Source organism: Streptomyces fractus (assembly GCF_049844455.1).
GTDB lineage: Bacteria > Actinomycetota > Actinomycetes > Streptomycetales > Streptomycetaceae > Streptomyces > Streptomyces fractus.
Genome location: NZ_JBMYHI010000002.1, coordinates 1364641 through 1479983, shown reverse-complemented (window position 1 = coordinate 1479983; position 115343 = coordinate 1364641). Strand labels below are relative to the sequence as shown.

The following is a 115343-nucleotide window of genomic DNA, read 5'->3' as shown; positions in this document are numbered from 1 at the left end:
TCGGCGGCGTGATCGCTGTAGTTGAGGCCGATGCAGAGGATCTGGTGCGGCCGCGCGATCGGGGCGCCGACACGTTCGGCGGCGAACTCCCGTACCTCGCCCCGTTCCAGAGCGTCGGCGAGGAGTGCGGCCCCGCCTGCGGCGAAGAAGTGCTCGTCGAAGTCGCGGACGGTGTCGGAGACATCGATGTAGTGCTCGTCGTCGACGCGGACGACGGGCTTCTCGGCGCCGGGCGCGCCGATGCGCATCAGATACACAGCAGGTACTCCATAGAACGAGGGTGAGTTGGGGCTCAGACCGGTTCCTGGCCGGAGACGACGGCCCGGATGGCGGGCAGGTCGTCGACGAGCTTGGCCAGGGGAGTGCGGTAGGTCAGGCCGCTGACACTGATCGCGCCGCTGGGCACGGTCGGTGAGGACAGATGGGCCAGTACGGCCACGCAGTTGACACCCGGTTCGTTCTCCTGGTCGTCGACGGCGTAGCCCTGCTCACGGATCCGGGCCAGCTCGGCGTGGAGGGCTTCGACGGTGCCGGCCGAGTGCTCGGTCGGGGTCTCCAGGGGGCGGTCGCCGACCCAGTCACGTACGGCATCGACATCGCGCAGCGCGTCGGCCAGGAGAATCTTGCCGACGGCGGTGCAGTGCGCGGGGTTGCGGCCGCCGACGACCGAGGTGAGCCGCACGGAACCCGTGGGCGGGTCGAGTTTGGAGCGGTAGACCACGGAGCGTCCGTCGAGTACGGCGTAGTGGACGGTCTCGCCGTACCGGTGGCACAGCGCTTCCAGGATCGGCATGACACGCGCATGGTCCGGGCGGGCCTCGTGGTGCGCGAAGGCCATGCGCAGGAATTCGTCGCCCAGGACGTACTGGCCGCGGGAGTTCTGCGTCGCGAAGCCCGCGCGTCGGAGCGAGGCGAGTGCGCGGTGCACGGTCGGTTTGGGGCTGGCGATGGCGCGGGTCATGTCCTCGAGGCCGATCCCGTCGGGGTGGCGGGCCAGTTCGGCCAGGACGGCCAGCACGCGGTCGGCGCCGACGAGCTTCTGCTCGCCCGTGTACTCAGGCATGGTCCGGATGTTAGACCAACGTTCCATCTAACGAAAGAAGTGGGCGCAAGACCCCTTCCGGAGAGGGGTGCTCCTCGCTACGCTCGCCGCGCATTCCGAGAACGAGAACAGCGGTCCATTTAATGGAATACGACGTTGAAGGGGCAGCATGCGCACAGCGCTCATCACCGGAGGCGCCAGCGGCCTTGGCAAGGCCACCGCCGCCCGTATCGAGGCCGACGGCGTCAAGGTCGTCACCCTCGACATCGCCACCGGAGCCGACCTCGTCTGTGACGTCACCGATCTCACGGCCCTTCGGTCCGCCGCCGCCGAGGTGGGTCCGGTCGACATCCTGGTCAACTCCGCCGGGGTGGTCGGACCCCAGGTCCCCCTGTGGGAGATCGACCCGGCGGCCTGGCGCGAGACGTTCGAGGTGAATGTGCACGGCACCTTCAACGTGTGCCGCACGTTCGTGCCCCTCATGCGCGCGTCGGGCTGGGGGCGGATCGTCAACATCGCCAGCATGTCCGGCAAGGACGGCAACCCCAACATGGCGCCGTACTCGGCCTCCAAGGGGGCCGTCATCGCGCTCACCAAGTCCCTCGGCAAGGAGCTGGCCACCAGCGGCGTACTCGCCAACGCCATCGCTCCGGCCGTCATCGAGACACCGATGAACGCCACCACCACCCCTGACGCGCTGGCCCACATCACCAGCCTCATCCCGATGGGGCGGATCGGCCGCGCCGAAGAGGTCGCCGAGCTGATCGCCTGGCTCGCCTCCGACCGGATGAGCTTCTCGACCGGCGCCGTCTACGACATCAGCGGCGGCCGTGCCACCTACTGACCGAACCTTCCTCCCGGAGGAGCCGATGGCGACAACACTCGGCCGCGACGCGCGTCACCGAACACCCGCTTCCCGCCCCCTCACACTGGGGTCACGGCGGCCGCCCGCGCGGCGCAGCATCGGCCGCAACCTGTGGTGGTTCGTGGTGCCCGCCGCGGTCCTCTACCTGTACGTGGTGGTGGTGCCCACCGCGCAGGGCATCTACATGTCGTTCACCAACTGGACCATCTACTCCCCGCACCACGAGTTCATCGGGGCACGGAACTACACATCGATCTTCAAGGACCAGACCACGTCGGACGTCCTGGTACGCACCCTGGTGATCGCCGCCATCACCACGGTCCTCCAGAACGTGATCGGCCTGCTCCTGGCCCTCGTACTGAACACCCGGGTCTTCGGCCGGAACGTCCTGCGCACCCTGATCTTCGCGCCCGCCATTGTCTCTCCGCTGGTGTGCGGCTACCTGTTCAAGTACCTCTTCGCGGCACCCGGCACCGGCGCCGTGAACGACATCCTCGCGTGGCTCGGCCTCGACAGCCTCCAGCAGGACTGGCTCGGCCGGCCGGACACCGCGTTCGTGGCCGTGATCGTCGTCATCTGCTGGCAGTTCGTCGGCCTGTCGATGGTGATCTACCTGGCCGGCCTCCAGGGCATCCCGGCCGATCTCCTGGAGGCCGCCGCGATCGACGGCGCCGGCGCCTGGCGGCGGTTCTGGCACGTGACCCGGCCGCTGCTCGCTCCCGCGTTCACGATCAACCTGATGCTCAGCCTGATCGCCGGGCTGAAGATCTTCGACCAGATCTACGCGATCACCGGCGGAGGCCCGGCCGGACAGACCGAGACGATCTCCACCCTCATCTACAAGCAGTTCAACAGCGTCGGCGACTACGGCCTGTCCGCGGCGATGTCGGTCGCCCTCGCCATCGGTGTCGCCGTCCTTGCTCTCATCCAGTTCGCCGTTCTCCGCCGGCAGAAGGGCAACGCGTGAACATCAAACGGCTTGGCAGCGCGGCCAACCACACCGTCGCCTACGGCGCCGCCCTGCTCTTCGTGCTCCCGCTCTACGTCCTGGTGAATCTTGCCGTCCGGCCCGTCGACGACCTGTCGTCGGCCCTGGTGCCGACCACCCGGCCCACCCTGGACAATCTGTCCCAGGCGCTCACGGAGTCGGAACTTGCCAGCGCCATCGGCAACAGCGCCTTCCTCACGACGGCCTCCTGCCTGGCGATCATCACGCTCTCCACGATGGCGGCCTACCCGCTGGCCCGCTCCATGGCACGCCTGTCGACGGTCATCTTCTACGTCTTCCTCATCGGCATGCTGCTCCCGTTCCAAGTCGCCCTGCTGCCGCTGTATTTGATGATGCGTGACCTGGGCCTGCTCGGCTCGGTCTGGTCGCTGATCATCTACTACACGGGTCTGATGATGCCGCTGTCGATCTTCCTGGTGACCACCTTCCTCAGGAGCAGCGTGCCCCTGGAGTACGAGCAGGCCGCACGCATCGACGGCTGCGGCGACCTGCGCGCCTTCCTCCACATCGTCGTGCCGCTGCTGCGCCCGGTGCTCGGCACCGTGGTGATCCTCAACGCGGTGGGCATCTGGAACGACTTCTTCACGCCCCTGCTGTACCTGTCCGGCAGCGATCAGAAGACGGCCCCTGTCGTCCTCTACGAGTTCGTCGGCCAGTACACCACCCAATGGCCCTTGATCTTCGGCGGCCTGATCATCTCGATGGCCCCGATCCTGCTCCTCTACCTCGTCTTCCAGCGCTACGTGATCCAGGGCTTCGCCAGCGGCCTCAAGGGCTGAACCGCCTTCGCCCCATCCCATGGCGCCTCGCCCCACACTGTTCAGGAGAGTGCAATGAAGGTATCGATCAAGGCAGTCGGTGCTGCCACGGCAGTCGGCCTGCTGCTCGCCGGGTGTTCGACATCCCCCGACGGCGGCGGGACCCCCGGCTCCACGTCCACGGCCAAGGGAGATGTCAGTGGCAAGCTGACCATTCTCTACCCCAAGGACTTCCAGGCCGCGCTCGATCCGGTGGTCACGGCATTCGAGAAGAGGTATTCCGGCGTAAAGGCCGACGTGAACTACGTCAGCGGGGACGTCTCCAACCTGGTCGGGAACCAGATACAAGCCGGCACCGTCTCCGACGTGTTCATCACCCAGCCCGGTACGGGCGGCGCCATGAACGTCGGCACCCTGGCTCCCCAGGGCAAGTTGCTCGACCTGTCGGACTCGCCGTGGGTCGACGACATCCCGAAGCTGTGGCGCTCCGACATGGGCACCGGGGGCAAGACGTACGCCTATCCGGGAACGATCCAGGGACTTGGCGCGATATACGACCAGACCCACATCAACAAGCTGGGCCTCAAGACCCCCACGACGTGGAGCGAGGTCCTGGACTTCTGCGCCGATGCCAAGAAGCACGACACGTACGCCTTCGCCCAGGGGCTCAACGACCCGGCAGGACCACAAATGGTGTACCTCGCGCTGACCGGCACGCTCGTGTACGGGCCGACCCCCGACTTCTCGACCCGGCTCAAGGAGAAGAAGACCACTGTCCCTCAGTCTCCTTGGAAGGAGGCACTGACGAAGTACAAGGAGATGAACGACGCCGGCTGCTTCGGAAAGAGCGCGATGGGCCGCTCCTCGGCACAGGCAATCTCGGAGGTGGCCTCGGGCAAGGCCCTGGGACTCGTCAACGTGGGAGCCGGGATCGCGGGCGTGCAGCAGCAGGCGCCCAAGCACGAGTTCACCTTCTCCGCGCTGCCGGCCACCGACAATCCCGACGACACCTACTTCACGGCGCTCCCCGGATTCACCGTGTCCGTCAACGCGAAGGCCAAGAACCCGGGCGCGGCCAAGGCGTTCCTCAACTTCCTCGCGGAGCCCAAGCAGATCAACAAGTACGCGAACGGGTACGCCAGCGCGCCGATCATCCCCAACGACTCGTACAAGGCGCCGAAGAACCTGGCGACCTTCGACAAGGCCGTCGCGGACGGCAAGTCGGCCAAGCTCGCCGACTGGCCCAACCCGAAGGTCAACGAGGTGGCCCAGCAGGGCGTGCAAGCGATCTTCCTCGGCAAGGAGTCGATCGACGACGTGCTGAAGAAGATGCAGGAAGCCCTCGGCAACTGATCCCCACTCGAGGAACGGGAACTCCCCATGCCCAAGTCACTCGCACCCGCCGGCGCAGCCGTCGCCGGTCTCGTCCTCTGCCTGCTGCCCGCCCACAGCGCTTCTGCCGCGAGCGGTGAGTGCCAGGCAGCCACACCCGGCGGACCCGTCCAGGTCACCGCGGACTGCGTCGACCCGGACTACAAGAACCCCGTCGTCGACAGCGAGTCCGAGCAGACAAGCCCGGCCCGCCACCACAGAGTCTCGGGCCATTTCGAGGGCACGCAGGTCAAGTTCAACATCTACCTGCCGCCCAAGGACCAGTGGAAGGGCCGCTTCTTCCAGTATGTGTATCCGACGCAGAACGAGAACGCCACGGACGACACCATCGCCTTCGGCGCGGACAGCGGCGCGTACACAGTCCAGATCAACGGCACCATCGGCTACCGGGCCGACGCCGCCGCGGCCAAGTTCGCCGAGACCGTCGCGGCCGACTACTACGACACGAAGGGCACGATCTACGGCTACATCTGGGGCGGCAGCGGCGGCTCGTACCAGACCATCGGTGCCATGGAGAACACGAAGGGGGTGTGGGACGGCGCCGTGCCGTTCATCCCGGGCGTGCCGACCTCGATCCCGAACAACTTCTTCGTCCGCGCGTTCGCCCGCGTCGTCCTCGAGGACAAGGCCCCGCAGATCGCCGACGCCGTCCGGCCCGGAGGTTCCGGCGACCTGTACGCCTCGCTGAACACGGTGGAGCGCTCGGTCCTGCGCGAAGTGACGCGCATGGGCGTGCCGCTGCGCGGCTGGGAGAACTACCGCTACCTGCTCGGCCTGGACGACCCCCAAGGCCTGATGGGATTCACGGACACCGTGCGCGCCATGGACCCGACCTACGCGGACGACTTCTGGAGCAAGCCCGGATACCTGGGAACGGAGAAGTCCGGGCTCGGCGACCTCATCCGGGCCGCGAAGGTGGACCACGAGTCGACCGTCACCGGGGTGGACTCCAAGACGGTGACCTTGGACAGCGCCCCGCCGGCGAGCCGCACACCGCTGGACTTCACGCTCTACGCGGCCGACGGTACGACCAAGGTCGGCACCCTCAAGGGGACGCTGAAGGACAAGGTGTTCACCGTCGGCGACGGCAACTCCGCCGAGGTCCTGGACGCTCTCAAGGCGGGAGCGAAGATCCGTGCCGACAACCGGTGGTCGCTCGCCCTGACCTCCTACCACCGTCATCAGGTACCGAGCCGGCGGGGCTTCTACGCCTGGGACCAGTTCCGCAACGCCGATGGCACACCCCGCTATCCCCAGCGCCCCGTCGAGGTCGGCCCCGCGATATCGCAGAGTGTCTCCGGCGGCGGCACCCACACCGGGAAGATCAACGGGAAAGTGCTCATGGTCGGCAACCTCCTCGACGTCGACGCCTTCCCCTGGGACTCCGACTGGTACGCCCAACAGGTCGGCGCCAACGACAACTTCCGCGTCTGGTTCAACGACAACGCCGACCACATCGGGCCGCACGCACCGAACCTGATCAACGCCACGGGTTCCCTCCAGCAGGCCCTGCGCGATGTGAGCGCCTGGGCCGAAAAGGGCGTGAAGCCACCCGCGTCCACCCGGTACAGCGTGCGCGACAGCCAGGTCTCTGTGCCCGCCGGGGCGACGGAGCGCGGCGGGATCCAGCCGGTCGTCGACCTGCGGGCCGGCGGCCGGAACACGGTCGAGGTGAAGGCCGGGCAGCCGGTCACCTTCAAGGCCGGCATCACGACCCCTCCCGGCACCGGCAAGGTCGTCGCCACCGACTGGGACTTCAAGGGCGACGGAGAGTTCACCAGCCGCCCCTTCGGGCCACCGAGCGGCACGGTGGAGACGAGCGCCTCGTACACCTACACCGAGCCGGGAACATACTTCCCCTCCCTGCGCGCGGTCAGCCAGCGCGAGGGTGACACCAAGACCCCGTACGCGACGGTCCAGAACCTGGGGCGGATGCGTGTCGTCGTGCGCTGACCTCGACGACCTCACTGATCTCAAAGACCCCAACTACCGGAAGGATTCCCACAGATGAGCCTGGTGGAAGCCGGCTTCGAGAAGGTGGCGGACGCGTTCCGGCGCACCGTCCCCGACGATGAACGCGGCGGGGCCGCACTGTCCGTATGGATCGAAGGAAAACCCGTCGTCGACATCTGTGGCGGCATCGCGGACGAGCGGTCGGGACGCGCGTTCACCTCCGACACCCCCGTCGTCACGTTCTCCTGCACGAAGGGCATGGCGTCGATCCTGGTGGCGATGCTCGTGGAGCGCGGTGCGCTGCCCGGATACGACACCCCACTCGCCGGGATATGGCCCGAGTTCGGCGCGCACGGCAAGGACCGCATCACCATCGGCGACGCGCTGGCCCACCGGGCCGGTCTGTCCGCCCCGCGCCGGGATCTCACCATGGAGGAGGTGCTCGACAGCGAGCTGATGGCCGACGCCCTTGCCGTGCAGGAGCCTCTGTGGACTCCGGGCGAGCACCACCAGTACCACGCGGTCACCCATGGCGCCATCACGGGGAAGCTGGTCGTCCTCGCCACCGGGCTGCCGATCCGGGGCTGCTTCGACGCACTCGTCGCAGACCCGCTGGGGGCCGAAGCCTGGATCGGCCTGCCCGACACGGAGATGTCACGCGTGGCACCCACCATCACGGACACCCTCGAGGCGGGCCCGCCGACAGCGGATGCCGAGGCGATCGCATGGCTGGAACGTGCCGGGCACCTTGGCTGCGGCATCACCCTGGAGCACTTCAACGAACCTCGCTTCCAACGCGCCGGACTGCCTGGTGCGGGGGGCATCGCGACGGCGGGCGGGCTGGCCCGGATCTACTCGGCCACCGTCACGCCGACCAGCGGGGTGCGCTTGATCGACGACGGGACGGTGGAATCGCTGTGCGCCGTGCGCAGTTCAGGGCCGGCTTTCGTCACGCAGCCCCCGCCGTACCAGAGTTGGGGCGCCGGGGTGATGCGGCCGTCGGACTGGGAGCCCTACCTCACGCCCCGTTCGTTCGGCCACGACGGTGCCGGCGGACAGGTCGCCTTCGCCGACCCCGACGCCAAGGTGGGTTTCGCCTACCTGACCAACCGCATGACCAATGAAGGCGACCGCGGCCAGTCCGTGATCACCGCCCTCACCGAAGCGCTCGGCTGAGACGGGGGCCCGCGCCGTGACCGGTCAGCCCGTGCCGGTCACGCGTGCCACCAGATCCGCCACCGCGGCGTCGAGGTCGGCCGTGCCCGTGTAGCCGAGCGCGGTGGACAACGGCATCGCCTGGGCCATCTTCCGGATTTCCTTGTTGTGCAGCATCGTCGACCGGGAGCCGCTGTTGGTCAGGAGATCCTCCAGCAGCGGGCCGCCCACCGGGTGCGCCATCCAGGCTCCGATCGAGGAGTCGCCGTTGAGGCGGGGCGCGGGTGCGGGGACGTCGAGGTGGATCTCGCGTACGGCGTGGATGTCCCGTGAGGAGACGCCCACTTCGACGCGGAAGGTGCCGGGCTCGACGGTCCAGCCCGCCTCGTCCCAGTAGGCGAAGGCCCGCTCGTCGAGGTGGACGCGCACCTTGCGGCTCTCACTCGGGGCGAGGCGGACCTTGGTGAAGCCCTTGAGTTCGCGCACCGGACGGTCGACGGAGGAGACCGGGTCGCCGACATAGACCTGTACGACCTGAGCGCCGTGCCGTTCGCCGGTGTTGGTGACGGTGACCTCGACAGTCGCGCGGGCGACGGTGGGATCCGGCACGGTCACCTCGACGTCCGTCAGGGAGAACGTGGTGTAGCTCAGGCCGTGCCCGAACGGGAACTGCACGTCGCGCTCCGTGCGGTCGTACCAGCGGTAGCCGATGTAGAGCCGCTCCCCGTAGAGCACGCGCTCAGCGGTGCCGGGCCAGTTGACGTGGGCCGGTGTGTCGGCCAGGCGCAGCGGTAGCGTCTCGGCGAGCCGCCCGCTGGGCTCGGCCGCCCCGAACAGCACGTCGGCGGTTGCGGACCCGGAGGCCTGGCCGCCCAGCCAGGTTTCGAGGATCGCGGGCACGCGCCCCGCAAGTGCCCGCAGCGTGACCACGGAGCCGTTCGCGAGGACTACCACCACCCGAGCGTGCGCCTCCAACAGTTCCTCGACCAGGGTGAGTTGAGCGGCGGGCAGGTCGAGGTGCTCGCGGTCGCTCCCCTCGGACTCGTCGGCGTCGGGCAGGCCGAGGAAGAGCACGACGACGTCGGCGGCGCGGGCTGCGGCCACGGCCTCGTCGACCAGTGCGGGATCGTGCCGGCCGTCGAGCCGGAAGCCGGGTGCGAACGTCACTGGGCGCGAGGCGGCCCGCCGGAGGGCGTCAAGGGCGGTGTCGACGCGGGTGGGCGTGATGTGCGAGCTGCCGCCGCCCTGGAAACGCGGCGTGCGGGCGAACTCGCCGACGACCGCGATCCGGCCCCCCGTGTCCGGTGACAGGGGCAGCAGCCCGCCGTCGTTGACCAGGAGCACCGTGCTGTCCGAGGCGATACGGCGGGCCAGCGCGTGATGCGCCTCCCAGTCCACTGCCGGCGCCTGTTGTCCCGTCGCCTCCGGGCCCCGCTCGTCCCGGATCCTGTCGTGCACCGTGAGGACACGCGATACGGCGCGGTCGACGACGGACTCCTCCAGCGACCCGTCCTCCACCGCGGCCAGGATCCGCTCCGCGTGCCCCCTGGCGACGGGCATCGCCAGGTCCGTGCCGGCCGCGACCGCCCGCACGGGGTGCTGGACGGCGGCTCCCCAGTCGGAGACGACGTAGCCGTCGAATCCCCACTGGTCACGCAGGATGTCGGTCAACAGCCACCTGTTCTCCGACGAGAACACACCGTTGACGCGGTTGTAGGAGCACATCACGGTCGCCGGACGGGACTCCGTCACCACCCGCTCGAACGCCGGCAGATAGATCTCCCGCAGCGTCCGCTCGTCGACGACGGCGCTGACGCTCTGGCGCTCGGTCTCCTGATTGTTGGCGGCGAAGTGCTTGACCGACGCGCCGACGCCCTGGGACTGTACGCCGTTCACCCAGGCCGCGCCGAGCACCCCGGACAGCAGCGGGTCCTCGGAGAAGTACTCGAAGTTGCGTCCGCACAGGGGAGAGCGCTTCATGTTCACGCCCGGGCCGAGGAGTACGTCCACGCCGAGCGCACGGCTCTCGCGACCGAGCGCCTCGCCCATCTCCCGCAGCAACTCGGGGTCCCAGGTCGAGCCGGTGGCGGACGCGGTGGGGAAGGCGGTGGCGGGCCTGCTGTCGTAGATGGTGAGGGAGTCGCCGGTCGTGGCCTGGTAGCGCACGCCGTGCGGTCCGTCGGTGAGGATGGCCGGCCGGATCCCGAGGCGGTCGACACCGGCGGTGCTCCAGACACTCTCGCCCGACAGGAGGGACGCCTTCTCCTTGAGTGTCATCTGTGCGACGAGGGGGTGCATGGGTGTGCCTTTCGTGGGGTCGCATGGGTCGCGAGGGTCGTTCGGTGGTCCTTCTTGCTCATGCGTCGGCGGACCGGCGGGGTGTCTCGTCCGTTACGTCGATGTGGGCCTCGGCGGACGCGCCCCCTTCCGCCGTGGCGACGACACTCACAGTGCCGGTACCCGTGGGCCGGAGGACGGCGAGGAGGCGGCCCCGGAAGGCGTGGTGCGTCGGCAGCGAGAACGGCTCCTCGTTGTCGGGCCGCGCACTGCCGAGCGCCTGGAGTACGGCGGGCCCATCGAGGGACACGGTCACGGCCGGCTCGTCGGTCGTCAGGAGCGTGCCCTTCTCGTCGACGATCTCCACGGGCACGTAGAGAAGCGAACCAGGCCCGAGCGGGACGGACTTGCGCTCTGGGCGCACGGTGAGTAGCGCGTCGCCCTTGCGTGAGGAGAGCGCGCAGCGGCCGGTCTCGCGGCCGGCCGAGCGGCCGATCGCGACGAGCTCGCCGGGGTGGTACTCGACGTCGAACAGTGCGGTGAACCCGTGGGCGGGGCCGGCGGGTCGGCTGCCGAGTGAGCGGCCGTCGAAGAGGAGCTCCACCTCGTCGTCGGCGGAGTAGACCTCGACCACCGTCCGTGTGCCTTCGGGGGTGTCCCAGGTCCAGCTGGACTGGCTGTCCGACCAGGCCCACGCGTCCGTGAGCTGGGTGAGCTTCGCCGTTTCGGGGTTGCGGACCGCGATGTACGGGTCGCTGCGCAGACCGAAGACGATCTCACGGAAGTACGAGGCGGGCAGCCGGTGGCCGGTGATGTCGATGTCACCGCACCAGGCGGTGAGCCACGGGTACGGTGCCTCGTGGTCCAGGGCCTCGCCCGCGTACTTGGGGCGACCGATGCCCGCCTCGCCGAGATAGTCCCACCCGGTCCAGGTGAAGTCACCGATCACCTGCGGATGCTTCTGAACGAGCGGCCAGTTGGAGGCGATGCGGGTGGGGAAGGTCTCGGTGCCGACGATGATGCGGCGCGGTATCGCCTCCGCGTCCAGGTCGTAGCGGGCGTCGCCGTAGTTCATGCCGGCCACGTCCAGCACGGCGAAGGACTCGGCGGTCTTCTCCGTGACGAGCGAGGAACGGTTCAGCTGGTTCATGCGTTCCGTGCCCGCGGGGTCGGCCATGGCGTCGTTCACCCCGCTCGCCGGGAGCCCGCCCGAGGCCTTCAGCCGGAGCAGATCGTCCATGACGGACACGAAGCCGTTGATGCCGTTGGTGACGAAGCGGTCGGGGTCGAGACCGCGCACCGTCTCGGCCAGCCGGCGCCCGAGGTTCGCGCCGAACTCATCGCCGGTTTCCGGGATTTCGTTGCCGATGGAGTAGAAGAGCACGCTCGCGTGGTTGCGGTCGCGGCGCACCATCGCCTCCAGGTCCCGCTCCCACCAGTCGGGGAAGGACACCGAGTAGTCGAACGACGACTTCTGGACGGTCCAGATGTCGAAGGCCTCGTCCATGACGATCATGCCGAGCTCGTCGCAGGCGTCGAGCATCGCCTCGCTCATCGGATTGTGGGCGCTGCGCACGGCGTTGAACCCGGCTTCCTTGAGGAGCCGGATCTTGCGTGCCTCGGCGTCGGCGAACGCGGCCGCACCGAGGGGCCCGTTGTCGTGATGGATGCACGCGCCCCTGAGCTTGAGGAGGTCGCCGTTGACGCGCAGCCCGTGCCTGGGGTCGAGGCGCAGGCTGCGCAGGCCGACCCGCAGATCCGCCGCATCCAACTCCGTGGCCCCGTCGTGGAGTTGGATGGCGGCCGCGTACAGTTGCGGGGTGTCGACGCTCCACCGCTGCGGCGCGTCGACGTAGAGCCGCATCCGTACGGGCGCCGAGGACCGCGCGAGGACGGTGACGGGTTCGATCGCCTCCGCGGCGACCCCGCCGCCGGGCGCGGTCAGAGCCACCCGCACGTCGAGGGTGCGGGTCTCACCGGTCAGGTTGTCCACCGGGAACGCGAACTCGACCACCGCCAGGTCGTCGTCGATCACCGGTGTCGACACGTGCAGGTGGCCGGGCCGGATGTGCACCGGCTCGCGGACCTCAAGGCGTACGTCGCGGTAGAGGCCGGCACCGGCGTACCAGCGCGAGTCGTCGTGCGTGCGCACGTGCACGCGGACCGAGTTGGACTCCCCGAACCGGAGGTACGGGTCGAGCACCGCGTCGAAGGGCGTGTAACCGCCGGCGCGGTTCGCCGCGAGGGCGCCGTTGACGTAGACCATGGCGTCGCGGTACGCCCCGTCGAAATGCAGCCTGACGTGCTTGCCGCGCCACTCCTCGGGTGCGACGAAGTCCTTCGTGTACTGGAACGCGGCGCTCGGGAAGTACCCGCCCTTGCCGCGGTGTTCGGGCGCGCGGGCCGTCGAGATGAGGGCATCGTGGGGCAGTGTGACGGGCGTCTTCTCCTCACCCCCGCTCAGTTTGGAGAACAGGCCGGTGTGCGGGCCCACGGTCCAGCCGTCATTGAAGGAAGTGGTCGTCATCAAGAACCTCCAGGTCATCGGACGGAGTCATCGGACGGGGTCATCGGACGGATTTCACCTTGGTGTGGATGATCGCCGCGCCGATCAGCGCGAACGCCCCCGTCAGCAGGAAGAGCAGTGTGTAGTTCTTCGCGCCTTCGCCGGCGCCGATGGTGATCACGTAGCCCGCGATCAGTGGCGCGAGGATGTTGGGGATCCCCTGGGAGAAGGCCATCAGAGCCATGTAGCGGCCGGCGTCGGTGTCGCGTTCGGGCAGGACGTCCAGGACGATCGCCTGGTCGACCGCGGAGAAGACCCCGATCCCGAAGTTGGTGATCAGCAGGCCGACGGCGATTCCGAGCACCCCGCCCGCCAGCGCGGTGACCACCGAGCCCGCGGCTATGGCCATGGCTCCGGCCAGGATGAACACCCGGCGGCGCTTCACCTTGTCCGACAGGTACCCGCTCCCGATGTTGCCGATGATCCCGCCGCCGATCCCGAGCACCGAGAGGGACGCGACCACGCCCGCGACCTCGTGCACGGGCATGTCGAGGCGTTGGGCGAAGAAGAACGTCGTGAACGTGGTGCTCCCGCTGATCCCCATGAAGAAGACGATGCGGCCGAGCCAGTTCCAGGCGAAGGCGGGGTGTTTGCGGGGATCGAAGACGTACTTGGCGGCGACCGTGCCGAAGGAGAGCGGGACCTGGGCGTGGTCGCGGGTGTCGGGATCCTTCATTAAGAGCCCGAAGGCCACGATGCACACGGTCGCGACGGCCCCGGGGACGAGGAACAGCATGCGCTGATCGCCGCCGAGCGCGGAGGCCAGCGCGACACCGAGGACGGGAGCGGTCATCCCGGCGAAGCCGGTGAGACCTGCGACCCGGCCGCGCTGCTCCTCCGGCAACCTGTCGGCCTGAATGTTGAGCAGGGCCGCTACGGAGGTCCCGAGTCCCAGGTTGGCGACGATCCAACCGGCGTACAGCATGCCGACGTTGCCCGCGAAGGCGAGCACGACCGACCCGGCCACGCCCACGACGAGCCCGCCGAGCAGGAACGGGCGGCGGCGGCCGTGGCGAGAGCGGGTGCGATCGCTCCAGACACCGGCGGCCGGACCGCTCAGCATCCCGGCCAGCGCGCCGGCCGCGGCGATCCCGCCCAGCATCTGCTCCCGTCCCGGGGCGATCCGTTCGAGCACCACCGAGAGCGAGAACGCGGTCGGCAGGATGATCGCCATCATCACTCCGAACGTGGCTGCCACCAGGCCGAAGATGAAGGCTCCGCGGACGCGGGGGAGCGTGGGGGTGACAGTGGCCGCGGGCTCGTCCACCGGGTTCGGGTTCGGGCTCGGGGAGTCCTCTTCCGCACGTGTCCGAGGGGCTGGACTCCCCGAGGGCGGCGGCGAGTTGGGTGCGTCTGACATCAAGGTCCTCCTTGACCGGATGCAGGGTCCGCGCTGTACGGCCGGTGATCCGAGCGACGATCGGGAGATTAGCCGGTATCACGTGGTACCAAAATGGGCCGCGCATGCCACAATTGCCGTGTGCCGAAGCCCAGTTCGCCTCGCCCGGCCACCGCCCGTCCCGCCACCGCCAAGGACGTCGCACAGCGCGCCGGCGTCTCCCGCGCGACCGTGAGCCACATCTTCAACGGCCGTGAGGCGCGGTTCCCTGAGGCGACCCGCGAGAAGGTGCGCAGGGCCGCCGCCGAACTGTCCTACCGCCCCTGGTCCGCGGGGCGCAGCCTTGTCACCGGGCGAGGCGACACCATCGTGGCCGTCATGCCGCGCACATCGATGGGCGGCATGCCCATCCAGGACGCGCTGGAGCGGCTGACGGCAGACCTGGAGGGGCCGGCGTCGAACGTGGTTCTGCGGTTCGCCGACATCGACCCGGCGACGACGGCGCGTGCGCTGCTCAAGATGCGCCCGCTCGCCGTGGTTGACCTCGGCCTGCTCGACGCCGACGCCCGCGCCGAGCTGGAGAGCCAGGGCATCCCCACCGTCCCGAGGGCGGGGTTCTTCCCCGCGAGCGGCGGAGGGTTCCTCCTCCGGCTCGCCCGCCTCCAGGTCGAGGAACTGGTACGCCACGGCCGGCGCCGGATCGTCTACGCCGCGATCTCCGACCAGCGCAACGACACCTTTGGTGACCTGCGCTTCGCCGCGATCGAGGACATGTGCGCGACGCTCGGCCTCCAGGAGCCGCTGTGGTGCCCGATGCCGTTGGACATCGCCGAGGCGGTCGAGGCCCTGGAGTCGCTGCCGCGCGACGTGCCGCTCGGAGTGGCCGCCTACAACGATCACGTCGCCCTCGCGACCCTGGCCGCCGCACGGGAACTCGGGATCCAGGTGCCGCTCGACCTGGCGGTCATCGGTCACGACGACATCGACATCGCCGCTCTGTGGTCGCCGTCGCTGAGCTCGGTGGCGGTCGACGTGCGCCGGCTCATGGACTCCGCCGCGGCGCAGCTCGAAGCCGTGCTGCGAGGAGCGGAGCCCACTGTGGCCGCCGACCTGTCGATACTGCGGCTCGTCTCCCGGCAGTCCACCTGACCGGGACCGCTCGGACGCGGCCGGGCTCAGGCGACCGCCTCCTCGCCGACCAGCGTGGTGCGGTGCATCAGGCGCCGCGAGGTCGGCTCGAAGGGCAGGGCGTGGTGGAGCATGCCGGTGTTGTCCCAGATCACCAGGTCGCCGCGGCGCCAGCGGTGGCGCAGGGCGAACCGCGGCTGCGTCGCCCACCGGGTGAGGTGGTCGAGGAGGGCGCGCCCCTCCTCGACGGGCCGGCCGACGATCTCGCCGGCGGTGGCGCCCACGAGCAGGGACTTGCGGCCGTTGCCGCGGGTCCAAACGAGGGGGTGTTGCCGGGTGGGGACGCGGTCCCAGGCGGCGCGCTGCTTCGGTGACGCGTCCGGGTGGGCGCGCAGTTGGGCGGCGGCGAAGCTGTGCACGACCTGGAGGCCGTCGAGTTGCCGCTTCTCCTGCGCGGGCAGGGCCTCGTAGGCGAGGAAGGTGTTGGCGAACTCCGTGTCACCGCCGGCCTCGTCGATCTCGCGGGCGGTGAGGAGGGTGGCCCGCTGGGGGACGGCGAGTGTGGCCCCGTCGATGTGCCACTCGAAGTTGCCCTTGCGGATGGCGACCATTTCCGGGGTGACGCGCTCCGGGTCCATGGTGATCGTGTCGATCTCGGGGTGCCGGTGCTCGCTGGTCCTGGCGGTGACGGGTTCGCCGAGGAGGCGGGTGAACGCCACGAAGTCGTCGTCCTCGATGTGCAGTTCACGGAAGACGAGGACACCGCTGCGGTCGAGTGCCGCCCGGCACTCTTCGGCGACGGCCGGGTCGACCAGGTCCGTGCCGGACACGTCGGTGATCTCCATGCCGAACGGTTCCAGGTGCCGCTGAGTGCCGATCATCGCGTCTCCTGTCTGTGGGGGGGCGGGGTTTCCGGGCGCTACCAGCGCTGCGGGGCGGGGGTGTCGATGAGCAGCGGGCGCCGGTAGCTGAGGTCGGTCGTGTCGCGGACGCCCTTGAGGTAGCCCTGTTCCTTGAAGAAGGAGGACTGGAGGACGGAGGCGTCGGCGAGGAACATCACCTCGACCGTCGAGCGACGCAGCGCGATGCGCCACTGCCCGTCGCGGCGTTCGAGGCGGTCGAGGTATCGGCCGCTGATGAACTGGGCCGTGCGGCCGTCGCTGCCGAGCAGGACGACGATGGCGTAGCTCTCGGCGTGGGCGGTGTCGCCGTCGATGTCGCAGGTGTGGGTCGTGACGTTGTGGGTGTGCACCTGCGAGGTGGCGGCGTGCGAGGCGTTGGCCCACTCTCCGTACGCGGGGCCGGAGTTGGTGGTGGCGCCGTGCTCGTCGAGGCCGTCGGGATGGTAAGCGGCGGTGATGAGGTCGACGTCGTGGCGGTCGCAGCCGCGGGCATGGCGGGTGATGACGTCGAGGATCGCCGTGCGGTCCTTCAAATACCGCACGTCACGGCGGAGTTCGGCGAGTTCTGTGGCTACAGGGTCCGCGCGGTCCACGCTCATCTCCTTCGGGGAGTAGAGAATGTCACTTGAGAATGGGACTCTCCTGTTGCGAACATTAGCTTCTTGTACCGTCGTGCAACACCCGTCGACGACAGAGACGACAGAAGGGATTCGCCATGCGGATCGGCCTGACCGGAGGCGCAGCGACCCCCGAGAAGCTCGTACGGCAGGCGCGCAGGGCGGAGGAGGACGGCTTCTCCTCGCTCTGGTACGCCAGCACCGTCACCGGCGACCCGCTCACCCCCATGGCGCTCGCCGGACGCGAGACCAGCCGTATCGAACTGGGCACCGCCGTGCTGCAGACCTACCCCTGCCACCCGCTGCTCCAGGCCAACCGCGCCGCGGCGGCCGCCGCCACCATGGGCCGCCCCGGCCTGACCATCGGCATCGGCCCGTCCCACGAGTCCCTGATCAGCGACGTCTACGGACTGTCCTACGACCGTCCCGGGCGCAACACCGAGGAGTACGTGCAGATCCTCGCCCGGCTGCTGCGCGGCGAGGACGTCGACTTCCAGGGCGAGGACTGGACCACCCGCAGCGCGGGCCGCATGACCCCGCTCGACCAGCCGGTGCCCGTCCTGCTTTCGGCACTCTCGCCGCGCATGCTTCGCGTCGCCGGACAGTACGCCGACGGTACGGTGCTGTGGATGGCGCCGACGAAGGCGATCGCGAGCGACATCGCGCCCCGTATCCGCCACGCCGCCGCCGAGGCGGGACGGCCTGCGCCGCGGATCGTGGCCGGACTTCCGGTCGCCGTCCACGACCGGGCCGATGAGGCCCGCGAGGCGGTCGCCGCCACCTCCGGTGCGTACGCGGGGATGCCCAACTACCGACGTGTGCTGGGACTTGGCGGCGCCGAGACCCCCGCCGACGCCGCACTCGTCGGCGACGAGGACGCCGTCACCGCCCAATTGCACGCGCTGCTCGAGGCCGGTGCCACGGACATCTGGGCCGCGATCGTCCCGGTCGGCCCGGACCCGGCCGCGTCCGCGCGCCGCACGCGGGGGCTGTTGCGTGAACTCGCGGCCTCCGCCCCGACCGGTCAGTAGCGGTACAGCTAGAATCGGACCACACCGGACATCTGCGTGAGAATCGGTATGGGGAACGGTGATGTTGAGCGCGCACCCAAGGCCGGGAACCGTCCGAGCGCCGTCTCGTCTCCGTTCAGGTGCCGAACGACGGCCATGTCGTCGTTGGATTCGAGTTCCGTCGCGGCGAGAATGCCGACCTTCGAACCGTTGGGATCGCTGAATGTGGCCCTGAAGCCGCGTCCGATGACGAGGAATACGTCCGGAGACTCTTCGATGGCGATTCCGAAGCCAGGCTCCATGTCGCCGCCGAACGGGTTCCGGATGTCCACCCTCAATTCGAAACCGCCGCACGCGAACGAGGCGACCGGGGTGTCGGCGTTCAGCTGAAAACCTCTGCTCCTGGCATCCGGCCGCTCCCGGAGGGCGCCGGCGGCAGCACCCAGCAATCGGTATCCGTCCGCAAGGTGCGCGTACTGCGGGTCGTCTGTTTCAAGCGAGTCCACGCCGAAAGGAGACACGCCGATGGCGCGGAACTCACCGACGGCGAACAGCATGTGGCTGACTCCATCGGGAGTGCGGCGCATCTCCGGGATGAAGAGTCGGCCCTGCGGTGCGGCGTAGGCCGCGCAGACCTCCGCGAAGGAACCGAAGTGGATATCGGGGGCTCGCATGCTCAGCGAAGGCGCCACGGCGTCCCAGATCGGGCCGACCCGTCCGATCGGACCGCCTCTCGGATAGGTTCCCGGCCTCTGGCCGCCTGCGGGTTCCAGGCCCGGGATGCCGTCGGCAGGGTCGATCTCGACGTCGAGCCAGGCGTTGACGAAAAGCGGAACACGGTGGTGGGCACGGCCGGCGGAAGCAACCGCTTCGATGTGCGCCGCGTAAGCCGTCGCCATGAAGGCCTCGTCGGCGTTCTCACCGGTACCCAGCGTCTCGGCCCATGTGCCCGCTCGAAGACTGCCCGCTGCGACCCAGTCCTGATGCACGGGCAGGTTTGCGTCGCCGGCGATCGCCTCGATGACTTCCTTGGGGACCGGTTGGTGATATGCGCGCTCCGCGAGTGCGCTGCGATCGCAGGAATCACCAAGGAGCCCCACCTCGTTCTCGACCTGGGGAGGTCGAGCGGAATCCCGCCCGCCTCGTGGACGCCATCGCGGACGGAGGCGGCCACCTCGTTCAAGTGCGCGTTACAAGGGGTCAGGTCCGAGGCCGTGTTGGCGATGGCGATCTGCGGCCGGCCGGCGAAGGCATCGTCCGGCGTACCACGGCGCATCCACGCCCGGTGGATGTAAGCGTTGCGGTCCTCGCCGGCGTACCACTGCGAGCTTCGAAGGTTCACTCTCAACTCATTCCAAAAGGCGCGGGCTGGAGCGCACAACTGACGTCAGACAGACGGCAGTTCAGGTCACACTGTCCTGTTGCGGCATCCTCGGCGAGGACGCGGACGTCCCACGCGCCCAGTTCGAGCGGATCTCCGGTCGCGTACTTCTCCGAGCCGAGTACGTCCCGGAGCGCGACAGGCACGTGCGCGAGCGCGGGATCCCCGGACCAGTCAGCCGCGCCTGGAAGCGGCGCCAGGCCAGCTCGTACTGCGGCTGGGAATTTCCCTTGGGTGTCCACAGGTCCGCCCAGGTGGACAGGCGGTGCGACCAGTAGACCAGCCCCCACTCACGGTTGAGTGTCTCGACGTCTCCGTACCGTTCCCTGAGGTGATCGAGGAATCGCTGGAACACCCCATGGTTGTGGAGGAGTTCCGGTCCCGGTTCGTTGTCGACCTGGAAACCGATGACGGCGGGGTGCGCCGCGTAACGGCCGACGACCTTGCGGACGATCCGCTCGGCGTGGAAGCGGAACGCCGGGTGTGTGTAGTCGACTTCCTGCCGGGCACCCCAGCCGATGCGCTCACCGGACCGCCGTTCGCCCGCGATCTCCGGATACTGGCGGGCGAGCCACGGCGGCACCGCGTACGTCGGGGTGCCGAGGATCACGGAGATGCCCCGCTCATGGGCGCCGTCCAGGACGGGTTGGAGCCAGTCGACGTCGAAGCGTCCGTTCTCGGGTTCCCAGGTGGACCACACCGACTCGCCGACCCGGATCACGGAGAAGCGGGCCTCGGCCATCAGGTCGAGGTCGGTCCGCAGGCGTTCGTACGGCTGGTACTCGTAGTAGTAGGCCGCGCCGAACAGGACGCGAGAGGGCAGTGTCGTCATGAAGGGACTTCTCCGTGATGGCGGGAATCGGCGAACCGGAGGGTGCCGTGCTCTGCGCGCCTGTCGAGGACTTGTAGACCGATCTACACTCGGAGCGTAGGAACGGGCTCGACGGGGTGTCAAGGGTGCTGCACCCCGTGACAGGCTGTGGAGGAGCAGGCGGGACAACGGCCCGAACCCATTCACCAAGCGTGGCGCGTGCGGATGGTCGCGCCCTGGATGCCGAACTGTGAGGTGTCATGACTGTGCGAAGCGGCGAACAGTCTGCGGCGCTCGGACCGCCCGGCGGAGGTGTGCCAAAGGCCGCCCGCGCCCGCCGAGTGACCATCCAGGACGTCGCGCGGGAAGCCGGGGTTTCGCGCTCCGCCGTCTCCAAGGTGCTGCGCGACGCCTACGGCATCAGTCCGCAGATGCGGACGAAGGTCACCGCCGCGATCGAGCGGCTCGGATATCGGCCGCAGGCCGGCGCCCGCGCGATGCGGGGACGTTCGTACACCATCGGTGTGATGCTCGTGGCGCTGTCCCATCCGTTTCAGCCGGAGATCGTCGAAGGAATCACTGAGGAACTCGAGCCGAGTCCGTTTCAGGAAATCCTGATCACGGGTGGCATCACCCCGGAGCGGCAGCAGCGCAGCATCGAAGCGTTGATGGACCGTCAGGTGGACGGGCTCATCATCGTCACGCCGCTGATGAGCACGGAATGGCTGGAACAGCTCGCGCAGGAGCTGCCCACTGTGGTGATCGCGCGACACGGCGGCGCCCATCACTTCGACACGGTGGTGGACGACGACCACGGGGGTGTACGCCTGATCGTCGACCACCTCGTCGGCCTCGGTCATGAACGGATCGTGCACACCGGTGAGCCGTCCGGCGGGCTGGAGGCCCCCTTCATCCTGTCTCATACGGCGCGCCGGGACGGCTACATCAAGGCGATGAAGCGGCACGGCCTGGAGCCCGACGTCATCGAGACGTCGTACACGGAAGAGGGCGGGCACCGGGCCGCGACGGAGGCGCTCGCCCGCCCGGTTCCACCGACCGCGATCTTCGCCGGCGCGGACGTCGCCGCACTCGGCGTTCTGCGTGCGGCGGAGGAGCACGGTCTACGGGTCCCCGAAGATCTCACTGTGACGGGTTACGACAATGTCGCGGCCGCCACCATCGGCCGGGTCTCCCTCACGACGGTCGACCAATCGGGCCACCTCACCGGGACGATGAGCGCGAAGCTTCTCCTCGAACGCATCGAAGGCCGCACCCGCCCCGTGCAGTACGTCGTGTCGCCGCGCCTGGTGCCCCGCGGCACCAGCGGGCCGGCGAAGCATGATGTGGCGCAGGAATTGACGCGGCTTCCCTGACAGCGGGCACGGCACCTGACAGCGGGTACGGCAGAGGTTTCCGGGAGAGGCTTCGTCCTTGCGGCAGGAAGCGGCGCGGGGCGTCAGGAGACGACCACCGGCATGGAGTCCCAGCCGCGCACCGTGGTGGTGGGGGAGCGGCGCGCGTTCGGGAGGTCGATCTCCCAGTCGGGGAAGCGGACCAGGACCTCCTCCAGGCCGATCCGGCCCTCCAGGCGGGCCAGCGCCGCACCCAGGCAGTGGTGGGCGCCGTGCCCGAAGGTCACGTGCCGGCCCTCGTCGCGGTGGATGTCGAAGCGGTCGGGGTCGGTGAAGCGGCGCTCGTCACGGTTGGCGGCGGAGACCATGAGCAGCAGCGCGGACCCGGTGGGGACGGTCGTGTCGTGGAACCGTACGTCCTCGGTGACGTAGCGGGCGACGTGTGGCCCGGGCGGCTCGTAGCGCAGCAACTCCTCGATGGCTCCCGGAATCAGGGAACGGTCGGCGGTCAATTCCCGCCGCTGGTCCGGGTGTTCCGCGAGCACCTTGCCCATCCAGCCGAACAGCCGCCCGGTGGTCTCCACGCCCGCACCCGCGATGACAGCCAGGAACGTGACGATCTCGGTCTCGGTGAGGCGACGGACACGACCGTCGACATCCTCGAACTCCAGATTGAGGAGTTCGGTGATGAGGTCGTCCGACGGGTGCCGCCTCCGCCAGGTCACGTACTCGGAGTACATACCGGGATCGAAGTAGCTGTCCTTGGTCACGGCGAGGGGGCGGCCCGGCTCGTTGCGCAGGCTGCTCTGGGCGTGATCGCGGACCCTGGGCTGCTCGGCGTCCGGGATCCCGACGAGCATGCCGATGGTGCGCATGGGCAGGTCGTCGCCGAGGTCGGTGACGAAGTCGAACCGGTCCGAGCCGGTCAGCGGGTCGAGGCAGGCGCGGCAGAACGCACGTACCTTCTCCTCGATCGCCCGCATCCGGCGCGGCGCGAACGCCCGCGCCACCAGGGCACGGTGGACGGAGTGCTGCGGCGGGTCCTCGTTGATGAAGACACCGGGCGGCATCACCGGAGCGGCCTGCACCACTTCGAGGATGTCACCCTTGGCGGAGCTGAGTCGGCGGGTGTCCTTGAGCGCGGAGTCGACATCGTCGAAGCGGCTCAGGCCCCAGAAGCCGAGACGCTCGTTGTGGTACACGGGTGCCTCGTCGCGCAGGCGCCGGTACGTGGGGTAGGGATCGAGGTCGATCGCGGTGTCATAGGGGTCGTAATAGAGGCCGGTCAGAGTCATTGCCCCTCCTTTGGTGAGAAGTCGAGAGGTCGTGGGCACGCGGTACGTGAGGGCCATACGCTTGTACGGCACCGCCAACACGGCGAAGTGCACGCGTAGTTCGAGCAATGGGAGGCAGTACATGGCGAAGGCCCGCCGAGTCGGTGCCCAGACATCCAGAACCCGGGTGGCGATGCTGGCCTGCGCCGAGCAGCTGATGCTGGAGGAGGGGTACGCCGCCGTGAGCTATCGCGCCGTGGCGGCCCGCGCCGGTGTCACGGCCGGGCTTGTGCAGTACTACTTCCCGGCGCTGGACGACCTGTTCATCGCCCTGGTCCGGCGGCGCAGCGAACAGGGCCTGGAGATGCTCGCCGCGCGGCTCGCCAAAGGATCCCCGCTGCGGGCGGTGTGGGAGTACGCCAGTGACTGGGTCGGTTCGGCGCTGATCTCCGAGCTGACGTCGCTGTCCAACCACCGCAAGAGCATCCGGGCGGAACTCGCCGCGGCGGGCGAGAAGGCGCGGGCGATGGCGCTCGACGCGATCGCGCGCTCCGACCGGGACTACCGGCTGCCGGGCACGACCGCGGCACCGGAGGTCCTCGTCTTCCTGCTCACCGCCGCTCCGCGCATGGTCGCCATGGAGGGGGCGGTCGGCATCTCCACCTCCCATGCGGAGGTGGAGGCCTTCGTGGAGGCCTACTTGGACGAGGTGGAGCCCCGGAAGTAGCGGCGCCGCCACGGGTGTCACACCCCCGCGGGGCCCGGCCCGCCATGGACGTACAGCGTCTGGCCCGAGCAGTACGCCGAGGCGTCGGAGGCGAAGAAGAGCACGGCGTGCCCGATCTCCTCGGGCTCACCGAGACGCCCAGAGCCGTTCGTCGCGGCGATGGTCTCCAGGTCGATGCCCTGCCGCTCGGCCTCGTCCACCAACGTCGCGGCCCGCACGGCCCCCACCGCGACACAGTTGACGCGTACGCCCTTGCGCGTCCACGCCGCCGCCAGCGAACCGGTCAGGTTGTTCACGCCGGCCTTCGCCGCGCCGTACGGTGCGGCCTGTGGCATGGCAAGAAGGCTCGCGCCCGACGAGATGTTCACGATCGCCCCGCGGCCCTGCTCCAGCATGGGTGCCGCGGCCGCCCGGGAGAGGTGGAAGACGCTGCCGAGGTTGAGGGCGAGGATGTCCTGCCACTCCTGGTCGGTCCACTTCAGCGGGCCTTTGGTCGGCCCGCCCCCGGCGCAGTTCACCAGCACGTCCAGGTGCCCGAACTCCCGTAGCGCGGCGGCCACAAGGGCTCTGCACTGCTCGGCGTCGCTGACATCGGTGGGCACCGCGAGTGCCCTGCGCCCCAGCGCCTCGATCTCCTTCGCCGTCTCCTCCAGGGGCCCCGGGCGCCGCCCCGCCAACACCACGTCGGCGCCGTACTCGGCGAGCACCAGCGCGCTTCGCCGAGCCGGAGGAGGTGGCGTCGACGATCGCCTTCCTCACGGACCCGGCGAACCGGTATCTGACCGGACTGAGCCTGGATGTCGCCGGTGGCGCCCGGCTCGGGATGGGCAGTTGATGGGGTGACTTCACCCTGAACACGGGGTCGTCAGGAACTGTCCCGGCCGTAGCCGCCCTTGCAACCGAGCGCGCGATGGGGACACCTCAAAGATCGAACGGAAATTCAAATGATCATCAACACTTTTTCGTATCTTTGGTCGGCGACGGCGAATGATGCGATTGCCGAGTTGGTCCAGAATGGATACAACGCCTTCGAGGTTCCCATCAGCTCTCCACATTGCTGGCCGGAAGAGCTCTCTGACTCCGAGCGTTCGACAATGCTGGCGACGCTCAGCGAGAGCGGCGCCAAGATCCGGTCCCTGAATGCCGGCGGATACGACATCAATCTGGCCAGCCCTGGTGCCAGCATGCGCCGGAAGAGCATCGAGCACATCGCATCGGTGATCGATCTTGCGGTGGCTTGGGATGTCCCGGAAGTTGTGATCTCGCCCGGCACGCGGCGTCCTATGATCTCCCCCTCACTTGAGAGGGTCCACGGGTGGATGCACGAAAGCCTGGAAGAGCTGATCCCGCTGGCCAAGCGGGCGGGAAAACGACTCCTCTTCGAGAACACCCCCTACTGCTTTGCGCCGACGATCGGGGAACTGGCAGATATCGTCGACACGGTCAACGACGATGCACTGAAAATCGTGTACGACGTCGCGAACGCCGCCTACATCGAGGAGGATCCCGTATCGGGTCTGCGCTCACACCACGAATCGATTGCACTCATGCACATCTCCGACACGGGTACGGAAACATGGGGTCACGACCCCATCGGCACCGGGGTGATCGATTGGAGCGGGCTGGGTAAAGCCGTCCAAGAAACGATCGGGGTCGACAACGTCGTGCTCGAAGTCATTCGCGAAGAGAACACCCTCGAAGAATTCGCGAAGGCGATGCGGGACCTCGGCGCAGAGGGTTGGAATCTCGGAGAGTGATTTCGACGCCTCAGGGTTCAGGGTGACTTCGAGGGTCATCGAGCAGTAAGGGGCTAGTACTTGAGCGGCCTGCTGAGTACGCCCGCTGGGAATATACAAGGAGAGTGTGCAATGAGGGTTCTGGTCAGTGGCGGAAGCAGTGGCATTGGCGCGGCTGTGAGCCTGAGGCTCGCGGAGGCGGCACTTGCCCGTGGCGAGAAGCCGATGATCGCGGTATCCGGCCTCACCGCGAACGCGCGACAGGACGAGGTCGTCCGGTCGATCCAGTCGATGGGCGGAAAGGCCATCGCATTGGCGGGAGACCTGGGTGATCCTGACGTGCCCGGTCAGCTGGTATCCGCTGCGGTCGACGCGTTCGGCGGCCTGGATGCGCTGGTGGCGAATGCGGGCATCGCCAACCCCGGAGCACTCAAGGATCTCTCCCTCGAGGACTGGGACAGCATGTTCTCCGTCAACCTCCGCGGAGCGTGGCTACTTGCCAAAGCGAGTTACCCGCACCTGAAGGACAGCAGCGGGTCCGCCTGTTTCACCTCTTCGATGTCCGGCCAGCTTCCACATGCCGGATCGGGTGCTTACAGCCCGACCAAGGCCGCACTCACGATGTTGGCTCAGACACTCGCACTGGAATGGGCGCCTGACGGAATCCGCGTGAACGTGGTGTCCCCAGGCATGACTCGCACGCAGATGACTGAAAAGATGTACCTCGATCCCGAAGTCAAGAAGGCAAGGGAAGACATCATCCCGTTGTCGAAGATCGGCGACCCGATGGAGATCGCGAACGTGATCGAGTTTCTTGTCAGTCCACTGGCAGGGTACGTCACTGGCCAGGATGTCTGTGTCGACGGGGGATTCTCGAAGTCCATTCTCAGTCACATTCCCGGTCGACCCAGCTCCAAGGCCTGACGGGAGCTGTTAAATCGGCTCGACAGTCACACAAGCCCTCCAGCGTGTGGGCGAGTGCTGCCTAGCGGATGCGACGCCGGTGGATCATGGCGCTTGCGGAACGGGACGCGATACGGGGGGGCAAGTGGCGCAGGTTCAAATCCTGATCCCGACCAGAGTTTGCACGGGGCGCAGGCCGTCTCCGCGGGATCGTGGAGGCGGCCTTTTCGTTGTCCGGCACGGGCGTTGTCGCACGGTTGTCGCCGGGTGCGACGAAATCCTGGACATTAATCCCCGCCCTTCGCTGCTTCATGGCCGAGCGGACGCCCGTATCGCACGAGGCCGAGCGCATCGAGCTCGAACGGTCGCTTACCCGCCTGGAGGAAAAGAAGAAGGCGGCCCGGGGTGACCTGGAACTGCTGCGCACCCAAGAGAAGCGGTGGGAAATCCAGCGCGAAGGCATTGGCGGCGGATGTATGGGAGAACTGGAACGCGAGATCGAGGAGACAGAGCGCCTTCGCATCGCACGGGAAAGAAGAGATCGCGAGCATGCCGGCCTGCTGAAGCAGGCCGAGCTGCCCCCGCCACGGACCAAGCCCAGTTCATCGACCGCCTTGAGGCCATCGTGCAGGCCCAACACGACGTCGCCGCTGGCAAGGTGGAGACGCGAACAGTCCTGGAATGACTCGCGATCGAGAACGCGCGGCTGCAGCAACAAGCCCAGGTCATCAATGACGACCTGGTCAGTCTGCGCTCTCCCGGGTGATGGCGATCAACGTCACGGGAGCCTACTCCGTCCTGCGCGAAGTCGGCCCTCTCATGCGGGCCCAGGGCTCCGGCTCCACTCAGCCCGGACAACGTATCGGTCAGCGCCGTGTGCCCCGGCCCGGTCAACACCCCCATGTGGGACCAGCTCGCCACCCGCGCCGGCGGCGACGACCCCGAGGGCGACCGGCGCGCCCGCCAGGCCCCCGCCGCGCGGATCCCGATGGGCCGGTTCGCCGAGCCGGAGGAGGTGGCGTCGACGATCGCCTTCCTCACGGACCCGGCGAACCGGTATCTGAAGTACCCAGGAACACCACGGTGACCGGGCGTGCGTCAGTCAGCGGCAGCGGTGCGACAACTGACCGGCACCAGCGTTCACCCCACGACCTGGTACCCGAACTGCACCTCCAGACCGGTGGCCCCCGCCGCGTCCGACACCCTTGCGGTCACCCGGACCGGCCGTTCCAGGGCGTCTATGGACATGGGTGTGGCGAGTGTGGTGTGTCGGACGGTGTCGGTCACCGGCAGCGGGTCGCCGTCGACCGTGTCGCCGTCGGTGTGCAGGCGCAGCGAGCAGGTACCGGAGGCCAGTTTGTGTGTGGCCCTGACGATGCGGATGCGCTGGCCGGCCGCGTAGAGCAGGTTGCCGAAGTCGTACGAGCCGTCCGTGACCCGGCCGTTGACGGTGGCGACGAGCCAGCCGTCGATCTGCTCCATCCCCTTGTTGCCGGTGAAGCGGGTTCGGGCGTCCGCCTTGCCGGTGAGGAGGTACGGCCCCTTTTCGTTGCCTTGGAGGTCGTTGTCGGCGGCCAGGACGTCGACGGCGTCGCACACGATGCCGTAGTCCTGGCGGTTGACTCCGTCGGCAAGGGCGCCGATCTCGTTGCCGACGACGGTCGTGCGGGAGGCGTCCGCGCGGATGTTCAGTCCGGCGCCGTGCCGGTAGGCGCTGCCGCCGCCGCTATAGGTGTGCGCGTGGTCGACCGGGAGGTCGAAGTGTGTGGCGTCGACGACGGTGACTCGCCAGGTGCCGTTGGCCTCGGTCGTGCCCGTGACGCCGCTGACGGTCACCCGGTCGTCGCTCTCCCAGCCGTGCGCGTCGGACGTGGTGACGCGGACCTTGCCGTCGGGGCCGCGGGTGATGCCGGCGAGGGTGCGCGCGAAGTCCGGGTGGGCGGTGCGGCCGTTGTTGCCGATGACGCAGCCCGTGACGGTGACACGGGTGGAGGCCGTGTCGATGCCGTTGCGGCCGCAGCCGCGGATGATGCACCCCGTGAAGGTGGCGGTGCCGGTGAACGACTTGTTGATGCGTACGTTGTCGAGTTCGCTGTCGGAGGAGATGTAGACGTTGGCGAACTGGGCCTGGGCGCCCGCGTCCAGGAGCACCGGGTAGCCGTGGCCGTTCTCGAAGCCGCCGCTCTCGAAGTAGACGAACTTCGGGTACGAGCCGCCGGTGGTGTTCTTGAGCCAGAGACCGTGGCGGCCGAAGAGGAGCGCGCAGGCGAGGAACTTGAGGGAGCCGCCGAGGCCGTCCACGACCACGTTGTCGACGCCCTCGTTGCCGGTGCCCGCGGCGATGCCGCACTGGACGAACTCGACGGGGTCGGCGCGGGAGGTGTTGCTCTCGCCGTTGAGCAGGATGACGTGGCTGCCGTTGAAGCCGTTCCACACGCAGTTGCGGAAGCGGATCGTGTTGCAGGACCGCAGCGTCATGCCGTTGTAGCCGTTCTTGAAGCGGCAGTTGGCGTACGACACCATGTAGTTGCGTTCGCCCTCCGGGGCGCGGGTGGCGACCAGGCTGCCGCCGGTGAGGCCGTCGCCGCGGACCACGAGGTCGCGCATGCCGCCGCCGTGCACGCCCTGCAGCAGGAACCCGTCTTTGTCGCCGGTGGCCACGACGTACTGGGTGGCGTAGTCGTCGTTGTCGGTGGGGCCGGTGCCGACGAAGGTGATCGGAACCGATGTGACCTCGATGGTGTGCTCCAGGCGGAACTTGCCGGGGCCCGCCTCCACCACCCCTCCCGCCGGAAGGCTGTCCACGGCCGCCTGCACACGCGACGCGTCGTCGTGCTCGCCGCTGCCGTCGCAGCCGAACCAGGCCAGGTCGACGTGCGCGGCGTGCGGTCGCTTCCACCGGCCGGTGGCGGTGCCTGCGACGGCGAACACCGTGCCGCCGTTGTCGTCCTGTGTGCTGTCGGCGTCCCAGTAGACAGGGCCGCCGCCGATGCCGGGAGACTCCTGTCTGTAGCCGAGCAGGTGAAGTTGCTCTCCATTGCTCGCGCCGGGTCTCGTACGCAGTTCCTCGACGCCGCTCACCCCGCCCGAAGCATCGGCGGCGGGTTCTGCGTGTGCGGTGCCGGTGGTCGCGCCGGTGGCGGCGGCCGTCAGCCCGGCAAGGCCGAGTGTGGCCAGGGCACGGCGGCGTACGGTGCCCTGTGTCTGAAGCGGTGCCTGGTCCATGATCGGTGCCTCCTCGGCGGACGGCGGTGTCAGCCCTTGACGGCGCCGACGACCACGCCCTTGGCGAAGTGCCGTTGCAGGAACGGGTAGACGAGCAGGATCGGGACGAGCGAGATGACGAGGATCGCCATCTGGAGCGACTGGTGGGGTGGGAGCGCCTCGGGGGGCAGGCCGGTACTGAGGTTGGTGTCGTCGACGACGTAGGTGCGCAGCACCAGCTGCAGCGGCCACTTGTCGGCGGAGTTGAGGTAGAGCATCGCGTTGAAGAACGCGCTCCAGTACGACACCGCCTGGAACAGTACGACGACCGCGAGGACGGCCTTCGACAGCGGCAGCATGATGCGCGTGAGGATCTGCAGCTCGCCGGCCCCGTCGATGCGCGCCGCGTCGATGATCTCTTGCGGCACCTCCATGAAGAACGCCCGCACGATGATGACTTGGAAGGCGGAGACCATGGGCGGCAGGATCAGCGCCCACCAGGAGTCGATCAGTCCCAGTTGCTTGATCAGCAGATAGTTGGGGATCATGCCCGCGTTGAACAGCATGGTGAGCAGCACCATGATGAGCATCGGCCGCTGCCCGAAGCTGCCGGGGCGCGAGAGCGCATACGCGAGCAGGGACGTGACCGCCACCGAGAGCAGGGACCCGATGAGGGTGATGCCGATGGACACGAGGGTGGCGCGGGTGACGACGCCGCCGCGGAAGACCGCCGCGTACGCGTCGAACGTCGGATGGGTCGGCCACAGGACGTAGCCGCCCGCCTTCGCGATCTGGTTCTTGTCGGCGAGTGAGGTCGCGAGGACCGCGATGAACGGGACGGCGACGAGGGCGCAACAGGCCAGCAGCACAAGGCCCTTGATGCCGCGCATCGCCGTGTGGGGGACCGGGGCTCCGTTGACGAGACGGCGCCGGCGTCCGGGGGCGCTCTGGGCCGGTGGCTCGGCGGGCACCGGGCGTACGGCCGTGGTGTGGGTGGTCACCATCGGGAGTAGATCCCCCTCTCACCGAAAAGGTGCGCGATCTTGTTGGCGCCGACCACGAGGATCAGACTGATGAGTCCCTTGACGAGGCCGACGGCGGCGGCCATCCCGAAGTCGCCGTCGACGATGCCGCGGTTGTACACGTACGTATCGAGCACTTCGGAGGCGTCCTTGCCCACCGCGTCCTGCTGCAGGACGATCTGCTCGAAACCCACCGTGAGCACGTCACCGAGCTTGAGGATGAGCAGCAGCACGATGACCGAGCGGATGGCGGGCAGGGTGACATGCCACAGCTGGCGCAGCCGCCCGCCGCCGTCGACCGCGACCGCCTCGAACAGCTCGGTGTCCACTCGGGAGATCGCCGCGAGGAAGATGATCGTGCCCCAGCCGGCGTCCTTCCAGACAGCCTGCGAGGTGACCAGTGTCAGGAACAGGTCCGGGTTGCCGACCAGGTGCAGCAGCGGGAGGTCATGGCTGCGGGCCCACGTGTTGTACATGCCCGCGTTGCCGAGCAGATGCTGGAACAGTGCGACGACGACGACCCACGACATGAAGTGCGGCAGGTAGAGAACCGACTGGGCGATCCGCCGCAGGCGTTCGGACAGCAGGCTGTTGAGCAGCAGCGCGAGGGCGATCGGGATCGGGAAGATCACCACGATCTGCAGGAGCGAGATGATGAGGGTGTTGCCGAGTGCGTTCAGGAATTCCGGGTCGCCCTCGAAGATGACCCGGAAGTTCTCGAAGCCCGTCCAGGGCGCCTCCCAGATCGTCAGATACGGCCGGTAGTCCTTGAACGCGATGATGTTGCCCGCGAGCGGGAGGTAGTGGAACAGCAGCACGAGCAGCAGCCCGGGCAGGCCCAGAAGGAGCAGGAACCGGTCGCGTACGAACCGGTGCCGCAGGGTTCTTCCGGACCCCATGGTCTTACTGGAGGAGGACACCGCTGTCTCCACCCCTCTCGTCGAACGGTGATGTTTCGGTACGGCCGGAGCTTCAGTTCCGGGCCGCGAACGCCTTCTCGTACTCGCGGCGCGCCGCGTCGCCGCCCGCCCTGCGCCACTCCTTGACGGTCTCGTCCCAGCTGCTCACGGGCTTGCGACCGAAGACGATATCGAGCTCCGCCTGGTCGATGACCTTGCCCATCTCGCCGGCCTTGTCGACGGCCGTCGGCGAGTACAGGCCCTCGGACGGGTTGCGCACGATGGAGGGCACGACCTTCTCCTGGTAGGCGCGCTGCGCGTCGACCCGGTCGTGGTCGCCGGGGCCGAGCACGTGCGGCGACGCGGCGATGTACTCGAGCGGCAGCGCCACCTCGGCCTTGCCCGTCTTGGTGGGTGCGGGCCTGCCGTCCTTCATCGTGTAGTGGGTGCCCTCGACGCCGAACCTGCGGAACATGTACTCACGGGTGCCGAGCGGCGACGCGAGCCAGTCGCAGACCTTGAGCAGTTGGCGTACGCGCTTCTTGTCGGCCTTCTTGAACGCGGTGATCCCGTACGAGGTTGCTCCCGCGCGGTGCCCCGCGACGCCGCCGCCGTCGTACTTGGGGGCGGCCAGGGTGCCGACCTCGATGCCGTACGTGTCGGCGAGCAGGTCCCAGGCGGCGTAGCCGTCGGAGTTGAAGACGAGAGTGCCGTTGCCGAACAGGTCGCGGATCTGCAGCTTGTTGCCCATGGCGTCGGGATGGAAGGTGCCCGCCTTCGCGAGCTCGGCAGCGCGGGCGAGCGCCTCCTTACGCTGCTCGGTCTCGTACTCGGAGGTGAAGCGGCCGCCCTTCTCGCGCCACCCGTTGGGTACCCCCAGCGTGTTGCCGATGAATGTGACGGCGTACTTGGCGGAGCCGAACGCCCAGCGGTGGGCCTTGTCGTCGCTGACGTCCTTGGCGAGCTTCGCGAACTCGGCGTAGCTCGAGGGCGAGGGATCGAGGCCGTGCTTACGGATGAGGTCGGTGCGCGCGAACATGATGGTGCCGACGACGGCGCGCGGGATCGGGATGGCGTAGATGCCACCGCCGTACGCGGTGGACAGCCAGGCGTCGTGCGGGATGTTCGCCAGGAAGGGGAACTCCTTGATGGCCGAGCCGGAGACGAACTCGCTGAGGTCGGCGCAGGTCCGGGTCAGCACGTCGGCGCGATGGGAGAGCTTCGCCGATATCAGCATCATGTCGGGCAGGTCGCCGCCGGAGATGACGGTGGACAGCTTGGCGGGGTAATCGACGTCTCGAGCCATCGTGAGCTTGAGGTCGGCGCCGAGCTGCTTGTTCAGCGCCTGCCAGTAAGTGTTCGAGCCGACGCCGGGCGGTACCTGGGTCACGATGCTCGTCATCGCCGTGATGCTGTCCAGGCCCTTTCCGGGTGGCGCGGAGAATGCCCGCACCGGGTCGGCGGGGTAGTCGTAGAACCCGGCCATGACCCCGTCGGCGGTGGCAGGCAGGGCGGGTTTGACGGGGGTGGCGGCCTTGTAGGCAGGGAACCTGACGCTGCCCGCGCCGCCCTTCTGGGTGTCCGCGCCGGTGCTGCCGCCGCACGCGGTGAGCAGCCCTGAGGCGGCGACGGCGGTCGCGGCGCCGGCGCTCAGGCTGAGGAACCGGCGGCGGTCGACGCGAGGTGTGCTGGTCGTGTTCACGTTCGTGGTCACGGGGTCACTCCCCTTCGGGAGACGGCACGGTCCCGGTGGGAGCGCGCAGGATCAGGGACACGACTTGCCAGGGGCCGAGGTCGACGGCGATGCGGCCGTCGGCGTCGGCGGTGAGCTCGCTGAGGGGGCGTTCGTCGGCCAGGCACCGCACCGCGGCGGCACCTGGACCCGCCGGGTGGCGCAGGTTGACGCGGCACTGCTCGCCGCCTAGGTTCTGCAGCCGCAGCAGCAGCCCGGACGTGGTGCGGGGCGCGGCAACGGTGGCGTGCACGGTGTCGGGCAGGCCGAGGTCGAGCAGCGTCCCGGTCGGCGGCAGTGGGCGCGGGCCGTGCTCGAACTTGTCGAGCCAGCCGATCTCGGTCGCGGCGTGCGCGGCCCGTACCTCGCGCCCCAACCGGCCCGCCGCGACCGGGTCGAATGCCGCCAGCGGCTGGAACGCGTACCGCAGGTGCAGCGTCCCGTCCTGCTCCGGCGGGGTGTTGGTGGGCCAGTAGTTGTTGAGCACCCAGGAATACAGGGCTCCGGAGCGGGGTTCGAACCGCTCGTGCCATTCGCCGCGCCACAGGTCTGAGGCGGTGAACAGCGGGGCGTCCGCCGAGGTCCAGGCGACCGCGCCGCCGTCGGCGTCCTCGAGCACCACGCCGTACTGCGTGGTGAACCAGTCGTGGCAGGCGCCGGGCGCGTGGTCGGTGGCCGGGTCGATCCAACCCTGCTGCCGGTCGTAGCGGAAGCGGGGCCGGCCGGCGGCGAACGGGAAGGCGACGTAGACGGATTCCTTGCCGAGGACGCGTTCCTTGTCGAGGTGCACGGTGACGTCGACGCGGTCGCTGTGGTCGCGCAGCAGCACGTCGACCTCGACGCGGGGCATGCTGGGGGCGCTGCCGACGGTGCGGATCCGCCAGCCGTCGTAGGTGCGGCGCAGTCCGATCGGCCGCATGCGGGCGGCGGTCACGGTCAGCTCGGGGGCGTCCTTCAAGGGCCGCCGTCCGAACAGGGTGCTGCGTGGGGCCGGGGGATGGTGGTGCGCGGCGCCGGAGTGCTCGGGCGCCGCGCCGCGGGTGAGGTCCTCGGGCCCGTTCAGGACGTACAGCACACGACCCAGTTGCCGGCCCTCTTCCAGGAGTTGGCGACCTGACTCCCGGTGGGTCAACGCGATGAGGGCGCCGGTGGCCGGGTCGAGGCCGACCTGCCAGCGTTCGGTGGTCAGTGTGGCGGGCACCGGTTGCCACTGCCCGTCGGCGTCGTCCGCGCCGGTGGCGGCGCTGCCGTCCTCCTCGCCCGGCGCCAGCGTGCGCGCGGCGCCCAGCGGCAGCGCCCGGTAGCCGAACCCCGGCACGTCGGGGACGGTCACCCGCAGCCTGCGCAGCCCGTTGCACTCGCCGAGCACCTCGGCGGCCAGCGGGCGGCCGTCGTCCCCGAGCGGGGCGCCGTGCAGGGTCTCCACCTCCGCGTCGACGGCGCGCGGCCAGGCCAGCGGATTGTGCACGAGAAGCGTGGGCCCGTCGGTGGTGACCGCCTCACCGAGCTGGCTGAGCGCGCGCCGGGTCTCGTCGAGGGCGGATCGGTGGGCGGTGTGCACCTGGTGGCGCTTCCAGTCGAGTTGGTCGCCGACCTGTTCGCCGTGCGGGTGGGCGTTGCCGTGGGCCCAGGTCCACGTGTGCTCACAGCCGAAGAGCGCCCCCTCCCATGCCGCGTCGAGGGCGGCGCGGTGCGGCCGGTATCCGGGGTCGGTGTGGGCGACGAGTGCGGCAAGCCCCTCGGCGGCCGGCAACTCGGCCTGTACGCGGCGGTGTTCGGCGGTGACGGTGGCGCCGGTGCCGACGCCGTCCTCCCAGTAGCTGCCGCCGTCCCCGCGCCAGACGGGCAGCCGGTCGGCCAGCGGCCGCACGGCGGCCAGGTAGTCGGCCATCGTGGACACGGCGAGTCTGGGGTAGGCGTAGCGCGCGTTCCACCGCTGCGCGAACCCCGCGTCGCCGTCGGCGAGGTCCTCGTTGTCGGCGTGGGTCCCGATGACGGCCAGGTCGTGCGGCAGGTAGTCGGGGCGGTCGTAGCGGGCGAGGAGCCGGCAGAAGGCGTGTGCCCCTCCGGGCACCGTCTGCGGGTCGCCCACCATGAACCTCAACTGTGAGTACGTGTCGGAGAAATGGGTGAGGACGCGGCTGCCGTCCACGCCCTCCCACAGCACGGGGCTCGCGAGGTGCTGGGCGTCGCTGTCGGCGTTGCCGCCGCGATGGTGATTCTCGATGCCGATGAACGCGTCGATCCCCAGCGCCTTGAGGATCGACGGGAGGGCGGCACTGTAGGAGGGGACGTCGGTCAGGTTGGCGTACTCGACGGGGATGTTGTGGTCGTCGCGCAGGCGCGCGGCCGCGTACGCGGCCCGGTAGATCTCTTCCAGGCTCGCGGTGCCGGAGAGGAAGAGGCTGTGGAAGGCGTTGACCGAGAGGCGCCTTGAGCGCAAGGCAGCGAGGACGCGCTCGGCGCGCTGCGGGGAGCGGGTCGCCAGGTACTGGTCGACGACGAGTGAGCCGTCGACGGAGAACGCGAAGCCGTCCTCGCGGTCGAGGGCGGCCACGGCCCGGTCCAGATTGCGGCTGTGCAGTTCAAGGACCTTGCCCTGTACGTCGGTGTAGCCCACGTCGAGGTGCACGTGCGGGATCAGGTGCAGGGTCCACTTGCGGGCGGGGCGCAGATCGAAGTCGTGCTCGGGGCCGCCGTCGACGGTGACGGCGGCGGGCTCGGCCCCGGTGAACTCCGGTACTGGGAACCGCACTCGTACGTCTCCGAAGTCGCGGTCCTCGCGCGTCAGGTCCAGTATGTGCCGGCGGCCGGCGAGGTGTACGTCGGCCTTGGCGGGGAGAGTGCCGCCCGCCGGTACGGAGACGGTGAGTTCGAGCAGCTCGGCGAGGCCGCCTTCGGGCGCGGTGACGTACAGCGGGGTGGCGGTGAGCTGTACGGTCGCCGGGGCGGCGGCGCTGTCACCGGGCGTGGCTACCCTTGGGTGGGTGCGAGGGGGAGATGTGTCGGCGCCCGACGCGTCCCCGTCCGCCAGCAGCGTGACAGCGTGCCACGTGAGTCCGCTGCCGAAGTGGTTGCCGAACTGGGGTCGGTGTGCCGGTAGTTCATCACCTTCCGGTGAGACGGGGCCGGTGGCGGCCGCCTCGTCGAGGGTCGTCGTGAGGGTGAGCCGGTGGTCTCCGGCCGCCAGCCAGGCGGCGGGCAGAGGGATGTCCAGGCGCACGTCGCCGGCGATCGGGCCGTGGCGGTACACCTCGGTCCGGTCGTCGCGGTGCACCGCCGGGTGGAAGAAGCCGCGATGCGTGCCGTCCAGGACGACGGCCAGGTCGGGGCAGGGGCCGTGCCCGGCGGTGAAGTCGAGGCGCAGCACACGGCCCGCCCCGGCCGCGGGTGCGTCGAGCGTGAAGTCCGCGGTGACGGTGTGGTCCCGCCACCCGGTCGAGGCGTTGAGCGGTCCGGGCTGGAAGCCGGTCGGATCCGCGCCGGACAGGGCGAGTGTCAGAGGCAACATGCGCGGTTCACTCCAGTCCGGGCAGGCTGAGCACACTGCCGTGTTCGCGCAGCGCGGCGGCGAGGGACGGGTAGTCGTAGTCCTGCACTGGCCGCCCCAACCGCACGGCTTGTGCGGCGAGTTCACCGGCGGCCTCGCCGAGCATCCCGTAGTTGGGCTCCATGCGCGGCGAGGTGTAGCCGACGTGGCTGGCGGAGAAGCACAGCGGCACGGTGAGGTTCTCGACGCCGCCGCGGGCCGGGAAGAGCATCTCCGCGGGCAGCTGGTACAGGTCGACGGGCGGGTTCTGCGAGGTGCCGCTGAGCGTGCCCTCACCGATGACGGTGCCGTCGTCCTCCGGGTCCGGGTAGTACTGCACGAGGTGGCTGTCCATGCCGTACTTCCAACAGCACACGGGCGTGGCCTTGGTGTTGCCCGGCTTCAGCAGGTCGTGCTGGGTGAGTACGTGGGCGCCGACGAGGCGGCGCGCCTCGCGGATGTACAGCGCGTGCGGGAAGCCCTGGCCGTGCGGACTGTCGGGGAACTCGTCCGGCGGAAGCCCGAACCGGCACGCGTCGGAGCGGAACTCCTCGGGCAGCGACGGGTCGTTGGCGAACCAGTACAGCATTCCCTGGTGCCAGCGCACCTGCTCCGCGATGATCTCGTCGCGGCGGGCCCACGAGCCGTCCGGGTAGTCCCAGTTGACCCCGGGGAGGTCGAAGCCGAAGAACAGTGCCTGGTTCGTCTGGTACTTGCCCTCGGGCAGCAGCGCGGTGTGCGTGACGATGGACGACAGGCCCCCCACGCCCCGCTGTTCGAGCAGGCGGCGCAGATAGGCGTAGGGCGCCGGGTCGTAGCCCTCGGGCTTGGGGAACGGCAAGCGGTCCTCGCGCACCGACAGCACGCCGCGGAAGTTGTACGCCTGGGTCTTCTCGTCGCCCTCGCCCGCCGGGAGCTTGGGGTCCGCCCCGACCGGATGGCCGGTGAGCGGCGCGAAGCCGGGACGGCGGTAGGCCAGGTGCGGCTGGAAGCCGGCCAGCGGCTCGTCGTACGTGCCGCGCGACTCGCGTCCCACGGCGTACGGCACTCCGGCGGCGGCCATCAGGTCACCCTCGTACGAGGCGTCGATGAAGAACGTGGCCCGCTGCCAGCCGGCCGTGGTGCGCACGGCGCTGATGCGGCGCCCGGTGACCTCGACGTCCGCCGGGCCGTGCAGGCGGTGGTGGGTGTGGACGGTGGCGCCGGCCTGAGCGAGCAGGTCGAGGGCGACGCGTTCGGCGACCTTCGGCTCGAAGCGGTAGGTGGGTCCGTCGATCGCGTCGCCCTGCCCGTAGTGCGCGCCGATGGCGTGGAAGAAGCGGGTCAGTGTGAGGCCGCCCATCGCCTCCGGGGTGTTCGGGGTGTCGGTCTTGACCAGGCCGCCCGCGACGATGCCGCCGACGTGCCCGGTCGGTTCCAGGACGACACTGCTCAGGCCGCGCAGCCGCAACCGCAGCGCGGCCATGATGCCGGCGAGGGTGGCGCCGTAGATGACGACGTCGACGGGTTCGGGCGCGACGGGACGGGTCTGCGTGCTCATCGGCCGTCCCCTGCTCCCGACTTGACGCGCCGGTCGGGCAGCGCGAGCAGGGGCGTCGCGTTCTTGACGGTCTGCGAGGGGCGGGTGCGGCGGATGTCCTCGGGCCAGGCGATCGAGATCTCGAGGGTCTGCGTGAGGAGCCGCTGGTAGTCCTCGGTCAGGCGCGGCTCGTCGGCCACGGCGTGCGGCTCGGTGTCCTCGGATATGCAGTACGCGGCGAGCGCGCCGACCGCCTCGCCGATGGACCACTCGACGGGGTGCAGCCGGTAGCAGCCGTTGGTGATGTGCGTGGTGCCGATGTTCTTGCACGCGGGCAGCAGATTGCGCATGCGTACGGGGATCAGCGCGCCCAGCGGGATCTGGAACGGGTAGCACTCCAGGTTCACGTAGTTGACGCCCGCGGTGCTGGGATGCAGGTCGATGTTGTAGTGGCCGATGCCGACCGCGTCGGCGAACTGCTCGGCGCCCTCTCCCTCAGGCCGGTCCACGGCGGCGACGTGTTGCTCAAGGACGGTAAAGCGGGCCTTGATGCGCCGGGACTCGCGGATGTACACGGACTTGGCGAGACCGTCGTCGGTGCCCGTCAGGTCGGGGCGCAGCTTCAGGCCCGGGTAGCCGTGACCGTCGTCGTGGCGCGGCGCCTCGGTCTGCATCCAGTGCAGGTAGGAGAGTGACAGCTCCTTGCAGCGCTGGAGCGCGGTGGCACGGGCGGCCTCGTCGATGCCGGGGCCGACGAGCGGCGCCTCCCAGTAGTCGGTGTTGGGCCAGTTGACCAGCGAGATGTCGGTGTCGACGAGTCGCGGGTCGAACTGCGAGCGGGCTCGGATGCGGCGGAAATGCCACAGGTCGGGAAGACGGACGGCGTCCATGTCGCCCTCGAAGATCCGGTTCTCCCGGCCGGCGTTCGTATGGATGTCGATCTTCATCCAGGACAGCTGCGGACCCGGCCAGAAGTCGTCGACGTGGGTCTTCCAGTGGTCGTACGAGGCGGGCTTGTCGACGGTGTGGTCCTCGCCAGGACGGTATTCGAGAGGGAAGCACCAGGTGATGGCCTGCTGGTCGGTCCAGTCGGCCTCGGGCGCGGCGAAGGGCTCACCGGTGTCGTCCTGCGACTCGGCGCCGATGACGTGCTCCACGTCGGCGAGTTCGAGCAGGTCGCCGAGTTCGGTGGCGTCGGCGGTGTAGCGGGCGGTGACGGTGCGCATGGTGCCGTCGCGGCGGTCCTTGAGCGTGACGGCGGTGACGCGGTCGCCGTCGGTGGCCGCGGCGACCGGCGTCTGCCCGTACAGGACGGTGATGCGGCCCGCGGAGACGTAGCGGGCCAGCATCTCGTCGATGACGGCGACGCCGACGCGCGGCTCGTGGCAGACCTTGCTGACGTTGCCGAGGCCCGGATTGAGAGTCGGGTCCTTCAACGCATCCGGTGTCAGCGGGTAGTTGCGCCGGTAGTAGTCGCGGGCGCGCTCGCGCAGTTCGCGGTATCCGGGCGAGATGTGCTCCGTCTCGATCCACGGGTGCTCGTCGGACGGCACGGCCTGCGCCGTGAGCTGACCGCCCAGCCAGTCCGTCTCCTCGGTGAGGACGACCCGCCGGCCGAGCCGTGCTGCCGTCAGCGCCGCCGCCACACCTCCGAGGCCGCCGCCGACGACAAGGAGTTCGGTCTCCAGATCGGTCGTCTTGCCCATACTCGTCCGCTCCCCAGTCCATGGATTAGCGTCGCGCGGGAGCCGTCCGGGCCGCTGAAGAAGTGCTGAAGAAATTAGCGGAGTTGGCGGATCCCGGCCCTGCGCGAAGATTGCCGTCACGTTACAGCGGAGCCTTCGGGGAGTGTCAACGCCTCAACGCGCCTTACGGAGGTGACGATTTGGCATTCATAGATTAGCAAATATTAGCCATACCGAGCCGTTGCTCATGCTGCTAGAAACACCAGTCATGACAGGAGCACCAGCGCTGCCCGGACTGCGCCACCACGAGACCGCCCTTCCGCCGACACACCTGGAGACTCGATCCGATGTGCTCGTGTACGGCGCGACATCCGGCGGAGTCGTCGCCGCCGTCCGTGCGGCCCGCGACGGGCACCGCGTGACGTTGCTCGCCTTCGACGACCACGTCGGCGGCATGACCGCGGGCGGCCTGGGGGAGACCGATGTCGGCAACGCCCGCGCAATCGGGGGCCTGGCCCGTGACTTCTACGCGGACGTCGCCGCCGAGTACGCCGCCCCTGACCCGCACTGGACCGTCGAGTCGCACGTCGCCGAACGTATCTACCGGCGCCGGCTCGTCGAAGCGGGCGTACGGGTCCTGCACCGCCAGCACCTCAGCGGCGTCACCCTGCATGACGGCCGGATCACCGAACTGCGCACGGACGACGGAGCCCGGCACTACGCGAGGGTGTACGTCGACGCTGCCTACGAGGGCGACTTGATGGCCGCCGCCGGGGTGCCCTACACGACCGGCCGCGAGGCGTCCGACGTCTACGACGAGCCGCAGGCCGGCGTGCAGCCCAGCGAGAACCACCAGTTCGTGCTGCCCGTCGACCCGTACATCGTGCCGGGCCGACCCGACAGCGGGCTGCTTCCCGGCGTCAGCGGGGACCCGTACGGCCCCGTCGGCGCGGGCGACCGGCGCATCCAGGCCTACAACTTCCGTCTGCACGTGACGAATTCGGCCGACCGCATTCCGTACCCCGAGCCCGACGGCTACGACCCGGGCCGCTACGAACTGCTGCGCCGCTACGTCGACGCCGGCGGCTACGAGCTGTACGGGCGCACCACACCCATCCACCGCGACGTGTACGACATGAACAACCACGGCGCCTTCTCCTCCGACCACATCGGCGCCAACTACGGCTGGCCGGAGGCGGTGCGTATCGACGCCGCCGCGTCCGAGGCACAACAGTCGGCCGCTGCAGCCGCCGGCTACGCCGAACGGGAGCGGATCTTCACCGACCATGTGCGCTATCACGCGGGCCTGCTGCACTTCCTCGCCAACGACAGGCGCCTGCCCGAGAGTATCCGTGCCCGTACCCGCCAATTCGGCCTGGCACCAGCCGAGTTCACGCACACCGCGCACTGGCCCCACCAGCTCTACATCCGCGAGGCCCGCCGCATGGTCGGCGCCTACGTCATCACCCAGCACGACGCGTCGGGTCTGCTGCACCCCGAGGACCCGGTCGCGCTCGCCTCGTACGTGATGGACTCGCACAACGCCAAGCGCGTCGTCGTCGACGGCCGCCCCTGCAACGAGGGCAACGTCCAGCATCCGCTCGCGATGCCCTTCGGCGTCCCGTACCGCGCACTCGTCCCACCGCCCGGTGTCTGCGCCAACCTCCTTGTCGCATCGGCCATTTCGGCCTCTCACGTAGCCTTCTCCTCAGTGCGCATGGAGCCGGTGTTCATGATGCTGGGCGAGGCCGCTGGGGCGGCCGCCGGTCTTGCCGCCGAACAGGGCGCGAGCGTACGGGACGTGGAGTACGAGACACTGCGCGAGGCGTTGTCGGCCACGGGCGCGATCCTGTCCTGGCCGCCGGACACCACGGGCGCGTACGAGAGCGATGTGCGACGAGCAGGAGTGGCATGAGCAGAAATTCCCCGCGGCAGGCGGACATCGCGAGGGAGGCAGGGGTATCGCAGTCCACGGTGTCGCAGGTGCTGCGCGGCAGTGGCGACATCACGCGGATCAGCGCCGAGACGCAGGCCCGGGTCATCAGCGCGGCCAAGCGCCTGCGGTACCGGCCGAGCGGCAAGGAGCGCCAGGTCACCGAGATACGTGGGGCACCACTGCTGCTGGGTGTGCACACCTTCGAGCCGATCTTCCCGACCAGCGCCCGCGACTACTACTTCGAGTTCCTGCGGGGCATCGAGGAGCAGGCGAGCGTCGAGGGCTGCAACCTCGTCCTGTTCACGGCCGCACGGCACGAGGGCGGTGTGCGCCGCATCTACCGCGACGAGGTCAACGGTCTCGGCCAGGCCGCCGGCAGCCTTCTCCTCGGCCACCACGCGCACCTCGACGACCTGGCACGCCTGAGCGCCGACGGGCACCCTTTCGTCTACATCGGACGACGTGAGGTGCCGGGCGTCGAGATCGCCTACGTCGGCGGCGACTACCGCTCCGCCACCGGGCGGATCGTCGACGACCTCGTCGCCATGGGCCACCGCACGTTCGCCTACGTGGGCGAGGAAGAGCGCCACGAACCGCAGACGGACCGGTGGGACGGCTTCTCGTCCGCCCTCGACCGGTTTGGCCTGACTGTGCCGAAGCCGGAGTACGTGCAGCCGCAGCAGCTCGCAGCGCAGTGGCTCGACGACGCCCTGGCCAATGGCGCCACGGCCATCCTGGTCGAATCGGTGCGCCTGCTCACGGTCCTGCAGGCGATCGCCGGACTGCGGAACCTCTCCGTTCCGGGGGACGTCTCGATCGTCCTGCTCGTCGACCACAGCCCGGGGGAGGCCGGCCCTGGCACTTGGGCGTCGATGCGCATCCCACGCCACGCGATGGGTACGCGCGCCGTACGCCTGCTGACCTCGCTCCTGACGGACCCGGTCGGCGACTACGAGCGGCAGATCTTGCTGCCATGCGGATACGCGCTGGAGGGCACTGTGGCGCCGCCGGGAGGCTGAGGTGAGCCGCCATGGTGTCGTTGCCGGGGGGAGAGTTACCAAATGCGTAGAGGTGGCGCGAGCTCGTCGTCGGGCGAGCGAGGGGAGGGCGACACGCCTGGCGGAGGGGGCCGGCTTGCGGCCCGACGATCATGGTCGGCCTCTCAGGTACGTGAGAACGGCCTGGACACGTCGGTTGGTGTCGTTGCTGACCGGCAGGTTCAGCTTGGCCAGCAGGCTGCCGATGTGTTTGCCCACACCGGCTTCGGTCAGGGTGAGGATGCGGGCGATCGCCGCGTTCGAGTGTCCCTCGGCGATCAACGCCAGCACCTCGCGCTCCCGAGGCGACAGGTGACGGAGCGGGTCGCGCTGCCGCTGCATCAACTGCCGCACTACCTCGGGGTCGACGACCGTACCGCCGACAGCCACCCGCCGCAGCATCTCCGCGAACTCGGCGACGTCGCCCACCCTGTCCTTGAGCAGGTATCCGATGGCCCGTCCCTGGCCTGAGGCGAGGAGTTCGGCGGCGTAGCTGTGCTGCACATACTGGCTCAGCGCCACCACCGCCAGGCCAGGGTCGGCGTCGCGCAACGCCACCGCGGCGCGCAGGCCCTCGTCGGCGAACCCGGGTGGCATGCGCACGTCGGTGACCACCAGGTCGGGCCTGGTCTGCTGTACGGCCGTGACCAGCGCGTCGGCGTCTCCGACCGCGGCTACAACCTCGAAACCGAACCGGGGCAGCAGTCCGATCAGCCCCTCGCGGAGCAGGACCGAGTCCTCGGCGATCACCACGTGCACGGCAGCTCCACCCGCACGATCGTCGGCCCTCCGACCGGGCTGGAGATCAGCAGTCGGCCCCCGGCCGCCGCCGTGCGGTCGGCGAGACCGGTCAGGCCCGTACCCCCCGACGGATCCGCCCCGCCGCGTCCGTCGTCACGCACCTGCACCGTCAGTATGCCGCCCGAACGCCGGACGGTCACCGCGGCCTCACCGGCGGCCGCATGCTTGACCGCGTTGGCCAGTGCCTCCGACACCGCCGCGAACGCGACCGTCTCCACCCCTGGCGGGAAGCGATCCGGGTCGGCGTCCACTTCAACGTCCAGGTGGCTGCCCGCGGCCAGTTCCTCGATCGCGGCGCGCAGCCCCAGCTCACGGAGTGTGCGCGGGCTGATCCCCCGGATCAGATCCCGCAGTTCGACCATCAACGCCTTGGCGTGTTCGTGCGCCAGGGCCACCGGCGCTTTCGCCGGAGAGTCGGCCGGCAGGTCCAGCTTGGCCAGACCGAGTTGCATGGTCAGGCTTACCAAACGCTGCTGGGCGATGTCGTGCAGGTCCCGCTCGATCCGGTGGCGTTCGGCGTCGAACGCGTCCGCCAGCCGCGTCCGCGACCGTGCCACCTCGACCAGTTCGGCCGCGGCCGAGTCCGGCTCGGCGCACAGCAGCAACCGGGCGAGCCCGGCATGCGCACCACTGAACAGCGCGGTCAGGTACGGCACCGCCGGGAGGAGCAGCACTCCCAGAACCGCCCGCCAGACCACGCCGCCCACCGGTGCCGCGGCCGCCAGCTGATGGTGCACCGCAATCGGTGTGGAGACCACTACCAGGCCGGCGACCCCCAGTACCCCCAGCCACAGCGGCGCGAGCACAGCCAGCAGGAGCAGGTACGCCACCGCCCGCCAGGCAGCCGGATCGGTGTAGACGCCGTTGTTGCGCCGCGACACGACCGGCCGGTCGTCGGCCATCCGCAACCGCCACCGCTCAACGGCCGCCACCGTGAGGGCCAGCCACGGCCCCACCAGCGCGAGGAGGCTGACGCCGAGCAGACCGAGCGCGGTCGCGGCCAGCGCATACCAGCCCGTGTCGATCCCCTCGTTGACGAGTACCGCCACGGCGAGCAGCAGGGGAGCGAGCAGACAGATCAGCACGAGCCAGACCAGGCCCGACACCACCGCCGACGTCGCGGCGTACACCACCCCGCGCCATGGCCACACCGAGACCAGGAACCGGGGCCTCTTCATAGCCCTGAGCAGGGTATCGGCCGAGGTCATGGGCCCAGGCTAGGCGTACCCGGCCGGGCCGGGCCAGGGCGCTGGGGCGAGTCCTGCGGTAGGGCCAGCCCTACTTTTCCCAGCGCGGGCCGCGCGGCTGGCCCGCGTGCCCGCGGTAGGTCCGGGCACGGCCGCCGGCGAGTAGTGCCAGGCCTACCCCACATGTAGGGCCAGCGGGCTGTCGGCGGTTGCCGACGGCCGCTTAGCTGGGGCGCACCGTGCCCGCCCCCCGGCGCCGTGCGGCCGATCCGACGAGGAGACACCTTTGAGTACCACCCACGCCAGGAGGCGGAACGCCGGGCTGCCGGCCATGGCCCTGCTGCTGGCTGTCGCGTTCTTCCTGGCGCCGCCGCTGTTCTTCCCCGGCCCGTTCGACGACTTCCCGCGCGCCTTTGCGGCGTACTGGTCCTCGGGCGGCGGACGGGGATTCCCGGCCGGCCTCCAGCACCTTGTCGACCAGCAGTTCGGCTATCACCTGGTACGGGCGGCGATAGCCCTGCCGCTGCTCGCGGTGCTGGTCGCACTGGCCATCCGGCTCCGGCGGTTGCGACTGCCGCTCGGGGCGCTCGCGCTTGCGGCGGCAGCACTGCTGATCTTGAACGTCCAGGGGTTCGTCTCGCCGTTCGGCACGCTGCTACCGCTTCTGGCCTCCCACCCCGCCGACGCCGGTGTGACCGCCGATCTGGCCCAGGCCCGGGACCAGCTCGCACACGGCCCGATCTCGCCCGCGCTGCACGTGATGCTCGACCAGTACGTGCGATGGCACGTGGTGAAGGGCGCACTGTCCGGGCTCCTGGCAGCCGTGCTCATAGGCCTGTCCGTGGTGGCCTGGCGTCGGAGCAGGCGCCGGTGGTACTGCCTGCTGCCGGCAGTACCGGCTGTGGGCGCGCTGGTGGTCGTGGTGGCCAATGTGACCACCGTGGCGAATCCTGACCCGGGGTTCTTGCTGCTCCTTCAGGGCAGTTGGTGAGTTTCGATCATCTATGGAGCCGCTCCTGCCGAGCGGGTGCGGAAGATCTCGTACACCATCCTGGAGCAGCCGGACCAGGCCGGACACCGGCGTCGTGCGGCAGGCCGCAGAAGTACCAGGCCAGGCACGTCGTCGAGAACCGGACCGGCCTGGTGAGACAGGCTCGCGGCAGCGCGACTCGCTACGACAAGTTGGCCGTGCGCTACGCGGCCACCGTCCAACTCGCCCAGATACGGCAAGCACTGTGACCACATCTCACACGCGCCTTACGACTTCACCCTCTGTCGGTGACCCGCCCGGCATTGGCGTCGAGCGCATCCAGCACCGCGTCCCCGTTCGCCCTCGCCCACTCGGTCAGCGCGTGGATCGGGTCGATCAGTGTCGTCCCGAGCGGGGTGAGCTCGTACTCGACGCGAGGCGGTGCCTCGGCGTAGGCGTGGCGGCGGATGAGGCCGTGTGCCTCGAGTCGTCGGAGCGTCTGGGTGAGCACCTTCCGGGAGATGCCGCCGATCAGCTCGACCAGCTCGCCATGGCGCACCGGCCCCTTGCTGAGGCCGGCCAGCACGACCACCGTCCACTTGTCGGCGATCAACTCGACGGCCAGCCTCGCCGGGCAGTCGGCGAGAAAGGGATCACCGGGACCGAAACCGCTCATGGTGCCCAAGGTACCTGCTGGTACCTATCGGAAACCTAGCCTGGATGCTCTCCCTCAAGAAGACCAGGAGAGTCATGCGAGTCATCACCCAGCAGGAGCTCGGAGGCCCCGAGGTGCTCACCATCGTGGACGCGCCCGAGCCCACGCCTCTGCCGACCGAGGTCGTCGTCCGCGTCAAGGCGATCGGGCTGAATCCGCTGGAGGCGCGGCTGCGCGCCGGTGAGTTCCCTTTGATGGGCCGGCCGCCGTTCGTCCTCGGCTGGGACATCAGCGGCGTGGTCGAGGTGGCGCAGACGGGGCGGTTCAAGCGGGGCGACGAGGTGTTCGGGATGCCGCTGTTCCCGCGGGCGGCGAGCGCGTATGCCGAGTTCGTGTCGGCGCCGGCGTTGCACCTCGCACGCAAGCCGGCGTCGCTCTCGCACGTCGAGGCGTCGGCGTTGCCAGTCGTCGGTCTTACGGCGTGGCAGGGGCTCGTGGACCTCGGCGAGGTGTCGGAGGGCGCCCGTGTCCTGGTCCACGGCGGGGGTGGCGGGGTCGGCCACGTCGCGATCCAGATCGCGAAGGCACTCGGCGCGTACGTGATCACGACCGCGAGCGGGAGTAAGCGGGAGTTCGTCGAGGGGCTGGGCGCCGACGAAGTGATCGACTACACCACGGTCGACTTCACCGAGAGGGTCCGTGACATCGACGTCGTGCTCGACACGCTCGGCGGCGACACCGTCGAGCGGTCGCTCGCGGTGCTCCGGCCGGGCGGTCATTTGGTGACGGCGGTCGCCGACGAGGACACCAGGCTCGCCGCCAGGTACGAGGCGGCCGGCATGCGCTTCACCGGCATCGCGGTCGACCCCGACCCGGTCGCCCTGCGAGGCCTCGTCGACCTCGTTGAACAGGGCAGGCTCCGCGTCCACGTGCAGGAGACGTTCCCGTTCGAGCGTGTCGCCGACGCGCACCGACTCCTCGACGACGGTCACCTCCAGGGCAAGCTCGTCCTCACCCTCTGACGGTCGTCATGTGACTGGTTGACCTGCCGATGAGCTGACAAGGACACCACCCTCGGAGATCACCGCGTTCGCGGTCCGGCCCGTCCGTGCGACGGCCGACGCGGCACGAGTGAGACGTTCGTGGTGGTGGTTGCGCTGAGCGAGGTGATGATGGCGTGGTCGGGGGCCAGCGTGCAGGCGGGGTCCGTACGTGACGCGTCTCCCGTCAGAGCGAACGCCTGGCAGCGGCAGCCGCCGAAGTCGGTGTCACGTCGGTCGCAGGAGCGGCACGGGGACTGCATCCAGTCCGTGCCGCGAAAGCGGTTGAACGCGGGGGAGTCGTTCCAGATCTGCCGCAAGGGCCGGTCGCACACGTTCGGTGCGTCGAGGTCGGGGAGGGAAGCGGCGGCGGGGCAGGGCAGGACGGTTCCGTCGGGGGTGACGGTGAGGGACACCTTGCCCCAGCCGCCCATGCACGGCTTGGGTTTCCCCGTGAAGTAGTCCGGTTCCACCCACGTGATGTCCAGTGATGTGTCCGCGCGCTCGCGCCAGCGTGCCACGACCTCGGTGGCTCGGGTGAGTTGGTGGTGTGTGGGCATGAGGGCGGCGCGGTTGAGCAGGCCCCAGCCGTAGAACTGGGTGTTGGCCAGTTCGATGCGGTCCGCGTTCCAGGACAGGGCGAGTTCGAGGATCGAGTCCAGGGCGTCGAGGTTGTGCCGGTGCAGGACGACGTTGAGGCCGAGCGGCAGTCCGTGGTCCTTGATGCGGCGGGCAGCGGCCCGCTTGTCGGCGAAGGAGTCGCGGCCGGCGAGCTCGTTGGACGCGCGTGGCTCGGAGTGCTGGACGGACAGCTGCACACTGTGCAGGCCGGAGGATGTGAGCTCGTCGAGGCGGGCGTCCGTGAGCCCGACACCACTGGTGACGAGTTGGGTGTAGAGGCCGGCGTCGACGGCTGCCCGGACGAGTTGCCGGAGGTCCTTGCGCAGCAGTGGTTCTCCGCCGGAGAGGTGGGTGTGCAGGACGCCCATCCGCGCGGCCTCGTCGAAGACGCGTGCCCATTGCTCCGTGCTCAGTTCCGTTGAACGACGCGTCAGCTCAAGGGGGTTGGAGCAGTAGCCGCACTGCAGCGGGCAGGCGTGGGTGAGTTCGGCGAGCAGGGCCCAGGGCGGGGCGGGTGTGGTCATTGGAGGCATCCCTGTGCGCGGAGACGGTCGAGGAAGGGCACGATGTCCGACTGCTCGACCTGCCCGGGATGTTGTGCGGCGAGGAGCGCGACGATGTCATCAGACGTGCGCCGGCCGTCGCACAGTTCGAGCACGGCGGGCGCCGAACCGTGCAGGACGACCACACGTTCGGGCAGGAGCAGGACGTGTGCCTCGCGTACGGTGTCGTGTCGCAGCAGTGCGCCCGGCGGCAGGGAAGGGCGCCAGGCCGGGGCGGTCATCGCGGGCTCTCGTGCGGGGCGTGCTGCACGCTGTCGAGCAGGCTCCACAGCACATCGCATTTGAACGACAGCGCCGCCAGCGCCTGTTCCTGCTGCTCCCGGCTGAGGGCCCACTCCTTCACCCAGGTCAGGGCCTCGCTGCCGTCGCGCCGTCCCTGGGGCACCCGGCGTTCGAAGTAGTCCAGGCCCGCCGTGGCGATCCACGGGTAGTACTGGGGGAAGGTTTCGAGGCGGGTGAGCATGATCGAGGGGGCGCAGAGCTCGGTCAGGGACGAGGCGACCGCTTCGAGCGGGCTCTTGTTCCGGCAGAAGTTGACGTAGCCGTCCACGGCGAGGCGTACGCCCGGAAGCAGACGTCGGTGTTCGGTGAGCTCGCTCCGGTCGAGGCCCACCGCCTCGCCGAGACGCAGCCAGCGCTCGATTCCGCCTTCCGCGTCCGTCGTCCCGTCGTGGTCCTGGATGCGCCGGATCCAGGAGCGGCGGTGGGCCGGGGACGGCAGCTTGCCGAGGATGAACGCGTCCTTGATCGGGATGTGGCACTGGTAGTAGAAGCGGTTCGCCACCCAGGTACGCAGTTCGTCGGGGCTCAGGTCACCGCGGTGCATGCGCTGGTTGAACGGGTGGCGGTCGTGGTACCGGGACGTCGCCAAGTGGCGCAGCCGCTCTTCCAGTTCCTCCGCGCTCCAGGGTGTGTGCGGCGCGGGCGGTGGGTCCGCCGATGTGTGCGCAGGGGCAAAGGTGCTGGTCACAGTGGAATCACCATCCGGTCCTCGGCGACGTGCAGGCCGAGTGCGGCGAGGCGTTCGCGCTCGGGCGCCGCGGGATCGGCCAGGACATTGGTGTTGTTGAGGTGGGTGTAGTGGGTGTGTGCGCCGATGCGGTGCAGCAGTGTCGCGGTGCCGGTGGCCCCCAGTACGGGCAGGTGACCCATGCCCGATGCGGTGCGCTGTGAGACTCCGGTGCGGTGGGGTTCGTCCTCGTCGAGGAAGGTTCCGTCGATCAGGACGCAGTCGGCATCCGCGAGTTCGTCGTCGAGACGCGGGTTCCACGCCGCAAGGGCCGGCAGGTAGATCGCGCGGCGGCCGGTGGCCGGGTCGCGTACGCGCAGCGCCGCGCTCCAGGCGGGGTGCGGTGCCTCGTCGGCCGCGTAGCGCGGGCGCTTGGAGGACAGGGGCAGGGCGCTGACCTCGAGTCCGGCGACGACGGCCGGTGTCGTGTCGTCGTCGTACGGCAGGTGGTGCCAGGCCAGTTCGGTGTACGGGGCGAGGATGCGGTCGAGGGGGAGGCGGAGGTCGAGGGCCTTGCGCACGGGTTCGGTGCACCAGACCTCGATGCTTGCCGCCTCGCGCAGCCGCAACAGGCCCAGTGTGTGGTCGAGTTCGGCGTCGGTGAGGACGACGCGGACCACGGGCGTGCGTGCCTCGCCCGCGGCGGGCCGCAGGCCGGGGTGGCTCTCCAGCTGTTCGGCGACGTCCGGGGAGGCGTTGGCGAGGAACCAGGGGCCCGATGGCTCGCGGTGAAAGGCGAGCGAGTCGTGCAGGCGTCGGCGGGCGGGGTCCAGGCGTGCCCCGGCACAGCCGGGGCACGCGCAGTTCCACTGGGGCAGGCCGCCGCCTGCTGCTGTTCCGAGGACGCGCAGCAGCACGGCGTGCGCCTACTTCGTGCTCAGGGCGTACCCGGTGATCTCCATCGCCGTGTCGACGACGGTGAAGTCGGGTGTCTGCCAGCCGGTGTTGGGGTCGGTCCTGTCCTGGGCCGGGGGCTGGGGGAGGGTCTGGTCCTGCATGGTGACCGCCTTTCGCGGGATGAGCGGGATGAGTGGGATGAGAGGTGAGGTGCCGTCCCGGATCGTGTCGGGCGGCGGCCGGCGTACGGGATGTGCGTCGCCGGGGGCTACTTGCAGAAGGGCGCCTTGCCCATGGCCGACTCGATGCCGCCCAGCAGGAGCTTCTGGAACTCGGGGGCGCCGGGGAACGAGCCGTCGGTGCTGAAGTCCTTGGCGTCGTGGCCCAGTGTGGTCAGCCACGCGCGGCCGCCGTCGTAGTACTGGCACCAGGCGACCGGGTGGTTGTCGCCGTGCCCGGGGTGGTTGTAGTTGCCGGTCACGCCCTTGGCCAGGCTGCTCTCGTCGACCTTGGCCAGGACCCGCACCTTGGTCGGGGCGGGTACGAGGTTGTACCACTCGTCCGAGAACGACCACGACGACGGCAACTCCTTGGTGGAGGCGTCCTTGCGGTCGACGGTGCGCACGGTTCCGGGCTGGTTGGGGCCGTGGTCGTAGAAGTTCGCGTTGCCCAACAGGCCCTCGTACCAAGGCCAGTTGTACTCGGTGCCGAAGGCGTTGTGGACGCCCACGAAGCCGCCTCCGCCGCGGACGTACTGGCGCAGTGATGTCTGGGCTGCGTCGTCGAGGGTGTCCCGGCTGGTGGAGTAGAAGATGACCGCGCTGTACTTGAACAGGTTGGCGGGGGAGGCGAGTTGGGAGACGTCCTCGGTGTAGTCGACCTGGAAGTCGTTCTCCGCGCCCATCTTGAGCAGGGCCTTCTGGACGACGTTGCCGTCGGTCAGGGGCGGGTTCATGCCCGGGGCGAGGGCGGGGCCGAGGTTGGCGTGGCGCGGTCCGGCGGTGTGGGTGTACAGCAGGACCTTGTAGCCCTTGGAGGCGTCGAAGTTGCCCCAGTCGTGGTAGCAGCGGGCGTCGGTGCCGCGGCACACCCCGTAGTCGGGATCGCCGAGTTGCTTGGCGCCCTCGCCGACGCGGCCCTGGGCCACGCTCAGGGTGCCGGTGGCCACCAGGGCGACCGTGATGCCGAGGGTGCCGGCGGCGCCGGCCAGGGTCGCGGTCAGTGTGCGGACACGGCGTCTGTTTCTGGCAGGAGGTGTCATCTGACTGTCCTCAGTGTGTGAGTCCGGGAGCGACGGGAAGGGCGCGGCGGGGCGGCCCGGGCGCGGGAGGCGCGGCTACTTGACGACGATCTTTCCGGTGCTCTGCGGGGCGACCGGGTCGTTGTAGAAGTACTCGCCCGGGGCGTCGAAGGTGTGGCTGTAGGACTGGCCCGGCATGAGCAGTCCGCTGTCGAACTCGGCCTCGAAGAAGGCGACGGCGCCGTGCGCGGCCTTGTTGTCGGACGGGTTGGTGAACGTGACGGTGGTGCCCTTGGCGACGCTCAGGTGCTGGGGTGCCATGGCGTTCTGCGCCACGAGGCTCTCGCTCGCGCCGGGGGCGTTCGTGGCGCTGTCCCAGACGCGGCCCAGGGTGACGGTGTTCTTCGCGGTGTCACCGCTGACGGCCGCGGTGCGGATCTGGTTGCGCTTGGAGGGCGGGGTGGGCGCGGCGGCCGGCTTGACCTTGCCGTCCAGCTTGAAGGCCCACAGGTGGTCGCCCTTGGGGATGTCGGGGTAGGGCAGTCCGTTGCCGCCCGCGAGGACGGCGATGTACTGCTCGCCGTCGATCTCGTAGGTGAGCGGGCTGGTGTTGACACCGGCGCCGCACTGCCATGTCCACAGTTCGCTGCCGTCGCGGTCGTCGAGCGCGGTGAGGACGCCGTCGGGGCGGCCCTGGAAGAGGACGCCGCCGGCGGTGCTGAGGATGCCGTTGCCGTGGGCGAGGGACCAGTCGCCCTCCCGGCGCCAGGCGACGGTGTTGGTGCGCGGGTCGACGGCGGCCAGGCCACCGGCGAAGTACTCGCCGAGCGGGCGGGCGGTGTTGACGCGGCCGCCGTGGGTGTTGGAGTACGCGGAGTTGATCAGCCCGTAGCCGACGTAGACGAGGCCCGTGCGGTGGCTGAAGGAGGGGGAGGACCAGTCGGCGCCGCCGCCCGCGCCGGGGAAGATGATGGTGGCCCGGTCCCAGTGGGCCTCGAACAGGCCGCCGGTCGGATAGAAGGGCACCGGCCGGGTCGCCTTGTCCAGGCGCGGCTCGGTCTCGACGAACGGCTCGCCGCCCGGGAAGGGCTGTGTCGGCGAGGTCTTCTGCCCGGTGTGCTGGGGGACCGGGCGTTCCTCCATGCCGTGGACCGGCTTCCCGGTGGCGCGGTCGAGGATGTAGTACATGCCGGTCTTGCTGCCGTAGACGACGACTTGCTTCTTCTTGCCCTTGACCAACAGGTCCGCCAGGACGGGGGACATGACACCGTCGTAGTCCCAGATGTCGTGGTGCACGGACTGGAAGTGCCAGCGCCGCTCGCCGGTCTTGGCGTCGATGGCGACCAGGCAGTTGGCGAAGAGGTTGTCACCGCCGCGGGTGGAGCCGTCGGTGCGGGGGTACGGATTGCCGAACGTCCAGTAGACCAGGCCGAGTTCGGGGTCGACGGCCGGATGGATCCAGCACACCGCGCCGCCGGTCTTCCAGGAGTCGCCCTCCCAGGTGTCATGGCCGAACTCGCCGGGGCCCGGGGTGCCCCAGAAGGTCCAGGCGAGCTCGCCGGTGTCGGCCTTGAGGGCGTAGGCGCGGCCGCGGGCGCCAGCGGTGCTGCCCTGCGTGCCGATGTAGACCAGGCCGTCCCAGTAGACGGCGGCGCCGGCCAGGCCGCCCTTGCTGCCGCCGCACTGGCCGCTGGCGGGGTCGCAGTTCGGGTCGCCCTGGTCCTCGACGAGCAGCTCACGGGTCCAGGCGATCGCGCCGGTCTTCTGGTCGAGGGCGACGACGCTGTTGTCACCGGTGATCGTGAAGGCGAGGCCCTGGCCGAGGGCGAGGCCGCGCATGTTGGTGGTGTCGTCGCCGACCTTCGTCTTCCACGTGACCTTGCCGGTGCGGCCGTCCACGGCGAACACGTTCTGCTGGGTGGTGGCCAGGTAGAGGACGCCGTCCTGGGCGATGACGGCGCACTGCTGGTGGGTGGCGGTGGAGCCGTCCTCCAGGTTGATGTGCCAGGCACCGCCCAGCTTGCGGACGTTGTCGCTGTGGATGCTCTTGAGCGACGAGTGGTTCTGGTTGCCCAGGTTGCCGCCCGCCTTGGGGAAGTTGTTCCCGGTGGCGGCATGGGCTTGCGCGGGTACGGGGCGCGCCAGGGTGTCGGATGCCGAATCGGCGTGGGCGGGCGCCGAGTTGAGCAGGGCGACGGTTCCCGCGGTGGAGGCCGCGGTGGAGGTGAGGAAGCTGCGTCTGTCCATGGTCCCTCTTTCGAGAAAGTGCCTGACGGGGCGCCGGAGGATGGCCCGGGTGCGTCAGGGGGAGGGAGGGGAGCGATACGGATCATGGTCCGCTAGGTGGTTCGATGAATCCGTGTGACGGTTGCCGTGGGGCGGAAAGCAACGTTAGGGACGGGGCGGGGGCGTGGCAAGAGGTCGGTAGTGACTTGTTCACGCCTGCGGCTGGGATCGGTTGTGACTTGTTCACGTCTGCGGCTGGGATCGGTAGTGACTTGTTCAGGCCTGCGGCTTGGGAGTGAGGCGGGCGGGGAGGACGGAGCGGGGCAGCGGGCCCTTGTTGCGCCGCCCCTGGCCCGTCTCCTCCCACGCGTGGGCGAGGATGCCGACCGACCGGCTCAGCACGAACAGGCCCCGGGCCAGCGGGGGTTGGAAGCCCAGCTCGGCGTAGATGACGGCGGTGGCGCCGTCGATGTTCATCGGGACGGGCCGGGCGCCCTCCCGGCGGCGCGCGAGGGCCGACTCGACGGCCTGGGCGGCCTGTAGGTGGTCGCCGGCGACGATGCCGTCGGCGACGGCCCGGTCCACCAGGGCGAGGAGCGGGTCGCGCCGGGGGTCGCGGGGGTGGAAGCGGTGGCCGAAGCCGGGCAGGTAGCGCGAGCGGCGCTGCCAGGTGTCCATGGTCCGCCGGGCGGCCTCGTCCCAGCCGGTCCCGGTGTCGTGCAGGGTGCGGATGTCGGTGAGCATCTCCACGCACTGCTGGCCCGCCCCGCCGTGCGAGTCCCCGAGCAGGTTCACCCCGGTGGCGATGGCGTTGTTGAGGCCGACTCCGCAGGTGGCGGCCATGCGGGCGGCGGCGATCGAGGGTGCCTGCGGGCCGTGGTCGACGCCGGCGACGAGGGCCGCTTCGAGGAGCGCCGACTGGCGGGGGGAGGGCAGGTCGCCGCGGAGCAGCAGCCAGATGACGTCGACGAAGCCGAGCTCGCCGATGAGTTGCTGGATGGGGCGGTCGCGCAGTTCGATGCTGCCGGGCTCGACATGGCTGACCGCGGTCGCCCACCACTGGGCCGCCTCGTCCTGGGGGCCGGTCATGAGGCGGTCGCCTCTTCGGAGCCGGCGCCGGCCGCGGCCCATGCGCGGGCCAACTCGGCGCGCTGGCCGTTGTGTTGGCCGAGCAGTGGCGGCGGAGTGGGTGGGGCGAAGGCCTCGCCGTCGAAGAGCACGCCGTTGCCCACCACGCGCAGGGCGCGGTCGGGCCGGCCGGGGTGCGGCAGGGAGCTGACGAATCCGCGGTGCTCCAGTTGGGGCTGTTCGAGGGCCTGCGGGACGGTCAGCACCCGGGCCGCGGGCACCCCGGCGGCGTTGAGGTCGCGCTCCCAGTCGGCGGCCGGGCGCAGCGAGAGCGCGGCGTTGAGCGCGGCGTTGAGTTCCTCGCGGTGCGCCTTGCGGGCCTCACGCTCGGCGAAACGTGGGTCCGTCACCAGGTGGGGGACCCCGGACAGGCGGCACAGTGTCTCGAACTGCCGCTGCTGGTTGGCGGCGATGTTCAGCGGCCCGTCCAGGGCCGAGAAGGTGCCGGAGGGGGCGGCGGTCGGGTTCTGGTCGCCGAGCGGCTGCGGGGGGACGCCGCTGACCAGGTAGTTCGACACCGCCCATCCCATGGTCGACATCGACGCCTCCAGCATGGAGACATCGAGTCTGGCGCCCAGGCCGGTGCGCTCGCGTTGCAGCAGCGCGGAGGTGATGGCGAGCGCGGCCATCAGCCCACCCGTGGTGTCGCACACCGGGAAGCCGATGCGCTGGGGTGCGCTGTCCGGTGTCCCGGTCACGCTCATCATCCCGGTCAGGCCCTGGACGATCTGGTCGTAGGCCGGGGCCTCGCTCATCGGCCCGGTGTGCCCGAATCCGGAGATCGAGCAGTACACGAGCCGGTCGTTGAGCGCGGCCAGCCGCTCCGGGCCGAAGTCCATGCGCGTCAGCACGCCCGCGCGGAAGTTCTCCAGCAGGACGTCGGCGCCGGCCAGCAGCTCCTCGAAGACGGTGCGGTCGGCGGTGTCCTTGAGGTCGAGCTCCACCGACTTCTTGCCCGCGTTCTGGGCCAGGAAGGAGGCCCCGACACGGTCCCGGTTCAGCGCCGCGTCGGGGCCCAGGTTCCGTGCGAGGTCCCCCTGACCCGGTCGTTCGATCTTGACCACTTCCGCGCCCAGAAGCATGAGTTGATAGCTGCAATAGGGTCCGGCCAGCACATTCGTCAGGTCCAGAACGCGTACGCCGTCCAGGGGTCGTCCGTCCATGTGCGTCTCCTTCCGGGCGCCGGTACGGCGCGCGTGGATTAAGTGCGCGGCCCCAGGGGGTGGGCGAACCCCTGGGAGGCGATCCGCGCGGCGACCTCCAGGAGGTCCTGTGCGAACTCCTCGATCACCGTGTCGGGGATGCGGGCGCTGGGGCCGCTGAGGGACAGGGAGGCGACCACCACACCCGACTGGGAGCGGATGGGCACGGCGACGGCGGTGAGGCCGACATCGCGCTCTCCGTGGCTCTCCGCGAACCCGCGCTCGGCGGCCTCGTCGGCCCACAGCCGCAGCTGCTCCGCGTGCGCCGCGCCGTGCGGCGAGGCGGCCGCGACACGCTGCAACAGTCCGTCGGTGGCGCCGACGAGCAGCACCTTCGACGACGCGCCCGCCCACAGCGGCAGCTCGTCGCCCACCCGCACGACGTGCCGCAGCGGCTGCGGGCTCTCCTGCTGGGCGACGCACACCCGGTGGATGTCGCGCCGGATCATCAGGTTGGCCGTCTCGCCGCGGCGGTCCGACAGCTCCCGCAGCAGCTTCTGGGTGTCGGCGGGCAACTCCCAGCTGGTATGGGCGAGATGGGCCCAGCGCCACAGGCCGGGACCCGCGGTGTAGCCGCCGGGTGTCGCCCACAGCAGCCCGTACTGCTCCAGGGTCTGCACCAGGCGGACCACCGTCGTCTTCGGTAGCCCGGTGGCCTCGACCATGTCCCGCAGCGGGACCGTGGGCTGATCCTCGGTCAGCAGCGACAGGATGTCCAGAGCGCGCCGCACACTGCGCACCCCGCCCACTCCTTGCTCCGCGTCCATGTCTCCTCCGTGTGTCAGGGGCGACCGCCGTCCGGCCGGCGGTACTGGTGCGTCAGCTTCCAACAGCGGCGCGGTTGGGGGGAAATCGCTGTTCCGAACTTCCTTGTACCGACCTATTGCCACGGCCTCTCGGCGCCCGTACGTTACACGCCAGTCCACAGAGCAGTCCACGGAAACCACTAGATGGTTTTTTCTGGAGATGTGATGCTGCAAGCCCTCCTCAAGGCAGCCGACGCGGCCGATGTCATCGACGCCCTGCCGCTCGTCGCCGGAAGCTGGGGCGGGGAAGGCCCGCCACTGGAACGCACCGGCCCCTACCTCAGACGCACCGTCAGCCGGGCACCCACCGCAACCCGGGCCGACATCGCCCAAGTCCTGCATCACAGCGGCCGGTTCGCGGAACGGGTCGCCTCGCTGGCACCCGCCGCCCGCGCCGACATCCTTGAAGCCGCGTCCCGTGCCGCGACCGCCCACCGCGACCGGCTCGCCCGACTGCTCGCCCTGGAACTCGGCAAGCCCCTCAAGGACAGCCGCACCGAGATCGACCGGGTCGCCTCCACCTTCGCCGTGTGCGCCGCCGAGGCCCGCCGGATCGACGGCGAGAACCTCCCGGTCGCCGGCTGGGACACCGGCATCGGGAACACGGCGCTGACCTACCGGGCCCCCGCCGGCGTCGCGCTGGCCATCACCCCGTTCAACGCGCCGGCCAACCTGCTCGCCCACAAGCTCGGCGCCTCCTTCGCCGCGGGCAACACCACACTCGTCAAGGCCCCGCCCCAGGCCCCCGCGACCACCGCCGCGATCGTGGCACTGCTCCTGGACAGCGGAATGCCGCACCAGGCCGTCCAACTCCTGCACGGAGGAGGGGAGGTGGGCGCCTCCCTGTGCGCCGCCGACGAGGTGAGCGTCATCAGCTTCACCGGCAGCCCCGAGACCGGAGCCGCCGTGGCCCGCGCCGCCGGAGCCAAACGACTCGCCCTCGAACTCGGCGGCAACGCCGCCACCATCGTGTGCGACGACGCCGACATCGAGGCGGCCGCCGCCCTGTGCGCCAAGAACGGCTACAGCAACAGTGGCCAGAGCTGCATCTCCGTCCAGCGCGTCTACGTCCACCGCAGCCGCTTCGACACCTTCCTCGACGCCTTCACCGCCGCGGTCGACGCCCTCGTCGTCGGCGACCCGCTGGACGAGCACACCGACATCGGGTCGATGGTCGACGAGGACGCCGCCGAACGCGTCGTGCGGTGGTCGAAGGAGGCCGCCGGACTCGGCGCGAGGGTGGTGCGCGGCGGCACCCGCGACGGGGCCACCGCCGCCCCCACGATCATCGCCGCGCCGCCCGCCCACGCCTCCGTCGTCGTGCACGAGGTGTTCGGCGCGCTCGTCGCCGTCCTCCCCTACGACGACTTCGACACCGTCCTGGACGCCTGCAACGCCAGCCGTTACGGGCTGCAGGCCGGCCTGTTCACCCATGACATCCGAAGGATCCTCACCGCCTGGCGCCGACTCCAGGTCGGCGCCCTGATCGTCAACGGATCCTCCAACTACCGCCTGGACCATGTGCCGTTCGGCGGTGTCAAGGACTCCGGCTTCGGCCGCGAGGCGCCCCGCTGGCTCATCGACGACTACACCGTCGTCAAGACCCTCATGCTGCGCGGCCTCTCCGTCTGGGGCGAGAACCGCGAGCTGCCCAAGGAGAACTCGTGACCACTGTCACCGCCGCCGAGGCCCTCGTCGCCCAACTCGAGTCCTACGGAGCCGAGTACGTCTTCGGGACCTGTGGACACACCAACATCGCGCTCCTCGACGCCCTCGGCCCCAGCACCGTCGAGTTCGTCATCGCCCGCCACGAACAGGCCGCCGCGCACGCCGCCGACGGCTACGCCCGCGCCACCGGCCGCCCCGGCGTCCTGCTCACCCATGTAGGCCCCGGCATGATGAACGCCGTCACCGGCGTGGCCACCGCGGCCCTCGACTCCGTGCCCCTGGTCGTCATCAGCGGCGACGTCCCCTCGTACTACTACGGCCGGCATCCGCACCAGGAGGTCAACCTCCACGCCGACGCCGACCAGACCGCCATCTACCGGCCGTTCTGCAAGCGCACGTGGCAGGTGCAGCGCGCCCAGGACCTGCCCCGTACCACCGAACGCGCCTTCTGGACCGCGACCAGCGGCCGCGCCGGCGCCGTGCTGGTCAACGTCCCCATGGATCTCCTCAACCGCCAGGTCGCCCCCTACGACGGCGGCCACCCGCTGCCCGAACACCTCGGCGCCACCGGCCTGGACGAGGCCACCGCCGGCCGCATCGCCGACACCCTGCTGGCCGCCGAGCGCCCCCTCATCTACTTCGGCGGCGGACTGCGCGACCCCCGCGCCCGCACCGCGCTCCTCGCGTTGGCCGAGCACCTCGACATCCCCCTCGCGCACTCCCTGATGGGCAAGGGCGTCGTCGCCGACCGGCACCCGCTGCTGCTCGGCATGCCCGGCTTCTGGGGTCTGGACACCACACACGAACACACCAAGGGCGCCGACATCGTCCTCGCCCTGGCCACCCGCTTCGCCGAGACCGACGCCAGCTCCTGGGACGACATCCACACCTGGAACTTCCCGCCGAGCAAGCTCGTCCAGATCGACATCGACCCCGCCGAGATCGGCCGCAACTACCCGGTCCACATCGGAGCCGTCGCCGACGTCACCCTGGCCCTCGAAGCCATCACCGCCGCCGTCCACACCCGCCAGGTCACCCCCGTCACCCGCCCCGGTCTGCGCGAGACCATCACCGCGGCCCGGCGCGGTGTGTTCGACGCGGCCACGGAAGCCGGCCGCAGCGACGCCTTCCCGCTGCGCCCCCAACGCATCCTCACCGACCTGCGCGAGACACTCCCCGCCGGCGCCGTGCTGGTCACCGACGTCGGCTGGAACAAGAACGGCGTCGCCCAGTGCTACGAACTCCCCGAGCAGGGCCGCTTCATCACCCCCGGCGGCGCCTCCACGATGGGCTTCGGCCCGGCCGCCGCCGTCGGCGTGCAGATCGCCCAGCCCGACAAGGTGGTCGTCGCCCTGATCGGCGACGGCGGCATGAGCGCCCAGCTGCCCGCCGTACCGATGGCCGTCGAACAGGGCGCGCCGGTGATCTTCGTCGTGATGAACAACCGGGCCCACGGCACCATCGCCGACCTCCAGTCATCGTCGTTCGGCCGCTCTTACGGATGCGAGTTCACCGACCCCCAAGGGCAGCCCTACAGCCCCGACTTCGCCCAGTACGGCCAGTCCTGCGGCGCCGACGGATACACCGTCGGCGCCCCGGCGGAGCTGCGCAAGGCACTCGAGAACGCCATCGAGCGCCGCCGCCCCGCCGTCCTCGACGTCCCGATGGTCAACGAACCGGTGCCCACCCCCGGCCACTGGAACATCAAGGACATCTACGCCGGGCGCTTCCCGGCCGACACCGTCTGAGTACCACCGCCCCGGACTCCCGCCAATCATGAGGTGACCGCATGAACCGCCTTGCCCGCCCGCCCGTATCGCGCTCGCTGCTCGTCGGTGTCATCGCCCTCGTGGCCGCCGCGACCGCATGCAGCGCCCCAGGAGAGTCGTCCGACAAGGCCGGGTCCGACTCGGGCCCCATCAAGATCGCGGTCGTCGACGCGCGCAGCGGCCAGCTCTCCTCGCTGGGGGAGTGGGAGTACAAGGGCGCCAAGCTGGCCATCAGCGAGTGGAACAAGAAGGGCGGCATCGACGGACGCAAGATCCAGATGAAGTCGTTCGACTCCCAGGGCGACCCGACCACCGGCACCAACCTGGCCCGCAAGATAACCAGCGAGAAGTACGTCGCCATGATCGGCACCGCGGAGAGCGCCGTCACCGTGGCGATGGCCCCGGTGCTCAAGCAGGCCGAGATCCCCAACATCACCTCGGGCCAGGCCGACGCCCTGGTGGCGCAGAAGAGCCCGTTCCTCTTCCTGAACGGGCCCACCAGCACCACCTACGACAGCACCCTCGCCACGTTCCTGGTCAAGGACCGGGGATTCAAGAAGATCGCGATGATCAGCAACAACGGCTCCTTCGGCAAGGGGGAACACGACGCCTTCGCCAAGGCGCTCAACGGTCTGGGCGTCAAGCCCGTCTCCGACCAGGTCGTCACCACCGACCAGAAGGACTTCAGCGCCGCCCTCACCAAGATCCGTGCCGCGAAGCCCGAGGTGGTCTTCATCGGCTCGGAGGAGGTCGAGGCCGGGCTCATCGTCAAGCAGGCACGCGACCTGGGCATCGACGCCCCGTTCGCCGGCGCCGCCCCGCAGGGCACCCCGGTGTTCATCGACACCGCCGGAAAGAAGGCCGTCGAGGGCACCTTCGTCAGCTCCCCCTATTTGGGCAACAACATCAGCCCGGCCGCCCAGAAGTTCGCCGCCGCCTACAAGGCCGCCTACGGCCAGGAGGCCGAACTGCACGGGGCCAAGGCCTACGACGGCACCAACATCCTGCTCACCGCGCTGAAGAGCAGCAAGGCCGCCACCGGCAAGAAGCTCGCCGACGCGATCCGCGCCACCCACTACGACGGCCTGCTGGGCCAGTTCCGCTACGGCGAGGACGGCGTCGGCATCACCAAGACCACCATCGGTGTCATCCGCGACGGCAAGCTCGTCGAACACAAGTGAGGCCGTCGTGCAGGACACCTTCCAGACACTCGTCAGCGGGCTCAGTCTCGGCGCCGTCTACGCCCTGGTCGCCATGGGCTTCTCGCTCGTCTACCGCACGATGGGCCTGGTCAACTTCGCCCACGCCGACATCGCGATGATCGGCGCGTACGCCGCGTCCACCTTCTACCTCACCGCCAAGCTGCCCTTCGGCGTCGCCATGATCGTGGCCATCGTCGTCACCGGCGCCATCGGCCTCGTCATCGAACGGGTCCTGCGGCCGCTGGAGAACAAGGACTTCGACCTGATGCTGATCGGCACGATCGGCTTCGGGATCGTCCTGCAAGCCGTGGCCATCCTCATCTGGGGCACCACAGGACGCGCCGTCCCCTCACCGCTGGCGTCGGCACCGCTGGACGTCTTCGGTATCCGCATCCGCACCTACGACCTGCTGGTCATGGGCATCGCCGCCCTCGCCGTCGTCGCGCTCGGCTTCTTCCTCTCGCGCACCAAGCGCGGCGCCGCCATGCAGGCCGCCGCCATGGACCACGAGGCCGCCACCGCGGTCGGCATCGACGTCGGCCGCAGCAACGCCCTCGCCTTCGCCATCGGAGCCGGCCTCGCCGCCCTCGCCGGCGGCCTGGTCGGTCCCATGCTGTACGTGGACGCCTCGCTGGGCGGCGCCCTCGGCATCAAGGGGTTCGCCGCCGCCATGCTCGGCGGATTCGGCTCCATCAACGGCGCCGTGGTCGGCGGCATCGCCATCGGAGTCCTCGACTCCTACGCCGCCGGCCACTTCCAGGGCTACTCCGTCCTCGTCACGTTCCTGGTGTTCACCGTGGCGATCATGATCCGGCCCACCGGCATCTTCGGCGAAAGGACGGTCAGCCGCGCATGAAGACACGTCTCACCGGCCTCGCCGCGATCGTCATCGCGGCCTGGGCCCTGCCGTACGGCCTGGGCACGTACACCATCCACGTCGTCAACATCGCCCTGATCTATGCCCTGTTGGCGATCGGCATGGGCCTCGCCATGGGCATCTCCGGGCAGATCAATCTCGCCCAGGTCGCCTTCTTCGGAGTCGGCTCCTACGGCGTCGCCATCCTCACCACGCACTACGGCTACGGATTCTGGACCGCCGCCGTGCTGGCCCTGCTGGCCACCGTCGCCGTCGGCCTGTTCGTCGGGATCCCAGCGCTGCGGATGCAGTCGCACTACCTGGGCATCGTCACCCTCGGACTCGCCCTGGGCTTCATCAACTGGATCACCAACGCACACATCACCGGCGGCGCCGACGGCATCTCCGGCATCCCCGTGCCAAGCCTGCCCGGCATCGACCTGTCCAGCGAATACCTCTACTACTACCTCGAAGCCGTCGTCTTCGCCGTCGGCCTGCTGTTCGGCCTGTTCGTCGTCCACACCGCGCTCGGCCGCCGACTGCGCGCGATGCGCGACGACTCCCTGGCGGCGGGAGCCATGGGCGCCGAGATCCCGCTCCTGCGCATGACCGCCTTCCTGCTCGCCAGTTGCTACGGAGGACTCGCGGGAATCCTCTACGGCGGCCTCATCCGCTACGTGGCACCCGAGACCTTCTCCATCAGCAACATGTTCATCCTGCTCGCCATGGTCATCATCGGCGGGCGCCGCTCCCTGGTCGGCTGTGTCATCGGCGCCGTCGGCCTCACCCTCGTACGCGAATGGCTCTCCGACTTCGCCACCTACGCCCAACTCGGCTACGGCGTCGTCGTCGTGCTCATGGTCGTCTTCGCCCCCACCGGCGTCGCCGGCATCCCCGCACGCGTCCGCGCCGAGTACCGCCGCCGACGCGGCCACCGCACCGAACGGGCCGAGCTGCGCCCCTTCACCCCCTACGACCCCGCACCGGCCGCCGAGCAGCCGGCCCTGCTGCGCATCGAGTCCGTCACCAAGGACTTCCGCGGGCTGCGGGCCCTCCAGGACATCTCGCTCACGGTCGACGGCGGCGAGATCCGCGGCATCGTCGGCCCCAACGGCTCAGGAAAGACCACCCTGTTCAACGTCATCAGCGGCTTCTACCGGACCACGTCGGGCACGGTCCGCTTCGCCGGCAGCGACACCACCACCGCCCGCCCCTACGCACTCTCGCTGGCGGGCATGGCACGCACCTTCCAGAACCTGCGGCTGTTCGGCCAGCTCACGGTCCGCGAGAACATCCTCGTGGCCCTGGACCGCTCGCGTACCCGCAGCATCTGGCGCTACGCCGTCTGGCAGCCCGGCGTCATCCGGCACGAACGCCGCCTGCGCGCCCAGGCGGACGACGTCCTCGAACGCTACGGCCTGCGCGACTTCGCGGCGGCGGCGCCCGCGGCCCTGCCCTACGGCATCCAGCGCCGTATCGAGATCGCACGGGCCATGGCCGGCCGGCCGCGCCTGCTGCTGCTCGACGAGCCGGCCGCCGGGCTGAACGGCGAGGAGGTCAAGCAACTCGTCCGGATCGTCCGCTCGATCCGGGACAGCGGCACCACCGTCGTCCTCATCGAACACAACATGGGTCTTGTCATGTCGCTGTGCGAGAAGGTCACGGTCCTCTCCAGCGGCAAGGTCATCGCGGAAGGCACCCCGCAGGAGGTCGTCGCCACTCCCGAGGTGATCGAGGCGTACCTCGGCGACTCCGAACTGAGCGACCTCCAACCGGAACCACCGGCCGACACCGACCGGCCGCGCACTCAGGAGGCCACCTCGTGAACGCCACCCTCCCCGGCCCCGCGCCCCGCCTCACCGTGGAAGACCTCAGCGTGCACTACGGGGGAGTCTGCGCGGTGAGCAACATCGGGTTCACGGTCGAACCCGGCCAGTCCGTCGGCATCATCGGCGCCAACGGCGCGGGCAAGACGTCCACGCTCAAAGCGCTCATGGGGCTCGTGCCGCGCACCAGCGGCCGCATCAGCCTGGGGGAGACGGACCTCTCCAAGGCCAAGGCCCGCGACATGGTCCGCCACGGCATCGGCTACGTCCCCGAGGGACGGCACGTCTTCCCCGGCCTGCCCGTGGAGAAGAACCTCCTGCTCGGAGCGTACGCACGCGCCTGGAACAAAGAGGTGCACCAGCAACTCGGCGAAATCTACGACCTGTTCCCCGTCCTCGGCGAGATGAAGCACCGGCTCGCCGGCGCCCTCTCCGGCGGCCAGCAGCAGATGCTCGCCATGGGCCGGGCCCTCATGAGCAGACCGCGGCTGCTCATCCTCGACGAACCGTCGATGGGGCTGTCCCCCAAACTCGTCGGAAGCATACTCGAGGTGCTGCTCAGACTGCGCGAGGAGGGGCTGAGCCTGTTGCTGGTGGAACAGAACGCCACGCTGACGTTCGGCGTCACCAGCCACTGCATCGTCATGGAGAACGGGGAGGCCGCCATGGCCGCGAGTTCCGCCGAACTCAGCCACGATCCCCGCGTACGCGAGGTCTACCTGGGCCTGTGACCTCCGACTCGTTCGGCAACGAAAACCTCGGCACGACGACTTCACGCGACAGGCACATCCTGGTATTCATAACGAACTAGATAGTCCATAGCGTGCGCGGAGTTGCCGTGACTCAGGACTCGTACCTGCTGGCCCTGATCGGCGCGGGGATCGGGCGGTCCCTCAGCCCTGAACTCCATGAACGCGAGGCTCGCCGGCACGGCCTGCGGTGCCTCTACCGCTTGCAGGACATGGATCCGCCCCAGGACGAACGGAGCGAACGCCTCGGCGACCGTCTCCACGCCGCCCGACTCCTCGGCTTCTCGGGCCTGAACATCACCCACCCGTACAAACAGCTCGCGCTGCCCTACTTGGACCAACTGTCCCCGGCGGCTGCACGGGTGGGCGCCGTCAACACCGTCGTGTTCACCCGGGAGGGCAAGGCCGTCGGGCACAACACCGACATCGCCGGATTCGCGGCGGCCTTCTCGCGGAATCTGCCACGAGCCCGCGTCGGAAGCGTCGTACAGCTCGGAGCCGGAGGAGCGGGCGCGGCGGTCGGGCACGCGCTGCTCGGCCTCGGCGTCGAACGCCTCCTGATCACCGACCCGAACGCCGACCGTGCGCACAGCCTCGCCAAGGCCCTCAACGAACAGGCCGGCACGGAGTGGGCCCGAACCTGCTCCCCGGCAGAAGCGAGCGACCGTACGGCACACGCCGACGGACTGGTCAACGCCTCACCCGTCGGCACCGAACACGACCTACGCCTCCCACTGTCGAAGTCGTCCCTGCACCCCGGCCTCTGGGTGGCCGACGTCAACTACCACCCGTTGTGGAGCCCACTCCTGCAAGCCGCGAGCGCCCTGGGATGCCCCGTCTTCCACGGCGGCAGCATGCTCGTTCACCAAGCGGCCGACGCGTTCCGCCTCTTCACGGGACGCAACCCCTTCACGTCCCACATGCTCGCCGACTTCGCCGAACTCACGGCGGACAGCCAGGCCCATACGTAGCGCGCGGCACGGCCCCGTCACCGCCGCACGGCGCGCGAACACCCCCTGTCCGACGAGGACTTGGCCCATCACCACCCGCACCAGAAAGGCGCGCCGCACCATGACCGACCAGTGGGACCACAAGGTCGACCTCCTCGTCCTCGGCTCCGGAGCGGGGGGACTCGGCGCGGCGGCCGTCGGCGCCCAGGAGGGCCTCGACGTCCTCGTCCTGGAGAAGACCGAGTGGCTCGGCGGCACCACCGCCTACTCGGCCGGCACCGCCTGGATACCCGGCCACCGTCACCAGCCTGACCCCGCCGCCGACACCGAGGCAGCCCGCGCCTACCTCGACACCCTGATCGGCGACCGGGCACCGCGCGCCCTGCGCGAGAGCTACCTCGCCCACGGTCCCGCCATGCTCGACTACCTGGAGAACAAACTCGGCGTCGGCTTCTGGCACTCCGCGACGGTCGTCGACTACCACCCCGAGATCCCCGGCCACGGCATCGGGCGCGCCCTCGAACCCCGCACCTTCGACGGCCGCCGCCTCGGCCGGGCCCGCTTCGGCCGCGTACGCCGCCCGGTTCCCGAATTCGCCTTGTTCCGCGGGACGTTGATGGTCCGCCGAGCCGAGGTCAACCAACTCCTCACGCTCTTCCACGGCTCCCCGCGAGGCCTGGCCGTCGCGCTGCGCCTCGGAATCCGCTGGGCCCGCGACCGGGCTCTCGGCTGGCCGCGCGGCACACGCCTGGCCATGGGCAACGCGCTGGTCGCCCGCCTCTACCACCAGCTCCTGCGCCGCCGCGGCGCCGTCTGGTTCACCGCGCACACCACCGAACTCGTCACCGACGACGCGGGACGTGTCACCGGCGCCGTCGTCTCGCACCGGGGCCGCACCGTCCGGGTCGCCGCGCGCCGCGGAGTGGTGCTGGCCGCGGGCGGCTTCTCCGCCAGCCCCGAACTGCGCGCCGCCCATCTCCCCACGCCCACCGCCCAGTTCACGCGCGCGGCCGAGAGCGCCACCGGTGACACGATCACCCTCGCCCGCGCGGCCGACGGCGCACTCGGCGACTCCCGCGACGACAACGCCCTGTGGTTCCCCAGCTCCGTGGGCCGTCGCCGGGACGGCACGACCGCCGTCTTCCCGCACATCTGGGACCGGGCCAAACCCGGCATCGTCGCCGTCGACGCGGCGGGCCGCCGGTTCGTCGACGAATCCGTCTCCTACCACCGCTTCGTGCGCGCGATGTACGACGCGCACAAGTCGTCGCCGACGATCCCGGCCTGGCTGATCACCGACGCCCGCACCCTGGCCAAGTACGGCCTCGGCATGATCCACCCGCACACACCGCGCCCACTGCTCAGGCGCCACCTCGCCTCCGGCTATCTGCACACGGGCCGCACGCTGCGCGACCTCGCGACGTCCATCGGTGTGGACGCGGACGGCCTCGCGCGGACGGTCGCCGACAGCAACCACGCGGCGCGCACCGGCGTAGACGAGGAGTTCGGCAAGGGTTCCCACCCCTTCGGCCAGCAGTACGGCGACCCGGACCACACCCCGAACGTCAACCTCGGCCCGATCGAGAAGGGACCCTTCTACGCCCTGGCGATACTGCCGACCCCTCTGGCCACCTCGCTCGGCCTTCGCACCGACGCCGAGGCGCGGGTCCTCGACGCGACGGGCACCCCGGTCCCCGGCCTCTACGCCTGTGGCAACGACGCGGGCTCCATGGCGGCCTCGGAGTACCCGGGAGCGGGCTGCCAGATCGGCTCGGGCCTGACGTTCGGGTACCTGGCCGCGCTGCATGCGGCTCACGGGTGACGTGGAGGTCAAGGGTCGGTCCTGGCTGTCGACGGCCAGGTGGATCGGGTACTGGGCAGTCCGGGGTCAACTGCGGGGCAAAGACTCCCCCTTCGCCTCCCTCGTCGCCTCACCCGCCGGGGAGAATGGCCGGACAGCCGCAGCCGAGGTGCCGCGACCGTCGCGGACATCCCTCCCCGTCGACGCAAGGAGATTCCGGTGGTCGTGTCGCACCGGAGCCGTCCGCCCGTGCCCACGCGTTCCCGCGCCTGGGCGATGACGCTCCTGGCCGCGCTCTACCTCTTCCTGAACTTCGCCAACAAGTCCTCCCTCGGCCTCGTGGCGGGCCCCTTCACTCGTGATCTGGGCCTGACCAACGCGGAGTTCGGGATGCTCGTCGGCAGTACGTACGCGCTGTTCGCCGTCGGAACGCTGACGGCGGGCGTGGCCGGCTCCCGTGTCCGTACGAAGTGGCTGCTCGCCGTCTGCGCGGTCGGCTGGGTGGTCACCATGGCGCCGATGGCCCTGTCGACGGGGCTCGCGGGTCTGATCGCCTGCCGTGTCGTACTGGGGGCCTCGCTCGGCCCCGGAGCGGCGCTCGGAAGCGATGTGGTCTACAGCTGGTTTCCCCCGGAAGAACGCGGCTTCCCCGGCGGGATCGTGATGGCCGGCACCAGCCTGGGTGTGGCGGTCTCCAGCCCGGTCCTCGCCTGGGTGATGGTCGAGCACGGCTGGCGCACCGTCTTCGTGGTACTGGCCGTGTGCAGTGCGGCCTGGATCGTCGTCTGGCTGGCTGTCGGCGTCGAAGGGCCGTACACGGAAAGGGCCGACGACGCTCCTCGGGTCCGTCCCGACTACCGGGGCATGTTCCGCTCGCGCACCTGGATCGCCTGCGTCGTCGGTATCTTCGGGGCCGCGTGGACGGCCGCTGTGGTCACCAACTGGCTGCCCACCCTCATCACCCGCGTCCTGGGCTACGAGGGCACCAGCATGGGCTTCGTCAACGGCGCGACCTGGACCACCGACCTGGTCTGCACCCTGGCGCTGTGCCTGATCGCCGACCGCCTCTACCGCCGTGGCCGCTCCGCCCGCGCCGTACGGGCGCTGCCCGGGGCCGTACTCCTCCTGATCAGCGCCGTATCGATGCTCGCGCTGCCCCTCCTGGGCACGGGCACGCTCGCACTCCTCGTGATCGTCCTGGGCTTCCCGATGTACGGGGTCTTCATCCCCTTCGGCCTGGCCGCCATCGCCGAAGTGGCGCCGGTGCGGCAGCGGGCCACCGCGCTGCTCACCGGCTTCGGCCTCGGCCAGCTCTCGTCCCTGGCCGGGCCGTGGCTGACCGGGGTGCTGCTCGACGCCACGCCCCACAGCAACACTGGCCTGTACGCCGCGTTCGCCCTGACCGGAAGCCTGCTGCTCGCCGGTGCGCTGGCGATGTTCCTGTTCGCGCGGCCCGAGCGCGAGAGCTGGCGCTCCTCTTCGTCGAAGCCGGTCGCTTCGACGTGACGTGCACCGACCGCTTCTTGATCCCCGCCGGGGTCGGGAAATCCGGGAGCATCTGCCCCTGCGACCTGCCGCCGCTTACGATGCTCCCATGGCAACTCCGGTAGGGAGCTGGCGGCAGTTTCAACTCCCGAGCGAAAGCACCTCGTTGATCGGCCGGGAGCGCGAAGTCGCGACGGTGCACGCCCTGTTGGCCGAGGCGCGGATGGTGTCACTGCTCGGAGCGGGCGGGGTCGGCAAGACGCGGATCGCGGTCCGCGCCGCCGCGGAGCTGCGCGAGGACTTCCCGGACGGTGTCCGGCTCGTCGAGCTCTCCGGTGTCACCGGAGCGGCCATGGTCCCGCACGCCGTCGCGGCCTTCCTGGGCATTCCGGAGAGCGACGGCAGAGGCCCGCTCGACCTCCTGGCCGAATACTTCGCCGAGGCCCGCGCCCTGCTCGTTCTCGACACCTGCGAGCACCAGGTGGACGCCTGCGCCCTGCTCGCGGAGATCCTGCTCAGCTCGTGCCCCGGTCTGAGGCTGCTGCTCACCAGCAGGCAGGCGCTCGACGTGCCGGCGGAACACGTACTGAGCGTGGAGCCGCTCGAACTGTCCGCCGCGGTGGCCCTGTTCGCGGAGCGGGCCGCCGCCGCGCGCCCCGGCTTCACGGTGACTGCCGCCAACCGCCCCGTGACGGAGTCCCTCTGCCGCCGCCTGGACGGCATGCCGCTCGCGCTGGAACTGGCCGCCGTGCAGCTGCGCGCACTCTCCCTGGAGCAGCTGGAGCGCCGCCTCTCGGACCGTTTCCGGGCGCTCGGGCGGGGCCGATCAGCACACCCACGGCACCACACCCTGCGTACCGCCATCGACTGGTCCCACGACCTGTGCTCTGCCGAGGAGCAGGAATTGTGGGCCCGCCTGTCGGTCTTCGCCGGCGGCTTCGACCTGGCGGCCGCCGAGGCCGTCTGTGCGGACGGCGCCCTGGATCCGTACGACCTGGTGGACCATCTGATCGGCCTGGTGGACAAGTCGATCGTGATCCGCGTGGAGCCCGACCGCGAGACGGGCCCGGAGGCGGGCGAGGCGGACCTGGAGGCGAGTGAGGAGGGCGGCGACCGCTACCGGATGCTCGACGCCCTGCGCGAGTACGGCCGCGAGCGGCTCGCCGAGGCCGGGAGAGCCGACGAGCTGGCCCTGCGGCACCGCAATCATTTCCTGCGTATCGCCCTGCGGTCCGAGCCCGAATTCCACGGCGCCCGACAGGTGGAGTGGACACGCCGGCTCGACCGGGACAGTGACAACTTCCGGACGGCCCTGGAGTGGTCGCTGACCGCCCCGGGGCAGGCCCACGTGGCCGGGCAACTGTGCGCGGCGCTCGACCTGTTGTGGTTCTGCGCGGGCCGGACCAGCGAGGGCAGCACCTGGAACGAGCGCGCGGCGGCGGCCGCCCACGACGCCCCGGCCGCGGACCGCGCCAAGCTCGCCGATCAGTTCGCCCGGCTGTGCTTCCTGCGGACCGACACCTCCGCCGCCGCCGAGTTCGGCCGCCGGGCCGCCGCGCTGTACGAGGACGCAGGTGCCCGGGAGGACGCCGCGCACATCCGCGCGTTCACGGCGGAGGTGGCCGCGCGCCTGAAGGGCGACCTGACGGCCGCCCGGCAGTCCGTGGAGGAGCTGGGAAGGATGGTCGCCGCGGGCGCCGACCTCCGGCTGCGCTTTCGCCGCCACTGCCTTGCCGCCGTTCTCCTGGAGAGCGAGGGCGACATCGAGGGCGCGCTCACCGAGCACCGCCGGGCCGCGGCCGTCCTCCCGGAGGGGGAGGTGTGGTGGACCGTCCAACGCCTGTTGTTCGTGGCGATGTCGGAGATCAGGGCGGGCCGGGCCGATGTCGCCCTGCGCGAGGGCCGGGCGGCGCTGCGCCTTCTCGACCGCCTCGGCGACCGGTTGACCACCGGCGAGGCGCTCATGCTGCTCGCCCTGACCGCCGTCGACCAGGACCGCGTCGAGGACGCGGCCGTGCTCCAGGGCGCGGCCGACGACTGCCGGCGCACCGCCGACCGGCTCTGGGAGGAGGTGGGCCCCGCGATGCGCGAGCTGCACGACCCGCGTCGGGCCCGCGCCGAAGCCCGTCTCGGCGCCGACCGGTACGCACGCCACTACGCGGAGGGCCGCGCCCTCGGTATGGCCGCCGCCGTGGCCCGCGCGCTGGCCCGCCCACCCGACGCGAAGGCTCCGGCCGAACCGTCCGTTCCCGTGCTCGACCGGCTCACCCGCCGTGAACGCGAGGTCGCCGCGCTGGTCCACCAGGGCATGTCCAACCGGGAGATCGCCGAGCACCTGGTCATCTCCAAGCGGACCGCGGACGCCCACGTGGAACACATCCTGACCAAGCTCGGCTTCGCCTCCCGCAGACAGATCGCGGCCCTGATGGGCGACGTCCAGGAGCGGCTTCCGGGGTGACGCGGGATGGCCGACCGTACGTCATGGAACGACGTCGCCCGGCGGGGATGGGGGTCGGCGCGTTCACGTATCGCTCAGGTCGCCCTGCTGGGCCAGATCGTCCTGATAGACGATGGCGACGGCTCGCATGCCGAGTGCTTCGTAGAAGGCGCGGCCGGGTGCGTTGCGTGGAGAGCACTGGACGATCAGCGGAGCCAGCCCGCGCTCGCGGGCCCAGGCGCGGACATGATCGACGAGCGCGCGCCCCTCGCCACCGCCGCGGTACTCGGGATCGACCCACAGCTCGTGAATGACGCAGCATCCGTGCTCGTCCGGTCCCGCCAGGATGTATCCACCTTCCGTGCGGTGCTTCATCCCGTGCGGCGGGGGCGGGCGATCGGGATCGAACGGCACAGTCACACCTCCAGATACGCACCGGGCGAGCGAGGCCCAACCTGTCCGGCGCCGACCAGCGTATCCGTCGCAACCAACGTCAAGGCGGAGCAGGTTGACACCTACCATGGGCCAACGCGCGCAACTCACCGACCCAGCCCACGAGTTCACGCGGACACGCCGTGCGCGCTATCGACGCGGACGCCGCCGGTGGGGGAGGGTGGATTCATGGCCAAGGCTAAGGAACCCGAGCAGAACAACCCATACCTCACCGGTCTCTTCGCGCCCGTACGTGACGAGGTCACCGCGTTCGATCTGCCGGTCACCGGGCAGATCCCGCACGCGCTGAACGGCCGCTATCTGCGCAACGGGCCCAACCCCCTCGGCATCGAGGACCCGGCCACCCACCACTGGTTCACCGGCGCCGGCATGGTGCACGGCGTGCGCCTGCGCGAGGGCCGCGCCGAGTGGTACCGCAACCGCTGGGTGCGCAGCGCGAAGGTCGCCGAGCACCTCGGCGAGAAACCGCTCGGCGGCCCGGTCCACCAGGGCATGGACTTCGCGCCCAACACCCACATCCTGCGCTTCGCGGGCCGCAACCTCGCCACCGTCGAGGCCGGCGCGCTCCCGTACGAACTGGACGACGACCTGGGCACCATTGGCCCGTACGACTTCCAGGGCACGCTGCCGGGTGGTTTCGCCGCGCACACGATCCTCGACCCGGACAGCGGAGAGCTGCATGCGGTCGCGTACTGCTGGGCGTACCCGTACGTGCAGTACCTTGTCGTCGGACTCGACGGGCGGATCAAGCGGCAGGTCGACGTGCCTGTCGAGGGCAGCCCGATGATGCACGATTTCTCGCTGACGCAGCGTCATGTCCTGCTCTACGACCTGCCGGTGGGGTTCTCCATGGACATCGCGGAGAAGGGCGGCTCCTTCCCGTACGCCTGGAATCCGGAGAAGCAGGCCCGCCTCGGAGTGCTTCCCCGGGCCGGCGGGGCGCGGAGCGTGCGGTGGTTCGACATCGACCCGTGCTTCGTCTTCCACCCGATGAACGCCTACGAGTCCGACGACGGCCGGCGCATCGTCGTCGACCTGGTCCGCTACGAGCGGCTCTTCGACAGCGGCTCCGCCGGCCCCGACGAGACACTGCCCTGCCTGGAGCGCTGGACGGTCGACCTCGCGGCGGGAGTCGTCCACAGGGAGCAACTGGACGACCGCCCCCTGGAGTTCCCGCGCATCGACCCGCGCCGGGCGAGCGGAGAGCACCGTTACGGATACGCGGTCCTGGAGCCGGAGGACGGCTTCGGCGAAGCCCGTGCCAAGCGCCATATCGCCGATGCGGCGGGGGAGCCGAAGACGCCGGAGACCGACGCGATCGGCCAGGGCCTGGTCAAGTACGACCTGCTGAACGGCACCTCCGAGGTGCATCGGATGCCGGCCGGCGCCGACATCGGCGAGGGCGTCTTCGTCCCGGCCGACGAGGACGCGGCCGAGGACGACGGGTACGTCATCGCGTTCACCTTCGACCCCGATCGTGACGCCAGTGACCTGGTGATCCTCGCGGCACAGGACATCGCGGCGGGACCGGTCGCGCGCGTCCACCTGCCGGCCAGGGTGCCCGCCGGTTTCCACGGGAACTGGATGCCGGACGAGGACTGATCAGCCTCCGTCCGCTCCCGCGGCGGCAGCGGCCCTGCCGGAACCGGGCATCGGGACCGGGATCGTTGCCCAAGATGCCTCCCGGCAGGGCGAGTTGCACCGGGCGACCCTGTCCGAACTCGCCGACGTCGCCCCCTGATCGCCCGGCGGCCCGAGCGCGGTGCCGCGCTGCACATGGGCGAGCCCGGTCACGTGTAGGCCTACTCCTGGGCGAGGTCGGCGAGAGTGACCTCCGAGCGAGCGGCGAGCCGGTGGCCCGGCGGCAGGATCGCGACACGTCCTCTCGTGGTCCCGGCCGGTCATGTCGTCGAACGGCGCGTACAGCAGGGCAATGTCGGCGCGGCCGTCGCGGACGTGATCGGCGCGATCGGTGGCGCCCACCGCCGGCGTGAGCGTCACGGCGTCCTCGGCAGGCGCGCAGGGCCTCGAGGGGTGCGGCTCTGAATCCCAAACCCGGGCGGGTCGTACGCTGGTTTGGTTCTGCCGTGCGACGTCGGATGTCAGGGAGAGGCCCGTGAAGATTGTGCTGCCCGGCGGGACCGGTCAGGTGGGTGGTGTACTGCGGCGGGCGCTGACCGATGAGGGCCACGAGGTTGTCGTCTTGACCAGACACCCCGAGCGGGACGGCGAAGTCCAGTGGGACGGCCGGACGCTCGGCCCGTGGACGGAGGCGGTCGACGGCAGCGACGTCGTGGTCAATCTTGCGGGCCGTAGCGTCAGTTGCCGCTACACCGACGACAACCTCCGCGCCATGATGGACTCGCGCGTGGACTCCGCACGCGTCGTGGGCCAGGCGATCGCCGCCGCCCGGAAGCCGCCCCGCGTCTGGCTCCAGATGAGCACCGCCACCATCTACGCCCACCGTTTCGACGCCCCGAACGACGAGGCGACCGGCGTGTTCGGCGGAGCGGAGCCCGGTGTCCCCGGCTACTGGGCCTACAGCGTCGAGATCGCCAAGAACTGGGAGCGCGAGCAGGAGCGGGCCGAGACCCCGCACACGCGCAAGGTGGCCCTCCGGTCGGCGATGGTGATGAGCCCCGACCGCGGTGGCGTCTTCGACTACCTGCTGTGGCTGGCGCGACTGGGCCTCGGCGGACCGGTCGCGGGCGGCGCGCAGTACGTGTCCTGGATCCACGACCGTGACTTCGTCCGCGCGGTGGAGTTCCTCATCGGCCGCGACGACATGAGCGGGCCGGTCAATCTCGCAGCCCCCGGCCCGCTGCCGCAACGGGAGTTCATGCGCGCGCTGCGCGCCGCTTGCGGCATGCCGGCCGGTCTGCCCGCGACGCGGTGGATGGCCGAGATCGGCGCCTTCGCCCTCCGCTCCGACACCGAACTCCTCCTGAAGAGCCGCCGGGTGGAACCCGGGCGCTTGCGCGACGCCGGTTTCACCTTCGACCACGGATCCTGGCCGCAAGCGTCGGCCGACCTCGTGGAACGGACACGCCACGAACGGTCCCGCTTCCGGCGCACGGCGGCGCGTGGCTGAGGGCGTCTGGGCTCGAGTTCGGGATCGTCGACGGCTTGTGGCCCGCCGTGGGGTGCGGAAATGGACTTGAGCTCCTGGCATGACAAGTACGACGTAGCGAACTTTTGGATGGCGAGGAGGCTGCGGACCGTTCAATCGCAGATCCGGGCTGCCCTGAACGATGCCCCTGCCGGGCCGCTGAACGTGATCAGCCTGTGCGCCGGGGATGGTCGTGACCTTCCCGGCGTCCTGTCCGGTCATCCTCGCCGCCATGAAGTGCGGGCGAGGCTAGCCGAGTTGGATCCCCGCAACACCGCGGCCGCATCGGAGGCGGCACGCTTGGCACAGCCAACAGCAAGGACTTCGTATGGTCTCCCGACAGGCCTGCCAGTTCGAAGCCGAGGAGTTCCTTGCCCGCGATATCGGCGGCGGTGACCAGCTCGCAGTCCCCACCCTGTGCGGGCTGCGAGGCGAGTCGCCTGCAGATGGCGCTCTTCCCGGCCCCCTTACGGCCGATGGCCAGCGTCTTGCGGCCCGTCGCCACCGCGTTGTACGCCGCCGTCTCCTTGAAGCCTTTGTGCAACAGGCCGTCGGCGAGGTCCCGCTCCACGTCGTCCCGCCCTGGGTCGTAGTCCACGACAAGGCCGGAGTCAGTAGCCCGTCCGGTCCCGCGGGGCTCGATGGAACGGCGTGCCAGGACCGCTCACTGTGGACGGGACTGTCCCGCAGGAAACTTCATGCCGTCCGTTGCTCGTCCGGATCATGTACGCGCTCATCCATCGCGGATGCACGCGACGGACGGTCCCGAGGCCCGCGGAGTGCCCCGGCACATGAACTCGTAGTCAGCAATCCCCCAGGAGCGTCCGCAGCTCACGGGCGTCCATCTGAAGGGTGCTCTCGTCCTGGCGAAGCGGTGGATCGAGGACGGCGAACGGCAAGGGCTCGCCGGCCGCGGGATCGTCGGCCTCGCCCCGTCGGGGAATGACGTGGAAGTGGGCGTGGGGAATGCTGTTGCCCAGGAGTTGATAGTTGAGTTTGAGCGGGCGATATAGGCGTTCAACCGCGCGTCCGGCTTCGAGGGTCTCGCGCCAGAACGCGGCCGCTTCCTCCGGCGTCATCTGTGTGGGCTCGGCCGCGTGACGCGCCGTGAAGATGACCACGAGGTAGCCGCGGATGATGCCCGACCGCCACAGGTACGCGTTGCTGACGGTGCCTTTGCGGATCAACAAACCCCAGCCGATGTCCTCGGCGTCGAAGTCGTTACCGCACATCGGGCACGCCTCGCCTGCCATGTGCTGCCGAAACTTCTCCGGCCACCGTGCGCCCATCGATCCTCCATCGCTTCGGACATGGCTCACCAAGCATGGTGTATGCGTCGCCGCCCTGGAGCCGGCGGTGTGAGTGAGTCTCCGTCTGACGAGCGGAGGTGTTTCAGCACGCGGTCGCGTGAGTGTTCAGCGGGGGTGCCACGTCCAGCATGTGATGGGCGCGGCGTGCTCCGGCAGGACCTCGGAGGCGTTGCGCAGGCATTGCGAGCTGGGCCTCGCCGACGTGCCGTTCACCGACTCCACGGGCATCAATCTGCCGGGGAGGGGACATGAGTGGAACCACGAACACGCTCCTCGGCAATGGGCAGCCGCCGCCGGGGGCCCCGGAGCCAGGGGCGGGTTGACTCCGCCCGGTCGGGGCGGAGGCCCTGCCGCGGATGGGTCTTTGGTCCCGATCTATGCGGATCGGCGGCGTTGTCATATTTCTGTGATATTTCGTACGGAATGCCTTGATGTGTCCCCCCTAGCTTCATGAGTACGCGGTCAACACGACGCGGAAGACCAATCAACCCGTTCGACTCGGTCGACTCATGGAAAGGGGTCGGCGCATGCAGACCTCTCGTATTGTCCGCACGACTCTGGCATCCGCCGTTCTGGGCCTCGGCGCTGTGACCGCCGTCGCGGCCACAGCCGAAGCCGCTCCGCGGTCCACTCAGCCCGCACCCAGTTCCACCGCCACCACCTCCGTCGCCCAGCACGGCGACAAGGCGGGCCGTACGCAGACGCTGCCGCTCAGTGACGGCAGCAGCGCGCACGTCACCAAGCTGCCGAACGGCACGTACCAGGCCTGGATCACCAAGCACGGTGTGCGGATCGCGGCGCTCGACTCCGCTCACAAGACCCAGCGCGTGCACGGTTACACCTACGTGCTCAACCAGGCGAACGGCTTCGCCGGAGTGGTGCACCCCGGCGGCTGGCACAGCGAGCAGGATGTGCCGCAGCACTCGAAGAAGGACGCGCACCACAAGAAGCACTACAAGAGCCAGACCGGCAAGACCCACGACGTGCGGCCCGCGTCCACGGACACCACTACACGCTGAACGTCCACACCGGAGCCGTCCACGTGCGCTGACACAACAGCTGGTCCTCGCCCTGCCCCTGCCCTCCGCGACCGCAAGGGCGGGGCGAGGGGCGTGACGCGTTGGACAGCGAGCCCGGGCTCAGTTGGGCGGAAGCCCTCCTGGGGCGCGAGGAGAGAGGGTCCATCTCTAGAGAACCGAATCCAATTCACCTACCCCTCGCAAGTGTGATCAAAGAGCTCCCTTGGCGCGCTTCAGGAGAAACCTCTTGCGCGAACCCTAGATGGACTGAGTTCAGTTCGGTACCGTCGCGACCCATCGGCAGGTACCGGACCGTGCCGCGTAGGAGGGAGAGTCGGTCATGAGAGTCACCCAGCAGCCCGCTGAACCACGGCCGGAGCCGGGGACCGAGCCGCAGACGGACGCAGGTGCGCCGGAGGCGGTGCGGTACGAGCCGCGGACGGTGCGGCGGGCGATGCTCGCCGGTGGTATCGGAACCCTGATCGAGTACTACGACTTCAGCGTCTACGGCTATCTCGCGGTGGTGATCGCGCCGCAGTTCTTCCCCGGCGACGACCCGGCCGCCTCGGTCCTCGCCGCGCTCGGCGTGTTCGCCACCGGACTGCTGGTGCGGCCGCTCGGCGGGATCTTCTTCGGGTGGCTCGGCGACCGTTGGGGCCGGCGCAAGGCGCTGGTCTACTCGGTCCTCGGGATGGGCGTCGCCAGCAGCATCACCGGGCTCCTGCCCACCTACGACCAGATCGGCGTGGCGGCCGCCGTGCTGCTCTTCCTCACCCGGCTCGCGCAGGGCATCTCCTCGGGCGGCGAGTCGGTCGGCGCCTACACCTATGTCTACGAGTCGGCGCCGCCGAAGCGCAGAGCGTTCCTCGGGGCCGTCACGCCCATCGGGTCCAACATCGGGTTCATGCTCGCCGCGGCCACGGCCGCGGCGATTTCCGCGTTCACCACCGAGGACCAGATGTCGGGTTGGGGCTGGCGGCTGCCTTTCCTCCTCGCCGTGCCGCTCACCCTGCTCTGCCTGTGGGCCAGGCTGCGGATCGAGGACACTCCGGAGTTCGCGGAGGCCGCGCAGCGTGCGGACATTCCGGCTGCTCCGGTCCGCGAGGTGCTGTCCACGCACCGCGCGGCGCTGTTGCAGTCCATCGGCCTCTCCATGGCCCAAGGCGGCGCCATCTTCCTCGGGTTGACGTACATCGGCATCTACCTGTCCACCGACCTGGGGTACGACTCCACGCAGGTGCTCTGGCTGACGTCGGGCGTCGTGCTCGTCACCGTGCTGATGATGGTGCCGGCCGGCTGGCTCTCGGACCGGTTCGGCTGCCGACGCATCCTGCTGGTCGGTCTCCTCGGGTTCCTGGTGACCGCGTACCCCGCGATGGTGCTGATGGGCCGGCACAGCTTCGCCCTGGCCGCGGTGGCGTACGTGGTGTTCATGCTCAGCAGCGCCATCGTGCAGGTCCCGGCGGCCAGCCTGTGGCCGCGCCTCTTCGAACGCCGGGTCCGCTACACCGGCATGGCGATCGGCTACAACGTGGGCACCGTTCTCGCGGGCGGAACGGCCCCGTACATCGCGGCGACGCTGGTCCAGCGGACCGGGAATCTGCACTCCCCGGCCTTCTTCGTGATGCTGGTCTGCGTGATCGGGATCGGGGCCCTGCTCACGGTCCGCAAGGACGTCTGACGGGCCGTCGGGCAAGGTGACCGCCACACCGTGCGGCGGTCACCTCACCGCCGCTACTCGGCCGACCCGTGGGCCCGCCCGACGTGGCCGATGGTCTGGCCGCCGTCGACGAGGAACTCGCCGCCGGTGGTGAAGGACGCGTTGTCACCGGCGAGGAACAGCACCATGCTGGTGACCTCCTCCGGCTCCCCGATACGCGGCACCGGCTGATGCGCGAACAGTTCGGACGCGGCGCCTTCGCCCATCGCCGTCCGGATGACGCCCGGGTGCACGGAGTTGACGCGTACGCCGGTGCCCGCCATGTCCAGGGCGGCGGCCTTGGTCATGCCCCGGATCCCCCACTTGCTCGCGACGTAGCCGATGCCGTCGGCGAAGCCCATGAGCCCGGCCGCCGAGGAGATGTTGACGACGGCCCCGCGCCCGCGGCTCCGCATGCCGGGCAGGACGGTGTGCATGCCGAGGAAGGTGCCCGTCAGGTTGACGTCGACGATCCGGCGGAAGTGCTCGGGCGACTGCTGCTCCACGCCGCCGAAGTGGATGATCCCGGCGTTGTTGACGAGGACGTCCACGGGGCCCAGCGTGTCCTCGACATCACGTACCACCGACCGCCAGGCCGCCTCGTCGGTGACATCGAGGTGGTGGTATTCGGCGCCGGGCAACTCCTCGGCCAGGGCCTTGCCCTCGTCGTCCAGTACGTCGCAGATGGCGACCCGCGCGCCTTCCGCCACGAGGCCGCGTACGTGTGAGGCGCCCATGCCCCGGGTTCCGCCGGTGACGATGGCGACCTTGCCGCTGAAGCGCATGCTGCGTTCCATTCTGTTTGGAGTGGAGGAGGCGGATGGTTGTAGGTGTCAGTCCGGTACGAGCACGGCCCGGCCGCGCACCTGGCCCTTTCGCAGCCGGTCGAACGCCTCCGCCGCGGCGGACAGGGGGAACTGTTCCGTCTCGACCCGGAGTGCACCCGAGCGTGCCAGGGCGACGACCTCGGCGAGCTCGGGCCGGGTGCCCCAGAACGGCAGGGAGAGCCGGAAACCCGGTGGCAGGATGCCGGGCTTGGCGACCGTGAGACGGCCGCCGCCGCTGCCGACGACGGCGAGTTCGCCGCCCGGGCGCAGGACGCCGGTGGCCAGCTTCATCGACTTGTCGGTGCCGACGAAGTCGAGCACGGCGTCCACACCCGAACCGCCGGACAGTGCCCGCAGCACGTGCTCGGTGTCCGCCCCGACGAGCGTGCCGAAGTCCGCGCCGCAGCGGTGCGCGAGCGCCAGGGCGTCCTTGCGTACGTCGACCGCGAGGACCCGGCTCGACGTCGTCGCGCGGAGGATCTGCACCGCGAGATGGCCGAGCCCTCCGACGCCGATGACGACGGTGCTGCTGCCCTCCCCGAGCGCCGGCTTGAGTCCGGCCACGGCGTGGTACGAGGTCAGGCCCGCGTCCGAGAGCGGTGCCGCCTGGTCGGCCGGTACGTCGCCGATCGGTACGAGGCGGCGGGCGGACGGCACGAGGACGTACGCGGCCATGCCGCCGTCCCGGCCGAGGCCCACCCCGTGCCAGGACAGGGAGTCGCGCCGGTCGCAGTAGTTGTCCATGCCCTGGGCGCAACGGCCGCAGTCGCCGCAGCCCAACGGCCCGTACAGCACGACGCGTTCACCGACCGAGATGCCGTCGGTGTCGGTGTTGGCGTCGGCGTCGGGTCCCATGGCGGCGACCTGCCCGGCGACCTCGTGGCCGAGGGTGAACGGGAGCCGGTAGGGGAGGACGCCAGGGGCGCTGTCGATCACGTGCAGATCGGAGTGGCACAGGCCGGTGGCTTCGACCCGGACGAGGACTTCGCCGCCGCGTGGGACGGGGCGCTCGACCTCGGTGGGTATCGGGGATTCTCCCCATGTCGTCAGCCGCAGCGCTTTCACGATCACCGTCCAAAGTCTTGCCAGCACCGTCCTCGGGACGCTAACAGATATGAAGTCAGTTCAGTAGATGGGTCGTGTGGTGAGGGAGGATCCGGATGAGTACGCGAGTGGGTGCGGATGTGGAGCGGTTCGCGGGCAAGGTGGCGCTGGTGACGGGTGCCGGATCCGGCATGGGGGCGGCCGTCGCCCGACAGGCGGTCGCCGAAGGGGCGCGGGCCGTCGTTCTCGCGGACGTGAACGGTGACGGCGCGGCCGCGGTCGCCAGCGAACTGTCAACGGGTTGTGAGACTCGGGGTGGCCGGTCTGGGATCGGCTGCCAGGGTGGTGTCGGTCGTCCCGCCGTGTCGTGACTCTTGTCAACGGTGGCCCTCAGAAGGTGCCTTCGCATGGACTTGTCCGACGTGGTGGGAGCCGACGCCGCTCTGGCCCACCTCGGTGTCCTGATCAGGAGATTGCCCGCCGTTCACGGCGTGGCCCGTCACAGTCCTGGCCCGGAGTGACTCTCACCCAGACCGACGCCGGCCGTCAGCGGCCGAACCGTTGGTCCCCGGAGGGAAAGGCACCCGACCACCGTGACGATCGTCGCGCACAGCCACCCGTACGTCATCGGCGTAGACACCCACGCCCGCAACCATGTCCTGGTCGTCCTGGCCGCCCCGACCGGCGAACTGCTCGATACGGCCGAGTTTCCCACCAGCAGATCCGGCATGACCCGGGCGGTTGCCTGGGCCGCTCGCCGCACCGGCGGCGACCTCACCGCACTATGGGTCATGGAATGCATCGCGACCTACGGCGCTCAGTTCGCCCGCACCGTCGCCGACGCCGGCTACCAGGTCATCGAAGCACCTCGGATGGGGGTACATCGCGGCAAGGGCAAGTCCGACCCGATCGACGCACGGCGCATGGCCGAGGCCGCGCTCCCGCTCGAGGAGCACGAGCTGCGCCACCCTCGCGCCGACGAGGGAGAACGCGCCGCGTTACGCGTTCTGGTGACTGCCAGAGACCAGATGACTGACGAGCGGACCGCGCACGTCAACGCGCTGAACGCATTGGTCCGGGCCGTGGACCTCGGCATCGATGGGCGTCGGGCACTAAACGGTCGGCAAATTCTCGAAATCTCCCGCTGGCGCACCCGCGAAGAGCCTGTCGCAGCGATGGCTGCTCGGGCGGAAGCCATGCGCCTGGCCAAGCGCATCGTCGCCCTCGACGAGGAACTGAGCGCCAACGTGAAGTCGATGACAGCGTTGGTGCGGGCAACGCCGGCCGCGGGGCTGCTGGACAAACCCGGGATCGGGCCCGTCACCGCAGCTGTCGTGATGACGGCCTGGTCCCACCACGGGCGGGTGCGTTCCGAAGCCGCCTTCGCCTGCCTGGCCGGCGTGAACCCGATCCCTGCCTCCTCGGGGAACACCGTGCGCCACCGACTCAACCGCGGTGGAGACAGACGCCTGAACCGAGCCCTGCACATGGCCACAGTCAGCCGCATGATCCACGACTCCGACACCCGCGCATACGTCGAACGCCGGACCGCTGAAGGCCGCACCAGCAAGGAGATTCGGCGGAGCCTAAAGCGCTATCTCGCACGCCAGATCTACCGCCATCTCAACAGAGCCGACAGCCCACCCCCATCGACTTGCGCATCATAGGAGAGTCCATGCCCGTACGCTCGATGTGGCGGACGCGGCCGCCGTCGACGAGGCGGTAGCGGACGTGGTGCGCCGCTTCGGGCGGCTCGACGTCCTGGTGCACGCGGCCGGAGTCGACGACCCGCAGGTCAAGCAGCGGATCGCGGACGCGCAGGTCGCCGGGCGGCCGGTGGAGGTGACCGACTCCCTCGACGACGCGTCCTGGCGGCGCGTGATGCGGGTGAACCTCGACGGCACCTTCCATGTCCTGCGCGCCGCGGTGCGGGTCATGCGGCCCGTCGGGGCCGGGGCGATCGTGGTGGTCGGCTCCTCTTCGGTGTTCGACACGCCCGTCGGCTATCCGCACTACGCCGCCTCCAAGGCCGGTGCGCACGCGCTGACCCAGGCCGTGGCCAAGGAGGTCATCGCGTCCGGGATCCGGGTCAACGCCGTCGCGCCGGGACCGACGGAGACGGGCATGGCGGCGCGCACCCCCGAGGTGCTGCGCGCCGGCTTCGCCGACCCGCGGGTGCGTCCCTACGCGACGCCCGAGGAGATCGCCGACATCGCGTTGTTCCTGGCGAGCGACGCCGCGGCGAACCTGGTCGGCGCGGTGCTGCTCGCCAACGGGGGCCGGTTCACGGCCGCCTGAGGGGGTCGTGACGCCGCATGTTCAATGATCCGCGTCCAACCGCTTGTTTCCTGAAGTGGATTCGGTTTTGCTGGGGACGGCGCGTTGCGAGACCTCAGGACCGCAGGACTTTCAGACCTCAGGACCGCAATGTCCCACGTTCGCCATGTCGAAGAGTTCAGGGATTGCAGGGATCTCAGGGATTCCAGGGATTGCAAGGAGGGCCGCATGGGCGCGGAAGGCGTCGATCTGCTGATCATCGGCGCGGGAATGGCCGGTCTCACGGCCGGTGCCCGCGCCGTCCGCGGCGGACTTTCGGTACTGATCGTCGAGGCCGGTGGCGACATCGGCGGCTCCGCCCGGTACGCCGGCTACGCGTGGACGGCCCCGAGTCACGAGGTCATGGACCGGCACAACCCACACGGGGACGCGTCCCTCAAGCGCGCCCTAGTGGACCGGTTCGACGACGGGATCGACTGGATCCGCTCCACCGGGGTCGAGGCCAAGGACGCGCAACGCATCCTCAGCTTCGGCCGCGGCCACCAGTTCGACACCAACCACTACGTCGACACCTGCCGCCGGATCATCATCGAAGGCGGCGGTGAACTCCTGCTCAGGACCGTCACCGAGCGGCTGATCCTTGAGCGGGGCGCCGTCGTCGGTGCCGAACTGCGTACGGCCGACGGCGCCCCCAGGCACGTACGGGCCCGTGCCACGCTCGTCGCGACCGGCGGCTTCCAGGGCGACCCCGCACTCCGGACCGCCCACGTGCACCCCCACGCCGGCCGGATGGAGCTCCGCTCCAACCCGCACAGCCGCGGGGCCGGTTACCGGCTGGCCGTCGAGGCGGGCGCGGCCACCGGGCACGACGACGCCGGTTTCTACGGCCACCTCATCCCCAGCGGCATCCCCTTCGCCGACCCGGCGGACTTCGTCGACATGTCGCTCTACTACAGCGAGCACGCCCTGCTGCTGAATCTGCGCGGCGAACGCTTCGTCGACGAGACGCGGGGCGACCACCTGACCGCCATGGCGCTCCTCGACCAGCCCGAGAGCCGTGGCCTGCTCATCGCCGACGCGCGGGTCTTCCGCGACTGGATCGTCGGCAGTTACGTCGAAGGCGCCGTGGCCGTCGACAAGTTCGCCCTCGCGAGCAAGCGCGGCGGACGCGTCGGCCTCGCCGAGGACCTCGACGAACTCGCGTACCTCCCCGATGAGTGGGGGTATCCGGCGGGCGCCGTGCGCGATGCCGTCCGGCGCTTTAACGAACAGGTGGGACAGGGACTGCAACCGACACCGGGCAGGGATCTGGACGGCGCGGCACTGGACGAGCCCCCGTACTACGTCGTGGAGACCGTGCCCGCCATCACGTTTCCGTTCCACGGCGTACGCATCGACGACCGGGCGCGGGTCCTGGGCGAGGACGGTCGGCCGATCGGCGGGCTGCTCGCCGCGGGTTCGGACACGGGCGGCCTGTGGCACCGCGCGTACGCGGGCGGCATCGCCTCGGCGCTCGTCTTCGGCCTCACGGCTGCGGGGACCGCCGCCGATCTCGCCAATGGAGAAGCAGCATGAGCGCAACAGGAACTGACCACATCGGTCATATCGACCACAACGCCTTCTTCATCGACGGGGCTTGGCGGAAGGCCACCGGCACCGACCACTTCGACGTCATCTCCCCGCGTTCCGAGCAGCGCATCGGAAGCGTCCCCGCGGCGACGCGGCACGACATCGACATGGCGGTCGACGCGGCACGCCGCGCGTTCGACGAGGGGGAGTGGCCCCGGCTGACTCCCGTGGAGCGGGCCGATTACCTCGCCCGGCTCGCCGAGGGCATCGAGCGGCGGCAGGCCGAACTCGCCGACCTGATCACCGAAGAACTCGGTTGCACGCTCCTCCTGTCGCAGGTCTACCAGACGGTGTCACCCGTCATGAGCCTCAACTACGCGGCCGAGGTCGGCCGCGGCCTCCGGACCGAAGAAGTCCGCGTCAGCGACCTCTCCGCGTACGCGGGCAAGTCGGCCGGCGGCGGCATCATCCCGATGGCCGGGTCCAGCGTGGTCGTCAAGGAACCCGTCGGCGTGGTCGCCTGCTTCCCGGCCTACAACTTCGCGCTGCCCGCGATCGGTCAGAAGGCGGGTCCCGCGCTGATCGCGGGCTGCACGGTCATCATCAAGGTCACCGAACCCAACCCCCTCGCGACCTTCGTCATCGGCGAGATCTGCGAGGAGATCGGCCTGCCGCCCGGCGTCCTCAACATCGTCGCGGCGCGGGCCCCGGAGTCCGACCACCTCGTCCGCCACCCGGGCGTCGACATGGTCAGCTTCACCGGCTCGGTCGACGTCGGCACCAGGATCGCGGCGGCGTGCGGTGAACTGATCCGGCCGTGCGTACTCGAACTGGGCGGCAAGTCGGCGGCCATCGTCCTGGAGGACGCGAACCCGGACGACGTGATCCCGACGCTGGTCGGGGCGAGCGTCGGCACGAACGCCGGGCAGAGCTGCGTCGCCCAGACCCGTCTCCTGGTGCCGCAGTCCCAATACCGCGCCTACGCCGAGGCGTTGGCCGGCGCCTTCGCCTCCCTCAAGGTCGGCGACCCGAGGGAAGCGGACACGGCGGTCGGACCGCTGATCACCGCACGCCACCGCGACCGGGTCGCGTCGTACGTCGACACGGCACGCAAGGAGGGCGCGACGATCGCGTACGGCGGCCGTCGCCCACCCCACCTGGACCGCGGCTGGTACTACGAGCCGACGCTCGTCACCGACGCGCACAACGACATGACGCTCTCGCGCGAGGAGACCTTCGGCCCCGTCGCTTCTCTCATCCCGCACCAGGGCGAGGACGACGCCGTACGCATCGCCAACGACAGTCAACTCGGCCTCGCGGGCTCGGTGTTCACCGCGGACGCGGCCCATGGGTTCGAGATCGCGCGGCGTGTGCGCACCGGCACGTTCTCGGTCAACACCTTCGCCGCCGACCTCGGCTCGCCCTTCGGCGGGTTCAAGAAGTCCGGCATCGGCCGCGAGCACGGGCCCGACGCCGTCCAGGAGTACCTGCTCACCAAGACGGTCTCGATCGACCCGGGCCTGGACCTCCCGGAGTCGGTCACCAGGAACGTCCCGCGCGGCACAGGCCCCGGCACCCACTGACGTCCGCGACTGCCTCTGGCCTCTGACGCCCCCTCAGGTGCCTGTCAAGCCCCTTCCGCCCACGCCGATGGAGATCCGGAGATCCCATGCACACCCGCCACCCCGAGATCGACCCCCAGCTGCTGTCCGAAACCGAGGAGCAGAGCCAACTGCGCACTGTTCTACGGGAGTTCTTCACTGAAGCCAGCGGCCACGACGATGTACGCAAGCACCTGGCCACGCCGCGCGGGTACGACGAGACACTGTGGGCGCGGCTCGCGGGGGAGATCGGCGTGCACGGCCTCGCGATCCCCGAGGAGTACGGCGGGTCCGGTTTCACCTTCGCCGAACTCGCCGTCGCACTGGAGGAGTCGGGCCGTGCCCTGTGCTCCGCGCCGCTGCTGCCGACGGTGGTCCTCGCGGCGCACGCCCTCCTCGACAGCGGGGACCGGCAGGCCTGCGAGCGCCACCTGCCGCGGATCGCGGACGGCACGCTGACGGCGACGGTGACCGGATTCCACGACGACACCCGGCCCGCCACGGTCGAGGCCGAGCGCTCCGGGACGGGCTGGTCGCTGCGCGGCGCCACCGACTTCGTGCTCGACGGGGCGGGCGCCGACCTGATCCTCGTACGGGCCCAAACTCCGGACGGGCCAAGGGTGTTCGCCTGCGAGCGGCCGAGTGAGGACGTTGTCGTACGCACCCCGCGCCGCGTCCTGGACGAGGCACGCCGGCAGGCCCTCCTCGAATTTCGCGGCGCGCCCGCCACGCCTGTCGGCGATTCCGGCGGGCCCGGCGACGTATCGGCGACCCTCGACGTCGGGCGGGCCGCGCTCGCGGCCGAGCAGGTCGGCGGCAGCGGCCACGCCCTGGACGCCACCGTCGAATTCGTCGCGCAGCGGCGGCAGTTCGGGCGGCCCATCGGCTCGTTCCAGGCGGTCAAGCATCGGCTCGCCGACGTCCTGGTCGCCCTCGAAGCGGCGCGCTCGGCGTCCGCGTACGCGAGTGCCTGCGTCGCCACGGGCTCGCAGCAACTCCCGATGGCCGCCAGCGCCGCCGCCACGGTCTGCTCCGAGACGTTCCGCCTGGCGACGGCCGAGTACGTGCAGCTGCACGGCGGCATCGGCTTCACCTGGGAACACCCGGCCCACCTGTACGTACGGCGCGCCCGAAGCAGCGAGGTGCTGTTCGGCACGGCGGACCAGAACCGCACCCGCCTCGCCGGACTCATCGGCCTCACCGCGGCCTGACCGCCGGAACCGAACAAGTCGGAGGGGACGGACCCGCATGCCCGCACCAAGCAGCGCCCTCGCACTCGCCGCGCCCTTCACACTCGGCGAACTCACCCTGCGCAACCGCCTCGTGGCCACGGCCCACGCGACCGCCGCCGTCGACGACGGCGCCCCCACCGGGGCCGATGCGGCGTACTGGCGGCGCCTGGCACAGGGCGGCGCCGGCATGGTCATCACCGGCGGCACCGCCGTGGCGCCCGAGTCCACGCTGCCGCGGCGCTACCTCACCGAGGCATGGCGCCCCGAGATCAAGGACGCGGTACGCCGCCGCGCCGAGGCCATCACCGAAGGCGGCGCCGTCGCCGTCGCCCAACTCGTCCACCTGGGAAGGGAAACCCTGGGCGCGGGCACGTACTACCCGCCCGTCTCCGCCTCCGCGGTCCGCTCACCGCGAGAGGCGACCGCACCCCACCCACTCAGTACCGACGAGGCACGCCGCGTCGTCGACGCCTTCCGCATCTCGGCCGCCAACAGCGTCCACGCGGGCTTCCACGGCGTCGAACTCCACGCAGGGCACGGCTACTTGCTCGCCCAGTTCCTCTCACGCACCACCAACACGCGCGACGACGCGTACGGCGACCGGATCGCCCTGCTCGCCGAGGTGATCGACGCGATACGGTCCGAGATAGGCCAACTCCCGCTCGGTGTCAGGGTGTCCGCCGAACCGGGTGATGGCTCCGGGCTCGGGCTCGACGACCTCACCGAACTCCTCCCACGCCTCTACGAGTCCGCGCCCTTCTCCTACGCGAATGTCACCACCGGCGTCCGCAACACCTACGTCCCCGGCATGGCCACCACGCGTCCGCCCCTGCTGGACGCGGTCGCCCGACTGCGCGCCGCAGTCGAGGCACCGCTCCTGGTCAGCCAGGGGTTCCGGTTGGTGGCCGACATCGAGCGGGCGCTCGGTGACGGCGCCGATCTGGTCGGAATGGCACGGCCGTTCATGGCCGATCCGGACTTCGCCCGCAAAGCCCTCGCGGGCGACGAGCGGTCCATCCGCCCGTGCACGGGCTGCAACGAAGGCTGCCGCACCTTCGAGCCGACCGGCTCCTGCTCGGTCAACCCCGAACTCGCCCCGCCGGGCGCCTCGACCCGCCCCGCGGTCCCGCTGCTGCTCGGCCGTCCCGGCAGGCGCGACGGCAGCGGCGGTCCGGTCGCCGTCGTCGGCGCGGGCCCCGCGGGCATGGAGTGCGCGATGGCGCTCGCCCGCACGGGCCAGGAGGTGACCGTCTTCGACGCCGCCGCGGACGTCGGCGGCCAGACGCGGATCGCCGGCCGCGCCGCGCACCGCTCCGGCTGGCTGAAGCTCGTCGACTTCCAGCGTGCTCAACTCGCCGACCTGTGTGTCGAGTTGCGGCTCGGCATCGAACCGTCGTCGGTGGACCTGGCCCCCTACGCGCAAGTCGTCCTCGCCACCGGCGCGCAGGAGGCCCCCGTACCCGTACTCGGAGATCTGCCCACGCTCACGAGTACGGACTTCCTCGACCGCTGCGCAGAGCTCGTACCGAGCGCGCCGCGGGTCGCGGTTCTCGACGACGGGTTCGGTTGGTGGCAGGGCATCAGCGCGGTCGAATGCGCCCTCGCGGCCGGCGCCCGCGAAGTCACCCTCATCACCCCCGGCAACGGCTTCGCGACCGGCCTCTCGGCGGAGAACCGTACCCAGCTCATGAACCGGCTCACCGGCGCGCCGCTACAGGTCGTCGCGCTGACCACGGTGACCGCCACGACGACAGGCGGAGTGCGACTGCGCGGCGTACTGGACGGCCGGGAGACCGACCTCGGCGCCGACATCCTGGTCACCGTCGGCGAACGCCGCCCGCACCGCCCGGACTTCACGCCCACCGACGGCCAGACCGTCCGCGCGATCGGCGACTGCGTCGTACCCCGCCGCGTGGCCCACGCCGTCGCGGAGGGCCGAGCGGCCGCGCACGCCGTGGTCGCCGCCCGTACGCAGTGATCGGCAATCGTGACCAGGGCAGGGCCCATCCCACACAACAGGAGACAGCTATGACACGTCGCATCATCGTCTGCGGTGGTGGTTCCGCCGGAGGCGTCCTGGCCGCGCGGCTGAGCGAGGACCCCGCGAACTCCGTCACGCTGATCGAGGCGGGCCCCGACTATCCGACACCCGAAGAGACCGCGAAGCGCGCCCCCGAACTGCTCGACGCCAACCGCATCGGCGTCCCCACCCACGACTGGGGCTACGCCTCCACCGACGAGGTCGCCGACGCCGACGCCAGCCCGACCTTCGGCGTCGTCGACCAAGGTGTCGTGCCCGTACTGCGCGGCAAGGTCATCGGCGGCTCGTCCGCCGTCAACGGGGCCAACGCCCTGCGCCCGCACCCCGAGGACTTCGCCCGCTGGACCGGGCTCGGCAACGGCCGCTGGTCCTGGGACCAGGTGCTGCCGTACCTGAAGAAACTGGAGGACGACCCGGTCGGCGGGGAACTGCACGGCACCGGCGGCCCCGTGCACATCGACCGCTTCACCGAGGGCAACGGCCTGCGCCCGTTCAACTCCGCGTTCCTGGAGGCATGCGCCGAAGCCGGGCACACCCTCCACGACGATATGAACGGCGCCGAACGGCTCGGCGCGGGACCGCTGCCGCTGAACCGTCTGAACGGCATCCGGCAGAGCGCCGCCATCGCCTACCTCGACCCCGCGACCCGCTCACGCGCGAACCTCACCGTCATAGGCGAACGGACCGTGGACCGCGTCGAGTTCACCGACGACGGCACCGCACGCGCGGTGCTGCTCGCCGACGGCACCCGCCTCGAAGCCGACCTGATCGTGCTCGCCGCGGGATCCATCGGCAGCCCGTCGATCCTGATGCGCTCCGGCATCGGCCCCCGCCGCGTACTCGACGACCTGTCCGTCCCGGTCGTCAAGGAACTCGAAGGCGTCGGCCGCAACCTGCGCGACCACTCGATGGTCTACCTCACGTACGCCGTCGACGAGGAGGCGGTGGGCGAGCTGACACCGCCGCTCCAGGCCGTCCTGACCTTCGCCGCGGGCGGCCCGGACGGCGCCGGCGAGGTCGACCTGCACGCCGTGACCCTCACCATGGAACCCGGCGAACTCCTCGTCCCGCTCGTCCTCTACCGCCCGTACTCCCTGGGCAGCACGGAGATCGTCTCCCGCGATCCGGAGGCGGCGCCGCGCATCCGCCTCGGCCTGTTCGACCACCCCGACGACCTGCGCCGCATGGTGTCCGGCATCCGCCACATGCGACGGATCATGGAGTCGGGCCCGCTCGCGAAGTACATACGGGCCGAGACCTGGCCGGGCCCGGACGTCACCTCCGACGCCGACCTGCTCCGCGCCGTCCGCGAGGGCAAGAACACCTGCTGCCACGCCGTGGGCACCTGCGCGATGGGCGCGGAGGACACCCCGACCGCGGTCGTCGACCAGTACGGAAAGGTGCATGGAGTCGAAGGCCTCTACGTCATCGACGCCTCGATCATGCCGGACATCCCGGCCCTCCCGACCAACACGACGACGATGATGCTGGCGGAGCGCTGCGCCGACGACCTGCGCGGCGCGGGGCACGACGCGTAGCACCGGCCCTGTCCGACAGAGGTACGCGGCCACGAGGCGATCGCCTCGTGGCCGCGTGGTTGTGACACCTCCGACCGGCGATCAACCGTGCACGGCGTTGAGGATCGCGGCCAGTTCCCCCGGCGCGCTGACCATCGCCATGTGTCCCGTATCGAGATCGACGACCTTCTCCGGCCCGAGCAGCGCGATGGACCGCTGCTGGAGTTCCTCGACGTAGCACTGGTCCCGCGTGAGGTGCACGTACGTCAGGGGGATGCTCCGCCGGTAGCCGCTCAGGTCGACGCTTTCGGTGAGCAGGGCGGCCGAGTCGTCGACCAGGCGGGCCAGGGTGGACGCGGCGGTCGCCTCGTCCATGTCGTTGCAGAGCATCGCGGCGGCGCCTTCGCGGCTCTGGCGGTAGACGCCGCCGGTGATCGAGCTCTCGACCAGGTCCCGTACGCCCGGATCGATCTGATCGAGCACCCGGGTCCCGTCGGCAGGCACGACGGCGGACACGAGGACGACGTGCCGGATCCGCTCGGGTACGAGGTCGATGACGCGCGGCACGGTGACACCCGCGAAGGAGTGCCCGACCAGGACCACGTCCCTCAGGTCCCTCGCTTCGATGTCCTCGCGCACGGCTTCCGCGCAGTCCGCGAGCGTGGTCGTGCCGAGGGCGGACGCGGCGCGCGTCCCGCGTCCCGGCAGGTCGACGGCCAGGGACTCCGCCCGCAACCGGGGGACGAGCGCGTCCCAGCAGTCGGCGCCGAAGCCGGCGCCGTGGATGAGAACGAATGACATGGTGCGGGCTCCTTGGACGTATCAGACGTTGCGCCGGTATGCGCCGCCGACCTCGAAGAAGGCCTCCGTGATCTGCTGCAGGGAACAGACCCGGGCGGCGTCCATGAGTACGGCGAAGGCGTTCTCGCCAGTGGTAGCGGCGTGCTTGAGGCGGGTCAGGGCGGCCCGGGCCTCGGTGTCGTGGTCGTCGCGGAAGGCGTGGACGCGGTCGAGCTGGGACCGCTTCTCCCGCTCGGTGGCGCGGGCCAGTTGCACCGGGCCCGGGGCGGCCTCGTCGGCGCCCGGCTTGCGGAAGGTGTTGACGCCGATGATGGGCAGCGTGCCGTCGTGCTTGCGGTGCTCGTACAGCATCGACTCGTCCTGGATACGGCCGCGTTGATAGCCGGTCTCCATGGCGCCGAGGACGCCGCCGCGCTCGCTGATCCGCTCGAACTCGACGAGCACCGCCTCCTCCAGGAGGTCGGTCAGCTCGTCGATGATGTACGAGCCCTGGAGCGGGTTCTCGTTCATCGCGAGGCCCCACTCCCGATTGATGATCAACTGGATGGCGAGGGCTCGGCGCACGGACTCCTCGGTGGGGGTGGTGACCGCCTCGTCGTAGGCGTTGGTGTGCAGGCTGTTGCAGTTGTCGTAGAGGGCGATCAGCGCCTGGAGCGTGGTGCGGATGTCGTTGAAGTCCATCTCCTGGGCGTGCAGCGAGCGGCCCGAGGTCTGCACGTGGTACTTGAGCTTCTGGCTGCGCTCGTTCGCGCCGTAGCGGTCCCGCATGGCCACCGCCCATATCCGGCGGGCGACCCGGCCGAGCACCGTGTACTCGGGGTCCATGCCGTTGGAGAAGAAGAACGAGAGGTTCGGCGCGAAGTCGTCGACGTTCATCCCGCGTGCCAAGTAGGCCTCGACGTACGTGAATCCGTTGGCGAGGGTGAAGGCGAGCTGACTGATCGGGTTCGCGCCGGCCTCGGCGATGTGGTAGCCGGAGATGGACACCGAGTAGAAGTTGCGGACACCCTGCTCGATGAACCACTCCTGGATGTCGGCCATCATGCGCAGGCTGAACTCCGTGGAGAACAGGCAGGTGTTCTGGCCCTGGTCCTCCTTGAGGATGTCGGCCTGGACCGTGCCGCGCGCGGTGCGCAGGACGTGTGAGCGGATCTCGTCCGTCTCCTCCGGTGTCGGCCGCCGTCCGTGTTCCGCGGTGAAGGCGTCGAGGCGCTGGTCGATCGCCGTGTTGAGGTAGAAGGCGAGGACGGTGGGCGCGGGACCGTTGATGGTCATCGACACCGAGGTGGTGGGTGCGGTGAGGTCGAAGCCGTCGTAGAGCGCCTTCATGTCGTCGAGCGTCGCCACGGACACACCTGACGTGCCGACCTTGCCGTAGACGTCCGGGCGGCGGTCGGGGTCGCGCCCGTACAGGGTGACCGAGTCGAAAGCCGTGGACAGGCGGGTCGCCTCGCTGCCCTCGGCGAGCAGCTTGAAGCGGTGGTTCGTGCGGAACGGGTCGCCCTCACCTGCGAACATCCGCGCGGGATCCTCGCCCGCGCGCTTGAAGGGGAACACCCCAGCTGTGAAAGGGAATTGGCCGGGCAGGTTCTCCGCCCGCAGGAAGCGCAGCAGCTCGCCGTGGTCCTGGTAGCGGGGCAGCGCGACGCGCGGGATGCGGCTGCCGGACAGTGATTCGCGTACCAGCGCGGTGCGCAGCTCCCGGCCACCGGCCTGCGTCACCAACTCGTCGCCGCTGTACGCCTCTACGGTCGCCGGCCACTGTTCGAGGGCGCGCCGCGCGTCCTGGTCGAGCGTGTCGCGCGCGTCGGCGAGTAGGCGGTCGACGTCCGTGGTCGGCGCCTTCGCGTCCATCAATTCGGCACGTACAGCCGTCAGTTGCTGGATGCGGCGCGCGGTCGCGCTCTGGTCGAGGGTGTGCGCGTGGTACGTGCGGACCGTCTCCGCGATGTCGGCCAGATAGCGCGACCGGGACGGCGGCACGATCTGCGCTGCGCCGCTCGAATGACGTACGGACACCTCGGGCAGCGCGCCCTTCGGCAGCGGTGTCGGCATGCCGCGCTCGGCGAGGAGTGCACGCAGGTGCTGGTACAGCGCGGTGACGCCGTCGTCGTTGAAGGTGGCGGCGCTGGTGCCGAAGACCGGCATGTCTTGAGGCGCCGACCCGAACGCCTCCCGGTTGCGCACCAGTTGGCGGCCTACATCGCGCAGCGCGTCCTGCGCGCCGCGCCGCTCGAACTTGTTGATGGCGACCGCGTCGGCGAAGTCGAGCATGTCGATCTTCTCGAGCTGCGACGCCGCGCCGAACTCGGGCGTCATGACGTACAGCGACACATCCGCGAACGGCACGATTGCCGCGTCCCCCTGGCCGATCCCGGGCGTCTCGACGATGACGAGGTCGTACCCGGCGGCCCGGCATGCGGTGATCGACTCGGCGAGCCCGTCCGGGAGTTCGCTGCTGCCGCGCGTGGCCAGGGAGCGGAAGAAGACCCGGACGCCGTCGAGCGCGTTCATGCGGATGCGGTCGCCGAGCAGTGCGCCACCGCCACGGCGCCGGGTCGGGTCCACCGCGAGCACCGCCACGCGCAGCTCGTCATGCTGATCGGTGCGCAGCCTGCGGACCAGTTCGTCGGTGAGCGAGGACTTGCCGGAGCCGCCCGTGCCGGTGAGGCCGAGCACCGGGACGCGGCGCGCGCCGGCCGCCTTCTCCAGGGTGCGCAGGTCGGCCGCCGGGACGGTGCCCGCGGCGGCGGCCGACAACATCCGTGCCAGCGCGGGGCGTTCACCGGCGAGCACCTGCTCGACATCGGCAGGGGCGTCGACCCACGGGGCGGTGTCGCACTCCCGGATCATCGCCTGGATCATGCCGACGAGGCCGAGCCGCTGCCCGTCCTCCGGGGAGAAGATCCGTACGCCGGACCGCGCGAGACGCTCGATCTCCTCCGGCACGATGACCCCGCCGCCTCCGCCGAACACGCGCACATGCCCGGCGCCGCGCTCCTTCAGCGACTCCACCAGGTACTCGAAGTACTCGATGTGGCCGCCCTGGTAGGAGCTGACGGCGACACCCTGGACGTCCTCCTCGAGCGCGGCGTCCACCACCTCCTGTACCGAGCGGTTGTGCCCGAGGTGGATCACCTCGGCGCCCTGGGCCTGGAGGATGCGCCGCATGATGTTGATCGAGGCGTCATGGCCGTCGAAGAGGCTCGAAGCGGTCACGAAACGGACGGGGTGCTGCGCGCGGTAGGGCGGCGCGGCCGTGTCGGCGACGGACATGTGCACTCCTGACTGCCCCGGCCGGACCGGCGGGGGCGGATTCGGGTTCTCCATACTGAACCGAAGTGGGTACGACCCTCAAGAGCTCGATTGAAGCAGATTCGGTTGGATCATGCTGATGCTGGCCGGTTCCGGTGTGTGGCCGGGCTGAACCCGTATTGATCGAAGGGGTTGACAGTCCACCGTGCGGTCCCCAAACTCAGAGTGAATTCAGTTCAGTTTCGCCCTTGGAGAGGTGACGAAGATGGCAGTTGAAGACGAGATCCAGTTCGAGCGCGACGGTCACGTGGCCCGTGTCTGGCTCAACCGCCCCTGGAAGAAGAACTGCGTCACCGTGCCGATCCTGGACCGGCTCGACGAGATCATCACCGAGGTCGACGAGGACCCGGAGCTGCGCGTCCTGGTGGTCCGCGGCCGTGGCGGCACGTTCTGCTCGGGCTTCGACCTCGACAGCCTGAAGGCCGAATACGTTGGCAAGTCGAACGCCATCGACGTCGCGGTGAAGTCCGCGAAGGTGTGCGACCGGCTCTACTCGATGAAGACGCCGTCGGTCGCCGTCCTCGAGGGCCATGTCACCGCCGGCGGCTTCGAGATCATGATCTCCTGCGACTTCGCCATCGCCGCGGACGACGCCAAGATCGGTGACTTCCACATCCGCCGCGCCCTGTTCGGCGGCGCGGGCCCGATCTACCGCGTGCCGCGCATGATCGGCATCCGCAAGACCAAGGAGCTGATGCTCACCGGCAAGCTGCTCTCCGGCGTCGAGGCCACCGAGTTCGGCCTGATCAACGACCACGCGCCGACCGAGAAGCTGGACGAGACGGTCGAGGAGTTCATCTCCCACCTCACCGACAAGAGCCCCTTCACCATGTGGCTCACCAAGATGACCATCGACCGCAGCCTCGACGCCGACACCCAGTCGCTCATGGTCATGGAGCACCTCGCGGTGGGTGTCGCGCTCAACTCCGACGACGCCAACGAGGGTGTGTCGGCGTTCCTGGAGAAGCGCGAGCCCAAGTGGCAGGGGAGCTGAGCCGTATGGCGACGGTTCCGCGGAGCCCGGCCGCGTCCGCCGGGCTCCAGGGGGCGCGCTGCGCCGCTTGTTCGGTGACGGTCTACCCCGCGGACGAGGCGTGCCCGCGCTGCGGAGGCCCCGCCGATCCTGCGGCCCTCTCGGGCACGGGCACGCTGTGGACCTGGACGGTGCAGCGGCACGCGCCCAAGTCCCCGCCCTACGAGGCACCGGACGGCGGCTTCGCGCCCTTCGCGGTCGGCTACGTCGAGCTGGCGGAGGGGGTACGGGTCGCCGCCGTGATCGACGTCGACGACCCGGCGGACCTCCGGATCGACATGCCGCTCACCCTGCACGCGGCGCCGGGCGACGGTGTGCCCCGCGCCCGACCCGTACCCGTATCCGCAGTCGAGGAGGAGGTGTCATGACCAGCGACGTCCTGATCTGCGGCGCCGGACGCACCCCGTTCGGCCGCTCGGAGGCGAGCGGCCGGCAGCTGGCCGTCAGCGCGGTGAACGCCGCCCTCGCCGACGCCGGAGTCCCGTGGTCGCGGGTCCGGGCCGCGTTCGGCGGCAGCGACAGCGCCGGCCTCGCCGACACGCTCGTCGCCCAACTCGGCCTGACCGGACTGCCGTTCATCAACGTCAAGAACGGGTGCGCCACCGGCGGCAGTGCCCTGATCTCCGCCGTGAACGCGATCCGTTCCGGCGCGGCGGACGTCGTCCTGGCCGTCGGCTTCGACAAGCACCCACGTGGTGCCTTCGACCCGCGCCCCGAGGACTGGGGGCTCGGCGAGGAGTACGGCCGCGACGGCCTGATGGTCACCACGCAGTTCTTCGGCATGAAGATCCAGCGCTACATGCACGACCACGGCATCACCCAGGACACCCTCGGCCGGATCGCCGAAAAGGCCTACCGCAATGGCGCCCTGACCCCCGAGGCCTGGCGACGCAAGCCGATCACCGCGGCCGAGGTCCTGGACTCCGGCATGGTCAGCGACCCGCTGACCCGCTACATGTTCTGCTCGCCCGGCGCGGGCGCCGCGGCCCTCGTGCTCTGCTCGCCCGAGGTCGCCCGGAAGCTGGAGGCACCCTCGGTCACGCTGCGCTCGGCGGCCGTACGGACCCGGCGCTTCGGCTCGTTCGAGGTGTTCAGTCCGTGGGTCGCGGGCGGCGACCTGTCGAGCGTGAGTCGTGACGCTTCGTCAGCGGCCTTCGAGCAGGCGGGCGTCGGCCCCGGCGACATCGATGTGTGCCAGCTCCAGGACACCGAGAGCGGCGCCGAGGTCATGCACCTGGCCGAGTGCGGCTTCTGCGAGGACGGCGAGCAGGAGCAGCTGATCGCCGCCGGTGCCACGGAGATCGACGGGACCCTTCCCGTCAATACCGACGGTGGCTGCATCGCCAACGGCGAACCCATCGGGGCCTCCGGGCTGCGCCAGGTCTATGAGGTCGTCCAGCAGTTGCGCGGGCGTGCGGGGGACCGCCAGGTGCCGGGCGATCCGCGGACCGGGTTCACGCACGTGTACGGCGCGCCGGGCGTGAGCGCCTGCACGGTGCTGTCGCGCTGACCCCGACCACTCACCGGCCGATTCATCGACAGCCGGCTGATTCACTGACAGGAGGTGCACGGAAACCATGAGCGGCATCCCGGATCCCGACGAGTTCCGCACCCAGGCCCGCGCGTGGCTCGCCACCGTCGCCCGGCCGCGCTCCGCCGGCGTCGACGGCGACGGTGACGGCGAGTGGGGCAGCGGCTCCGACTCGGTCGCGGTCTTCGAGAACTGGACCGAGGACGAGGAGCGCGCACACACCGCCCGCACCCAGGAGTGGGAGCGGACCCGCTACGACGAGGGGTGGGGAGCGCTCAACTGGCAGAAGGAGTACGGGGGCCGGAGCCTGCCCGCGCACTTCGACCAGCTCTACCGCGCCGAGGAAGCGGCCTTCGACGTGCCGCACCGCACCGAGATCTTCCCGGTCACCCAGCAGCTCGTCGCCCCCGCGATCGGCATCTGGGGCACCGAGGAGCAGAAGGCACGCTGGCTGCGGCCCATGCTCCGCACCGACGAACTGGCCTGCCAGCTCTTCTCGGAGACCGAGGCCGGATCCGACCTCGCCGCAGTGCGCACGAAGGCGGTGCGCGACGGCGAGAACTGGGTGCTCGACGGGCACAAGGTGTGGACCTCCGGCGCCCGCGTCGCGACCTGGGGCGTCGCCGTGTGCCGCACGGACCCCGACGTACGCAAGCACGCCGGCATCACCGTCTTCCTCGTCCGCATGGACGCCCCCGGTGTCACCGTGCGCCCCATCCAGCAGATGACGGGCGGCAGCAGCTTCAATGAGGTGTACCTCGACGGCGTCGTCGTCCCCGACACGGACCGGCTCGGTCCTGTCGGCGAGGGCTGGCGGGTCACGCTCAGCGTCCTCGCCGCCGAGCGCCTCGACTCCGGCAACCTCGGCCTCGACAACGCCGACCGCGCCCTCGACCTCGCCGCGAACCTGCGCCGCCCACTCACCGGCGGCGAACAACTCCACGCCGCCGACCTGCACATCCGCACCCTCGTCCAGCGGCTGATCGGACTGCGGGTGACCGCAGCCCTCGTCGCGGGCCGCGAACCCGGCGCGGAGGCCTCGGTCGGCAAGCTGTACGCCACCGAGACCATGCGCCGCACCAGCGACCTCGTCTCCGACCTCCTCGGCCCCGAACTCGTCGCGGACACGGGGGAGTGGGGCACGTACGCCTGGACCGAGCACCTGCTCGGCGCGCCCGGCTACAGCATCGCGGGCGGCACCGACGAGATCCAGCACAACATCCTCGCCGAGCGCGTACTCGGACTGCCGAAGGAGACCGCCCGATGAGCAGCAGCACGGCCACCGATGTCGACGCACTGGCCGAGCGGGTGCGGGGGCGCCTGTCCGAGCTCCATCAGGGCGCGGACGTAGGGGAGTTGAGGACCCTGCCGGGCGGGCACTCGGGCCTTACGTACTCGGTCGCGGCCGGAGACGCGCGCTACGTCGTCAAGGCCGTGCCGCCGGGGCAGCGGCCCGTCGGGCGCAACGATGTGCTGCGCCAGGCCCGGGTCCTCGGGGCGCTCGCCGGGTCGGATGTGCCGGTGCCGGGGGTCGTGGCCCTGGACGACGTACAACCAGCTTGGTTCGCGATGGAGTTCGCCTCCGGTGAGGCCGTCGAGCCGGTTCTCGACGAACCGGAGGTGCCCGCCGCGACGGCCGGCGCCCGCATGCTGGAGATCGCCCGTGTGCTGCGCCGCCTGCACGCGACAGACATCCGCACGCCAGGACTCGACGCCCCGGAACCGCTCGACGCGGCCGGTGAGTTGGAGCGTTGGAGTCGCACCATGCGTGCCGTGCCCGCCGAACTGCGGCCGGGTGGGGAGGAGTTGCTGAGCCGCCTCGCCGAGGACGTGCCGGCGGATGTCCCGCCCCGGCTGCTCCACGGAGACTTCCGCCTCGGCAATGTGCTGTGCGTCGGCGAGCAGGCGACGGCCGTCGTCGACTGGGAGATCTGGAGCGTCGGCGATCCGCGCATCGACCTGGGCTGGTTCCTGCTCTTCGCCGACCACCACAACTTCCCGCAGCTGGGCCGCGCCGTACCGGGCCTGCCCAGCGAGGCCGACCTCCTCGCCGCTTACCTCGACGGAGAGCCCGCGCTGCCCGCGATGGACTGGTTCCGGGCGCTCGGCCGCATGAAGATGGCCGCCATCATGGGGCACAACCTGCGCCGCCACCGCGAGGGCAAGCACCACGACCCGGACCAGGAACGGCTGCCGCCCACCATCGCCGCGATGATCCGCACCGCGCGCGACATCCTCGGCTGACATCTCAGCGCCCCCAAAGCGCCACCCAGGAGAACTTGTGGACTTCGGATTCTCGCCGCGCGCGAGTGAACTCGCCGACCGCGTACGGTCGTTCATGGACGAGTACGTCATCCCCGCGGAAGGCGTCTACGACCGGCAGCTCGCCGAAGGGGACGATCCGCACGCGCTGCCACCGGTCCTCGCCGAGCTGCAGGAGAAGGCACGGGCCGAGGGCCTGTGGAACCTCTTCATGGCGCACGGCGACTGGGGCGCCGGCCTCACCAACCTCGAATACGCGCCCCTCGCCGAACTGATGGGCCGCTCCATCATCGGCAACGAGGTGTTCAACTGCTCGGCGCCCGACACCGGCAACATGGAGCTGCTCGCGCTCTACGGCACCCCCGAGCAGCAGAAGCAGTGGCTGCGGCCCCTGCTCGACTCCGACATCCGCTCCTGTTTCGCCATGACGGAACCCGAGGTCGCCAGCTCCGACGCGCGCAACATCCGTACCCGCATCACCCGCGACGGCGACGAGTACGTCGTCAACGGCCGCAAGTGGTACACCTCCGGCATCCTCGACCCGGACTGCAAGCTCATCATCGTCATGGGCAAGACCGACCCGGACGCCCCCACGTACCGGCAGCAGAGCATGCTGCTCGTGCCCCGCGACACCCCCGGTGTCACCGTCGTCCGCGACCTGCCGATGTTCGGCTACACCGACCGGTGCGGACACGGCGAAGTGCTCTTCGAGGACGTCCGCGTGCCCGCCGCCAACATCCTCGGCGGAGAAGGGGAGGGCTTCGCGCTCGCCCAGGGACGGCTCGGTCCGGGGCGCATGCACTACGCGATGCGGGCCGTCGGATTCGCCGAGCGCGCCCTGCAGTTGATGTGCGAACGCGTCACCGAGCGCAGCGCCTTCGGCGGCCCCCTCGCCGAGCAGGGCGTGGTGCGCGAGTGGGTCGCGCGCAGCCGCATCGAGATCGAGCAACTGCGGCTCCTGGTGCTGAAGTCCGCATGGCTCATGGACACCGTCGGCAACGCCGCCGCCCGCACCGAGGTCGCCGCCATCAAGGTGGCCGCGCTCGACGTCGCCCACAAGGTCGTCGACCGGGCGGTGCAGGCACACGGCGCGGCGGGCGTCAGCGACGACACCATCCTCGCCCGGCTCTACGCCATCACGCGCGCCCTGCGCATCGCCGACGGCCCCGACGAAGTACACCTGCGGACGGTGGCCCGCCACGAACTCGCCAAGTACACCGGACCCGCCACCGGGCCCACCAGGACCAAGGCAGGAGCAGCGTGAGCACCGACACCCTCAAGGACCGGGTCGCCGTCATCACCGGCGGATCCCGCGGCATCGGCCTCGGCATCGCCACCGCCTACCGGGCGGCCGGCGCGCACGTCGTCATCGCGGCCCGCAAGGCGCCCGGACTCGCCGACGCACGCGAGGAGTTGCTGCGGGTGAAGGGGGACGGCGACATCCACACCGTCGTCGCCAACGCCGGCGAACCCGACCAGGCCCAGGCCTGCGTCGACGAGACCATGGACCGCTTCGGCCGCCTCGACATCCTCGTCAACAACGCGGCCACCAACCCGTACAACGGCGACCTGCTCGACCTGGACCTGCCGCGCGCGGAGAAGACCGTACGCGTCAACCAGTACGGCATGATCGCCTGGACCCGCGCCGCCTGGCGCGCCTGGATGGCCGAGCACGGCGGCGCGGTGGTCAACATCGCCTCCGTCGGCGGACTGATCGTCGACCCGCACATCGGCTACTACAACGCCACCAAGGCCGCCATGCTCCACATGACGCGGCAGCTCGCGTACGAACTCGGGCCGCACGCCCGCGTCAACGCGATCGCCCCCGGCCTCATCAAGACGGAACTCGCGCGGGCCGTGTGGGAGGTGCGCGAGCCCGTCCTCACCGCCAAGCTGCCCATGCGCCGCCTCGGCACCGTCGAGGACGTGGCGAACGCCGCGCTGTTCCTCGCCTCGGACGCCTCGTCCTGGATGACCGGCCAGACCCTCGTCCTCGACGGTGGCGCGACCGCCTTGCCGATCGGAGTGGAAGAGTGAACCCGTCCAGCCCGCCCAGCCCATCCGTCCCGTCCAGCCCGTCTGGGGTCCCAACTCCTGGCGAAATCTTTTCACTTGAGGGGCGCACGGCCATCGTGACCGGCGCCTCCGCAGGCCTGGGCGCGCGCTTCGCCTCCGTCCTCGCGCAAGCGGGGGCCACTGTGTTCGCCGCCGCCCGCCGCGTCGACCGGCTCAAGGAACTCGCCGACTCCGACGCGCGCATCCACCCGGTCGCCTGCGACGTCTCGCTCGAAGCCGACCGCATACGCCTCGTGGACACCGCGCTCGCCACCACCGGTCGCGGCGGCATCGACATCCTGGTCAACAACGCCGCCACATCCGGCGAGACACGCGCCGAGGACGAGACCCCGGACGCCTTCGCCGACGTCCTTGGTGTGAACCTCACCGCGCCGTTCCACCTCGCCCGGCTCACCGCGGAGACGCCCGAGCCCGTACGGAGCGTCATCAACGTCTCCTCCATCCTCGGCCTCGTCTCCGCCGCGCCCCTCGGTGGCGCGAGCTACTCGGCGTCGAAGGCCGGACTCATCGGCCTGACACGGGAGTTGGCGGGGCAGTGGGGCCGCGGCGGCACCCGCGTCAACGCGCTCGCCCCCGGCTGGTTCCGCACCGAGATGACCGCCGACCTCTTCGGCGACGAACGCTCCAGCCGGTGGGTCGACCGCAACACCCTGCTCCGCCGCGGCGGCGACGCCCACGAACTGGACGGCGCGCTGCTCTTCCTCGCATCGGACGCCTCCTCGTACTGCACGGGCCAGGTCCTCACGGTCGACGGCGGCTGGACGGCCCGATGAGCGAGGCGAGGGTCACCACCGACATTCAGCAGGACGGCCTCGCCCGCGTCACCCTGCGCCGCGGCGCCGCCGGCAACTCCATCGATCTGGCCATGGCCCAGGGCCTGTTGGACGCCGCACGGGCCTGCGAGAGCGCCGACGTACGGGCGATCCTGCTCACCGCCGAGGGGAAGTCCTTCTGCGTGGGCGGCGACCTCCGGGAATTCTCGCGGCTCGAAGGCGCCGCCCTGGAGAAGCACCTCGGCGCGGTGACCGACGCGCTGCACGAGGCCCTGCGCACCTTCGCCGCGCTCGACGCGCCCATGGTGGCCGCCGTGCAGGGCGCGGTCGCAGGGGCCGGCATCGGCCTCGCGGCGGCCGCCGATGTGACCCTGGCGGCCGACAACGCCTCGTTCACCGCCGCGTACACCGGCATCGGCTACTCGCCGGACGCGGGCGTCAGCTGGTTCCTGCCACGGCTCATCGGCCCCAAGCGGGCCCTCGACCTCCTCCTCACGAACCGCCGGGTGTCGGCGCGGGAGGCCGCTGAACTCGGCCTGGTGAGCCGGGTCGTACCGGCCGACGAACTGGCCGGCGAGACCACGCGGACCGCCGAGACACTGCGCCGCGGACCCACTGCCGCGTTCGGCGCCACCCGCCGGCTCGTCGACGCCGGGCTGACCGAGGTCCTCGGCCCGCACCTCGACCGCGAGGCCCGTGCGCTCGCCGCCGCTGCCGCCTCCGCGGAGGGCCGGGAGGGCGTCGCCGCGTTCCTCGGGAAGCGCGCGCCGGAGTTCACCCGCACCCGCGTCCCGTCCGGGCACTGAGCCCGCCCCCGCCTCACCCGTAAACAGGGAGTCATCATGTCCGAAGCCTTCATCGTCGGAGCCGTCCGCACGCCCGTCGGGCGCCGCAAGGGCGCACTGAGCGCCGTGCACCCCGCCGACCTCGGCGCGCACGTGCTGCGCGCCCTCGTGGAGCGGACCGGGGTCGACGCCGGAGCCGTCGACGACGTGATCTTCGGCTGTGTCAGCCAGATCGGCGCCCAGACCGGGAACGTCGCCCGCACCGCCTGGCTGTCGGCGGGCCTCCCGCAGCACGTGCCCGGCACCACCGTCGACCGCCAGTGCGGATCGTCGCAGTAGGCCGTGCACTTCGCCGCCCAGGCGGTCGGGTCGGGAGCCGCGGACCTGGTCGTCGCCGGGGGAGTGGAGGTCATGAGCCTCGTGCCCATCGCCAGCCCGATGACCGTCGGGGAGCAGGCCGGCATGGGCAGCCCCTACGCGGGCGACGGCTGGCGCGAGCACTTCGGCGACGAGCAGGTCTCGCAGTTCTACGGGGCCGAGCTGATCGCCGAGAAGTGGGGCATCTCCCGTACGGACATGGAGAGTTACGCCCTCGCCAGCCACCGGCGGGCCCTCGCGGCGCAGGCCGACGGCGTCTTCGACGACGAGATCGTGCCGTCCTTCGGGCTGAGCGTGGACGAGGGACCGCGCGCCGACACCAGTATGGAGAAGATGGCGGGCCTCAAGTCCCTGACCGAGGACGGGCGGTTGACCGCCGCGGTCGCCAGCCAGATATCCGACGGCGCCGCCGCGCTGCTGATCGCCTCCGAGGACGCCGTGCGCCGCCACGGACTGACCCCGCTGGCCCGCGTGCACGCGACAGCCGTCGTCGGCTCCGACCCGATCCTCATGCTGACGGGACCGATTCCCGCCACCGAGAAGGTCCTCGGCAAAGCGGACCTCGCGCTCGACGACATCGACCTGGTCGAGATCAACGAGGCTTTCGCGTCGGTCGTCCTGGCGTGGCAGAAGGAGCTCGGCGCGGACCCGGAGCGGATGAACGCCTTCGGTGGCGCCATCGCGCTCGGCCACCCGCTCGGGGCGACGGGGGCCCGGCTCATGACCACACTCGTTCACCAGCTGCGCAGGACCGGCGGGCGGTACGGTCTGCAGACGATGTGCGAGGGCGGCGGCATGGCGAACGCGACGGTGATCGAGCGCGTCTGACCCGCGCTCGGAGTGGTGCCTGAGTAGTAACCGAGTTCAGCTTGGGGTTACGCTCGGGTACACGGACACGCTGAGTGACGGCCATGGAGAGAGTCATGACGAAGATCGTTGAACCGGAGGCAGGGCCGAGATCCAAGCGCGCGGCCATTCTGACGGCGGCCGTGGACTGCTTCGGCGAGACCGGTTTCGAGGCCACCAAATGGTCGACCGTGGCGGAGCGCGTCGGCATCGGGCAGACGGCGCTGTACCACTACTTCGAGTCGAAGACGCACTGCCTGCTCACGATCATGCGGCTCGAACTGGAGCGCTCGCACGAGCGGTTCGCCGAGGCGACCGCGGACAAGGCCGAGCCGGTGGAGGCGCTGCGGGCCGCGGTCCGGACCGCGTACGACGTCTCCGAGCAGGAGGTCCTGCAGATGCGGATCCTCCAGAACCACATGGATCTGCTGTCGGGCCCGCGCAAGTCCAAGCGCGAGGAGGCCGAGCGCGTCGCGGCGCGCCAGCTCGTCCAGGTCGTCGAGCGGGACTGGACGAACCTGCTGGTGAAGGGGATGTCGCAGGGCGCCTTTCCGCTGCGCGACGCGCAGCTCCTCGGCGCGAGTGTGCTCGGTCTGATCGTCAGCGTGTGGCGGTGGTACCGGCCGTCGGGAGCGACGCCGCTGTCGGAGATCGGCGAACTGATCGAAGGTGCCTGCGTGCGGATGGTCGCGACGTGAGGCCGTGAGGCCGTGAGGCGTGAGACGTGAGGCCGTGAGGTCCGAGCAGTCCTGAACGCGGCAACCTGTGCCCCCTGGCGGATTCCGCCAGGGGGCACAGTGCTGTCCGTCTCCCCGTGTCGCGTCACCGCCGAGATCACTCCATGACGGCCTCTTGCCAGGCGTGTTTCGGCAGGATTAGCATCCGAACTGAATTGAATTTGACTCAAGTTGATCTAAGGGGAGGGGTTCGGTGCGCGCCGTCGCCGGCGCCCGGCCCTCTCCGGACGCCGCGAGCTGAAGGATCTCACCCATGTCGTTGCGTGCATATCTGAGCAGCATGGACAGTCCGCATCCCGAGCGGACCCTGGACCTGCTCGAACCCGACTTCCGTTTCCTCATCGCCCTGCCCGGCAAGGAGGCCAAGGGCAGCAGCCGGGAGGACTTCGCCTCCTACATCGCAGGGCGGAATCCCGTCGACCGGTCGCACGAGATCGTGCGCTACAGCCGGGACGGGGACCTCGAGACCGTGTACGGCGTGGTGACGGAGGCCGGACAGTACGTCGGCTCGTTCCTGTCCGCCGCGGTGATCTCGCCCGACGGGCTCCTGGCGCGCTACCAGTCCTTCTTCACCACCTCGTTCGAACTGGTCGACTGGGCCGGCCAGGTCCGGGCCGAAGGGAGCAGGGCATGACAGACACGGCAGGCATGACCGACACCTCGATCGAGGCGCCCTTCCTCACCGCGTGGTTCGAGATCCTCGACGGTGACGAGCCGTCCAAGATCCTGGACTTGATCAGCGACGACTTCGCGCTCTCCATCCTGTTCTCCACCGGCGACGGCAAGGCCACCGACTTCGCCGGCGGCCGCGAGGCCCTCGTGGGCTATCTCGAACAGCGTGAGAGGGGGACGCGCACCCACCACCGGCTCTCCGCGACGACCACCGGACAAGACGAGCTCTTCCTGGGCGAGGTGCGGCGCGCGGGTGTCCCGGAGGCGAGCTTCGTCGCTGCCGGCCGGGTGAACGACGAGCACCGGCTTCAGCGCCTGCTGATCGGCCGATCGTCCGAGATCCGCTTCTCCTGACAGCTCGGCCTGGACCACTCACCCACTCACGCGCTCATCCAGTGACGCACTCACTCACTCATCTTGCAACTGGCCACGGCACGCCAACTGGCCATGTACGGAGGACAGTTATGTACAACCTCGTCCTGCTCGCTTCCCGGCCCCCCGAGTGGACGCACGAGCAGTTCATCACGTGGTGGCGCGGTGACCACGCCGAACTGACCTACCGCCTGCCAGGACTGCGCGCCTGGCGGCACACCGAGATCGACATGGCGATGGAGCCGCGCTCCGAGGGCTGGGACGGTATCTCGGTGCTCAGCTTCGACTCCCCCGAGGACCTGAAGACGGCCCTCAAGAGCCCCGAGTGGGCCGAAGCCGTCGCCCAGGTCGGCGACATGAAGGGCCGCCGCATCGCCGTGATGGGCACCGAGGCGGAGATGTTCACGGGTTGAGCCCGCCCCCCACGGCCGTACGCAGGCCGTCCGCGCAGCAATCGGAGCAGCGTTCAGTACACCGGAGATCGGCACATCGCAGCGAGGTAGCGGGATGCGACAGGTAGTGCAGGGGTTCCAACAGAGGGCCGGTCAGGCGGATTTCGTCGCCGTGATCGACGACGCGGGCAGTCATACGGCACGCGAACTGCTCGACGAGGCCGCACGCGTGACCGCGGTGATGACATCAACGGCCGGGAGAGCGGGCGGGACCGTCATGTTGCAGGCCGACAACTCGTGGCGCACCGTCGCCGCGAGCCTGGCCGTGGGCCTGACCGGTGGAGTGCTCGCCGTGGTCAACCGGCACACCACGCGCGACGAGTTCGCCGCAGCACGGGAGGACATCCGGCCGGACTTCGTCATCGCAGAGCCATCGGCGGTGGAGGAATGGGCGGTGCCCGAGCTGCTGCCGGGCGGCCGGGCGGACACGGTGCTTGACGGCTGGAGGCTGCTGGCCGCGCCCGAGCACGAGCAGCAGGAAGTGACGCGCTGGTCGGGCGGCGTCCTCATCGGACTCACCTCCGGCTCCACGGGGCGGCCCAAGGGTGTGGTGCAGTCCGAGGAGGCCTTGCGTTACGCCGCCGCCAGCACCGGATACATCAACGGCCTCTCGACCGGCGACGCGGTCGCCGCGATCGTGCCGCTTTCGTCGACCGCCGCGTACTGCTTCGGTGTCTATCTCGCGCTGCTGCTCGGTGGCCCGCTCGTCCTGACCGCGAAGTGGGACCGGGCGCTCGCCCTGCGGCGGATGGCCGACGCCGAGGTCCGCTGGACCATGTGCGTACCGACGATGGCACTGCAGATGGGCGCCGAGGCGGCCGGCTCCGGTGTCCTCAAGAACGTCAGGGCGATCACCGTCGGCGGCGGCCCGATGGACCGGGGCGCGCTCGCACGCGCCGAGCAGTCCCTGGGTACGAAGATCCTCCGCGTGTTCGGCATGTCCGAGTGCCTCGGCCACACCTCGCCGCGGCCCGACGAGCCCGAGGAGATCCGGCTCGGCAGGGACGGCCGCCCCTTCCCCGGCACCGACGTACGCGCGCTCACGCCCGACGGGCAGCCGGCCGGGCCGGGTGTCTCGGGCGCGGCGCAGGTGCGCGGCCCCTCCCTGTTCCTGGGCTACGCCCGCGACGGCCACGTCGACCCTCCGGTCCTCACCGAGGACGGCTACTTCCCGACCGGCGACCTGCTCATGGTCCACGAGGACGGCACCCTCAGCATCATGGGCCGCGAGAAGGACATCATCATCCGCGGTGGCCGCAACATCGACATCACCGAGATCGAGCGCGCGGTCGCCAGCTACCCGCGGGTGGCGAGGGCGTGTGTCGCGGCGGTGCCCGACGAGGTGCTCGGAGAACGCGTGGCGCTGCTCGTCGTCACCGAGGACGGGGAGGGCATCGACCTGGACGAGGTGACCGGGCACCTCAAGAGCGTCGGCCTGTCCAGGACCAAGTGGCCCGAGTACGTCTACAGCGTCGGGGAACTGCCACAGACAAAGGTCGGCAAGCTCGACCGGGGCGGGGCCCGGGAACTGGCCGGCCGGCTGCGCGCCGACGCCTGACGGCCCGCCCCGAGCCACTGAGTGGCGCACGCACAAGCAGGACGCAGTCGCACGAGCAAGGGAGAGTCATGACAGCGCGGTTCGACCAGGGCCCGTGGGCCGAAGCCGGAGTCCAGACCGTGGAGGCCGGGGTGCACCGCGTTCCCCTGCCACTGCCCAACGACGGCCTGCACGCTGTCAACGTCTACCTCCTCGAGGATCTCACCGACGACGGCGGCATCGTCATGATCGACGGTGGCTGGGCGATCCCCGAGGCGCGCAAGCAGCTCGAGAAGGCGCTGGCCGGAATCGGCCGAGACCTCGGCGACATCAGCCACATCCTGGCCACCCACATCCACCGCGACCACTACACACAGGCGGTGGAGCTGCGCCGCCTGTTCGGCTCGCGCGTCTACCTCGGCGCGGGCGAGCGCCCCGGCCTGGAGATGCTGCACCGCCTGGCCAGCGACTCACCTGCCGGATCGCTCGACACACTGCGCCGCGCCGGCGCCGGTGAACTGGCCGACCGGGTCGAGGCCATGGACCACGGCGGCTACGACCCGGACGTGTGGGAGGCCCCCGACCAGTGGGTCGAGGCGGGGACCCTGCACTTCGGCGCCGGTGAACTGACGGCCGTACCGACTCCCGGACACACCAAGGGACATGTGGTCTACCGGGACGAGCGGCGCGGGCTCCTCTTCTCCGGGGACCACGTCCTGCCGCACATCACGCCCTCCATCGGCTTCGAACTGTCCGAGCCGGGCGGCAGGCCCCTCGCCGACTACCTGGATTCGCTGCAACTGATGACCCGCTACCCCGACACCCGCCTGCTGCCCGCGCACGGACCGGTCACCGACAGCGCCCACGCCCGGGTCACCGAGTTGCTCGCACACCACGACGACCGTCTGGCGAAGAGCATCGCGGCGCTCGGCGACGACACACTTGACGCCCACGCGGTGGCGCGGGGGCTCGGATGGACGCGCCGGGAGGTGCCGTTCGCGGAGCTCAGCGCCTTCAACCAGATGCTCGCGGTCAACGAGACGGCGGCGCACATGGACGTCCTCGTCCTGCGGGAACGGGTCGCGGCGGAGCCCGTGGACGGCGTGCTCCAGTACACGCGCGTCCGATGACGGGCCGTGCCACGTCCGGGGCGGTGTCGGCCGGAGAGACCTCGACCGGAAGCGCTTCCGCCGGAACGTCCTCGGCCGGAACCACCTTGGCCGGAACCACCTTGGCCGGAACCACCTTGGCCGGAACCCTGGTCCGCCACCGCCACGAGCGCCCCGACCACCGTGCCGTCACGGCCCCGACAGGCACCCGGACCTATGCCGAACTCGCGGACGACGTCGCCCGCATCGCCTCCAGGCTGAAGGCGGAGGACGCGGCCCACGGCTCCCGGATCGCGGTGATCGCGAGAAACGGCCTGCCGTACGTGCAGCTGGTGTACGCCGCGTCCTGGGCGGGCGCGCACCTCGTCTGCGTGAACTGGCGCCTTGAGGCGGCGGAGGCCCGGGCCGTCCTCGCCGACAGCGCACCCCAACTGGTTTTCGCGGAGCGGGAGTTCGCGCACCTCGTCGGCTCGCGTCAACGCGTCGTCTGGCTCGACGGACCGGGGCACGACCGGGCCGCCTCCTTCGAGGACTGGTACGCCAACGGCGACCCGAACACCCCGCCCGACCCGGACCACGGCCCGGAGTCGGTGGCCCTGCTCCTCTACACGACCGGCACCACGGGCGCGCCGAAGGGCGTCCAGCTCGTCGAACGCAACCTCGCCCACACCTGCGTACAGGCCACCAAGGGCTGGCGCATGCACCCCGACATGACATTCCTGGCGTGCCTGCCGCTGTTCCACGTCAGTGGCATGAGCTCGGTCATGTGCTGTGTGCACATGGGCGGCGAGCTCGTCGTTCCGGCCGGCGCTTCCGTCGCGGACGTGGGCGGGGCCGTCGAGGAGCACGGTGTCACCCACACCGTCCTGGTGCCGACCGTACTGTCCCGCCTGGTGGCCGAGAACGCCGCGGCGGCGTACGACCTGAGCACTCTGGAGGTGGTCATCTACGGCTCCGCGCCCTCCGGCAGCACACTCGTCGAGCAGGCCATGGCCATGCTCCCGCACACCGGGTTCTCGCAGGGGTACGGGCTGACCGAGACCTGCGCGGGCGTCGCCATCGAACCCCTCCGCAAGCACGGGGACGCCGACCCGCACCCCGGTTCGGCCGGAGCGGTCCTCGACACCTGCGAGTGCCGCATCGTCGACCCGCACACGGGCGAGGACGTGACACCGGGCGCGGACGGTGAAATCTGGCTCCGGACACCGCAGTTGACGATCGGCTACCTGAACAGGGCCGAGGAGACGGCGGCGGCGATCACCCCCGACGGGTGGTTCAGGACCGGAGACATCGGCTGCCTCGACGACGAGCGGTTCCTCTACATCAAGGACCGCCTCAAGGACCTGATCATCTCCGGCGGCGAGAACATCTACTGCGCCGAGGTCGAGAACGCCCTGGCCGCGCACCCGGACATCGCCGAGGTAGGTGTCATCGGCGTCCCCCACGAACACTGGGGCGAGACACCGGTCGCGGTCGTCGTCCCCAGGACCGCCGACGCCGACCTGTCCATCGACGGCATCCGGACCTGGGCGCGGAGCCGGCTCGCGGCGTACAAGTTGCCGACGCAGCTCCGTGTCGTCCACCAGCTGCCGCGCAACGCGGGCGGCAAGGTGGTCAAGGGGGAGCTGCGGGCGATGTGGGGTGAACAGCGCACGCGGTGACGAGCGCTTCTTCCACGAAAACCGGTCCAACGAGTGGGCGGGGAGCGGCAGTTGACGTTCCCCGCCCACTCGTCCGTCCGGCGTCTCAGCGCGCCGTCCAGCCCCCGTCCACGTACAGCTCGGAGCCGGTGACGAAGCTCGCGTCGTCCGACGCGAGGAACGCCACCGCGCCCGCGACCTCCTCGGGCCGGCCGAGGCGCGCCATCGGGGTGCCGTCGACCATCGCGGCGCGCCGCGGCGTGCCCGCCCACAGTTCGCGCGAGAGCGGTGTCTCGATGAAGCCGGGGTGGATCGAGTTGACGCGGACGCCGCGCGTCGCCCAGTGCAGTGCGGCGTTCTTCGTCATCAGCCGGACCGCGCCCTTGGCCGCGTGGTAGGAGAACTGGCTGCCGAAGCCGCCGACCGTGCCGAAGATCGAGGCGACGTTGACGATCGAGCCGCCGCCGGATTGTTCGATCGCGGGGCCGCCGTGCTTCATGCCCAGCCAGACACCCTTCTGGGTGACCGAGACGACCTTGTCCCAGGACTCCTGGGTCTCGGTCTCCACGGTGCGCATCTCCGCGATGCCCGCGTTGTTGACGACCGACGTCAGTGCGCCCAACTCGTCGGTCACACGCTCGACGGCGCCGCGCCACGCGTCCTCGTCGCTGACGTCGAGCGCCAGGCCGATCGCCCGCGCCCCGTCCCCCGTCAGCTCCTTCGTCAAGGACGCGCAGCGGTCGGCGTCGACATCGGTCACGGCCACCGCGGCGCCCTCGGCGGCGAGGCGGCGCACGACGGCGTCGCCGATACCGCCGGTCGCACCGGTGACCAGGGCGATCTGTCCGGCCAGACGGTCCTTCACGCGTTCTCCTTCGATAGGTGTGTCGGACGGCACGGTCACAGGGCGCCGCTCCGCCTCTTCGCCGCCCGCACCGCGCGCTTGGCGATCGCCCAACGGTGGGTCTCGGAAGGACCGTCGTAGATCCGGAACGGGCGCACCTCGCGGTAGAGGCGCGACAGCGGGGCGTCCGCCGAGATGCCGAGCGCGCCGCAGATCTGCACGGACCGGTCGACCACCCGGTTGACCGCCTCGGAGACGTACGTCTTCGCGATCGAGGTGTGCTGGGCGGCGGACCGGCCCTGGTCCAGTTCCCAGCAGGCCCGCCACAGGATCGCGCGGCTGGTCTCGATGTCGATCTCGCTGTCGGCCAACTGCTGCTGCACCATGCCGAGTTCGGCCAGTGGCTTCCCGAAGGCCGAGCGGTCCGCGGCACGCTCCAGGGCGATGTCCTGGGCCCGGCGCGCGACCCCGAGCCAGCGCATGCAGTGGGTCATACGGGCGGGCCCGAGCCGCACCTGCGCGTACGCGAATCCCTCGTCCACCGCGCCGAGCACGGCGTCGTCGTCGACCTCGCAGCCGTCGAATTCGACCTCGCTGTGCCCGCCGAACAGACCCTGGTCCAGGGTGTCGATATTCCGGACGATCTTCATGCCGGGGTTGTCGGTGTCGACGAGGAACATCGTCGCGCCGCCCGCGTCGCCCGGCCCGCCGCTGGTGCGTGCCATGCAGATGGCGAACGCGGCTCCGTCGGCTCCGCTGATGAACCACTTGCGGCCGTCGATCCGCCAGCCGCGACCGGTCCTCGTCGCGGTCGTGGCGAGCGCGCGCGGATCGGACCCGGCGCCAGGCGAGGGCTCGGTCATCGCGAAGCAGGAGCGCACCTCACCGGCGGCCAGCGGGCGCAGATACCGCTCCTTCTGCCGCTCGGTGGCGACCACTTCGAGCAGATGCATATTGCCCTCGTCGGGCGCGGCGCAGTTGAGCGCGAGCGGCCCGAGCAGCGAGTACCCCGCAGCCTCGAACACCACGGCCTGCTCGCGCATGTCGAGCCCGAGCCCGCCCCACTCCGCACCGACGTGCGGGGCGAACACACCGGCTTCCTTGGCGGCGTCCTGCAGCTTCCGCCGCAACGGCTCCGGGCCTGAGTGGACGTTGCCGTCGCACGCCTGCTCCTCGGGGACGACCACGTCCCGGACGAACGCGGTGGTGCGCCGCGCGATGTCGGCGACCCTCTCGTCGATCTCGAAGCTGATGGACACATCTCACCCCTGATCTTGGCTAATACTCGTTAGCCATAAGATGATCGGAGGGGGTGACCTGTCAAGAGGCCGGGATATGCTGCCTGTTGAGAGAGCTGCAGAACGCAGGGTTCGAGAACCTAGAGTTCGAGCTAACCATCGCTAGCTTCGGGGGGTTCGGTTCGATGAATGTGTCCGACGAGAAGCGGCACGAGCGGCCGCACCGCCCGGCGCGCTCGCAGCGCCCGCCGAAGGCCGATCGCGGGTCGGAGATCCGGCAGGCCGCTCTGCGCCTGTTCGCCGAGCAGGGCTACCGCGCCACGACGATGAACGACATCGGGGCGGCCCTCGGCATCCGCGGCCCGAGCCTCTACAAACACGTCGGCTCCAAGCACGAGTTGCTCGTCGAGATCATGATCGGCACGATGGAGCAGCTCATCGCGGACAACGCGGCGGCCGTCGCGGGTTCCGACGGCGTGAGCGAGCAGCTGCGCCGCGCCGTGGAGGCGCACGTCCGCTACCACGCGCGCCATCGGCTGGAGGCGTTCGTCGGCAACCGGGAGATCGGCAGCCTGGAGCGGGCCGACCAGGACCGGGTGCTCGACCGGCGCAGCGAGTACGAGCGCCGCTTCCGTGAACTCATCGAGCGCGGAGCGGCGGAAGGGGCCTTCCGCGTACGGTCGGCCAAGGTCGCCTCCTACTCCATCCTGGACATGGGGATCGGCGTGGCCAGCTGGTTCCACGAGGGTGGCGAGTTCACCGTCGATGAACTCGCCTACCAGTACGGCGATATCGCGCTCCGGATCGTGGGAGCGAGGTCGGGAAGCGCCAGGTCGGGAGGCGCGACGACCGGAGACACGGCCACGCCGGACGAGGTGGCGGGCGTCTGATCTGCGTCCGGCGTGGTTGGTGTTCGTCGCCCGTCGTTCGGGAGGCGTCAGATGGCGAGGATGCCGCCGTCCACCGCCACATGGCTACCCGTCGCGAACGACGAACGGTCGCTCAGCAACCACAGCGCCGCCTCCGCCACCTCCTGTGGCGCGGCCATCCGCTTCTGGATCTGGCGTGCGACGAACGCCTCCTCCAGTGCGGGGTTGCCCTCCATCGCCGCGGTGATCATTTCCGTGCGTGTGGTGCCTACGACAAGGGAGTTGACGCGGATGCCGTGCGCTCCGTACTCGGCGGCCGCCGCCTTCGTCAGCCCGAGGACGGCGTGCTTCGCCGCGACGTACGGGGTCGGCGCGCCGGTGGCGATCAGGCCCGCCGAACTGGAGGTGTTGACGATCGCCCCGCGCCCGGCGGCCAGCATGACGGGGATCTGGCGGCGCAGGCAGTTCCACGTTCCGCGCACGTTGATGTCCATGATCCGGTCGAAGTCGTCCTCCGGCAGTTCGTGCAACGGGCCGAAGGCAGAGCCGGCGTAACCGGCGTTGTTGAAGGCGCCGTCGAGGCCGCC

General features: G+C 70.1%; 98 protein-coding genes and 3 pseudogenes (2 of these 101 only partly in view). 58 read left to right on the top strand and 43 right to left on the bottom strand.

The window, feature by feature from the left end; translation table 11 throughout:
- On the bottom strand, positions 1–257 hold the beginning of the coding sequence (locus ACP4E5_RS08735) for a fumarylacetoacetate hydrolase family protein (protein ID WP_425826628.1). It extends 592 nt beyond the left edge of the window; 257 of the gene's 849 nt are visible here — the first part of the coding sequence; it begins with the start codon at positions 255–257; its stop codon lies beyond the left edge, outside the window.
- A 35-nt stretch (positions 258–292) separates the two neighbouring features.
- Positions 293–1063 (bottom strand): IclR family transcriptional regulator, encoded by a 771-nt coding sequence (locus ACP4E5_RS08730; protein ID WP_425826626.1) that lies wholly within the window; start codon positions 1061–1063, stop codon positions 293–295.
- Between the two features lie 148 nt (positions 1064–1211).
- Between ACP4E5_RS08730 and ACP4E5_RS08725 the strand changes: the two genes are divergently transcribed.
- Genes ACP4E5_RS08725 through ACP4E5_RS08700 form a run of 6 tightly spaced genes read left to right on the top strand, consistent with a single transcriptional unit; the run spans position 1212 to position 8195 of the window.
- The gene (locus tag ACP4E5_RS08725; protein ID WP_425826624.1) at positions 1212–1886 is read left to right on the top strand and encodes an SDR family NAD(P)-dependent oxidoreductase; all 675 of its coding nucleotides are present in this window, start codon (positions 1212–1214) and stop codon (positions 1884–1886) included.
- A 25-nt stretch (positions 1887–1911) separates the two neighbouring features.
- Positions 1912–2874 (top strand): carbohydrate ABC transporter permease, encoded by a 963-nt coding sequence (locus ACP4E5_RS08720; RefSeq protein ID WP_425826622.1) that lies wholly within the window; start codon positions 1912–1914, stop codon positions 2872–2874.
- Positions 2871–3695 carry a carbohydrate ABC transporter permease gene (locus ACP4E5_RS08715; RefSeq protein ID WP_425826620.1) on the top strand — a complete coding sequence of 275 codons (825 nt, stop codon included), beginning with the start codon at positions 2871–2873 and terminating at the stop codon, positions 3693–3695. Before ACP4E5_RS08720 ends, ACP4E5_RS08715 begins: the two co-directional genes overlap by 4 nt.
- Positions 3696–3749: 54 nt before the next feature.
- Positions 3750–5027, top strand: coding sequence for an ABC transporter substrate-binding protein (locus tag ACP4E5_RS08710; protein WP_425826618.1), 1278 nt, complete (start codon positions 3750–3752; stop codon positions 5025–5027).
- Between the two features lie 27 nt (positions 5028–5054).
- Entirely contained in the window at positions 5055–7019 is a 1965-nt protein-coding gene (locus ACP4E5_RS08705) for a PKD domain-containing protein (protein WP_425826616.1), read from the top strand.
- Between the two features lie 54 nt (positions 7020–7073).
- A complete protein-coding gene (locus ACP4E5_RS08700) occupies positions 7074–8195 on the top strand; it encodes a serine hydrolase domain-containing protein (RefSeq protein ID WP_425826614.1) in 1122 nt (373 codons plus the stop codon).
- 24 nt (positions 8196–8219) lie between these two features.
- Here ACP4E5_RS08700 and ACP4E5_RS08695 read toward each other — a convergent pair whose 3' ends face one another.
- Genes ACP4E5_RS08695 through ACP4E5_RS08685 form a run of 3 tightly spaced genes read right to left on the bottom strand, consistent with a single transcriptional unit; the run spans position 8220 to position 14377 of the window.
- Complete coding sequence (locus ACP4E5_RS08695) at positions 8220–10472, bottom strand: glycoside hydrolase family 3 C-terminal domain-containing protein (protein ID WP_425826612.1); 2253 nt, start codon at positions 10470–10472, stop codon at positions 8220–8222.
- A 58-nt stretch (positions 10473–10530) separates the two neighbouring features.
- Positions 10531–12978, bottom strand: coding sequence for a glycoside hydrolase family 2 TIM barrel-domain containing protein (locus ACP4E5_RS08690; RefSeq protein ID WP_425826610.1), 2448 nt, complete (start codon positions 12976–12978; stop codon positions 10531–10533).
- Between the two features lie 40 nt (positions 12979–13018).
- Positions 13019–14377, bottom strand: a complete 1359-nt coding sequence (locus ACP4E5_RS08685; RefSeq protein ID WP_425826608.1) for an MFS transporter — start codon at positions 14375–14377, stop codon at positions 13019–13021.
- 120 nt (positions 14378–14497) lie between these two features.
- On the opposite strand from ACP4E5_RS08685, the gene ACP4E5_RS08680 reads away from it, so the two are divergent.
- The gene (locus ACP4E5_RS08680) at positions 14498–15505 is read left to right on the top strand and encodes a LacI family DNA-binding transcriptional regulator (protein ID WP_425826606.1); all 1008 of its coding nucleotides are present in this window, start codon (positions 14498–14500) and stop codon (positions 15503–15505) included.
- Positions 15506–15531: 26 nt separating this feature from the next.
- Here the strand turns inward: ACP4E5_RS08680 and ACP4E5_RS08675 are convergent, their stop codons facing one another.
- Both ACP4E5_RS08675 and ACP4E5_RS08670 read right to left on the bottom strand, forming a co-directional pair.
- Positions 15532–16365 (bottom strand): TauD/TfdA dioxygenase family protein, encoded by an 834-nt coding sequence (locus tag ACP4E5_RS08675; protein WP_425826604.1) that lies wholly within the window; start codon positions 16363–16365, stop codon positions 15532–15534.
- Between the two features lie 38 nt (positions 16366–16403).
- Positions 16404–16979: a nuclear transport factor 2 family protein gene (locus ACP4E5_RS08670; RefSeq protein ID WP_425826602.1), complete on the bottom strand. Its 576-nt coding sequence runs from the start codon at positions 16977–16979 to the stop codon at positions 16404–16406.
- Positions 16980–17101: 122 nt separating this feature from the next.
- Here ACP4E5_RS08670 and ACP4E5_RS08665 point away from each other — a divergent pair, with 122 nt between their 5' ends.
- The gene (locus tag ACP4E5_RS08665; protein WP_425826600.1) at positions 17102–18034 is read left to right on the top strand and encodes a TIGR03564 family F420-dependent LLM class oxidoreductase; all 933 of its coding nucleotides are present in this window, start codon (positions 17102–17104) and stop codon (positions 18032–18034) included.
- Positions 18035–18042: 8 nt separating this feature from the next.
- Here the strand turns inward: ACP4E5_RS08665 and ACP4E5_RS08660 are convergent, their stop codons facing one another.
- The 3 genes and pseudogenes from ACP4E5_RS08660 to ACP4E5_RS08650 form a co-directional block, all read right to left on the bottom strand.
- Positions 18043–19113, bottom strand: a complete 1071-nt coding sequence (locus ACP4E5_RS08660) for a DUF5597 domain-containing protein (RefSeq protein ID WP_425826598.1) — start codon at positions 19111–19113, stop codon at positions 18043–18045.
- A 14-nt stretch (positions 19114–19127) separates the two neighbouring features.
- Positions 19128–19355 (bottom strand): annotated as a pseudogene (locus ACP4E5_RS08655) (dihydroxy-acid dehydratase domain-containing protein); the annotation flags it as partial.
- A gap of 217 nt (positions 19356–19572) precedes the next feature.
- Positions 19573–20226, bottom strand: a pseudogene (locus tag ACP4E5_RS08650) (beta-galactosidase); the annotation flags it as partial.
- A gap of 239 nt (positions 20227–20465) precedes the next feature.
- On the opposite strand from ACP4E5_RS08650, the gene ACP4E5_RS08645 reads away from it, so the two are divergent.
- Positions 20466–21578: a LacI family DNA-binding transcriptional regulator gene (locus ACP4E5_RS08645; RefSeq protein WP_425826596.1), complete on the top strand. Its 1113-nt coding sequence runs from the start codon at positions 20466–20468 to the stop codon at positions 21576–21578.
- Between the two features lie 83 nt (positions 21579–21661).
- Here the strand turns inward: ACP4E5_RS08645 and ACP4E5_RS08640 are convergent, their stop codons facing one another.
- The gene (locus tag ACP4E5_RS08640) at positions 21662–22852 is read right to left on the bottom strand and encodes a cytochrome P450 (protein ID WP_425826594.1); all 1191 of its coding nucleotides are present in this window, start codon (positions 22850–22852) and stop codon (positions 21662–21664) included.
- Positions 22853–22973: 121 nt separating this feature from the next.
- On the opposite strand from ACP4E5_RS08640, the gene ACP4E5_RS08635 reads away from it, so the two are divergent.
- Entirely contained in the window at positions 22974–23558 is a 585-nt protein-coding gene (locus ACP4E5_RS08635; protein ID WP_425826592.1) for a TetR/AcrR family transcriptional regulator, read from the top strand.
- A 17-nt stretch (positions 23559–23575) separates the two neighbouring features.
- Here ACP4E5_RS08635 and ACP4E5_RS08630 read toward each other — a convergent pair whose 3' ends face one another.
- The gene (locus tag ACP4E5_RS08630) at positions 23576–24265 is read right to left on the bottom strand and encodes an SDR family NAD(P)-dependent oxidoreductase (protein WP_425826590.1); all 690 of its coding nucleotides are present in this window, start codon (positions 24263–24265) and stop codon (positions 23576–23578) included.
- Positions 24266–24502: 237 nt separating this feature from the next.
- On the opposite strand from ACP4E5_RS08630, the gene ACP4E5_RS08625 reads away from it, so the two are divergent.
- Entirely contained in the window at positions 24503–25315 is an 813-nt protein-coding gene (locus ACP4E5_RS08625; RefSeq protein WP_425826588.1) for a sugar phosphate isomerase/epimerase family protein, read from the top strand.
- 111 nt (positions 25316–25426) lie between these two features.
- Positions 25427–26218: an SDR family NAD(P)-dependent oxidoreductase gene (locus ACP4E5_RS08620; RefSeq protein ID WP_425826586.1), complete on the top strand. Its 792-nt coding sequence runs from the start codon at positions 25427–25429 to the stop codon at positions 26216–26218.
- A gap of 266 nt (positions 26219–26484) precedes the next feature.
- Here ACP4E5_RS08620 and ACP4E5_RS08615 read toward each other — a convergent pair whose 3' ends face one another.
- Positions 26485–26748, bottom strand: coding sequence for a hypothetical protein (locus tag ACP4E5_RS08615; RefSeq protein WP_425826584.1), 264 nt, complete (start codon positions 26746–26748; stop codon positions 26485–26487).
- A 323-nt stretch (positions 26749–27071) separates the two neighbouring features.
- Between ACP4E5_RS08615 and ACP4E5_RS08610 the strand changes: the two genes are divergently transcribed.
- The gene (locus ACP4E5_RS08610) at positions 27072–27284 is read left to right on the top strand and encodes an SDR family oxidoreductase (RefSeq protein ID WP_483030242.1); all 213 of its coding nucleotides are present in this window, start codon (positions 27072–27074) and stop codon (positions 27282–27284) included.
- A gap of 53 nt (positions 27285–27337) precedes the next feature.
- On the opposite strand, the gene ACP4E5_RS08605 is transcribed toward ACP4E5_RS08610, so the two are convergent.
- From ACP4E5_RS08605 to ACP4E5_RS08575, 7 genes are all read right to left on the bottom strand, one after another.
- On the bottom strand, positions 27338–29422 hold the full coding sequence (locus ACP4E5_RS08605; protein ID WP_425826582.1) for a right-handed parallel beta-helix repeat-containing protein: 2085 nt from the start codon (positions 29420–29422) through the stop codon (positions 27338–27340).
- A 29-nt stretch (positions 29423–29451) separates the two neighbouring features.
- Positions 29452–30405, bottom strand: coding sequence for a carbohydrate ABC transporter permease (locus tag ACP4E5_RS08600; RefSeq protein WP_425826580.1), 954 nt, complete (start codon positions 30403–30405; stop codon positions 29452–29454).
- Positions 30399–31322 carry an ABC transporter permease gene (locus tag ACP4E5_RS08595; protein WP_425826578.1) on the bottom strand — a complete coding sequence of 308 codons (924 nt, stop codon included), beginning with the start codon at positions 31320–31322 and terminating at the stop codon, positions 30399–30401. The genes ACP4E5_RS08600 and ACP4E5_RS08595 overlap by 7 nt, the downstream gene beginning before the upstream one ends.
- A gap of 73 nt (positions 31323–31395) precedes the next feature.
- On the bottom strand, positions 31396–33036 hold the full coding sequence (locus tag ACP4E5_RS08590; protein ID WP_425826576.1) for an extracellular solute-binding protein: 1641 nt from the start codon (positions 33034–33036) through the stop codon (positions 31396–31398).
- 4 nt (positions 33037–33040) lie between these two features.
- Positions 33041–36565 (bottom strand): glycoside hydrolase family 38 N-terminal domain-containing protein, encoded by a 3525-nt coding sequence (locus tag ACP4E5_RS08585; RefSeq protein WP_425826574.1) that lies wholly within the window; start codon positions 36563–36565, stop codon positions 33041–33043.
- 7 nt (positions 36566–36572) lie between these two features.
- Complete coding sequence (locus ACP4E5_RS08580) at positions 36573–38123, bottom strand: FAD-dependent oxidoreductase (protein ID WP_425826572.1); 1551 nt, start codon at positions 38121–38123, stop codon at positions 36573–36575.
- Positions 38120–39808, bottom strand: a complete 1689-nt coding sequence (locus ACP4E5_RS08575; protein ID WP_425826570.1) for an FAD-dependent oxidoreductase — start codon at positions 39806–39808, stop codon at positions 38120–38122. The genes ACP4E5_RS08580 and ACP4E5_RS08575 overlap by 4 nt, the downstream gene beginning before the upstream one ends.
- Before the next feature lie 247 nt (positions 39809–40055).
- Between ACP4E5_RS08575 and ACP4E5_RS08570 the strand changes: the two genes are divergently transcribed.
- Positions 40056–41702: an FAD-dependent oxidoreductase gene (locus tag ACP4E5_RS08570; RefSeq protein ID WP_425826568.1), complete on the top strand. Its 1647-nt coding sequence runs from the start codon at positions 40056–40058 to the stop codon at positions 41700–41702.
- On the top strand, positions 41699–42742 hold the full coding sequence (locus ACP4E5_RS08565) for a LacI family DNA-binding transcriptional regulator (RefSeq protein WP_425826566.1): 1044 nt from the start codon (positions 41699–41701) through the stop codon (positions 42740–42742). Before ACP4E5_RS08570 ends, ACP4E5_RS08565 begins: the two co-directional genes overlap by 4 nt.
- 129 nt (positions 42743–42871) lie before the next feature.
- Here ACP4E5_RS08565 and ACP4E5_RS08560 read toward each other — a convergent pair whose 3' ends face one another.
- A complete protein-coding gene (locus tag ACP4E5_RS08560) occupies positions 42872–43510 on the bottom strand; it encodes a response regulator (protein ID WP_425841146.1) in 639 nt (212 codons plus the stop codon).
- Complete coding sequence (locus tag ACP4E5_RS08555; RefSeq protein ID WP_425826564.1) at positions 43507–44769, bottom strand: sensor histidine kinase; 1263 nt, start codon at positions 44767–44769, stop codon at positions 43507–43509. Before ACP4E5_RS08555 ends, ACP4E5_RS08560 begins: the two co-directional genes overlap by 4 nt.
- A 265-nt stretch (positions 44770–45034) precedes the next feature.
- Here ACP4E5_RS08555 and ACP4E5_RS08550 point away from each other — a divergent pair, with 265 nt between their 5' ends.
- Complete coding sequence (locus ACP4E5_RS08550) at positions 45035–45739, top strand: hypothetical protein (RefSeq protein WP_425826562.1); 705 nt, start codon at positions 45035–45037, stop codon at positions 45737–45739.
- A 274-nt stretch (positions 45740–46013) separates the two neighbouring features.
- On the opposite strand, the gene ACP4E5_RS08545 is transcribed toward ACP4E5_RS08550, so the two are convergent.
- On the bottom strand, positions 46014–46394 hold the full coding sequence (locus ACP4E5_RS08545; protein WP_425826560.1) for a winged helix-turn-helix transcriptional regulator: 381 nt from the start codon (positions 46392–46394) through the stop codon (positions 46014–46016).
- A gap of 74 nt (positions 46395–46468) precedes the next feature.
- Between ACP4E5_RS08545 and ACP4E5_RS08540 the strand changes: the two genes are divergently transcribed.
- Entirely contained in the window at positions 46469–47395 is a 927-nt protein-coding gene (locus tag ACP4E5_RS08540) for an NADP-dependent oxidoreductase (protein ID WP_425826558.1), read from the top strand.
- A 59-nt stretch (positions 47396–47454) separates the two neighbouring features.
- Here the strand turns inward: ACP4E5_RS08540 and pqqE are convergent, their stop codons facing one another.
- The 10 genes from pqqE to ACP4E5_RS08490 form a co-directional block, all read right to left on the bottom strand.
- The gene (pqqE, locus tag ACP4E5_RS08535; RefSeq protein WP_425826556.1) at positions 47455–48558 is read right to left on the bottom strand and encodes a pyrroloquinoline quinone biosynthesis protein PqqE; all 1104 of its coding nucleotides are present in this window, start codon (positions 48556–48558) and stop codon (positions 47455–47457) included.
- Positions 48555–48818 carry a pyrroloquinoline quinone biosynthesis peptide chaperone PqqD gene (pqqD, locus tag ACP4E5_RS08530; RefSeq protein WP_425826554.1) on the bottom strand — a complete coding sequence of 88 codons (264 nt, stop codon included), beginning with the start codon at positions 48816–48818 and terminating at the stop codon, positions 48555–48557. The genes pqqE and pqqD overlap by 4 nt, the downstream gene beginning before the upstream one ends.
- On the bottom strand, positions 48815–49567 hold the full coding sequence (pqqC, locus tag ACP4E5_RS08525) for a pyrroloquinoline-quinone synthase PqqC (RefSeq protein WP_425826552.1): 753 nt from the start codon (positions 49565–49567) through the stop codon (positions 48815–48817). Before pqqC ends, pqqD begins: the two co-directional genes overlap by 4 nt.
- The gene (gene pqqB / locus ACP4E5_RS08520) at positions 49564–50463 is read right to left on the bottom strand and encodes a pyrroloquinoline quinone biosynthesis protein PqqB (RefSeq protein ID WP_425826550.1); all 900 of its coding nucleotides are present in this window, start codon (positions 50461–50463) and stop codon (positions 49564–49566) included. Before pqqB ends, pqqC begins: the two co-directional genes overlap by 4 nt.
- A 9-nt stretch (positions 50464–50472) precedes the next feature.
- Positions 50473–50604 (bottom strand): pyrroloquinoline quinone precursor peptide PqqA, encoded by a 132-nt coding sequence (pqqA, locus tag ACP4E5_RS08515; protein WP_425826548.1) that lies wholly within the window; start codon positions 50602–50604, stop codon positions 50473–50475.
- Between the two features lie 107 nt (positions 50605–50711).
- Positions 50712–51704 carry a ThuA domain-containing protein gene (locus tag ACP4E5_RS08510; protein ID WP_425826546.1) on the bottom strand — a complete coding sequence of 331 codons (993 nt, stop codon included), beginning with the start codon at positions 51702–51704 and terminating at the stop codon, positions 50712–50714.
- Between the two features lie 75 nt (positions 51705–51779).
- Positions 51780–53930 (bottom strand): outer membrane protein assembly factor BamB family protein, encoded by a 2151-nt coding sequence (locus ACP4E5_RS08505; protein WP_425826544.1) that lies wholly within the window; start codon positions 53928–53930, stop codon positions 51780–51782.
- 255 nt (positions 53931–54185) lie between these two features.
- Positions 54186–54998, bottom strand: a complete 813-nt coding sequence (locus tag ACP4E5_RS08500; RefSeq protein WP_425826542.1) for a citryl-CoA lyase — start codon at positions 54996–54998, stop codon at positions 54186–54188.
- Positions 54995–56200 (bottom strand): CaiB/BaiF CoA transferase family protein, encoded by a 1206-nt coding sequence (locus tag ACP4E5_RS08495; RefSeq protein WP_425826540.1) that lies wholly within the window; start codon positions 56198–56200, stop codon positions 54995–54997. The genes ACP4E5_RS08500 and ACP4E5_RS08495 overlap by 4 nt, the downstream gene beginning before the upstream one ends.
- 38 nt (positions 56201–56238) lie before the next feature.
- Complete coding sequence (locus tag ACP4E5_RS08490) at positions 56239–57006, bottom strand: IclR family transcriptional regulator (protein WP_425826538.1); 768 nt, start codon at positions 57004–57006, stop codon at positions 56239–56241.
- A 204-nt stretch (positions 57007–57210) separates the two neighbouring features.
- Here ACP4E5_RS08490 and ACP4E5_RS08485 point away from each other — a divergent pair, with 204 nt between their 5' ends.
- The 10 genes from ACP4E5_RS08485 (at position 57211) to ACP4E5_RS08440 (ending at position 71809) form a co-directional block, all read left to right on the top strand.
- A complete protein-coding gene (locus tag ACP4E5_RS08485; RefSeq protein ID WP_425826536.1) occupies positions 57211–58713 on the top strand; it encodes an aldehyde dehydrogenase family protein in 1503 nt (500 codons plus the stop codon).
- A complete protein-coding gene (locus tag ACP4E5_RS08480) occupies positions 58710–60461 on the top strand; it encodes a thiamine pyrophosphate-binding protein (RefSeq protein WP_425826534.1) in 1752 nt (583 codons plus the stop codon). The genes ACP4E5_RS08485 and ACP4E5_RS08480 overlap by 4 nt, the downstream gene beginning before the upstream one ends.
- A gap of 41 nt (positions 60462–60502) precedes the next feature.
- On the top strand, positions 60503–61663 hold the full coding sequence (locus ACP4E5_RS08475) for an ABC transporter substrate-binding protein (RefSeq protein WP_425826532.1): 1161 nt from the start codon (positions 60503–60505) through the stop codon (positions 61661–61663).
- Positions 61664–61670: 7 nt separating this feature from the next.
- Entirely contained in the window at positions 61671–62540 is an 870-nt protein-coding gene (locus tag ACP4E5_RS08470) for a branched-chain amino acid ABC transporter permease (RefSeq protein WP_425826530.1), read from the top strand.
- Complete coding sequence (locus tag ACP4E5_RS08465) at positions 62537–64366, top strand: branched-chain amino acid ABC transporter ATP-binding protein/permease (RefSeq protein WP_425826527.1); 1830 nt, start codon at positions 62537–62539, stop codon at positions 64364–64366. Before ACP4E5_RS08470 ends, ACP4E5_RS08465 begins: the two co-directional genes overlap by 4 nt.
- On the top strand, positions 64363–65097 hold the full coding sequence (locus ACP4E5_RS08460; RefSeq protein WP_425826525.1) for an ABC transporter ATP-binding protein: 735 nt from the start codon (positions 64363–64365) through the stop codon (positions 65095–65097). Before ACP4E5_RS08465 ends, ACP4E5_RS08460 begins: the two co-directional genes overlap by 4 nt.
- A 107-nt stretch (positions 65098–65204) precedes the next feature.
- Complete coding sequence (locus ACP4E5_RS08455) at positions 65205–66086, top strand: shikimate dehydrogenase (RefSeq protein ID WP_425826523.1); 882 nt, start codon at positions 65205–65207, stop codon at positions 66084–66086.
- A gap of 100 nt (positions 66087–66186) precedes the next feature.
- A complete protein-coding gene (locus tag ACP4E5_RS08450; protein WP_425826521.1) occupies positions 66187–67887 on the top strand; it encodes an FAD-binding protein in 1701 nt (566 codons plus the stop codon).
- Between the two features lie 228 nt (positions 67888–68115).
- Positions 68116–69372 carry an MFS transporter gene (locus tag ACP4E5_RS08445; RefSeq protein WP_425826519.1) on the top strand — a complete coding sequence of 419 codons (1257 nt, stop codon included), beginning with the start codon at positions 68116–68118 and terminating at the stop codon, positions 69370–69372.
- An 88-nt stretch (positions 69373–69460) separates the two neighbouring features.
- Positions 69461–71809, top strand: a complete 2349-nt coding sequence (locus tag ACP4E5_RS08440; protein ID WP_425826517.1) for an ATP-binding protein — start codon at positions 69461–69463, stop codon at positions 71807–71809.
- Between the two features lie 63 nt (positions 71810–71872).
- Here ACP4E5_RS08440 and ACP4E5_RS08435 read toward each other — a convergent pair whose 3' ends face one another.
- Positions 71873–72202 carry a GNAT family N-acetyltransferase gene (locus tag ACP4E5_RS08435; RefSeq protein WP_425826515.1) on the bottom strand — a complete coding sequence of 110 codons (330 nt, stop codon included), beginning with the start codon at positions 72200–72202 and terminating at the stop codon, positions 71873–71875.
- Positions 72203–72409: 207 nt separating this feature from the next.
- Between ACP4E5_RS08435 and ACP4E5_RS08430 the strand changes: the two genes are divergently transcribed.
- The 3 genes from ACP4E5_RS08430 (at position 72410) to ACP4E5_RS08420 (ending at position 75332) form a co-directional block, all read left to right on the top strand.
- Positions 72410–73843, top strand: coding sequence for a carotenoid oxygenase family protein (locus ACP4E5_RS08430; protein WP_425826513.1), 1434 nt, complete (start codon positions 72410–72412; stop codon positions 73841–73843).
- Between the two features lie 225 nt (positions 73844–74068).
- Positions 74069–74287 (top strand): hypothetical protein, encoded by a 219-nt coding sequence (locus tag ACP4E5_RS08425; RefSeq protein ID WP_425826511.1) that lies wholly within the window; start codon positions 74069–74071, stop codon positions 74285–74287.
- 70 nt (positions 74288–74357) lie between these two features.
- A complete protein-coding gene (locus ACP4E5_RS08420; RefSeq protein WP_425826509.1) occupies positions 74358–75332 on the top strand; it encodes a TIGR01777 family oxidoreductase in 975 nt (324 codons plus the stop codon).
- Between the two features lie 187 nt (positions 75333–75519).
- Here the strand turns inward: ACP4E5_RS08420 and ACP4E5_RS08415 are convergent, their stop codons facing one another.
- A complete protein-coding gene (locus ACP4E5_RS08415) occupies positions 75520–75948 on the bottom strand; it encodes a hypothetical protein (RefSeq protein WP_425826507.1) in 429 nt (142 codons plus the stop codon).
- A gap of 205 nt (positions 75949–76153) precedes the next feature.
- Entirely contained in the window at positions 76154–76603 is a 450-nt protein-coding gene (locus tag ACP4E5_RS08410) for an HIT family protein (RefSeq protein ID WP_425826505.1), read from the bottom strand.
- A gap of 584 nt (positions 76604–77187) precedes the next feature.
- Here ACP4E5_RS08410 and ACP4E5_RS08405 point away from each other — a divergent pair.
- Positions 77188–77679, top strand: coding sequence for a hypothetical protein (locus ACP4E5_RS08405; protein WP_425826503.1), 492 nt, complete (start codon positions 77188–77190; stop codon positions 77677–77679).
- A 340-nt stretch (positions 77680–78019) separates the two neighbouring features.
- Complete coding sequence (locus ACP4E5_RS08400; RefSeq protein WP_425826501.1) at positions 78020–79360, top strand: MFS transporter; 1341 nt, start codon at positions 78020–78022, stop codon at positions 79358–79360.
- A gap of 53 nt (positions 79361–79413) precedes the next feature.
- Here the strand turns inward: ACP4E5_RS08400 and ACP4E5_RS08395 are convergent, their stop codons facing one another.
- On the bottom strand, positions 79414–80163 hold the full coding sequence (locus ACP4E5_RS08395) for an SDR family oxidoreductase (protein WP_425841144.1): 750 nt from the start codon (positions 80161–80163) through the stop codon (positions 79414–79416).
- Between the two features lie 48 nt (positions 80164–80211).
- Positions 80212–81276: an NAD(P)-dependent alcohol dehydrogenase gene (locus tag ACP4E5_RS08390; RefSeq protein ID WP_425826499.1), complete on the bottom strand. Its 1065-nt coding sequence runs from the start codon at positions 81274–81276 to the stop codon at positions 80212–80214.
- An 89-nt stretch (positions 81277–81365) separates the two neighbouring features.
- Between ACP4E5_RS08390 and ACP4E5_RS08385 the strand changes: the two genes are divergently transcribed.
- From ACP4E5_RS08385 to ACP4E5_RS08350, 8 genes are all read left to right on the top strand, one after another.
- A complete protein-coding gene (locus ACP4E5_RS08385; RefSeq protein WP_425826497.1) occupies positions 81366–81620 on the top strand; it encodes an SDR family NAD(P)-dependent oxidoreductase in 255 nt (84 codons plus the stop codon).
- A gap of 222 nt (positions 81621–81842) precedes the next feature.
- Positions 81843–82916: an IS110 family RNA-guided transposase gene (locus tag ACP4E5_RS08380; protein WP_425824813.1), complete on the top strand. Its 1074-nt coding sequence runs from the start codon at positions 81843–81845 to the stop codon at positions 82914–82916.
- A 25-nt stretch (positions 82917–82941) separates the two neighbouring features.
- Positions 82942–83547, top strand: coding sequence for an SDR family NAD(P)-dependent oxidoreductase (locus ACP4E5_RS08375; RefSeq protein WP_425826495.1), 606 nt, complete (start codon positions 82942–82944; stop codon positions 83545–83547).
- Positions 83548–83754: 207 nt separating this feature from the next.
- Positions 83755–85101, top strand: a complete 1347-nt coding sequence (locus ACP4E5_RS08370) for an FAD-dependent oxidoreductase (RefSeq protein WP_425826493.1) — start codon at positions 83755–83757, stop codon at positions 85099–85101.
- Entirely contained in the window at positions 85098–86678 is a 1581-nt protein-coding gene (locus ACP4E5_RS08365; protein WP_425826491.1) for an aldehyde dehydrogenase, read from the top strand. The genes ACP4E5_RS08370 and ACP4E5_RS08365 overlap by 4 nt, the downstream gene beginning before the upstream one ends.
- A gap of 86 nt (positions 86679–86764) precedes the next feature.
- Entirely contained in the window at positions 86765–87907 is a 1143-nt protein-coding gene (locus tag ACP4E5_RS08360) for an acyl-CoA dehydrogenase family protein (protein WP_425826489.1), read from the top strand.
- Between the two features lie 37 nt (positions 87908–87944).
- Entirely contained in the window at positions 87945–89906 is a 1962-nt protein-coding gene (locus ACP4E5_RS08355; RefSeq protein WP_425826487.1) for an oxidoreductase, read from the top strand.
- A gap of 50 nt (positions 89907–89956) precedes the next feature.
- The gene (locus ACP4E5_RS08350) at positions 89957–91507 is read left to right on the top strand and encodes a GMC family oxidoreductase (RefSeq protein WP_425826485.1); all 1551 of its coding nucleotides are present in this window, start codon (positions 89957–89959) and stop codon (positions 91505–91507) included.
- Between the two features lie 81 nt (positions 91508–91588).
- Here the strand turns inward: ACP4E5_RS08350 and ACP4E5_RS08345 are convergent, their stop codons facing one another.
- On the bottom strand, positions 91589–92287 hold the full coding sequence (locus ACP4E5_RS08345) for an alpha/beta fold hydrolase (protein ID WP_425826483.1): 699 nt from the start codon (positions 92285–92287) through the stop codon (positions 91589–91591).
- Positions 92288–92308: 21 nt separating this feature from the next.
- Entirely contained in the window at positions 92309–95563 is a 3255-nt protein-coding gene (icmF, locus tag ACP4E5_RS08340; RefSeq protein WP_425826481.1) for a fused isobutyryl-CoA mutase/GTPase IcmF, read from the bottom strand.
- A 244-nt stretch (positions 95564–95807) separates the two neighbouring features.
- On the opposite strand from icmF, the gene ACP4E5_RS08335 reads away from it, so the two are divergent.
- The 17 genes and pseudogenes from ACP4E5_RS08335 (at position 95808) to ACP4E5_RS08255 (ending at position 111826) form a co-directional block, all read left to right on the top strand.
- Positions 95808–96596 (top strand): enoyl-CoA hydratase/isomerase family protein, encoded by a 789-nt coding sequence (locus ACP4E5_RS08335; protein WP_425826479.1) that lies wholly within the window; start codon positions 95808–95810, stop codon positions 96594–96596.
- A 5-nt stretch (positions 96597–96601) separates the two neighbouring features.
- Positions 96602–97003 (top strand): Zn-ribbon domain-containing OB-fold protein, encoded by a 402-nt coding sequence (locus tag ACP4E5_RS08330; protein WP_425826477.1) that lies wholly within the window; start codon positions 96602–96604, stop codon positions 97001–97003.
- Positions 97000–98145 carry a thiolase family protein gene (locus tag ACP4E5_RS08325; protein ID WP_425826475.1) on the top strand — a complete coding sequence of 382 codons (1146 nt, stop codon included), beginning with the start codon at positions 97000–97002 and terminating at the stop codon, positions 98143–98145. The genes ACP4E5_RS08330 and ACP4E5_RS08325 overlap by 4 nt, the downstream gene beginning before the upstream one ends.
- A 67-nt stretch (positions 98146–98212) precedes the next feature.
- The gene (locus ACP4E5_RS08320; protein ID WP_425826473.1) at positions 98213–99433 is read left to right on the top strand and encodes an acyl-CoA dehydrogenase family protein; all 1221 of its coding nucleotides are present in this window, start codon (positions 98213–98215) and stop codon (positions 99431–99433) included.
- On the top strand, positions 99430–100410 hold the full coding sequence (locus tag ACP4E5_RS08315; RefSeq protein WP_425826471.1) for a phosphotransferase family protein: 981 nt from the start codon (positions 99430–99432) through the stop codon (positions 100408–100410). Before ACP4E5_RS08320 ends, ACP4E5_RS08315 begins: the two co-directional genes overlap by 4 nt.
- Before the next feature lie 37 nt (positions 100411–100447).
- Positions 100448–101692 (top strand): acyl-CoA dehydrogenase family protein, encoded by a 1245-nt coding sequence (locus ACP4E5_RS08310; RefSeq protein WP_425826469.1) that lies wholly within the window; start codon positions 100448–100450, stop codon positions 101690–101692.
- Complete coding sequence (locus ACP4E5_RS08305) at positions 101689–102465, top strand: SDR family oxidoreductase (protein WP_425826467.1); 777 nt, start codon at positions 101689–101691, stop codon at positions 102463–102465. Before ACP4E5_RS08310 ends, ACP4E5_RS08305 begins: the two co-directional genes overlap by 4 nt.
- A 95-nt stretch (positions 102466–102560) precedes the next feature.
- Positions 102561–103277: an SDR family NAD(P)-dependent oxidoreductase gene (locus tag ACP4E5_RS08300; protein WP_425826465.1), complete on the top strand. Its 717-nt coding sequence runs from the start codon at positions 102561–102563 to the stop codon at positions 103275–103277.
- Entirely contained in the window at positions 103274–104083 is an 810-nt protein-coding gene (locus ACP4E5_RS08295; protein ID WP_425826463.1) for an enoyl-CoA hydratase-related protein, read from the top strand. The genes ACP4E5_RS08300 and ACP4E5_RS08295 overlap by 4 nt, the downstream gene beginning before the upstream one ends.
- A gap of 36 nt (positions 104084–104119) precedes the next feature.
- A pseudogene (locus ACP4E5_RS08290) lies at positions 104120–105268 on the top strand (acetyl-CoA C-acetyltransferase).
- Between the two features lie 95 nt (positions 105269–105363).
- On the top strand, positions 105364–105984 hold the full coding sequence (locus ACP4E5_RS08285; RefSeq protein ID WP_425826461.1) for a TetR/AcrR family transcriptional regulator: 621 nt from the start codon (positions 105364–105366) through the stop codon (positions 105982–105984).
- 292 nt (positions 105985–106276) lie between these two features.
- Positions 106277–106657 (top strand): nuclear transport factor 2 family protein, encoded by a 381-nt coding sequence (locus ACP4E5_RS08280; RefSeq protein ID WP_425826459.1) that lies wholly within the window; start codon positions 106277–106279, stop codon positions 106655–106657.
- A 14-nt stretch (positions 106658–106671) separates the two neighbouring features.
- A complete protein-coding gene (locus tag ACP4E5_RS08275; protein WP_425841142.1) occupies positions 106672–107049 on the top strand; it encodes a hypothetical protein in 378 nt (125 codons plus the stop codon).
- A gap of 110 nt (positions 107050–107159) precedes the next feature.
- The gene (locus tag ACP4E5_RS08270; protein ID WP_425826457.1) at positions 107160–107480 is read left to right on the top strand and encodes an EthD domain-containing protein; all 321 of its coding nucleotides are present in this window, start codon (positions 107160–107162) and stop codon (positions 107478–107480) included.
- Positions 107481–107574: 94 nt separating this feature from the next.
- Complete coding sequence (locus ACP4E5_RS08265) at positions 107575–109077, top strand: class I adenylate-forming enzyme family protein (protein ID WP_425826455.1); 1503 nt, start codon at positions 107575–107577, stop codon at positions 109075–109077.
- Between the two features lie 68 nt (positions 109078–109145).
- The gene (locus ACP4E5_RS08260) at positions 109146–110186 is read left to right on the top strand and encodes an MBL fold metallo-hydrolase (protein ID WP_425826454.1); all 1041 of its coding nucleotides are present in this window, start codon (positions 109146–109148) and stop codon (positions 110184–110186) included.
- 101 nt (positions 110187–110287) lie between these two features.
- Complete coding sequence (locus ACP4E5_RS08255) at positions 110288–111826, top strand: class I adenylate-forming enzyme family protein (protein WP_425826451.1); 1539 nt, start codon at positions 110288–110290, stop codon at positions 111824–111826.
- An 85-nt stretch (positions 111827–111911) separates the two neighbouring features.
- Here the strand turns inward: ACP4E5_RS08255 and ACP4E5_RS08250 are convergent, their stop codons facing one another.
- Together ACP4E5_RS08250 and ACP4E5_RS08245 are read right to left on the bottom strand one after the other, a co-directional pair.
- On the bottom strand, positions 111912–112670 hold the full coding sequence (locus ACP4E5_RS08250; RefSeq protein WP_425826449.1) for an SDR family NAD(P)-dependent oxidoreductase: 759 nt from the start codon (positions 112668–112670) through the stop codon (positions 111912–111914).
- Positions 112671–112705: 35 nt separating this feature from the next.
- Positions 112706–113908 carry an acyl-CoA dehydrogenase family protein gene (locus ACP4E5_RS08245; RefSeq protein ID WP_425826447.1) on the bottom strand — a complete coding sequence of 401 codons (1203 nt, stop codon included), beginning with the start codon at positions 113906–113908 and terminating at the stop codon, positions 112706–112708.
- Between the two features lie 164 nt (positions 113909–114072).
- Between ACP4E5_RS08245 and ACP4E5_RS08240 the strand changes: the two genes are divergently transcribed.
- On the top strand, positions 114073–114777 hold the full coding sequence (locus ACP4E5_RS08240) for a TetR/AcrR family transcriptional regulator (protein ID WP_425826445.1): 705 nt from the start codon (positions 114073–114075) through the stop codon (positions 114775–114777).
- Between the two features lie 47 nt (positions 114778–114824).
- On the opposite strand, the gene ACP4E5_RS08235 is transcribed toward ACP4E5_RS08240, so the two are convergent.
- Positions 114825–115343: the 3' portion of an SDR family NAD(P)-dependent oxidoreductase gene (locus ACP4E5_RS08235; protein ID WP_425826443.1), read on the bottom strand. 282 nt of this gene lie beyond the right edge of the window; the window shows 519 of its 801 coding nt (coding positions 283–801); its start codon lies off the right edge, out of view; its stop codon occupies positions 114825–114827.

Coding starts and splice junctions, on each gene's coding strand:
- ACP4E5_RS08730 (WP_425826626.1), bottom strand. CDS start 1,063: ATGCCTGAGTACACGGGCGAGCAGAAGCTCGTCGGCGCCGACCGCGTG.
- ACP4E5_RS08725 (WP_425826624.1), top strand. CDS start 1,212: ATGCGCACAGCGCTCATCACCGGAGGCGCCAGCGGCCTTGGCAAGGCC.
- ACP4E5_RS08720 (WP_425826622.1), top strand. CDS start 1,912: ATGGCGACAACACTCGGCCGCGACGCGCGTCACCGAACACCCGCTTCC.
- ACP4E5_RS08710 (WP_425826618.1), top strand. CDS start 3,750: ATGAAGGTATCGATCAAGGCAGTCGGTGCTGCCACGGCAGTCGGCCTG.
- ACP4E5_RS08705 (WP_425826616.1), top strand. CDS start 5,055: ATGCCCAAGTCACTCGCACCCGCCGGCGCAGCCGTCGCCGGTCTCGTC.
- ACP4E5_RS08700 (WP_425826614.1), top strand. CDS start 7,074: ATGAGCCTGGTGGAAGCCGGCTTCGAGAAGGTGGCGGACGCGTTCCGG.
- ACP4E5_RS08695 (WP_425826612.1), bottom strand. CDS start 10,472: ATGCACCCCCTCGTCGCACAGATGACACTCAAGGAGAAGGCGTCCCTC.
- ACP4E5_RS08690 (WP_425826610.1), bottom strand. CDS start 12,978: ATGACGACCACTTCCTTCAATGACGGCTGGACCGTGGGCCCGCACACC.
- ACP4E5_RS08685 (WP_425826608.1), bottom strand. CDS start 14,377: ATGTCAGACGCACCCAACTCGCCGCCGCCCTCGGGGAGTCCAGCCCCT.
- ACP4E5_RS08675 (WP_425826604.1), bottom strand. CDS start 16,365: ATGATCGGCACTCAGCGGCACCTGGAACCGTTCGGCATGGAGATCACC.
- ACP4E5_RS08665 (WP_425826600.1), top strand. CDS start 17,102: ATGCGGATCGGCCTGACCGGAGGCGCAGCGACCCCCGAGAAGCTCGTA.
- ACP4E5_RS08645 (WP_425826596.1), top strand. CDS start 20,466: ATGACTGTGCGAAGCGGCGAACAGTCTGCGGCGCTCGGACCGCCCGGC.
- ACP4E5_RS08640 (WP_425826594.1), bottom strand. CDS start 22,852: ATGACTCTGACCGGCCTCTATTACGACCCCTATGACACCGCGATCGAC.
- ACP4E5_RS08635 (WP_425826592.1), top strand. CDS start 22,974: ATGGCGAAGGCCCGCCGAGTCGGTGCCCAGACATCCAGAACCCGGGTG.
- ACP4E5_RS08625 (WP_425826588.1), top strand. CDS start 24,503: ATGATCATCAACACTTTTTCGTATCTTTGGTCGGCGACGGCGAATGAT.
- ACP4E5_RS08620 (WP_425826586.1), top strand. CDS start 25,427: ATGAGGGTTCTGGTCAGTGGCGGAAGCAGTGGCATTGGCGCGGCTGTG.
- ACP4E5_RS08615 (WP_425826584.1), bottom strand. CDS start 26,748: ATGCTCGCGATCTCTTCTTTCCCGTGCGATGCGAAGGCGCTCTGTCTC.
- ACP4E5_RS08605 (WP_425826582.1), bottom strand. CDS start 29,422: ATGGACCAGGCACCGCTTCAGACACAGGGCACCGTACGCCGCCGTGCC.
- ACP4E5_RS08600 (WP_425826580.1), bottom strand. CDS start 30,405: ATGGTGACCACCCACACCACGGCCGTACGCCCGGTGCCCGCCGAGCCA.
- ACP4E5_RS08595 (WP_425826578.1), bottom strand. CDS start 31,322: ATGGGGTCCGGAAGAACCCTGCGGCACCGGTTCGTACGCGACCGGTTC.
- ACP4E5_RS08585 (WP_425826574.1), bottom strand. CDS start 36,565: ATGTTGCCTCTGACACTCGCCCTGTCCGGCGCGGATCCGACCGGCTTC.
- ACP4E5_RS08580 (WP_425826572.1), bottom strand. CDS start 38,123: ATGAGCACGCAGACCCGTCCCGTCGCGCCCGAACCCGTCGACGTCGTC.
- ACP4E5_RS08575 (WP_425826570.1), bottom strand. CDS start 39,808: ATGGGCAAGACGACCGATCTGGAGACCGAACTCCTTGTCGTCGGCGGC.
- ACP4E5_RS08570 (WP_425826568.1), top strand. CDS start 40,056: ATGACAGGAGCACCAGCGCTGCCCGGACTGCGCCACCACGAGACCGCC.
- ACP4E5_RS08565 (WP_425826566.1), top strand. CDS start 41,699: ATGAGCAGAAATTCCCCGCGGCAGGCGGACATCGCGAGGGAGGCAGGG.
- ACP4E5_RS08555 (WP_425826564.1), bottom strand. CDS start 44,769: ATGACCTCGGCCGATACCCTGCTCAGGGCTATGAAGAGGCCCCGGTTC.
- ACP4E5_RS08545 (WP_425826560.1), bottom strand. CDS start 46,394: ATGAGCGGTTTCGGTCCCGGTGATCCCTTTCTCGCCGACTGCCCGGCG.
- ACP4E5_RS08540 (WP_425826558.1), top strand. CDS start 46,469: ATGCGAGTCATCACCCAGCAGGAGCTCGGAGGCCCCGAGGTGCTCACC.
- pqqE (WP_425826556.1), bottom strand. CDS start 48,558: ATGACCACACCCGCCCCGCCCTGGGCCCTGCTCGCCGAACTCACCCAC.
- pqqD (WP_425826554.1), bottom strand. CDS start 48,818: ATGACCGCCCCGGCCTGGCGCCCTTCCCTGCCGCCGGGCGCACTGCTG.
- pqqA (WP_425826548.1), bottom strand. CDS start 50,604: ATGCAGGACCAGACCCTCCCCCAGCCCCCGGCCCAGGACAGGACCGAC.
- ACP4E5_RS08510 (WP_425826546.1), bottom strand. CDS start 51,704: ATGACACCTCCTGCCAGAAACAGACGCCGTGTCCGCACACTGACCGCG.
- ACP4E5_RS08505 (WP_425826544.1), bottom strand. CDS start 53,930: ATGGACAGACGCAGCTTCCTCACCTCCACCGCGGCCTCCACCGCGGGA.
- ACP4E5_RS08500 (WP_425826542.1), bottom strand. CDS start 54,998: ATGACCGGCCCCCAGGACGAGGCGGCCCAGTGGTGGGCGACCGCGGTC.
- ACP4E5_RS08495 (WP_425826540.1), bottom strand. CDS start 56,200: ATGGACGGACGACCCCTGGACGGCGTACGCGTTCTGGACCTGACGAAT.
- ACP4E5_RS08490 (WP_425826538.1), bottom strand. CDS start 57,006: ATGGACGCGGAGCAAGGAGTGGGCGGGGTGCGCAGTGTGCGGCGCGCT.
- ACP4E5_RS08485 (WP_425826536.1), top strand. CDS start 57,211: ATGCTGCAAGCCCTCCTCAAGGCAGCCGACGCGGCCGATGTCATCGAC.
- ACP4E5_RS08475 (WP_425826532.1), top strand. CDS start 60,503: ATGAACCGCCTTGCCCGCCCGCCCGTATCGCGCTCGCTGCTCGTCGGT.
- ACP4E5_RS08465 (WP_425826527.1), top strand. CDS start 62,537: ATGAAGACACGTCTCACCGGCCTCGCCGCGATCGTCATCGCGGCCTGG.
- ACP4E5_RS08450 (WP_425826521.1), top strand. CDS start 66,187: ATGACCGACCAGTGGGACCACAAGGTCGACCTCCTCGTCCTCGGCTCC.
- ACP4E5_RS08440 (WP_425826517.1), top strand. CDS start 69,461: ATGGCAACTCCGGTAGGGAGCTGGCGGCAGTTTCAACTCCCGAGCGAA.
- ACP4E5_RS08430 (WP_425826513.1), top strand. CDS start 72,410: ATGGCCAAGGCTAAGGAACCCGAGCAGAACAACCCATACCTCACCGGT.
- ACP4E5_RS08410 (WP_425826505.1), bottom strand. CDS start 76,603: ATGGCAGGCGAGGCGTGCCCGATGTGCGGTAACGACTTCGACGCCGAG.
- ACP4E5_RS08405 (WP_425826503.1), top strand. CDS start 77,188: ATGCAGACCTCTCGTATTGTCCGCACGACTCTGGCATCCGCCGTTCTG.
- ACP4E5_RS08400 (WP_425826501.1), top strand. CDS start 78,020: ATGAGAGTCACCCAGCAGCCCGCTGAACCACGGCCGGAGCCGGGGACC.
- ACP4E5_RS08395 (WP_425841144.1), bottom strand. CDS start 80,163: ATGCGCTTCAGCGGCAAGGTCGCCATCGTCACCGGCGGAACCCGGGGC.
- ACP4E5_RS08385 (WP_425826497.1), top strand. CDS start 81,366: ATGAGTACGCGAGTGGGTGCGGATGTGGAGCGGTTCGCGGGCAAGGTG.
- ACP4E5_RS08370 (WP_425826493.1), top strand. CDS start 83,755: ATGGGCGCGGAAGGCGTCGATCTGCTGATCATCGGCGCGGGAATGGCC.
- ACP4E5_RS08365 (WP_425826491.1), top strand. CDS start 85,098: ATGAGCGCAACAGGAACTGACCACATCGGTCATATCGACCACAACGCC.
- ACP4E5_RS08360 (WP_425826489.1), top strand. CDS start 86,765: ATGCACACCCGCCACCCCGAGATCGACCCCCAGCTGCTGTCCGAAACC.
- ACP4E5_RS08355 (WP_425826487.1), top strand. CDS start 87,945: ATGCCCGCACCAAGCAGCGCCCTCGCACTCGCCGCGCCCTTCACACTC.
- ACP4E5_RS08350 (WP_425826485.1), top strand. CDS start 89,957: ATGACACGTCGCATCATCGTCTGCGGTGGTGGTTCCGCCGGAGGCGTC.
- ACP4E5_RS08345 (WP_425826483.1), bottom strand. CDS start 92,287: ATGTCATTCGTTCTCATCCACGGCGCCGGCTTCGGCGCCGACTGCTGG.
- icmF (WP_425826481.1), bottom strand. CDS start 95,563: ATGTCCGTCGCCGACACGGCCGCGCCGCCCTACCGCGCGCAGCACCCC.
- ACP4E5_RS08335 (WP_425826479.1), top strand. CDS start 95,808: ATGGCAGTTGAAGACGAGATCCAGTTCGAGCGCGACGGTCACGTGGCC.
- ACP4E5_RS08330 (WP_425826477.1), top strand. CDS start 96,602: ATGGCGACGGTTCCGCGGAGCCCGGCCGCGTCCGCCGGGCTCCAGGGG.
- ACP4E5_RS08325 (WP_425826475.1), top strand. CDS start 97,000: ATGACCAGCGACGTCCTGATCTGCGGCGCCGGACGCACCCCGTTCGGC.
- ACP4E5_RS08320 (WP_425826473.1), top strand. CDS start 98,213: ATGAGCGGCATCCCGGATCCCGACGAGTTCCGCACCCAGGCCCGCGCG.
- ACP4E5_RS08315 (WP_425826471.1), top strand. CDS start 99,430: ATGAGCAGCAGCACGGCCACCGATGTCGACGCACTGGCCGAGCGGGTG.
- ACP4E5_RS08295 (WP_425826463.1), top strand. CDS start 103,274: ATGAGCGAGGCGAGGGTCACCACCGACATTCAGCAGGACGGCCTCGCC.
- ACP4E5_RS08285 (WP_425826461.1), top strand. CDS start 105,364: ATGACGAAGATCGTTGAACCGGAGGCAGGGCCGAGATCCAAGCGCGCG.
- ACP4E5_RS08280 (WP_425826459.1), top strand. CDS start 106,277: ATGTCGTTGCGTGCATATCTGAGCAGCATGGACAGTCCGCATCCCGAG.
- ACP4E5_RS08275 (WP_425841142.1), top strand. CDS start 106,672: ATGACCGACACCTCGATCGAGGCGCCCTTCCTCACCGCGTGGTTCGAG.
- ACP4E5_RS08270 (WP_425826457.1), top strand. CDS start 107,160: ATGTACAACCTCGTCCTGCTCGCTTCCCGGCCCCCCGAGTGGACGCAC.
- ACP4E5_RS08265 (WP_425826455.1), top strand. CDS start 107,575: ATGCGACAGGTAGTGCAGGGGTTCCAACAGAGGGCCGGTCAGGCGGAT.
- ACP4E5_RS08260 (WP_425826454.1), top strand. CDS start 109,146: ATGACAGCGCGGTTCGACCAGGGCCCGTGGGCCGAAGCCGGAGTCCAG.
- ACP4E5_RS08240 (WP_425826445.1), top strand. CDS start 114,073: ATGAATGTGTCCGACGAGAAGCGGCACGAGCGGCCGCACCGCCCGGCG.